At 71.6% G+C, this 115,343-nt stretch carries 90 protein-coding genes, 1 tRNA gene and 1 other RNA gene (2 of these 92 only partly in view); 40 read left to right on the top strand and 52 right to left on the bottom strand.

Going from position 1 to position 115,343, the window contains the following annotated elements; genetic code table 11:
* The 3 genes from AACH11_RS07205 to AACH11_RS07195 form a co-directional block, all read left to right on the top strand.
* A protein-coding gene (locus AACH11_RS07205; RefSeq protein WP_341373517.1) for an autotransporter assembly complex protein TamA crosses the window boundary here: on the top strand, positions 1 to 309 show its 3' portion. 1,590 nt of this gene lie to the left of the window's left edge; only the last 309 of its 1,899 coding nucleotides appear in the window; its start codon lies off the left edge, out of view; its stop codon occupies positions 307 to 309.
* Between the two features lie 27 nt (positions 310 to 336).
* Positions 337 to 4,767 (top strand): translocation/assembly module TamB domain-containing protein, encoded by a 4,431-nt coding sequence (locus tag AACH11_RS07200; protein ID WP_341373516.1) that lies wholly within the window; start codon positions 337 to 339, stop codon positions 4,765 to 4,767.
* 43 nt (positions 4,768 to 4,810) lie between these two features.
* Positions 4,811 to 4,885: transfer RNA gene (locus AACH11_RS07195), tRNA-Arg, on the top strand.
* Positions 4,886 to 4,970: 85 nt separating this feature from the next.
* On the opposite strand, the gene AACH11_RS07190 is transcribed toward AACH11_RS07195, so the two are convergent.
* From AACH11_RS07190 to AACH11_RS07135, 12 genes are all read right to left on the bottom strand, one after another.
* The gene (locus AACH11_RS07190) at positions 4,971 to 5,822 is read right to left on the bottom strand and encodes an N-acyl amino acid synthase FeeM domain-containing protein (RefSeq protein WP_341373515.1); all 852 of its coding nucleotides are present in this window, start codon (positions 5,820 to 5,822) and stop codon (positions 4,971 to 4,973) included.
* A gap of 223 nt (positions 5,823 to 6,045) precedes the next feature.
* Positions 6,046 to 7,986: an ATP-dependent DNA ligase gene (locus AACH11_RS07185; protein WP_341373514.1), complete on the bottom strand. Its 1,941-nt coding sequence runs from the start codon at positions 7,984 to 7,986 to the stop codon at positions 6,046 to 6,048.
* Positions 7,986 to 9,074 (bottom strand): ligase-associated DNA damage response exonuclease, encoded by a 1,089-nt coding sequence (locus AACH11_RS07180; RefSeq protein ID WP_341373513.1) that lies wholly within the window; start codon positions 9,072 to 9,074, stop codon positions 7,986 to 7,988. Before AACH11_RS07180 ends, AACH11_RS07185 begins: the two co-directional genes overlap by 1 nt.
* A gap of 36 nt (positions 9,075 to 9,110) precedes the next feature.
* Complete coding sequence (gene clsB, locus AACH11_RS07175) at positions 9,111 to 10,421, bottom strand: cardiolipin synthase ClsB (protein WP_341373512.1); 1,311 nt, start codon at positions 10,419 to 10,421, stop codon at positions 9,111 to 9,113.
* Positions 10,418 to 11,215 (bottom strand): endonuclease/exonuclease/phosphatase family protein, encoded by a 798-nt coding sequence (locus tag AACH11_RS07170; RefSeq protein ID WP_341373511.1) that lies wholly within the window; start codon positions 11,213 to 11,215, stop codon positions 10,418 to 10,420. The genes clsB and AACH11_RS07170 overlap by 4 nt, the downstream gene beginning before the upstream one ends.
* Positions 11,212 to 11,820, bottom strand: a complete 609-nt coding sequence (gene nudB / locus AACH11_RS07165; protein ID WP_423228702.1) for a dihydroneopterin triphosphate diphosphatase — start codon at positions 11,818 to 11,820, stop codon at positions 11,212 to 11,214. Before nudB ends, AACH11_RS07170 begins: the two co-directional genes overlap by 4 nt.
* A gap of 136 nt (positions 11,821 to 11,956) precedes the next feature.
* Positions 11,957 to 13,078 (bottom strand): 3-deoxy-7-phosphoheptulonate synthase, encoded by a 1,122-nt coding sequence (locus AACH11_RS07160; protein ID WP_341373510.1) that lies wholly within the window; start codon positions 13,076 to 13,078, stop codon positions 11,957 to 11,959.
* A complete protein-coding gene (gene aspS / locus AACH11_RS07155) occupies positions 13,078 to 14,868 on the bottom strand; it encodes an aspartate--tRNA ligase (protein WP_341373509.1) in 1,791 nt (596 codons plus the stop codon). The genes AACH11_RS07160 and aspS overlap by 1 nt, the downstream gene beginning before the upstream one ends.
* Positions 14,869 to 15,099: 231 nt before the next feature.
* On the bottom strand, positions 15,100 to 15,765 hold the full coding sequence (locus tag AACH11_RS07150; protein WP_341373508.1) for a DUF502 domain-containing protein: 666 nt from the start codon (positions 15,763 to 15,765) through the stop codon (positions 15,100 to 15,102).
* Positions 15,766 to 15,912: 147 nt separating this feature from the next.
* A complete protein-coding gene (locus AACH11_RS07145) occupies positions 15,913 to 16,275 on the bottom strand; it encodes an FmdB family zinc ribbon protein (protein ID WP_341373507.1) in 363 nt (120 codons plus the stop codon).
* Between the two features lie 70 nt (positions 16,276 to 16,345).
* Positions 16,346 to 17,905, bottom strand: coding sequence for a ubiquinone biosynthesis regulatory protein kinase UbiB (ubiB, locus tag AACH11_RS07140; RefSeq protein WP_341373506.1), 1,560 nt, complete (start codon positions 17,903 to 17,905; stop codon positions 16,346 to 16,348).
* Between the two features lie 27 nt (positions 17,906 to 17,932).
* Positions 17,933 to 18,466: an SCP2 sterol-binding domain-containing protein gene (locus AACH11_RS07135; protein ID WP_341373505.1), complete on the bottom strand. Its 534-nt coding sequence runs from the start codon at positions 18,464 to 18,466 to the stop codon at positions 17,933 to 17,935.
* A 182-nt stretch (positions 18,467 to 18,648) separates the two neighbouring features.
* Here AACH11_RS07135 and AACH11_RS07130 point away from each other — a divergent pair, with 182 nt between their 5' ends.
* The 8 genes from AACH11_RS07130 (at position 18,649) to rfbA (ending at position 27,790) form a co-directional block, all read left to right on the top strand.
* Positions 18,649 to 20,040, top strand: a complete 1,392-nt coding sequence (locus AACH11_RS07130) for an undecaprenyl-phosphate glucose phosphotransferase (RefSeq protein ID WP_341373504.1) — start codon at positions 18,649 to 18,651, stop codon at positions 20,038 to 20,040.
* A 192-nt stretch (positions 20,041 to 20,232) separates the two neighbouring features.
* Complete coding sequence (locus tag AACH11_RS07125) at positions 20,233 to 21,474, top strand: porin family protein (protein ID WP_341373503.1); 1,242 nt, start codon at positions 20,233 to 20,235, stop codon at positions 21,472 to 21,474.
* 40 nt (positions 21,475 to 21,514) lie between these two features.
* Entirely contained in the window at positions 21,515 to 22,534 is a 1,020-nt protein-coding gene (gene galE / locus AACH11_RS07120) for a UDP-glucose 4-epimerase GalE (protein WP_341373502.1), read from the top strand.
* Between the two features lie 72 nt (positions 22,535 to 22,606).
* Positions 22,607 to 24,067, top strand: a complete 1,461-nt coding sequence (locus AACH11_RS07115) for a mannose-1-phosphate guanylyltransferase/mannose-6-phosphate isomerase (RefSeq protein WP_341373501.1) — start codon at positions 22,607 to 22,609, stop codon at positions 24,065 to 24,067.
* Positions 24,068 to 24,204: 137 nt separating this feature from the next.
* Entirely contained in the window at positions 24,205 to 25,281 is a 1,077-nt protein-coding gene (gene rfbB / locus AACH11_RS07110; protein ID WP_341373500.1) for a dTDP-glucose 4,6-dehydratase, read from the top strand.
* A 13-nt stretch (positions 25,282 to 25,294) separates the two neighbouring features.
* Positions 25,295 to 26,194 carry a dTDP-4-dehydrorhamnose reductase gene (rfbD, locus tag AACH11_RS07105; RefSeq protein ID WP_341373499.1) on the top strand — a complete coding sequence of 300 codons (900 nt, stop codon included), beginning with the start codon at positions 25,295 to 25,297 and terminating at the stop codon, positions 26,192 to 26,194.
* A gap of 46 nt (positions 26,195 to 26,240) precedes the next feature.
* Complete coding sequence (rfbC, locus tag AACH11_RS07100) at positions 26,241 to 26,813, top strand: dTDP-4-dehydrorhamnose 3,5-epimerase (protein ID WP_341373498.1); 573 nt, start codon at positions 26,241 to 26,243, stop codon at positions 26,811 to 26,813.
* An 89-nt stretch (positions 26,814 to 26,902) separates the two neighbouring features.
* Positions 26,903 to 27,790, top strand: a complete 888-nt coding sequence (rfbA, locus tag AACH11_RS07095; RefSeq protein WP_341373497.1) for a glucose-1-phosphate thymidylyltransferase RfbA — start codon at positions 26,903 to 26,905, stop codon at positions 27,788 to 27,790.
* A 69-nt stretch (positions 27,791 to 27,859) separates the two neighbouring features.
* Here rfbA and AACH11_RS07090 read toward each other — a convergent pair whose 3' ends face one another.
* The gene (locus tag AACH11_RS07090) at positions 27,860 to 29,539 is read right to left on the bottom strand and encodes an Atrophin-1 multi-domain protein (RefSeq protein WP_341373496.1); all 1,680 of its coding nucleotides are present in this window, start codon (positions 29,537 to 29,539) and stop codon (positions 27,860 to 27,862) included.
* Between the two features lie 280 nt (positions 29,540 to 29,819).
* Here AACH11_RS07090 and AACH11_RS07085 point away from each other — a divergent pair, with 280 nt between their 5' ends.
* A complete protein-coding gene (locus tag AACH11_RS07085) occupies positions 29,820 to 30,659 on the top strand; it encodes an RluA family pseudouridine synthase (RefSeq protein WP_341373495.1) in 840 nt (279 codons plus the stop codon).
* Positions 30,660 to 30,735: 76 nt separating this feature from the next.
* On the opposite strand, the gene AACH11_RS07080 is transcribed toward AACH11_RS07085, so the two are convergent.
* Positions 30,736 to 30,921, bottom strand: a complete 186-nt coding sequence (locus tag AACH11_RS07080; RefSeq protein ID WP_341373494.1) for a hypothetical protein — start codon at positions 30,919 to 30,921, stop codon at positions 30,736 to 30,738.
* A gap of 739 nt (positions 30,922 to 31,660) precedes the next feature.
* On the opposite strand from AACH11_RS07080, the gene AACH11_RS07075 reads away from it, so the two are divergent.
* Positions 31,661 to 31,831 carry a DUF3149 domain-containing protein gene (locus AACH11_RS07075; RefSeq protein ID WP_341373493.1) on the top strand — a complete coding sequence of 57 codons (171 nt, stop codon included), beginning with the start codon at positions 31,661 to 31,663 and terminating at the stop codon, positions 31,829 to 31,831.
* Positions 31,832 to 31,856: 25 nt separating this feature from the next.
* Here the strand turns inward: AACH11_RS07075 and AACH11_RS07070 are convergent, their stop codons facing one another.
* The gene (locus tag AACH11_RS07070; protein WP_341373492.1) at positions 31,857 to 32,987 is read right to left on the bottom strand and encodes a GGDEF domain-containing protein; all 1,131 of its coding nucleotides are present in this window, start codon (positions 32,985 to 32,987) and stop codon (positions 31,857 to 31,859) included.
* Entirely contained in the window at positions 32,984 to 33,751 is a 768-nt protein-coding gene (locus tag AACH11_RS07065) for an SDR family NAD(P)-dependent oxidoreductase (RefSeq protein ID WP_341373491.1), read from the bottom strand. Before AACH11_RS07065 ends, AACH11_RS07070 begins: the two co-directional genes overlap by 4 nt.
* 143 nt (positions 33,752 to 33,894) lie before the next feature.
* Here AACH11_RS07065 and AACH11_RS07060 point away from each other — a divergent pair, with 143 nt between their 5' ends.
* Entirely contained in the window at positions 33,895 to 34,788 is an 894-nt protein-coding gene (locus AACH11_RS07060; protein ID WP_341373490.1) for a hypothetical protein, read from the top strand.
* 80 nt (positions 34,789 to 34,868) lie between these two features.
* Here the strand turns inward: AACH11_RS07060 and AACH11_RS07055 are convergent, their stop codons facing one another.
* Positions 34,869 to 35,633 (bottom strand): 2OG-Fe dioxygenase family protein, encoded by a 765-nt coding sequence (locus AACH11_RS07055; RefSeq protein ID WP_341373489.1) that lies wholly within the window; start codon positions 35,631 to 35,633, stop codon positions 34,869 to 34,871.
* 346 nt (positions 35,634 to 35,979) lie between these two features.
* On the opposite strand from AACH11_RS07055, the gene AACH11_RS07050 reads away from it, so the two are divergent.
* Positions 35,980 to 44,796 carry an ATP-binding protein gene (locus AACH11_RS07050; protein ID WP_341373488.1) on the top strand — a complete coding sequence of 2,939 codons (8,817 nt, stop codon included), beginning with the start codon at positions 35,980 to 35,982 and terminating at the stop codon, positions 44,794 to 44,796.
* Between the two features lie 117 nt (positions 44,797 to 44,913).
* Positions 44,914 to 46,008: an oxidoreductase gene (locus AACH11_RS07045; RefSeq protein ID WP_341373487.1), complete on the top strand. Its 1,095-nt coding sequence runs from the start codon at positions 44,914 to 44,916 to the stop codon at positions 46,006 to 46,008.
* A gap of 43 nt (positions 46,009 to 46,051) precedes the next feature.
* Here the strand turns inward: AACH11_RS07045 and AACH11_RS07040 are convergent, their stop codons facing one another.
* Positions 46,052 to 46,741 carry an N-acyl amino acid synthase FeeM domain-containing protein gene (locus AACH11_RS07040; protein ID WP_341373486.1) on the bottom strand — a complete coding sequence of 230 codons (690 nt, stop codon included), beginning with the start codon at positions 46,739 to 46,741 and terminating at the stop codon, positions 46,052 to 46,054.
* A gap of 270 nt (positions 46,742 to 47,011) precedes the next feature.
* Between AACH11_RS07040 and lspA the strand changes: the two genes are divergently transcribed.
* From lspA to AACH11_RS07025, 3 genes are all read left to right on the top strand, one after another.
* Complete coding sequence (gene lspA / locus AACH11_RS07035; RefSeq protein WP_341373485.1) at positions 47,012 to 47,563, top strand: signal peptidase II; 552 nt, start codon at positions 47,012 to 47,014, stop codon at positions 47,561 to 47,563.
* Positions 47,564 to 47,620: 57 nt separating this feature from the next.
* Positions 47,621 to 49,339, top strand: coding sequence for an ABC1 kinase family protein (locus AACH11_RS07030; protein ID WP_341373484.1), 1,719 nt, complete (start codon positions 47,621 to 47,623; stop codon positions 49,337 to 49,339).
* A 237-nt stretch (positions 49,340 to 49,576) separates the two neighbouring features.
* Positions 49,577 to 50,734: a DUF2189 domain-containing protein gene (locus AACH11_RS07025; protein ID WP_341373483.1), complete on the top strand. Its 1,158-nt coding sequence runs from the start codon at positions 49,577 to 49,579 to the stop codon at positions 50,732 to 50,734.
* Here AACH11_RS07025 and AACH11_RS07020 read toward each other — a convergent pair.
* Both AACH11_RS07020 and AACH11_RS07015 read right to left on the bottom strand, forming a co-directional pair.
* Positions 50,632 to 51,810, bottom strand: coding sequence for a DNA glycosylase AlkZ-like family protein (locus tag AACH11_RS07020; protein ID WP_341373482.1), 1,179 nt, complete (start codon positions 51,808 to 51,810; stop codon positions 50,632 to 50,634). The two genes, AACH11_RS07025 and AACH11_RS07020, sit on opposite strands and share 103 nt — an antisense overlap.
* An 8-nt stretch (positions 51,811 to 51,818) precedes the next feature.
* The gene (locus AACH11_RS07015) at positions 51,819 to 52,820 is read right to left on the bottom strand and encodes a quinone oxidoreductase family protein (protein WP_341373481.1); all 1,002 of its coding nucleotides are present in this window, start codon (positions 52,818 to 52,820) and stop codon (positions 51,819 to 51,821) included.
* Positions 52,821 to 53,061: 241 nt separating this feature from the next.
* On the opposite strand from AACH11_RS07015, the gene AACH11_RS07010 reads away from it, so the two are divergent.
* The gene (locus AACH11_RS07010; RefSeq protein WP_341373480.1) at positions 53,062 to 53,997 is read left to right on the top strand and encodes a DMT family transporter; all 936 of its coding nucleotides are present in this window, start codon (positions 53,062 to 53,064) and stop codon (positions 53,995 to 53,997) included.
* On the opposite strand, the gene AACH11_RS07005 is transcribed toward AACH11_RS07010, so the two are convergent.
* The 4 genes from AACH11_RS07005 to AACH11_RS06990 form a co-directional block, all read right to left on the bottom strand.
* Positions 53,998 to 54,240, bottom strand: coding sequence for a hypothetical protein (locus tag AACH11_RS07005; protein ID WP_341373479.1), 243 nt, complete (start codon positions 54,238 to 54,240; stop codon positions 53,998 to 54,000). It abuts the gene before it with no gap.
* An 83-nt stretch (positions 54,241 to 54,323) separates the two neighbouring features.
* Positions 54,324 to 55,178: an archaetidylserine decarboxylase gene (gene asd, locus AACH11_RS07000; protein WP_341373478.1), complete on the bottom strand. Its 855-nt coding sequence runs from the start codon at positions 55,176 to 55,178 to the stop codon at positions 54,324 to 54,326.
* A gap of 184 nt (positions 55,179 to 55,362) precedes the next feature.
* On the bottom strand, positions 55,363 to 56,151 hold the full coding sequence (locus AACH11_RS06995; protein WP_341373477.1) for an SDR family oxidoreductase: 789 nt from the start codon (positions 56,149 to 56,151) through the stop codon (positions 55,363 to 55,365).
* 44 nt (positions 56,152 to 56,195) lie between these two features.
* Positions 56,196 to 57,182: a DMT family transporter gene (locus tag AACH11_RS06990; protein WP_341373476.1), complete on the bottom strand. Its 987-nt coding sequence runs from the start codon at positions 57,180 to 57,182 to the stop codon at positions 56,196 to 56,198.
* Positions 57,183 to 57,399: 217 nt separating this feature from the next.
* Between AACH11_RS06990 and AACH11_RS06985 the strand changes: the two genes are divergently transcribed.
* The gene (locus AACH11_RS06985; RefSeq protein ID WP_341373475.1) at positions 57,400 to 60,504 is read left to right on the top strand and encodes a hybrid sensor histidine kinase/response regulator; all 3,105 of its coding nucleotides are present in this window, start codon (positions 57,400 to 57,402) and stop codon (positions 60,502 to 60,504) included.
* 139 nt (positions 60,505 to 60,643) lie between these two features.
* Here the strand turns inward: AACH11_RS06985 and AACH11_RS06980 are convergent, their stop codons facing one another.
* The 6 genes from AACH11_RS06980 to AACH11_RS06955 form a co-directional block, all read right to left on the bottom strand.
* Positions 60,644 to 62,158: a tripartite tricarboxylate transporter permease gene (locus AACH11_RS06980; RefSeq protein WP_341373572.1), complete on the bottom strand. Its 1,515-nt coding sequence runs from the start codon at positions 62,156 to 62,158 to the stop codon at positions 60,644 to 60,646.
* 16 nt (positions 62,159 to 62,174) lie between these two features.
* Positions 62,175 to 62,648 carry a tripartite tricarboxylate transporter TctB family protein gene (locus AACH11_RS06975; RefSeq protein WP_341373474.1) on the bottom strand — a complete coding sequence of 158 codons (474 nt, stop codon included), beginning with the start codon at positions 62,646 to 62,648 and terminating at the stop codon, positions 62,175 to 62,177.
* 239 nt (positions 62,649 to 62,887) lie between these two features.
* Positions 62,888 to 63,261: a transfer-messenger RNA gene (gene ssrA / locus AACH11_RS06970) on the bottom strand.
* A gap of 15 nt (positions 63,262 to 63,276) precedes the next feature.
* A complete protein-coding gene (gene gph / locus AACH11_RS06965) occupies positions 63,277 to 63,987 on the bottom strand; it encodes a phosphoglycolate phosphatase (protein WP_341373473.1) in 711 nt (236 codons plus the stop codon).
* Complete coding sequence (ubiG, locus tag AACH11_RS06960) at positions 63,984 to 64,694, bottom strand: bifunctional 2-polyprenyl-6-hydroxyphenol methylase/3-demethylubiquinol 3-O-methyltransferase UbiG (RefSeq protein ID WP_341373472.1); 711 nt, start codon at positions 64,692 to 64,694, stop codon at positions 63,984 to 63,986. Before ubiG ends, gph begins: the two co-directional genes overlap by 4 nt.
* A gap of 295 nt (positions 64,695 to 64,989) precedes the next feature.
* Positions 64,990 to 65,730, bottom strand: coding sequence for an OmpA family protein (locus AACH11_RS06955; RefSeq protein WP_341373471.1), 741 nt, complete (start codon positions 65,728 to 65,730; stop codon positions 64,990 to 64,992).
* Positions 65,731 to 66,122: 392 nt separating this feature from the next.
* Between AACH11_RS06955 and gyrA the strand changes: the two genes are divergently transcribed.
* The 15 genes from gyrA to AACH11_RS06880 all read left to right on the top strand — a co-directional run bounded on the left by gyrA (position 66,123) and on the right by AACH11_RS06880 (position 83,036).
* The gene (gyrA, locus tag AACH11_RS06950; protein ID WP_341373470.1) at positions 66,123 to 68,783 is read left to right on the top strand and encodes a DNA gyrase subunit A; all 2,661 of its coding nucleotides are present in this window, start codon (positions 66,123 to 66,125) and stop codon (positions 68,781 to 68,783) included.
* A 59-nt stretch (positions 68,784 to 68,842) separates the two neighbouring features.
* A complete protein-coding gene (locus AACH11_RS06945; RefSeq protein ID WP_341373469.1) occupies positions 68,843 to 69,403 on the top strand; it encodes a DUF2059 domain-containing protein in 561 nt (186 codons plus the stop codon).
* A gap of 44 nt (positions 69,404 to 69,447) precedes the next feature.
* Positions 69,448 to 70,572, top strand: coding sequence for a prephenate dehydratase (gene pheA / locus AACH11_RS06940; protein ID WP_341373468.1), 1,125 nt, complete (start codon positions 69,448 to 69,450; stop codon positions 70,570 to 70,572).
* Between the two features lie 52 nt (positions 70,573 to 70,624).
* Entirely contained in the window at positions 70,625 to 71,620 is a 996-nt protein-coding gene (locus tag AACH11_RS06935) for a prephenate dehydrogenase (RefSeq protein ID WP_341373571.1), read from the top strand.
* Between the two features lie 117 nt (positions 71,621 to 71,737).
* Positions 71,738 to 73,789, top strand: coding sequence for a bifunctional 3-phosphoshikimate 1-carboxyvinyltransferase/cytidylate kinase (locus AACH11_RS06930; protein WP_341373467.1), 2,052 nt, complete (start codon positions 71,738 to 71,740; stop codon positions 73,787 to 73,789).
* A 212-nt stretch (positions 73,790 to 74,001) separates the two neighbouring features.
* The gene (gene rpsA, locus AACH11_RS06925; RefSeq protein WP_341373466.1) at positions 74,002 to 75,732 is read left to right on the top strand and encodes a 30S ribosomal protein S1; all 1,731 of its coding nucleotides are present in this window, start codon (positions 74,002 to 74,004) and stop codon (positions 75,730 to 75,732) included.
* A gap of 144 nt (positions 75,733 to 75,876) precedes the next feature.
* A complete protein-coding gene (locus tag AACH11_RS06920) occupies positions 75,877 to 76,185 on the top strand; it encodes an integration host factor subunit beta (protein WP_341373465.1) in 309 nt (102 codons plus the stop codon).
* Between the two features lie 92 nt (positions 76,186 to 76,277).
* Positions 76,278 to 76,613 carry a lipopolysaccharide assembly protein LapA domain-containing protein gene (locus AACH11_RS06915; RefSeq protein ID WP_341373464.1) on the top strand — a complete coding sequence of 112 codons (336 nt, stop codon included), beginning with the start codon at positions 76,278 to 76,280 and terminating at the stop codon, positions 76,611 to 76,613.
* A gap of 7 nt (positions 76,614 to 76,620) precedes the next feature.
* A complete protein-coding gene (gene lapB / locus AACH11_RS06910) occupies positions 76,621 to 77,784 on the top strand; it encodes a lipopolysaccharide assembly protein LapB (RefSeq protein WP_341373463.1) in 1,164 nt (387 codons plus the stop codon).
* Positions 77,785 to 77,843: 59 nt separating this feature from the next.
* Positions 77,844 to 78,548 carry a glycosyltransferase gene (locus tag AACH11_RS06905; protein ID WP_341373462.1) on the top strand — a complete coding sequence of 235 codons (705 nt, stop codon included), beginning with the start codon at positions 77,844 to 77,846 and terminating at the stop codon, positions 78,546 to 78,548.
* 20 nt (positions 78,549 to 78,568) lie between these two features.
* Positions 78,569 to 79,624: a glycosyltransferase gene (locus tag AACH11_RS06900; protein ID WP_341373461.1), complete on the top strand. Its 1,056-nt coding sequence runs from the start codon at positions 78,569 to 78,571 to the stop codon at positions 79,622 to 79,624.
* A gap of 46 nt (positions 79,625 to 79,670) precedes the next feature.
* Entirely contained in the window at positions 79,671 to 80,501 is an 831-nt protein-coding gene (locus AACH11_RS06895; protein WP_341373460.1) for a glycosyl transferase, read from the top strand.
* A gap of 30 nt (positions 80,502 to 80,531) precedes the next feature.
* Entirely contained in the window at positions 80,532 to 81,497 is a 966-nt protein-coding gene (locus AACH11_RS06890) for a glycosyltransferase family 2 protein (protein WP_341373459.1), read from the top strand.
* Entirely contained in the window at positions 81,490 to 82,431 is a 942-nt protein-coding gene (locus tag AACH11_RS06885) for a glycosyltransferase family 2 protein (protein ID WP_341373458.1), read from the top strand. Before AACH11_RS06890 ends, AACH11_RS06885 begins: the two co-directional genes overlap by 8 nt.
* Positions 82,432 to 82,433: 2 nt before the next feature.
* Positions 82,434 to 83,036, top strand: a complete 603-nt coding sequence (locus AACH11_RS06880; RefSeq protein ID WP_341373457.1) for a class I SAM-dependent methyltransferase — start codon at positions 82,434 to 82,436, stop codon at positions 83,034 to 83,036.
* Between the two features lie 18 nt (positions 83,037 to 83,054).
* On the opposite strand, the gene AACH11_RS06875 is transcribed toward AACH11_RS06880, so the two are convergent.
* From AACH11_RS06875 to dnaE, 3 genes are all read right to left on the bottom strand, one after another.
* Positions 83,055 to 84,851 (bottom strand): ABC transporter transmembrane domain-containing protein, encoded by a 1,797-nt coding sequence (locus AACH11_RS06875; RefSeq protein WP_341373456.1) that lies wholly within the window; start codon positions 84,849 to 84,851, stop codon positions 83,055 to 83,057.
* Positions 84,852 to 84,949: 98 nt separating this feature from the next.
* Entirely contained in the window at positions 84,950 to 86,251 is a 1,302-nt protein-coding gene (locus AACH11_RS06870) for a patatin-like phospholipase family protein (protein ID WP_341373455.1), read from the bottom strand.
* Positions 86,252 to 86,352: 101 nt separating this feature from the next.
* Positions 86,353 to 89,967 carry a DNA polymerase III subunit alpha gene (gene dnaE, locus AACH11_RS06865; RefSeq protein ID WP_341373454.1) on the bottom strand — a complete coding sequence of 1,205 codons (3,615 nt, stop codon included), beginning with the start codon at positions 89,965 to 89,967 and terminating at the stop codon, positions 86,353 to 86,355.
* Positions 89,968 to 90,056: 89 nt separating this feature from the next.
* On the opposite strand from dnaE, the gene AACH11_RS06860 reads away from it, so the two are divergent.
* Positions 90,057 to 90,557 carry a hypothetical protein gene (locus AACH11_RS06860; RefSeq protein WP_423228701.1) on the top strand — a complete coding sequence of 167 codons (501 nt, stop codon included), beginning with the start codon at positions 90,057 to 90,059 and terminating at the stop codon, positions 90,555 to 90,557.
* Positions 90,558 to 90,589: 32 nt separating this feature from the next.
* On the opposite strand, the gene AACH11_RS06855 is transcribed toward AACH11_RS06860, so the two are convergent.
* Complete coding sequence (locus AACH11_RS06855) at positions 90,590 to 92,563, bottom strand: B12-binding domain-containing radical SAM protein (RefSeq protein WP_341373569.1); 1,974 nt, start codon at positions 92,561 to 92,563, stop codon at positions 90,590 to 90,592.
* Between the two features lie 177 nt (positions 92,564 to 92,740).
* Between AACH11_RS06855 and AACH11_RS06850 the strand changes: the two genes are divergently transcribed.
* Entirely contained in the window at positions 92,741 to 93,004 is a 264-nt protein-coding gene (locus AACH11_RS06850) for a VF530 family protein (RefSeq protein WP_341373453.1), read from the top strand.
* 18 nt (positions 93,005 to 93,022) lie between these two features.
* Here AACH11_RS06850 and AACH11_RS06845 read toward each other — a convergent pair whose 3' ends face one another.
* Positions 93,023 to 94,420 carry a glycerate kinase type-2 family protein gene (locus AACH11_RS06845; RefSeq protein ID WP_341373452.1) on the bottom strand — a complete coding sequence of 466 codons (1,398 nt, stop codon included), beginning with the start codon at positions 94,418 to 94,420 and terminating at the stop codon, positions 93,023 to 93,025.
* Positions 94,421 to 94,576: 156 nt separating this feature from the next.
* Positions 94,577 to 94,978 carry a ComEA family DNA-binding protein gene (locus tag AACH11_RS06840; RefSeq protein ID WP_341373451.1) on the bottom strand — a complete coding sequence of 134 codons (402 nt, stop codon included), beginning with the start codon at positions 94,976 to 94,978 and terminating at the stop codon, positions 94,577 to 94,579.
* Positions 94,979 to 95,270: 292 nt separating this feature from the next.
* On the opposite strand from AACH11_RS06840, the gene ruvC reads away from it, so the two are divergent.
* Both ruvC and AACH11_RS06830 read left to right on the top strand, forming a co-directional pair.
* Positions 95,271 to 95,843 carry a crossover junction endodeoxyribonuclease RuvC gene (ruvC, locus tag AACH11_RS06835; protein ID WP_341373450.1) on the top strand — a complete coding sequence of 191 codons (573 nt, stop codon included), beginning with the start codon at positions 95,271 to 95,273 and terminating at the stop codon, positions 95,841 to 95,843.
* A gap of 154 nt (positions 95,844 to 95,997) precedes the next feature.
* Positions 95,998 to 96,771, top strand: a complete 774-nt coding sequence (locus AACH11_RS06830; protein WP_341373449.1) for a dienelactone hydrolase family protein — start codon at positions 95,998 to 96,000, stop codon at positions 96,769 to 96,771.
* 53 nt (positions 96,772 to 96,824) lie between these two features.
* On the opposite strand, the gene AACH11_RS06825 is transcribed toward AACH11_RS06830, so the two are convergent.
* The 16 genes from AACH11_RS06825 to AACH11_RS06750 form a co-directional block, all read right to left on the bottom strand.
* Entirely contained in the window at positions 96,825 to 97,034 is a 210-nt protein-coding gene (locus AACH11_RS06825) for a hypothetical protein (protein ID WP_341373448.1), read from the bottom strand.
* Between the two features lie 103 nt (positions 97,035 to 97,137).
* Entirely contained in the window at positions 97,138 to 97,323 is a 186-nt protein-coding gene (locus AACH11_RS06820) for a hypothetical protein (RefSeq protein ID WP_341373447.1), read from the bottom strand.
* 35 nt (positions 97,324 to 97,358) lie between these two features.
* A complete protein-coding gene (gene lpxC / locus AACH11_RS06815) occupies positions 97,359 to 98,294 on the bottom strand; it encodes a UDP-3-O-acyl-N-acetylglucosamine deacetylase (protein WP_341373446.1) in 936 nt (311 codons plus the stop codon).
* 105 nt (positions 98,295 to 98,399) lie between these two features.
* The gene (locus AACH11_RS06810) at positions 98,400 to 99,998 is read right to left on the bottom strand and encodes a serine/threonine-protein kinase (RefSeq protein ID WP_341373445.1); all 1,599 of its coding nucleotides are present in this window, start codon (positions 99,996 to 99,998) and stop codon (positions 98,400 to 98,402) included.
* Between the two features lie 25 nt (positions 99,999 to 100,023).
* Positions 100,024 to 100,902 (bottom strand): Tll0287-like domain-containing protein, encoded by an 879-nt coding sequence (locus AACH11_RS06805; protein WP_341373444.1) that lies wholly within the window; start codon positions 100,900 to 100,902, stop codon positions 100,024 to 100,026.
* Positions 100,903 to 101,217: 315 nt separating this feature from the next.
* The gene (gene ftsZ, locus AACH11_RS06800) at positions 101,218 to 102,501 is read right to left on the bottom strand and encodes a cell division protein FtsZ (RefSeq protein ID WP_341373443.1); all 1,284 of its coding nucleotides are present in this window, start codon (positions 102,499 to 102,501) and stop codon (positions 101,218 to 101,220) included.
* A gap of 249 nt (positions 102,502 to 102,750) precedes the next feature.
* Entirely contained in the window at positions 102,751 to 103,983 is a 1,233-nt protein-coding gene (gene ftsA, locus AACH11_RS06795) for a cell division protein FtsA (protein WP_341373442.1), read from the bottom strand.
* A gap of 52 nt (positions 103,984 to 104,035) precedes the next feature.
* Entirely contained in the window at positions 104,036 to 104,956 is a 921-nt protein-coding gene (locus AACH11_RS06790; RefSeq protein ID WP_341373441.1) for a cell division protein FtsQ/DivIB, read from the bottom strand.
* 52 nt (positions 104,957 to 105,008) lie between these two features.
* Positions 105,009 to 106,046: a D-alanine--D-alanine ligase gene (locus AACH11_RS06785; RefSeq protein WP_341373440.1), complete on the bottom strand. Its 1,038-nt coding sequence runs from the start codon at positions 106,044 to 106,046 to the stop codon at positions 105,009 to 105,011.
* Entirely contained in the window at positions 106,043 to 107,464 is a 1,422-nt protein-coding gene (murC, locus tag AACH11_RS06780) for a UDP-N-acetylmuramate--L-alanine ligase (protein ID WP_341373439.1), read from the bottom strand. Before murC ends, AACH11_RS06785 begins: the two co-directional genes overlap by 4 nt.
* 55 nt (positions 107,465 to 107,519) lie before the next feature.
* Complete coding sequence (murG, locus tag AACH11_RS06775) at positions 107,520 to 108,590, bottom strand: undecaprenyldiphospho-muramoylpentapeptide beta-N-acetylglucosaminyltransferase (RefSeq protein WP_341373568.1); 1,071 nt, start codon at positions 108,588 to 108,590, stop codon at positions 107,520 to 107,522.
* Positions 108,591 to 108,688: 98 nt separating this feature from the next.
* Positions 108,689 to 109,957: a putative lipid II flippase FtsW gene (ftsW, locus tag AACH11_RS06770; protein ID WP_341373438.1), complete on the bottom strand. Its 1,269-nt coding sequence runs from the start codon at positions 109,955 to 109,957 to the stop codon at positions 108,689 to 108,691.
* Positions 109,957 to 111,789, bottom strand: a complete 1,833-nt coding sequence (gene murD / locus AACH11_RS06765) for a UDP-N-acetylmuramoyl-L-alanine--D-glutamate ligase (RefSeq protein ID WP_341373437.1) — start codon at positions 111,787 to 111,789, stop codon at positions 109,957 to 109,959. Before murD ends, ftsW begins: the two co-directional genes overlap by 1 nt.
* A gap of 13 nt (positions 111,790 to 111,802) precedes the next feature.
* Complete coding sequence (gene mraY / locus AACH11_RS06760) at positions 111,803 to 112,981, bottom strand: phospho-N-acetylmuramoyl-pentapeptide-transferase (protein WP_341373436.1); 1,179 nt, start codon at positions 112,979 to 112,981, stop codon at positions 111,803 to 111,805.
* A gap of 1 nt (position 112,982) precedes the next feature.
* Positions 112,983 to 114,449 carry a UDP-N-acetylmuramoyl-tripeptide--D-alanyl-D-alanine ligase gene (locus tag AACH11_RS06755; protein ID WP_341373435.1) on the bottom strand — a complete coding sequence of 489 codons (1,467 nt, stop codon included), beginning with the start codon at positions 114,447 to 114,449 and terminating at the stop codon, positions 112,983 to 112,985.
* An 11-nt stretch (positions 114,450 to 114,460) separates the two neighbouring features.
* On the bottom strand, positions 114,461 to 115,343 hold the 3' portion of the coding sequence (locus AACH11_RS06750) for a UDP-N-acetylmuramoyl-L-alanyl-D-glutamate--2,6-diaminopimelate ligase (protein ID WP_341373434.1). Its footprint extends 752 nt past the window's final position; 883 of the gene's 1,635 nt are visible here — the last part of the coding sequence; its start codon lies off the right edge, out of view; its stop codon occupies positions 114,461 to 114,463.

The following is a 115,343-nucleotide window of genomic DNA, read 5'->3' as shown; positions in this document are numbered from 1 at the left end:
GTCCGCGGCTACGGCTACCGCGAGCTGGCACCGACCGACAGCGACGGCACGATCCACAGCGGCATGCAGCTGCTGACGGCCAGCCTGGAGCTGGCGCGGCCGGTGTCGGCCCGCCTGCCCTCGGTCTGGGGCGCGGTGTTCGTCGATGCCGGTCGCGCCGTCGACAGCTGGAGCCGCTACACGCCGGCCGTCGGCTGGGGCGTGGGCGTGCGTTGGCGCAGTCCGCTGGGCCCGCTGCGCGTGGACTGGGCCTATGCCGAGGAGCTCCGGCGCGCCCGCCTGCACCTGTCCCTGGGCATCACCTACTGAGCGCGCGGCCCACCGCCGTCCATCCGCGTGAATCCTGCCGTACCCGACCCGTCCGCCCCCACGCCCGAGGGCGCAGCCCCCGAAACCCGGCCCGACGAGGCCGTCGCCGGCCTGTCTGAAGGCGCCCCACCGGCGGCCACCGATCCGTCTTCCGCCGCGCATGCCGCCACGGCCGGAAGCGGCCGGAGCCGGCGCTGGCCGCGGGCGCTGTCGCTGCTGGCCTGGCTGGCGCTGCTGGTCGGTCTGCCCGTGGCCGCGGGCTGGGCGCTGCTGTTCGTGCCCCGGACGCTGCCGCTGCTGCTGGAGCGGCTGCCCGGGGTCCAGGTCGAGGGCGTCGAAGGCACGCTGGGCGAAGGCCGGCTGCGCATCGCCCGGCTGCAGTGGCAGCGGACCGGCGACGGCCCGCGGCTGGAGATCGAGCAACTGGCCCTCGACGGCCTGCGCGCGGCCCGGCCGACCGCGGCCGCGGACCCCGATGCCTGGTTGCAGCTGCACTGGACCCGTCTGACGCTGGGCCGCCTGGCCTGGCGCAGCGGCCCCGGCGACGGCCAGCCTCCGAGCCTGCCGCCAACGCTGCGGCTGCCGCTGCGCGGCCAGGCGCTGCCGGTGCACATCGCCCGCCTGGACATCGACACGCTGCCACCGGTGCAGGACCTGAAGCTGTCGCTGACGATCGGCGAACAGGCCGGCCAGCGTCACCGGCTCACGCACCTGACGGCCCGCATCGACGCCTTCGTGCTGGAGGCCGATGGCACGCTGGGGACCGACGCCCCCCTGCCGCTGGCCCTGCAGCTGCAGCTCCGGCCCGCACCCACCGCCGCCACCGCCCCCACCACGGCCACGCCGGACGGAGCCGGCACCGCGGCGGGCCCGGCCGTGGCGACGAGCGGGGGCAGTGGCGCCAGCGCCCGGCGGCCGGACCTCGGCCCGCACTGGCACGCGACGCTGGCGCTCGACGGCCCGCTGGCCCGCCTGCAGGCCCGCGCACGCCTGCAGGACCTGCGACCGCCGGGCCTGCGTGCGGACGCGCCGGCACTGGGCCTGCAGGCGGAAGCCACGCTGGAGCCCCTGGCCGCCTGGCCCCTGGCGGCCCTGCGGCTGGACAGCCGGCAGCTGGACCTGTCGGCGCTGCGTGCCGGCTGGCCGCGCACCCAGCTGGACATCGACGCCCGCGTCGACAGCCGCGGCCTGCAGGTCCCGGTGCAGCTGCGTGTGGCACTGGACAACGCCGCAGCGGGCCGGCTCGACCAGGGCGCGCTGCCTCTGCGCCAGGCCCGCATCGTGCTGCAGGGCCGTGCCGACCAGCGCGACCAGCTCGAGGTCGAGGCCTTCGACATCCAGCTGCATGACGGCCGGCAGCCGGCCGGCCGTGCGCGCGGCCAGGGCCGCTGGCTCGGCGATCGCCTGGCCCTGGACATCGCCCTGCAGCAGCTGCAACCGGCACGGCTGCACCAGGACGCCGCCGCGCTCGAGATCAGCGGCCCGCTGACGCTGCGCCTGAGCGGCGTCACGCTGCCGGGCACACCGGCGGCCGGCAAGCCGGCGGGCACCGCCCCGTCACCGCGGCTGCAGCTGCAGGCCACGCTCGACGGCCGGGCGCTGGACGGCAGCGGCTTGCCGGTGCAACTGCGCCTGCAGGCCGAGGCCGACGCGCGCCAGCTGGAGCTGCGTGAAGCCCTGGCCCGCGCCGGTCACGCGTCCGCCCGGCTGCAAGGCCGGCTGCGCCGGGAGGCGGGTGGCTGGGATCTGCGCACCCAGGCGGCGCTGGAGGACTTCGACCCGCTGCCCTGGTGGAAAGGCGGCCAGGGCACGGTCTGGCGTCGCGGCCCGCACCGGCTGAACGCGCAGCTGGATGCCGATCTGCGCTGGCGTCCGCCGACGGCCACGGCCGCCGACAGCCCCTCACCCCGCACCTTGACCCACACCCTGCAGGCCCTGCACGGACAGGCCCGGCTGCGGATGAACCGCAGCCTGCTCGCGGGCGTCCCGCTCGACCTCTCGGCGTCGCTCGACCATGGCCGCACGGCGGCCGACGTCGAGGCCACCGCCCACATCGCCGGCAACCGGCTGGAGATCGTCGGACGCCACGCGGCACGGGCCGAAGACGACCGCTGGCAGGCGCGCGCCGATCTCGACGCGCTGCCCGCACTCGCCCCGCTGCGCGAGCTCGCCGGTGAACTGGCGCCCGGCCTGCTGCCGTGGTGGCCGACGGCCGGCACGGGCCAGGCCCGCCTGTCGGTGACCGGCCGCTGGCCCGCGCTGCGCACCGGTGGTGAACTCCAGCTGCGCGATCTGCAGTCCCCGGCGCTGCAGATCGGCCAGGCCCAGAGCCGCTGGCACACCGGCGACAGCCTGGACGCGCCGCTGGAGCTGACGCTGCAGGCCAGCGCGGTACAGCTGCAGGGCCAGACCTTCGAGCGCCTCGATGCACAGGCCAGCGGCCGTCTGCGCGAGCACCGGCTGAGCCTGATCGTCGACAGCCCGCTCAAGCCACCGGCCTGGAGCCGCAGCGTGCTGGGCGCGCCCGGCCAGGGCACGCGGCTGAGCCTGCAGGCCCGCGGCCAGTGGAGCCCGGAGCGCGACGGCGGCGGTCGCTGGCAGGTCCAGGACCTGCAACTGCAGGGTGGCGCCCGCGATGAGGCCCGCCAGCGCGTGCGCGCCTGGGCCGACGCCCAGGGTCTGAGCGGCCAGCTGCGCTTCACGCCCGACGGTGCGCTGGCCGCCGCCGAGCTCGCGCCGGGCCGACTGCGCCTGTTGACCACCGCCCTGGCCTGGCAACAGGCGCGCTGGCAGGCGGCCCCCGGCCTGCTGCAGCTGCAGGGCACGCTGGAGACGATCGACGTCTCGCAATGGCTGGCCCGGCTGCAGCCGCAGACCGGCTGGGGCGGCAGCCTGCGCGTGGGCGGCAGCTTCGACGTGCGCGACGCGGGCGGCGAGGATCTGCGCGTCGAGGTCGCGCTGCAGCGCCTGGGCGGCGACCTGACGCTGACCGACGATCTGGGCAACACCCAGGGCCTGGGCCTGGACGAACTGCGCCTGCGCCTGGCCGCCGAGGGCGGCACCTGGACCTTCGCCCAGGGTCTGAGCGGCCGCAACCTGGGCACCATCACCGGCGCCCAGGTGCTGCGCGGCGCACCCGGCAGCCGCTGGCCGACGGCCGACGCCCCGCTGGACGGCGTGCTGCAGGCCTGGGTCGACCACATCGGCGTCTGGTCCGCCTGGGCGCCGCCCGGCTGGCGCCTGGCCGGACAACTGAGGACCACCGCCTACTTCGGCGGCACCTACGGCGCCCCCCAGGTGCGCGGCGAGATGAGCGGACGCCAGCTGTCGGTGCGCAACGTGCTGCAGGGCGTCAACCTGACCGACGGTGATCTGGAGGCCACGCTGACCGGCGAACAGGCCCGCATCGGCCACTTCAGCTTCCGCGGCGGCGATGGCCGGCTGCGGCTGAGCGGCGACGCCAGCTTCGGTGAACAACCGCAGCTGCGGCTGAAGCTGGCGGCCGAGCGCTTCCGCGCCCTCGGCCGCATCGACCGCCGCATCGTCGCCAGCGGCGAGGCCAGCGCGGTGCTCGACCGCCAGGCGCTGACCGTCACCGGCGACATCGTCGTCGACGAGGGGCTGATCGACATCAGCCAGTCAGGCGCGCCCAGCCTGGACGCCGACGTGCGGGTGCGCCGGCCCGAGACGCCCGGCCGCACGCTCGACGATGAAGAGCCGGCACCGGCCGCCAGCGGCGGCCTGTTGCGCCACAGCAGCATCCGGCTGGCGGTCGATCTGGGCGAACAGCTGCAGCTGCGCGGCCGCGGCGTGGACACCACGCTGCGGGGCGTGCTGCAGGTGAGCAACCCGCAGGGCCGCCTGGCCCTGGCCGGGACCCTGCGCGCCGACGGCGGGCGCTACGCCGCCTACGGCCAGCAGCTGGACCTGGAGCGCGGCGACATCACCTTCACCGGCGCGACGGACAACCCGCGGCTGGACATCCAGGCCACCCGGCCCAACCTCGACGTGGTCGTCGGCGTGGCCATCGGCGGCCTGGCGCAGAACCCGCGCGTGCGCCTGTTCAGCGAGCCGGAGATGACCGAGTACGAGAAGCTGTCGTGGCTGGTGCTGGGCCGCGCGCCCGAGGGCCTGGGCCGGGCCGACACCGCCTTGCTGCAGCGGGCCGCACTCGCCCTGCTGGCCGGCGAGGACAGCGCCAAGGCGCCGACCGACGAGCTGCTGGGGGCGCTGGGCATCACCGACTTCTCGCTGCGCCAGACCGAGGGCACGGTGCGCGAGACCGTGGTCAGCCTGGGCCGCCAGCTCTCGCGACGCTGGTACCTCGGCTACGAACGCAGTGTGAACGCCACCACCGGCACCTGGCAGCTGATCTACCGCGTCGCCCAGCGTTTCACGTTGCGCGCCAGCAGCGGCGAGGAGAACGCGCTGGACGCGATCTGGACCTGGCGCTGGTAGAGGAGAGCCCCGGGCTCATGCCACAATCCACGGCTGCCCGTGTGCCGCCGTAGTTCAATGGATAGAACGGGGACCTCCTAAGTCTCAGATGCAGGTTCGATTCCTGCCGGGGGCGCCACACCGCACATCATGGCCCCGTCACGGGGCCCACCGGCCCGATTGCATGCGCCCGGGCCCTGCCCCCGCCTCGGCGGGCAGCGTGCTCAGGAGAGGATGTCGGACGGGTAGAAGTCCGAGGGCGGGGTCGGCGGGCGCTGGCCCGGACCAGGCCCGGCACCACCGGCCGCACGCTTGCGGTCGAGCATGTCCTGCTTTTCGAGCATGCGGGCGATGATGGCCGCTTCCTCGTGCAACGAGAACGAGGCCGGATAGAGCGAACGCTCGACCGACATCCGCTCGGGCTGACCGGCGAACTCGCCGATCTGCGCCTTCACGTACTCGAAATCGACACCCAGCAGCACGGCCGGCGCATTGACCGAGGCATTGGGCCGCTCGGGCGCGACGACCTTGAAGCCCAGCATGCGGCGGTAGTAGGCGACATGGCGCGGGTTGACCTCGATCAACAGCATGTCGTAGCGCCGTACCCGGTGGGCCACGATGTAGGCGATGTGGAACAGCGCGGCCAGCACGCGCTTGGTGCCGACGGTCGGATCGACGGCCAGACGGACGAACTCGCAGACACGACGCCCCTGGCTGCGCAACTCGTCGACCTTGTCGCGGAAGGTCTGGTCGGCGGTCAGCCCCTCGGGGCCACCGTCGAAGGAGACGGTGATGCTGCCGATCGTGACCTCGTCCTCGACCGCGGCGAGCGAGAACTTGAAGACCGAGCGGTCGGTCGGCAGCTGCACTTCCTTGTAGCCGCGCCAGCCGTAGCGGGTGGACAAGAGCTGATCGACCAGACGTCGGCGGTCATCGCTGTCGACGGTCTTGATCTTGAAGCGGCGCGGCCCGGGCTGCCCATCGGGCAGCAGTTCGATTTCCGGGTCGGTCACCAGCATCGATGCCGGCTTGCGACGCCACAGCACCGACGCCGCGAAGATCGTGCTCTGTTTCACGTGGTTGCCGGTTGATGCCCGGGCTGGGTGTGCGCGCGCCAGACTTGAGTGTAAGGAATTCACACTCGCTGCGACAGGCGCGAAAACGTGGGACTGTAGTACCGGAAACCGGAAAACACACCACACGATCGGCGCGGACTGCGTCCACCCCTTGACCGCAGGATACGTCAGCGCGTACCCGCTTGCACAGCACAGACAGTGGGCGGACGCCCCCTAATCCTCATCAAGACCGGGTCACGCCCGCGGGCCGGCGATCGGCGACGGACTGGAGCTCGTCCAGGGTCGTGGCGTCGTGCAGCGGCTTGTCGTCGCGGATGCGCAACATGCGCGGAAAGCGCAGTGCGATGCCGCTGCGGTGCCGGCTGCTGCGCTGCACGCCCTCGCAGGCCAGCTCCAGCATCAGCGTCGGCCGCAGGCTGCGCACCGGGCCGTGGCGCTCCAGGGTCTGACGCCGGATCTCGGCATCGAGCCGGCGGAAGGTCGCGTCGTCGAGGCCCGAATAGGCCTTGGTGCAGGGCAGCAGTCGCAGCGCCTCGGGATCACTCGGGGGCGGTCGGCGCTCGGCGATGGCCTGGAGCACCGCCTGCGCCTCGGCCGCATCGTGCGGGCGGCGGCTCCAGCAGGCGAATGTGCAGTCGGTGTGCAAGCCCGCGCGCCGGCCGTGCCCGGCCTGGGCATGGACCAGCACCAGGTCGAAGCTCATCGCTTGCACCTTCCACTTCAGCCAGGCCCCGGGGCCGAGCAGCCGGCCGCTGCCATAGGGCGCATCCAGCGGCTTGAGCATCAGTCCCTCGACACCGTGGGCCGGCGCACGGGCCCGCCAGTCGCACAGCGCGGCGGCATCGGCCACGGGCAGGCGCGGCGAGCACAGCGGCGCCCCGACGGCCGCGATCAGCGCATCGGCACCGGCCCCGACTCCGGCATCGGCATCAGCAGCCCAGGCCAGATCGACCAGGTCCGGCTCGCGTCGGCCGGCCGGAGGCACCGGGGCCAGCACGGCCTCCAACCGGGCCCGACGCTGCGCCAGCGGCCAGCCTCGGCGATCGGCGCCCCCCTCCTCCAGCAGGTCGTAGGCGACGAAGCAGACCGGGGCCTCGGCCAGCAGGCGGGCGCCCGGATGCTGACGCTGGAGCCGCCGCTGCAGGCACTGGAACGACGATGGGTGAGGCTGCCCGGCCGGCCAGACCAGCAGCTCACCATCCAGCACGAGATCCGGTGGCAGGGCGCGCGCCCAGTCGAGCACGTCCGGAAAGGCGTCGCTGACCAGTTCCTCGCCGCGCGACCACAGGGCGCTCAGCCCGCCGCGCCGCACCAGCTGGGCACGGATGCCGTCGTACTTCCATTCGACCAGCCAGTGGATGAGCGGGCCCAGCCGCTGCGCCAGCGCCTCGATGCGCGCGGTCGCGGCGAGGGCATCCGCGGGCTCGGCGGCGCGCCCGTCGGCCGCGGTGGCCGGCGGCGGCGTCTCGTCGGGCAGCTGCAAGGGCGCCGCGAGGAAGAACGGCCAGGGCCGCAGATCGGCCGATCCGTCGGCCTGCGGCGTACCGCGCCCGGACTCGCCCGCCTCGGGCGGCGCCAGCAGTCGCCGCAGCGCAGCCGCATCGGGCGGGTGGCGGGCATCGGTCCAGCCGACCATGCGCTGGGCGATCCAGGCCGGGTCCAGCCCCGCGTGCCGGGCCAGCGCCCGCTGCACGAGCAGGCGGCTGACCCCGACGCGAAAGCCGCCGCCGATCAGCTTGATCAGCACGAAGCGGCCCTCGCGCGGCAGCGTGCGCCACCACTGCAGCAGCCGCACGTGGCGCTCGGCCGGCGAGGCCGCGCGCAGCTGCGGCAGACGCCGGCCCATCCATTCGGCCAGCGGCAGATCCTCGATCGCGGCGGGGGCCGGATCGGGCAGCAGCAGCGCCACCGTTTCGGCCAGATCACCGACGGCCTCGTAGCTGGCCTCGAACAACCAGTCGGGGATCGCGGCGGCCTCGGCGGCGGCGGCGCGCAGCACGCGCGTGCCGACCGCCCGCGGCTGGCGCCCGCCGGCCAGCAGCCAGACGGCCCAGGCCGCATCGGCGGGCGGGGTGTCGGCCAGATAGGCCTGCAAGGCGATGAGCTTGTCCTCGGTGCCGGGGCGGGCATCGAGCTCGGCATGGAGGGCGGCGAAGCGGCGCATCAGGCGGTCGGCGGCAGGAGGGTGTGCGCAGCGGCCGCGACCGCCGGTACGGCCAGCGCGTCGTCCTGCGCGTCCTCGCTCCAGCCCACGGCGCCGAAGCTGGCGGCCTGCAGGCCCTGCGACTGCAGCCAGCGCACCAGCTCGGCCTCGTAGCCGTGGGTGACGATGACGCGCGACGCACCGGTGGCGCGGATGGCGCGCTGCAGGCCCGGCCAGTCGGCATGGTCGCTGAGCACGAAGCCGCGGTCCACCCCGCGTCGCCGGCGCTGGCCGCGCACCGCCATCCAGCCCGAGGCGAAGGCCACCGCCGGATCCCCGAGCCGACGCGACCAGGCGCTGTCCTGCAGGGCCGGTGGCGCCAGCAACAGGGCCCCCGCCAGCGCCCGACGGTCGGGGCGCGCGGGCAGCACCGGCGCCTCGGGCAGCACCATGCCGCCGGCGCGGCAGGCGGCGTTCATCGTCGCCACGGCCTCATGCACGCGGATCGGACCGATGGCCGGATCCAGTGCGGCCAGCAGGCGCTGCGCCTTGCCGAAGCTGTAGCCCAGCAGCAGGCTGGGCCGGCCCTGCACGGCATTGGCCGCCCACCAGGCATGGATCTGTGCGGCCGTCTCGGCCTGCGGTGCCCAGCGGTAGACCGGCAGGCCGAAGGTCGATTCGGTGATGAAGACGTCACAGCGCACGGGCTCGAACGGCGCGCAGGTCGGCTGGGCCTCGTCGTGGGCGCTCAGCAGGTAGTCGCCGGAGGCGACCCAGACCTGCCCGCCCGCCTCCAGCCGCACCTGGGCCGAGCCGAGAACATGGCCCGCCGGATGCAGGCTCAGTCGCACGCCACGGTGCTCGACCACCTCGCCATAGGCCAGCGTCTGCAGCGGCAGCTGCGCACCCAGCCGCGCCCGCAGCACGTGCTCGCTCGGTGCACTGGCCAGCACGTGGCGGTGGCCAGCCCGCGCGTGGTCGGCGTGGGCATGGGTCAGCACGGCCCGGTCGACCGGGCGCCAGGGGTCGATGTGGAAGTCGCCGGCCGGGCAGTACAGCCCTTCGGGCCGCCACACGACCAGATCGTCCTGTGCCATCGGCTGTGTCATGCGCGTGTCCGGTGTCGCGGCCTGTCGGACGCGGGATCAGTAACGCCCGCTCATGCCGGCCACGCGCAGGAACCAGTGGGCCAGCCAGGCGACGAAGCCCCGTTGCAGCAGACCCCGCAGACCGGGCTGCAACGGCGTGCGCGCCACCGGGGTGGCCTCGGCGATGGCGGCCTCGCAGGCCCGGGCCAGCTCGTCGGTGAACGCGGGCTCGCGCACCACCACATTGGCCTCCAGGTTCAGCAGCAAGGACAGCGGGTCGATGTTGCTGCTGCCCACCGTCGCCCAATCGTCATCGACCAGCGCCACCTTGGCATGCAGCCAGGCCGGGGTGTACTCGTGGATCTCGACCCCGGCGCCACGCAGCTCGTCGTAGAGCACCCGGGCGGCCAGGGCCGCGAGACGGTAGTCGACCTTGCCCTGCAGCAGCAGGCGCACCCGCACACCGCGCCGGGCCGCGCGGCACAAGGCACGACGGAACAGCTGGCCAGGGTAGAAGTAGGGGCAGACGATGAGGACGCGGTCACGCGCCTGCGAGATGGCCCGGACATAGGCCTGCTCGATCACGCGCCGGCGGCGCAGGTTGTCGCGCATCAGGAAGGCCGCGCGCACCGGCGCCAGTGGCGCGTCGGCCGCCGGCGGCACCGGGCCGCCACGCGCCGCGCGCATGGCCGCGGCCAGCCCGCGCAGGCGGTTCAGCGGGGCGTTGCTGCGCAGCAGCGCGCTGAGCTCGGTCCGCCATTCCTGGCCCAGCGCGGCGCGCGTCCACACCGCCTGCACGGCCTGGGCGATGTCGGCCACCAGGGGGCCCTCGACGCGCACCGCGAAGTCCAGCCGCGGCTGGCTGGCCCAGCCGTGGTTGAGGTCATGGCAATCGTCGATCAGGTTGATGCCACCGACGAAGCCGATCCCCGAGCCGCCGCGGACATCGGCATCGGCATCGGCATCGACCACGCAGAGCTTCTGGTGCAGGCGCCGCAACTGGCCCGGATGCAGCAGACGCCACCAGCGGTCCAGCGGCCGGAACACGGCCAGCGCGACACCGGCCGGCTCGAGCCAGCGCCGCCACACGGGCAGGCCGGCGAGGCTGCCGAAACCATCGACGACCACGCGCACCTGCACGCCGCGCCGTGCGGCCGCCGCCAGCGCCTGCGCCACCGATTCGGCCGCAGGGTCGGTGTGCACGATGTAGCTGGCCACCCAGACGCTGTGGCGCGCCTGCCCGATCGCCTCGACCATGGCCGGGAACAGCATCTGCCCACCCCGCAGCAGCGCCAGCCGGTTGCCGCCGCGCAGCACCGGTGCCTCCTCGGCCGGAGACGCCCCCGGTGGCGGCCCCTGCCCGCTCATGTCGGCCGCAACTCGACCACCAGCGGCAGATGGTCGGACAGACGGGCCCAGCTGCCGTGGCGCGGCACCTGGGCGGCCACGCAGCGCAGGCCACGCACATAGACGCGGTCGAGCGCGAAGACCGGCAGCCGGCTGGGAAAGGTGCGCTGGGCCCGCTCACCGCCGTGGTCCAGCGCGCGCGCCAGACCGGCAGTGGCCATCGGCGCATCCAGCCGCTCGCTCCAGTCGTTGAAGTCGCCGGCCACCAGCAGCGGGGCACCGGCCGGCACCACCGCGGACAGATAGTGCGCCAGGCGCTCGACCTGGCGCACGCGGCTGCGGTGGATCAGGCCGAAGTGGACGACGACCACGTGCAGCGTGCGGTCCTGCCAGCGCACCGGCACGTGCAGCAGACCGCGCTGCTCGAAGCGGTGGTCGCTGATGTCGTGCTGCACGACATCGCCCAGCGGCCAGCGCGAGAGCAGCGCGTTGCCGTGCTCGCCATCGCGGGTGCGGGCATTGGTGCGGTAGGCGCTGTCATAGCCCTGCGGGGCGAGGAACTCGGCCTGACCCTGCTCGGGCCAGCCCAGGTGGCTGCGCGCGAAGCGCCGGGACTCGCCGTGGTTGAACAGCCGCACCTCCTGCAGGCAGACCAGGTCGGCATCGAGCGCGGCCACGCCACGGCACAGGTTGTGGATCTCCAGCCGCCGGGCGGGGCCCACGCCGCGCACGCCCTTGTGGATGTTGTAGGTGGCCACGCGCAGGGTCGGCACACCGGCCGCGGCGCCGGTGCTGCGGGCGATCGGCAGGGTCATCGCCGCCCCTGCGCGACGGCCGCTCCGACCTCCGGCAGCGCACCGGTGCCGCTGGGCGCCAACCCGGCCGCCAGCCGCGGCAGGTGCAACAGCGCCTCGGCATTGCTGGGCGAGAAGCAGCGGTCGGCCGCCGCCTGCCAGGGCAGCCACTGGTGGCGCAGGTGCTCGCGCGGGCTCAGCACCACCGGCGTGCCCGCCGGCACCAGCAGGCCGAACACGTGCTCGGTGTTGTGGGTGACGCCCGGCGCGTAGCGGTGGCGCCAGACCGGGTAGATCTCGTAGACGTTGCGCAGGCCCCAGTCGCGCAGCGCCTGCGGCGGGATGCCGGGCGCGCCGACGACGATGCCGGTCTCCTCGGCCACCTCGCGGCGGGCGGTCTCGATCAGCGCCTCGTGCGGATGGTCCTTGCTGCCGGTCACGCTCTGCCAGTAGCCGGGCTGGTCGGCGCGCTCGATCAGCAGCACCTGCAGGTCGGCGGTGTGGATCACCACCAGCACGCTCTCGGGGATCTTGGGCGGGCGCGCGGACGGGGCGGAGGCGGGCGCGGCCTCGGCGACGGCGCAGACGACGGACGAGGGGGGCGGTGCAGCAGGCGTGTCGGACATCATCGGACGATCGGACGGCACCGACGCACGGCGCCGGCACGGGCACCGGAGGCGCGCACCGCGCCGGCCCCCGGATCTCGTCCCCGATGATGCCAGCGCGCGGGCCGCGCGCCGGCCGCCGTGGTCTTGCGCCGGATCAGGCCGCGGCGCGGCGCGCGCGTACGGCGGCGGCCAGGCGGCGCAGCACCGGCACCGTGTCGTCCCAGCCGATGCAGGCATCGGTGATCGACACACCGGGCTGCAGCGCGACGCCCGGCTGCTGGTCCTGCCGGCCCTCGTGCAGATGGCTCTCGACCATCACGCCGACCAGCCGCCGCTCGCCGCCCTCGATCTGGCGCGCCAGATCCTCGGCGACGTCGATCTGACGGCGGTGCTGCTTGGCCGAGTTGGCGTGCGAGCAGTCGACCATCACCGCCTCGGGCAGGCCGGCGGCGCGCAGCACCGCGCAGGCCGACTCGACCGCGGCCGCGTCGTAGTTCGGCGCCTTGCCGCCACGCAGGATGATGTGGCCGTCGGCATTGCCGCGCGTCTCGAAGATCGCGGCCACGCCCATCTTGGTCATGCCCATGAAGCTGTGCGGCGCGGCGCTGGCCATCACCGCATCGGCGGCGACCTTCACGCTGCCGTCGGTGCCGTTCTTGAAGCCGACCGGGCAGCTCAGGCCGGAGGCCAGCTGGCGGTGGCTCTGGCTCTCGGTCGTGCGCGCGCCGATGGCGCCCCAGGCGATCAGGTCGCTGACGTACTGCGGGCTGAGCAGGTCGAGGAACTCGGTGCCGCAGGGCAGGCCCAGGCCGTTGACGTCGAGCAGGATCTGGCGCGCCAGGCGCAGGCCCTCGTTGATGCGGAAGCTGCCGTCCAGGCGCGGATCGTTGATCAGGCCCTTCCAGCCGACGGTCGTGCGCGGCTTCTCGAAGTACACCCGCATCACGACGATCAGCGCGTCACCGAACTCCTCGGCCTGGCGCTTGAGCAGCTGCGCGTAGTGCAGCGCCTGGTCGCGGTCGTGGATGCTGCAGGGGCCGACGACCACCACCAGGCGGTCATCACGGCCGTGCAGGGCCGCACCGATGGCCTGGCGGCTGGACTCGACCAGGGCCTCGGTGGCTGCCGGCGCCGGCAGCTCCTCCAGCAGCATGGCCGGCGAGACCAGCGCCCGCACAGCGGCGATGCGGGTGTCGTCGATGCGCGTGGTGTCCTGCGTGGCCGGCCGCCGGCCGGCCTCGTGGTCCAGGCGCGCCGGATCGGTGCGCGCCGACATCAGGCCGCCGGTTGCGCGTTGCGCAGACGGATGTGCAGCTCGCGCAGCTGCTTCTCGTCGACCATGCTCGGCGCGCCGGTCAGCAGGCACTGGGCGCGCTGGGTCTTCGGGAAGGCGATCACGTCGCGGATCGATTCGGCGCCGGTCATCAGCGTGGCGATGCGGTCCAGGCCGAAGGCCAGACCGCCGTGCGGCGGCGCGCCGTACTGCAGCGCGTCGAGCAGGAAGCCGAACTTGATGCGCTGCTCTTCCGGGCTGATCTTCAGCGCGTCGAAGACCTTGGCCTGCACGTCGGCGCGGTGAATCCGCACCGAGCCGCCGCCAATCTCCCAGCCGTTGAGCACCATGTCGTAGGCCTTGGCCACGCACTTGCCCGGATCGGTGACCATGAAGTCCTCATGGCCGTCCTTGGGCGCGGTGAACGGGTGGTGGACGGCGACCCAGCGGTCGTCATCCTCGTCGTGCTCGAACATCGGGAAGTCGACCACCCACAGCGGCGCCCACTTGTCCTCGAACAGGCCCTTGTTGCGGCCGAACTCGCTGTGGCCGACCTTCAGGCGCAGCGCGCCGATGGCGTCGTTGACCACCTTGGCCTTGTCGGCACCGAAGAAGATCAGGTCGCCGTTGCAGGCGCCGGTGCGGGCCAGCGTCTGCTCCAGCGCGGCGTCGGATAGGTTCTTGACGATCGGCGACTGCAGGCCATCGCGGCCCTTGGTCATGTCGTTGACCTTGATCCAGGCCAGGCCCTTGGCGCCGTAGATCTTGACGAACTCGGTGTAGGCGTCGATCTCGCCGCGGCTCATCTCGGCGCCGCCGGGCACGCGCAGCGCGACGACACGGCCGTTGGGATTGTTGGCCGGGCCGCTGAAGACCTTGAAGTCCACCGACTTCATCACGTCGGTCAGCTCGGTGAACTGCAGCTTGACGCGCAGGTCAGGCTTGTCCGAGCCGTACTTGAACATCGCCTCGGCATAGGTCATCTCCGCATAGACCGGCAGCTCCAGGCCCAGGGTCTTGCGGAAGACGGTGCGGATCATCGCCTCGGTGATGGCGCGGATCTCGTGCTCGTCGAGGAAGCTGGTCTCCAGGTCGATCTGGGTGAACTCGGGCTGGCGGTCGGCGCGCAGATCCTCGTCGCGGAAGCACTTGGTGATCTGGTAGTAACGGTCGAAGCCGGCGACCATCAGCAGCTGCTTGAACAGCTGCGGCGACTGCGGCAGGGCGAAGAACGCGCCGTCGTGCACGCGGCTGGGCACCAGGTAGTCGCGCGCGCCTTCGGGCGTCGACTTGGTCAGCATCGGCGTCTCGATGTCGACGAAACCCTGCTCGTCCAGGAACTTGCGCACCTCGATGGCCACGCGGTAGCGCAGCATCAGGTTCTTCTGCATCTGCGGGCGGCGCAGGTCCAGCACGCGGTGCGTCAGGCGGGTGGTCTCCGACAGGTTCTCGTCGTCGAGCGGGAACGGCGGCGTGACGCTGGCGTTGAGCACCTCCAGCTCATGGCACAGCACCTCGACCTTGCCGCTGACCAGGTTGGCGTTGTGCGTGCCCTCGGGCCGACCCCGCACCAGACCGGTGATCTTCAGGCAGAACTCGTTGCGCACGCCCTCGGCCGTCTTGAACATCTCGGCACGGTCCGGATCACAGACGATCTGCACCAGGCCTTCGCGGTCACGCAGGTCGATGAAGATGACGCCACCGTGGTCGCGGCGACGGTGGGCCCAGCCCATGAGGGTGACGGTCTGGCCCATCAGCGCTTCGCTGACCTGGCCGCAATAGCTGCTGCGCATGTGTGTGCTCCGGAAATCGTCGTGCGGGAAGTGCGCCGGCGGCGCGGGAGGCCGACGGTCGGGCCGTCGGCCGCCGCGGCGCTGCGGCGGGTCCGGCGGTCTGCGCCACGGCAGCCGACGCGACGCGTCTGCAGTGCACGGGCGGCGCAGCGGCGCCGGGAGAAAAATCGTTCGGATGGCCGTCGGGGGGGCGGGCGGTCAGCCCTCAGGACTGGATGCCGGGCCGGGCATTCAGCCCGCCCGATCGGGGTCGGCCCCCTCCGGACGCGGGCGCGGGGCGGCCGAGTCCGGGGGCGCGACGACGCCCATCGAGATGATGTACTTCAGCGCCTCGTCCACGCTCATGCCCAGCGACCGGACACTGGCCCGCGGCATGATCAGGAAGAAGCCCGAGGTCGGGTTCGGCGTCGTCGGCACGTACAGGCTGAGGTGCTCGCCGTCGAGCTGGCGGGCGACCTCGCCACCGGGCTTGCCGGTGACGAAGGCGATGGTCCAGCTGCCCTGGTGCGGGTACTGCACCAGCACGGCCTCACGGAAGGCGTTGCCGCTGCTGGAGAACAGCGTGTCCGAGACCTGCCGCACCGAGTTGTAGATCGACTTGACGATCGGGATGCGCGACATCAGCTGGTGGTACTGGCGCACCCACCACTGGCCGAACATGTTCGTGACGAACACGCCGGTGGCCAGCAGCATCAGCACGACGACCAGCATGCCCAGGCCGGGCATCTCGCGCAGACGTTCGATGGACGTCTCGGCGCCGGCGGGCAACAGGTGCTGGCTGATGCCGAGCACCCAGCTGAAGACGCCATCCATCAGGCCCAGCAGCCACGACAGCACCCAGACGGTGATGGCCAGTGGCAGCCAGACCAGCAGGCCGGCGACGATGTACTTTTTCACGCGTGGAACTTTCCGGGTTCAGGCGCGGAGGTCGCGCCGGACGCCGGCACAGGCCGACGCCAACCGCGCATTGTCACGCATCCGCGCACCGGCAGTGCCGGGCACCTGCGCCCGCGCAGCGCGGCCGCCGGATGCCGCCGGATACCGTCAGTGGCAGGCGCAGGAACTGCCGCAGGAGCCCGCCGCCGGACCGCTGCCCTCGGAAGAGGAGGAGGACGTGGCCGGCGCAGCCGCCGCACCGGCCGAGGACGGGGCTGCGCCCGCATCCGCGCCGGCGGCCGGGGCCGCGGCGGCCTCACCGGTCTTGGCGCCGGCGCCGGCACTGCCGCCGCCACGGAAGTCGGTCACGTACCAGCCCGAGCCCTTGAGCTGGAAGCCGGCCGCCGTCAGCTGCTTGGCGAAGGCCTCGGCGCCACAGGACGGGCAGGTGGTGAGCACGGGATCGGACAGCTTTTGCAGCACGTCCTTCTGATGACCGCAGGCGGTGCAACGGTAGGCGTAGATCGGCATGGCCAGAGTCTTCTGAGGGAAATGTCGGATGGCGAAATTGTAGGCATTCCGGCTGCCCGGCGCGCCGCGTTCAGCCGGCCGGCCAGCGCAACAGCACCTGCATCGCCAGTGCGCCGGCCAGGAATCCGCCGGCCGCCCAGACCAGCCCCTGGATCAGGCGGTTGGTGCGCCGCTGCTCGGCCAGCAGCGCCAGCACCGCCGGATCGGGCTCGGGCCGGCGCTGCAGCGCGGCATGGGCCAGACGCGGCAGCGCGGGCAGGATCTGCGCGTAGCGCGGCGCCTCGTGGCGCAGCGCCTCGAACAGCGCGCGCCAGCCGACCTGGCGGTTCATCCACTGTTCCAGGAAGGGCTTGGCCGTGCTCCACAGATCCAGCTCGGGGTCGAGCTGACGGCCCAGGCCCTCGATGTTGAGCAGCGTCTTCTGCAGCAGCACCAGCTGCGGCTGGATCTCGACATTGAAGCGGCGCGAGGTCTGGAACAGGCGCATCAGCACCTGGCCCAGCGAGATGTCCTTGAGCGGGCGGTCGAAGTGCGGCTCGCAGACGGCGCGGATGGCCGCCTCCAGCGCGTCGACCCGGGTGCTGGGCGGCACCCAGCCGCTCTCGATGTGCAGCTCGGCCACCCGCTTGTAGTCCCGGCGGAAGAAGGCCAGGAAGTTCTGCGCCAGGTAGTCCTTGTCCCAGTCGGTCAGCGTGCCGACGATGCCGAAGTCCAGCGCGATGTAGCGGCCGAACGTCGCCGGATCCAGGCTGACCTGGATGTTGCCCGGGTGCATGTCGGCATGGAAGAAGCCGTCACGGAAGACCTGGGTGAAGAAGATGGTGACGCCGTCGCGCGCCAGCTTGGGGATGTCGACCCCGGCATCGCGCAGACGCTGCATGTGGCTGATGGGCACGCCCTTCATGCGCTCCATCACCATCACGCCGGCGGTGCAGTGGTCCCAGAACATCTCCGGCACCATGACCAGGTCCAGGCCCTGCATGTTGCGGCGCAGCTGGGCGGCGTTGGACGCCTCGCGGACGAAGTCCAGCTCGTCGTGCAGATAACCGTCGAACTCGGCCACCACCTCGCGCGGCTTCAGGCGCTTGCCGTCGGTCCACACCCGCTCCAGCAGGCGGGCCAGGGTGTCGAGCAGCTTCAGGTCGTGCTCGATGACCTCGAGCATGCCCGGACGCAGCACCTTGACCGCCACCTCGCGCCCGCCCTGCAGCGTGGCGAAGTGGACCTGCGCGATCGAGGCGCTGGCCACCGGCACCAGATCGAATTCGGCGAACACCGCGTCCAGCGGCCGGCCGAAGGCGCGCTCGATCAGCGCGACGGCCTGCTCACCGGGGAACGGCGGCACGCGGTCCTGCAGGCGCGCCAGCTCCTCGGCGATGTCGGGCGGCATCAGGTCGCGCCGCGTCGACAGCACCTGGCCGAACTTGACGAAGATCGGCCCGAGCTGTTCGAGCGCCAGCCGCAGCCGCACGCCGCGCGGCATGTCGGCCAGACGCCGGCGCCGGCCGAGCGTGAGCACGCGCACCAGCAGGCGCACCCAGCGTTGACGGAAGCCCGAGAGCAGCAGCTCGTCCAGGCCGTAGCGCAGAAAGACCAGGCCGATCGTGATCAGCCGCAGCAGATGACCCATCGAGGTGATCGCCCGAGCGTGCGCCGCTCAGCCCCCGCGCAGCCGCGCGCCGGCCGACAGCAGGACCTGCAGGCCGCTGCGCATCGCACCGCCGACCAGGCCGGCGGCCTGGGCGATCTGGCCGGCCACCGCCGGGCCGACCAGCGGCTGCAGGTCCTCGGCCATGTCCCAGCGCAGATGGCGGAACAGCCAGTCGACCTCGGCCGCGAGCTGGGCGTCGCCCTCGACCTGCAGCGCCGGCAGCTGGCCACCGAGCAGTTGCAGCGCCAGCTGGGCGGGCCGCTCGGCCGGCAGGCTGACCTGGAGGTCGGGCGTCACCGGCTCACCGTCGGCGACCTGCTCGACCATGCCGGCCGGCGTCACCCTCAGCGTGACCGGCGGCAGCGACGGCAAGGGCGGCGGCAGGCCGGCGAGTTGCACACGCAGCACGCGTCCGGCATGCGGCAGCAGGCGGGCGGTGGCCTGCGGCTCCTGCGCCAGCAGGTGGTTCAAGGCCAGCACCAGCCGGTCCAGCACGGCCGGCGCGAGCAGGCCCTGCACTGTCTGAATCAAGGCATTCATCACGCGCCCATTGTAGGCAGCCCCGGCCGGCCGCGGACCGCCCCTGCGCTGACGCAGAATCCGCCCTCCCGTAGACCTGCTGGTGCCGTACGACGCGCCGCGGCCGTCGACCGGAGCCACCGGGGCCACCGCCCCCCGAGCCCGGGTGTCGGCGCCGCGGCAGCCGGAAAGACAATCCCTCGATGTTCGAATCCCGCAACGAGCACACGTTCGGCAATGCGCCGCAATCGGTCACCGGACTGATCGCGACCCTGCTGGAACCCGGCGTGGCGGTGCTGGTGTTCGTCGCGATCAAGCTCGGCGCCGGCGACCACATCGACCGCCCGGACGCGGCGCTGCTGATGCTGACGGCCACCCTGACCTTCCCCGGCATCAACCGTTTCCGTGACCGCTTCTCCAACGCGGCCGTGGACATCACCCGCTCCTGGCTGGGCACGCTGCTGATCCTGGCGCTGTTCGGCTACGCCACGCGCAGCCTGTCGCTGTTCGACCTCCATCACCTGCTGGCCTGGGCCGGGCTGACGCCGCTGACACAGCTGCTGCTGGTGCGCCTGGGCCACCGCGTGCTGCAGCACCATGCCCGTCTGCCGCAGAACCGGCGCGGCGCGATCATCATCGGCGCCGGCCACCAGGGCCTGCGTGTGGCCGAACGGATCGCGGCCGCCGCCTCCCAGGGCATCGACGTGCTGGGCTTCTTCGACGACCGCGGCGATCTGCGCGTGCCGGCCGACGCGCAGGAGCGCATCCTCGGCCCGCTGCGCGCCGCCGCGCCGTTCATCAACGCCAACGGCGTCTCGCACGTCTTCATCACGCTGCCGCTGAGCTCCCAGCCGCGCATCCTGGAGCTGATGGAGGACCTGCAGACCACCACCGCGTCGATCTACTTCGTGCCCGATGTCTTCGGTGTGACCATCATCCAGGGCCGCCTGCTGGACATGAACGGCGTGCCGGTGGTGGGCATCTGCGAGACGCCGTTCACCGGCATCAACCGCCTGGTCAAGCGCATCAGCGACATCGTGCTGGCCAGCCTGATCCTGCTGCTGATCTCGCCGCTGCTGCTGGCCGTCGCCATCGGCGTGAAGCTGAGCTCGCCAGGGCCGGTGATCTTCCGCCAGCGCCGCAACGGGCTGGGCGGCGAGGAGATCGTCGTCTACAAGTTCCGCTCGATGCGGGTGATGGAGAACGGCGCCCGGGTGACCCAGGCCACCCGGGGCGACCCGCGCATCACGCCCTTCGGCGCCTTCATCCGCAAGACCTCGCTGGACGAGCTGCCGCAGTTCATCAACGTGCTGCAGGGGCGGATGAGCATCGTCGGCCCGCGTCCGCACGCCGTCGCGCACAACGAGCAGTACCGGGCGCTGATCAAGGCCTACATGGTGCGCCACAAGGTCAAGCCCGGCATCACCGGCTGGGCCCAGGTCAACGGCCTGCGCGGCGAGACCGACACCATCGACAAGATGCAGGCCCGGGTCGAATACGACCTGGCCTATCTGCGCAACTGGTCGCTGACGCTGGACCTGCAGATCATCCTGCGCACGATCCGCTCGGTCATCTCCGACCGGTCCGCCTACTGATCCGCCCCTTCAGCCGCCCACCGAGCCCCCCACCGCGGCGCCCGCCCCCCTTGATCGACACCCCTCGCCACCGGCACCCGCAGGCGGATCGTCCCCCGCACGCAGCAGAATGCTGCGCCTGTGCCCCGGTCCGTCGACCGGTCCATGACCGGCCGCCCCTCCGCCCCCTCGCCGCCTGAGCGCCGCACGACCATGAGCCTGCCCCTGACCCCCGCCCTCCGCCACCCGCTGCGCGCGACCGCCATCGCCCTGAGCCTGTCGCTGGCCGGTCTGGCCGTCCACGCGGAGACCTCGCCGTACTACCTCGGCGTGGCCACCACGCTGTCGCACGACAGCAACCTCTACCGCCGCAGCGACGGCTCCGGCCAGGTCGTCGGCGACACGGTCTGGGCCCAGGCCCTGGTGGCCGGCCTGGACCAGACCCTGGGCCGACAGCGCCTGAGCGGCACGGCCACGCTGCGCCGCAACGACTACAGCAAGCTCGACACGCTGGACTACACCGGCCACAACCTGAAGCTGGCCCTGGACTGGGAGACGGTGAACAACCTCTCGGGCACCGTCGGCGTGTCGAGCGCGCGCGGCCTGCGCCGGGTCGACACCACCAACAGCCTGGGCCAGCCGATCTCCGAGCAGTACGTGCAGAACGACCGCAGCGTCAACGCCTCGGTCCGGCTGGGCGTGATCACGCGCATGACGCTGGAGGCCGGCATCGTGCAGGCGCGCACCGGCTACAGCTTCGCCGCCTATGACCGGGCCAACGCGACGCGGCAGCGCACGCTGTCGGTGGCCAGCCGCTATCAGCTCGGCGGCGCGACCCAGGTCGGCATCGGCCTGCGTCAAGGGCGGGTGGTGTACCCGAGCGTCAGCGGCAACGACTACGACCGCCGCGACATCGACCTGACGGTGAACTGGCGCCCGAGCGGACTGAGCACCGTCTACGGCCGATTCAGCCACAGCCGCACCGAGCACGACGCGGCCGCCGCCCGGACCACCGACTTCTCCGGCCCGACCTGGGAGCTGCGCGGCGACACCCAGGCCACCGGCAAGCTCAAGCTGGCCGCCTCGCTGTCGCGCGACACCGGCATCGCGACATCGACCTATTCGCTGACCTCGCGCTCGGAGAACTTCAGCCGCGCCTCGACCAACATCGGCCTGGACGCCAACTTCGCGCTGACCTCGAAGATCGCGCTGCGCGCGGGTCTCGATCTGTCGCGCCGCGATCTGGAGCGTCTGGCCAGCAGCACCAGCACCAGCAACCTGAGCGGCAAGGACGACACCCGCACGCTCAGCCTGGGCGCCAGCTGGCAGCCCACACGCTCGATCACGCTGGCGTGCGACCTGTCGCACGAGCAGCGCAGCGTCTCGGGCAACGCCAGCCTGCCCTACTCGGCCGACGTCTACAGTTGCAACGGCCAGTTCGTGCTCGGCCGCTGATCGCCGGACGCGACCGTCCCCTCCGCCCCCCGGACCCGACATGCCCCACACCATCCTGCTGACCGGCGCGGCCGGCTACATCGCCTCCCACACCTGGCTGGCCCTGCTCGACGCCGGCTTCGACGTCGTCGGCGTCGATGACTTCTCCAACGCCTCGCCGGTGGTGCTGGAGCGCCTGGCCGAGCTGTCGGGCCGCACGCCCGACTTCGTGCGCGCCGATGTCGGCGACGCCGCGGCCCTGGCCGCCGTCTTCCAGTCGCGCCGCATCGATGCCGTCGTCCACTTCGCCGCCTTCAAGGCCGTCGGCGAATCGACGCAGAAGCCGCTGGCCTACTACCGCAACAACATCGGCGGCCTGATCACCGTCTGCGAGACCATGCGCGCCCATGGCTGCTCGCGCATCGTCTTCTCCAGCAGCGCCACCGTCTACGGCGATCCGGCCGAGCTGCCGATCCGCGAGCACTTCCCGCTGTCGGCCACCAATCCTTACGGTCAGACCAAGCTGATCGGCGAGACCATCCTGCGCGATCTCGGCGCCTCGGATCCGGCCTGGCAGACCGGCTGCCTGCGCTACTTCAATCCGGTCGGCGCCCATGCCAGCGGCCGCATCGGCGAGGACCCGAGCGGCATTCCCAACAACCTGATGCCCTACGTGGCCCAGGTCGCCGTCGGCCGGCGCGCCCGCCTGAGCGTCTACGGCAACGACTACCCGACGCCCGACGGCACCGGCGTGCGCGACTACATCCACGTCGAGGACCTGGCCGCCGGCCACGTCGCCGCACTGCAGCGTCTGCTGGCCACGCCCGGCTCCTTCACCGTCAACCTGGGCACCGGCCGCGGCTACAGCGTGCTGGAGCTGGTGGCGGCCTATGCCAAGGCCAGCGGCCGCGAGATCCCCCACGACATCGTCGCCCGCCGCCCGGGCGACATCGCCGCCTGCTACGCCGACCCGGCCCTGGCCCGCGAACTGCTGGGCTGGGAAGCCCGCCACGACCTCGACCGCATGTGCGCCGACAGCTGGCGCTGGCAGTCGATGAATCCGGACGGCTTCAAGGCCTGAGAACCGCGTGTGCCGCAGGACTCCGATCCACGGCACGCCATGACGTCAGACCCCTCATCTTCCACGGCAGCCATGACCGCTCGCATCCTCACCCAACCCGTCATCATGGCCGGCGGCTCCGGCACCCGGCTGTGGCCGCTGTCGCGCGCGGGCTATCCCAAGCAGTTCCTCGTGCTCGGCGGCGATGCCGATCGCAGCGACAGCCTGTTCCAGCAGGCCGTGCGTCGGCTGCAGGGGCTGGATGGTGCCGAGCTGGCCGTGGCCGCGCCGCTGATCGTCGGCAACGAGGACCATCGCTTCCTCTGCCTGGATCAGCTGCGTGAGCTCAAGGTCGAGCCCGCTGCCGTGCTGCTGGAGCCGGTGGGCCGCAACACCGCGCCGGCCGTGACGCTGGCTGCGTTGGCGGCTCAATCTGACGGTCAGGATCCGGTGCTGGTCGTCACCCCGGCCGACCAGACGGTGACGGACGAGCCGGCCTTCGCCGCCGCGCTGAAGCAGGCCGTGCTGGCCGCCGCCGACGGCGCCGTGGTGATCCTGGGCATCACGCCCGATCGGCCGGAAACCGGCTATGGCTACATCTTGACCGGTGAGCCCGACGCCCGGGGCGTGGCCCCGGTGCAGCGCTTCGTCGAGAAGCCCGATGCCGCCACGGCCGCCCGTTATCTGGCCGAAGGCTGCTATGCCTGGAACGCCGGCATCTTCGTGCTGCGTGCCAGCACCTGGCTGAAGGCGCTGGGCAGCTTCCGCCCCGACATCGCCCAGGCCACGCAGGCCGCCTGGGATGGCCGCGCGACGGACGCCAAGTTCGTGCGCCCGGCCAAGGCGGCCTTCGCCGCCGTGCCGAGCGAATCGGTGGACTACGCGGTGATGGAGCGCTGCCCGGGCAGCCCCTTCGCCATCCAGATGGTGGCGCTGAACGCCGGCTGGAACGATCTGGGCGCCTGGGATGCCGTCTGGCAGGTCTCGGGCAAGGATGCCGGCGGCAACGCCAGCGTCGGCGACGCGATCATCAAGGACTCCGAGAACGTGCTGGTGCACGCCACCAGCCGTCTGGTCAGCGCCGTGGGCCTGAAGGACGTGGTGGTGGTGGAGACGCCCGACGCCGTGCTGGTGGCCGACCGCGCCCGCAGCCAGGAGGTCAAGCAGATCGTCAACCAGCTGACGAAGCAAGGCCGCGGCGAGCACACGCTGCACCGCAAGGTGCACCGGCCCTGGGGCTGGTACGACTCGATCGACCACGGGCCGCGGCACCAGGTCAAGCGCATCATGGTCAAGCCGGGCGCCAGCTTGAGCCTGCAGATGCACCACCACCGGGCCGAGCACTGGATCGTCGTCAGCGGCACGGCCGAGATCACCAACGGTGACAAGGTGCTGATGCTGACCGAGAACCAGTCCACCTACATCCCGCTGGGCCAGGTCCATCGCCTGGCCAACCCCGGCAAGGTCGATCTGGAGATCATCGAGGTGCAGTCGGGCAGCTATCTGGGCGAGGACGACATCGTCCGCTACGAGGACACCTACGGGCGCGCTTGAGCGGCCAGGGGCGCCTCTGGCCTCTGATGTAACCACGGCCAGTCCGGCCGTTTGACGGGTCAAGACCGCGCTGATTCCGGCCTGGGGGGCGTGGACACCGGGATAATTCCTGGGTAGATCACGCAACGGCCCCAGTCATGACCATTCTCGTCACCGGCGGCGCCGGCTTCATCGGCAGCAACTTCGTTCTCGACTGGCTGGCGGATCCGTCGGCCGAGCCCGTGGTCACGCTGGATGCGCTGACCTACGCCGGCAACCGCGCCAACCTGGCCAGCCTGGGCGGCGATGCCCGCCACACCTTCGTGCATGGCGACATCGGCGACCGCGCCCTCGTCGACCGCCTGCTGGCCGAGCACCGCCCGCGCGCCATCGTCCACTTCGCGGCCGAAAGCCATGTGGACCGCTCGATCCACGGCCCCGGCGCCTTCATCAAGACGAATGTCGAAGGCACCTTCACGCTGCTGGAGGCCGCCCGCGCCTACTGGGGCGCGCTGCAGGGCGAGGCCAAGGCCGCCTTCCGCTTCCACCACGTCTCCACCGACGAGGTCTACGGCAGCCTGAAGGCCGACGATCCGCCCTTCGCCGAGACGAATCCCTACGAGCCCAACAGCCCGTACTCGGCCAGCAAGGCCGCCAGCGACCACCTGGTGCGCGCCTGGTTCCACACCTACGGCCTGCCGGTGGTGACGACCAACTGCAGCAACAACTACGGCCCGCTGCACTTCCCCGAGAAGCTGATCCCGCTGGTCATCGTCAACGCGCTGGCCGGCAAGCCTCTGCCCATCTATGGTGACGGCCGCCAGATCCGCGACTGGCTCTACGTCAAGGACCACTGCAGCGGCATCCGCGCGGTGCTGGCCGGCGGCCGCCTGGGCGAGACCTACAACATCGGCGGCTGGAACGAGATGGCCAACATCGACATCGTGCAGACGGTGTGCGCGCTGCTCGACGAGCTGCAGCCCGATGCGGCCGGCCCCTATGCCCGCCTGATCACCTACGTGACCGACCGCCCGGGCCACGACCGCCGCTACGCGATCGACGCCCGCAAGATCGAGCGCGAGCTGGGCTGGCGCCCGGCCGAGACCTTCGCCTCGGGCATCCGCAAGACGGTGCAGTGGTATCTGGCGAATGCCGAGTGGGTGGCCCAGGTGCAGAGCGGCGCCTACCGCGACTGGATCGACACCCAGTACACGGCCAGCCAACCCGCCGCCTGAGGAGCGCCCAAGCATGAAGATCCTGTTGCTGGGCCAGGGCGGCCAGGTGGGGTGGGAGCTGCAGCGCGCCTTGGCGCCGCTGGGCGAGCTGATCGGGGCCGACTTCGGCAGCCCCGGCGAGCGCAAGGCCGACTTCAGCCAGCCCGAGACCGTGCAGGCGCTGCTGGAGCGCGTGCGCCCGGACATCGTCGTCAATGCCGCGGCCCACACCGCGGTGGACAAGGCCGAGAGCGAGCCCGAACTGGCGCGCGCGATCAACGCCAGCACCCCGGGCCTGGTGGCCCGCTGGGCCGCGGCGCACGGCGCCTGGCTGGTGCACTACTCGACCGACTACGTGTTCGACGGCAGCGGCAGCGCCGCGCGCGACGAGACGGCGGCCACCGCCCCGCTGAGCGTCTACGGCCGCACCAAGCGCGAGGCCGAGGAGCTGATCGCCGCCAGCGGCTGCCGGCACCTGATCCTGCGCACCAGCTGGGTGTATGCCGCCCGCGGCGGCAACTTCGCCAAGACCATGCTGAAGCTGGCCGCCGAGCGCGAGGCGCTGAAGGTGATCGACGACCAGATCGGCGCGCCCACCGGCGCCGAGCTGCTGGCCGACGTGACGGCCCACGCGCTGCGCGTGGCCCAGGCCCGGCCCGAGGTCAGCGGCCTGTACCACTGCACGGCCGCGGGCGAGACCAGCTGGCACGGCTATGCCACGCAGGTGCTGCGTCAGGCCCAGGCCGCCGGCGTGGCGCTGAAGGTGGCGCCCGAGGCGGTGCAGCCCATCCCCACCTGCGCCTATCCCACGCCCGCGCAGCGCCCGCTCAACAGCCGGCTGGACTGCCGCAAGTTCAGCGACACCTTCGGCCTGCGCCTGCCCGAGTGGCAGCGTGGCGTCGAGCGCATGCTGACCGAGGTGCTGGCGCGCTGAGCACCGCCACACGCCTGACCGACAAACCGAGCATCCTGATTTCCCCATGAAACTCACCCTCACCCCGCTGCCGGGCGTGGTCGTCTTCGAGCCGCAGGCCTTCGGCGATGCACGCGGCTGGTTCATGGAAAGCTGGAACGAGGCGCGCTTCAACGCGGCGCTGGCCGAAGCCGGGCTGGCCAGCCCGGTGCGCTTCGTGCAGGACAACCACAGCTGCAGCCAGGCCGGCGTGCTGCGCGGCCTGCACTACCAGCTGCCGCCGCAGCCGCAAGGCAAGCTGGTGCGCGTGGTCAAGGGCCGGGCCTGGGACGTGACAGTGGACATCCGCAGCGGCAGCGCCACCTTCGGCCAGTGGTTCGGCCTGGAACTGACGGCCGACAACCGCAAACAACTGTGGATAGCACCCGGCCATGCCCACGGCTTCCTGACCCTGGAGGACGACACGCACTTTCTCTACAAGACCACCGACGTGTGGAGCCGCGCGTGCGAGCGCGCGATCCGCTGGGACGATGCGGCCATCGGCATCCAGTGGCCGCTGCCCGCGGGCCTGCAGCCGCTGGTGGCGCCCAAGGACGCGGCGGCACCGCTGCTGGCCGACGCCGAGGTCTTCGCGGCCTGAGCCGCTCGATCGGCGCCCTTCGCAGCCCCGCGACCGCAGGTCAGGCTGTCCCTCACAGACACCCCCGGAAACCTCAGAAGCCCGCGACCATGACCCAGACCCGCAAAGGCATCATCCTGGCCGGCGGCAGCGGCACCCGCCTGCATCCGGCCACACTCGCCATCAGCAAGCAGCTGCTGCCGGTGTACGACAAGCCGATGATCTATTACCCGCTGACCACGCTGATGCTGGCCGGCATCCGCGACATCCTGGTGATCAGCACGCCGCAGGACACGCCGCGCTTCCAGGCGCTGCTGGGCGACGGCGCCCAGTGGGGCCTGAACCTGCAGTACTGCGTGCAGCCCAGCCCCGATGGCCTGGCGCAGGCCTTCATCCTGGGCAAGGACTTCATCGGCGGCGCCCCCAGCGCGATGGTGCTGGGCGACAACATCTTCTACGGCCACGATCTGCAGCCGATGCTGGAGCAGGCCAACGCGCGGACCGAGGGGGCCAGCGTGTTCGCCTACCACGTGACCGATCCCGAGCGTTATGGCGTGGTGGACTTCGACGCCACGCGCAAGGCGCTGAGCATCGAGGAGAAGCCTGCCGCACCGAAGAGCAACTACGCGGTGACGGGCCTGTACTTCTACGACGCCCAGGTGTGCGACATCGCGGCCTCGATCCAGCCCAGCGCCCGCGGCGAGCTGGAGATCACCACCGTCAACCAGACCTATCTGGACCAGGGCCAGCTGCAGGTGGAGATCATGGGCCGCGGCTACGCCTGGCTGGACACCGGCACCCACGACAGCCTGCTGGAGGCCGGCCAGTTCATCGCCACGCTGGAGAGGCGACAAGGCCTGAAGGTGGCGTGTCCGGAGGAGATCGCCTTCCGCGCGGGATGGATCGATGCCGCGCAGATCGACCGTCTGGCCCAGCCGCTGAAGAAGACCGGCTATGGCCAGTACCTGCTGGCGCTGCTGCGCGAGCGGGCGTTCTGAGCGCCCCGCCTGCTGAAGCCACCGGGGCCGGACGGCCGCACACCGTCCGGCCCCGGTGGGCCTGCACGCTCAACTGCCCCAGCAGCTGCCGGTCTCGGTGCTGCCGACGGCCTTGAGCTCGCCACGCACCGTCGAGGCCACACCCTGGCCACCGCTGCGGGCCATGGTCACGACGTGGAAGTCGCTGGCCAGCGGCCAGGCGAAGCGCACCGTCTCGCCGTGGCCCAGCCAGGCGCTGTCCCAGGCCACGCTGCCGGTGCTGCGCTGGCGGATCTGCACCCGCACCTGGCCGCCGCCGGTGGCCACTGAACTCAGCTGGTAGCTGGCGCCGACCTTCGGTGCCGCCCACTCGATGCCGGCCCAGGCGCGCCCGGTCCAGTTGGCCTGCTCGATGACCTGGCTGGAGGCCGGAAAGACCAGCGCCTGCTGCCAGGTGTCGAAGGCACCGACCAGGGACGGCAGACCGTTGGCCGGCACCGAACGGGTCCAGGTCCCGCGCATCGACAGCAGCGGCAGCGGCTCTTCCTGCTGGAACACCCGGCCCAGGCCATCGACCCAGCCGCCCGCGCTGGCCAGCGGCCGCAGCGCGGCGCGGATGCGGTCGAGCTCGGCCGCGGCGGTCGCGTTCCAGCCATTGGGATGCAGGTTCAGCGGCGCGCCGTTCTCGACATAGATGACGAAGGGCGTGCCATGGTTGCGGTCGACGACCAGGCCACCGTAGCTCTGCAGCGTGTTGACGATCTTGCGCAGCGCCGGCGTGGTGACCGAGGCCGCGTCGAAGCCCGGCGGCAGCATCAGCCGTGCGCCCATCGGCACCTGGCCGGTGTTGGTGCTCGCGGCATTGCTGTCGGTCGCGGTGGCGGGCCAGACATAGCCGGTGCCCAGGCCGTTGAAGGTCATCGAGATCGCCAGCGCATGGGCATAGCGGTCGGCGCCGTCATTGACCTCGTGGGTGCGGATCAGGCCACCGAGGGTGGACAGACCGGCGGCCCGCGCACCCTGGAAGTAATGCGCGGGATTGCCGGTACCGCGGCCGTTCAGCGGCGTCCACGCGTACTGTGTGGCCTCCCAGCGGTTGCCCTGCTGGCGCAACTGCCAGAACGAGTGCACCACGTTGTTGACCGGATCGACGATCTCGGCATGGCCGTCCAGGCCCGAGGCCGGGATCACGTCGGCCGGCCAGCGCGGGATGGTGACGCTGGTGCTGTAGGTCTCGGTATCGGGGTTCCACAGCCCCTTGCTGTTGTTGCCGTAGACGACCATCGCCGCATCGGTGGTCCTGGCCTTGAACGCCCCGTTGGAGTAGGCCCCCTGCTGGACCGCCGGGTAGTACAGCGAGGCCGGCACCGTGGCCGTGCCGAAGGTCGGCACGGCGGGCCGGATGTTCCAGGGCGAACGGGCACTGAACGGCCGTTCGTAGCTGTTCCAGTTGGTGGCGACCTGCGCGCTGCACTGGGTGGTGGCGGTGGTGCTCGTGCTGGTGGCCACCAGGGCGCCGAGGGACGAGCCCGGGGTGGTCGCCGCCGAGACCGAGAGGGCCGGCACGGTCGCCATCATCGCCGCCGCAGCGGCCAGCGTGGCCTGGCTGAGCGAGGTCCGCCGGCCAGCGAGCGCGACCATCGTCGGCGCGTCGCTGGTGGCCGCAGCGTCACCCTCCGTGCCATCGGCCAGGGACGCGGCGGCCTCGGTCTGCGGACTGTCCGCATCCTGGCCGCCGCCGCCACAGGCGCTGAGCAGGCTCGTCAACATCAGGCCAACACACATCGTTCGGAACCGGAAAAGGGGGACGGGGAGTGGGCGGTTCATGGCGCGGACGAGAGGGGATCGGTCGGGGACGGATCGCCTCGCGACCCGCCTTCGATCCGGTTCTCGTCAGCCCGAACGGCCGGCTGGAGTGGTCAAGCGTGAGTGAAATGCCGCTTGTGCAAGCACTTGTATCCACGCCTGACGCGCATTGTGTGCGTCCATCGGACTCGGGACACCCCTCAGGGCAGGGGCGCTTGACAGTATCACCGGATAATGTCAAGCGATGTCCGAGCCTGAACTGAATCCGCTGCCGCCGTCCATCGGTCCGGGCGCCCCGGCCGATCCACGGACCGACACGGCCGACGCCCCGCCGCGCTGGCGCCCACCGCCACCGCGCCCCGCCGAACCCGGTGCCCTGGAGGCGCCGCTGCGGGTGATCCATGCCGACGCGCGCCTGATCGTCATCGACAAACCGGCCGGCCTGCTGTGCGTGCCCGGCCGCGGCCCGGAGGGCGCCGACTGCCTGGCGCAGCGGGTCGTGGCCCGGTATCCGACCGCCCTCGTCGTGCATCGGCTGGACATGGCGACCTCGGGCCTGGTGCTGATGGCCGGCGATGCGGCGATGCAGCGCTGGCTCGGCCTGGCCTTCGAGCGCCGGCGCATGCACAAGCGCTACGAGGCGGTGGTCGCCGGCCTGCTGCAGGCCGATGCCGGCGAGATCGACCAGCCGATGGTCGTCGACTGGCCCCGCCGCCCGCTGCAGAAGATCTGCCCGGTCGAGGGCCGGCCGGCCCTGACCCGCTGGCGGGTGCTGGCGCGCGACCCGGTGCGCGGCACCACGCGCGTCGCGCTCGAACCGGTGACCGGCCGCTCCCACCAATTGCGCCTGCACATGGCCAGCATCGGACACCCGATCCTCGGCGACGAGCTCTACGCACCCGACCCCTGGGTGGAGGCCGCGCCGCGCCTGCTGCTGCACGCCTGCCATCTGCGGCTGCCGCCGCTGCCACCGCTGCCGGAGACTCCACCGAGCCCCCCGCGGCCCGACACCCCGCCGGCGGAGACCGGAACCGGAGCGGACACGGCCTCCGGGCCGGTCTTCGACTGTCCCGCCCCGTTCTGAGCGCGCGGGCAGAGCGGTCGGCGCCACGATCGGATGCCGGCGGCCGGCCACGCTTCGGTGGCATGGCGAGCCCCGTTCAGTGGCGTGGCAAGCCCCACCAGTCGGCCAGCTGGACCGCACGCCGGGCCAGCAAGGGCTCGCCGGAGGCCAGCGCCAGGGCGATGCAGGCCCGCGCATAGCCGGCCTCGCTGGCCAGCCGCAGCAGGTCCACACGGTGGCCGAAGCCGACCATCAGCCACTTGAAGTCGACCAGTTCGGTCACCGACGGCGACGGCCCTGGCGGGCGGGCGGCCGTGACCACCCGCGGATCCTCGGTGACGGGAGGCGCCGTGTCGCGTGACGGGGCGACAAGGGGAGCGAGCTCAGGTACGGCCATGGTCGGACATCCCGGCGGACAGACCCAGAGCCGGTCCGTCCTTCCTGCTGCTGCGCGGCACGGACCGGTGCCGGCCGGCGAACGCCGATCGCACCGGGTCCGTGGCCCTGGAACCCGCAGTCTGGGCCGTGGCACGGCCCGGCAAGGGCGATGAAACGGTCGGCCGGCCCCGCTGTTCACGGGCTGGATCCCGGACCCGAGGCCACACGGCAGGCACGCTCAGCGCCCCCGCATCGACGTGGAGTCTGCACGCGGACCGTCCCCTCCCCTGCATTTGCCCGGATGCACGAATCCTCGCGACAGCGTAGTCTGGGCCTGTCGTGGCAAGGCCGTGCGGACGGGTTGGCGATCACACCGTCGGTGATCCCCAACCCGTCCGCCGGTGGCGACGCGGCACTTGCGATGAGGAGCATTGCCCCCGGCACCCGGTGCCGGGGGCTTTTTTTCGTCCCACGGGCAGCCCGCGCGGCGGTACCCGGGAGCACCGGGGTTGGATCAAGGTCGGTCCGGATCGACGGTCCGACGCGGCCGTCACCGGTCCGCGGCTTGAGACAGCGCAAGCCGGCCCACCGGCCCCGGGCGTCTGATACCCGTACGGGTTTCGAAGACGAGAAAGGAAGACCCCATGCATGCCCTGAAGGATTTTCTGACCACCGACTACGGCCTGCTGAGTGCCGCGGTCATCGCGCTCACGCTCGCCATGGGCGGCTTCTACGCCCGCTACTTCGCCCGCCACATCCGTGAGGACTGCGAGCGCCACGACCGCGAACAGGCCGCCGCACGCCGCGCGCACTGAAGACGCCGGACGCCGGCCCCCGGCCTCAACCGGGGGCGGGAGGCGCCACCGGGTCCTGCGCACAGGCGACCCGGTTGCGGCCACCGCGCTTGGCCGCGTAGAGCGCGGCATCGGCCGCATGCAGCAGCGCCGGTGCGCTCGACTGCTGCTGCGGCACGGCCGTGGCCACGCCGATGCTGACGCTGACCGGATGGCCGCCGTCGATCACGTCGCCGAGATCGGTGGCCGCCACCGCGCGGCGGATCGCCTCGGCCAGCTCCACCGCACCCTGGCGGGTGGTGCCGGGCAGCACGATGGCGAATTCCTCGCCACCGTAACGCGTGGGCAGGTCGCCGGCCCGACGCACCGTCTCGCGGATCACGCGGCCCACGCGCTGCAGCACCGCATCGCCCACCGGGTGGCCGAACACGTCGTTGAGCGACTTGAAGCGGTCGATGTCGACCATCAGCAGACCCAGCGGCGCGCGGTCGCGCAGCGCCCGGTACCACTCCTTGTGCAGGGCCTCGTCGAAGCGGCGGCGGTTGGGCAGACCGGTCAGCGCATCGGTGGCCGCCAGCGCGGCCAGTTCCGCGTTCAGCCCGGCCAGCGCCTGCTCGGCCTGATGGCGCCGGTCGGCATCGCGCAAGGTGACCAGGAAGCGGCCCAGCCCGTGGCCGGCGGGCAGCGGCGAGACCCGCACCTCGACCCACAGCGTGCGCCCGTCACCGCGCAACGCGCGGAACAGATCCGGCCCGCCGGCCCGCCGCGCGGCCTGCGTGAAGTGGCAGGTGATGAAGGCCGCGCGGTCGTCGGGAGCCAGCAGCTCGGCCACCGTGTGGCCGTACAGCGCCTCGGGTGCCCGACCGAGCAGGCCGAGGGCGGCCGGCGACGCATAGCGCATCACCAGATCTTCGTCGACCGCCACCATCAGATCCTGTGCATGCTGGACCAGCGTCGCATGGCGCTCGTCGACGGCGCCGGCGGACGGGCGGCGGTCGCCCAGCACCAGCTGGCGGCCATCGGCCAGCGTCAGCAGCCGCAGCGGCGGTCCGCCGGGCGGGCCGTGGCGCAGTCGATCATTGCCGATGGCCAGGTGGCCCTCGGCCGCGGTGACCCCGAAGGCCAGGCCGACATCGTCGAGCAGGCGCGCCAGCGCGCGCAGGTCGTCGTCGTTCATGAGCGGACGTCCGCGACCACGTCCTGGCCGAAGTCGGCCCGCTCGATGCGGGCCCACAGCGCGCGCGCCGCGTCCTCGGGGGTGCTGAGTCGGCCCTCGGCATGCAGGCTGGCGAAACCGGCCTGGGCGGCGAAGCGCCGCGGGTCGGCGCCGCGCAGGGCCTGCTGCATCGAGGTCTCGACCACGCCGGGGGCGATGGAGACCACCCGGCAGGGCCAGGGTCGCCCGTCCTGCTCCAGCGCCACACAGCGGCTGAAATGGTCGAGGCCGGCCTTGATCGCGCAGTAGGCGGCACTGCCGGCCATCGCCCGCCGGCCCAGGCCGGAGGAGATCTGCACCAGGCGCCGCGGCCGCGCGCAGCCCTCGGTGGCCGCGATGAAGGCCCGGGACAGCAGCAGCGGCGCCTCCAGCCCGACGCGCAGCACGCGGGCGAGCTCATCGGCGGCCTGATCCTCGACCGGGCCGGGCGTGCCCAGCAGCGCGGCATTGTTGATCAGGGTGAACGAGGCCGCCCGGGGGGCCTCGTCCTGCAGCCAGGCCGCCAAGCGTTCGGCCACCGGCTGCGGGTCGGCCAGATCGACCGCCCACTGCACCAGCCGGGCGCCGGCGGCCGCCGCCTCATCGGCCAGCGGCGCGTGCGGCTGGCGCGCGAGCGTCAGCAGCCGCTGCCCTGGACCGAGCCGGGCCCGCGCCAACGCCAGCCCCAGGCCGCGCGAGGCCCCGGTGATGAGGGTCAGGTGCGATGCGGACGAGACTTCTGCCATGGGCCGAGCATAGCCGGCCCACGGGCGGCCGGGCCGTCAGGTCGGGCACCCGGCCCCGGTCAACTTGGCCCCGAGCCGCCCGGATCGGCCTTGCGTCGTGGACCCGCCATCGACGAGCCGGCGCAGCCGGACAATCGCCCGCCATGAACCCGCCCCGCAAGTTCTCCCCCTTCCTGCTGGCCGCTGGCGCCGGCCTGCTGGTGCTGCTGCTGGCCTTCGTGCCGGTGCTGTGGTCGTTGCTGCACCCCGCCGCCCGACTGGCGGATCCCGTGGCGGTCGAGGCGGCCCGCCGGACACCGGACCTGACGCCAGCGACGATGCCCGCGACGACCGCCTCCGAAGGCGGCCCCCTGCCCTGGCAGATCCGCCTGCTGCCCGACGGCCACAGCGAGGTCTTCGGCCTGCGGCCAGGACTGGACACGCTGGCCGACATCACCCGGCGCCTGGAAGCCGCGGCCGCCCGGGGTGAGCCGGTGACGCTGCAGCTGGGCCTGGTCGCCCGTCTCGGCGAGATCGGCACGCTCGAGGCCCTGGCCGAGCCTTGGCAGGCCGGCTTCGTCCAGGGCCGGCTGGTCCTGGGCTTCGCCTTGCCCGAGGCGGTGCGCCGGCGCTGGCGCGAGACATCGGCCACTGGCGCCGGCCCGGGCACGGCCGCGCTCGACGAGTCCAGCCCGATGGACGGCGGCGCCCGCCGCTTCACGCTGAACGCCGCGGCCCGCGTCGAGGCCGCCACGGCCCGGCTGCAGAGCCTGACCTTCGTGCCGGCCACGCGGCTGGGCGAGGCCGACATGCAGGCCCGTTTCGGCCCGCCGACCTCGGTCAGCGACGCGGCCGACGGCACGCGCACGCTGCTGTACCCGGCCCGCGGCCTGGCGATCAGCGTGCGCGCGGGCAGCCGCCCGGTGCTGGTCTATGTCGCACCGCGCGAGGCCGCGCTGCTGATGCGGCAGGGCTCGGGCAGCGAGGCCGTCACGACCGACGACGCGGCCGGCAGCCTGCGAAGCACCCCTTCAGGCGCGGCCAGCCACCCCGGTTGAACGGCAGGGGCACCGCAGGCCACGCTGGGGAAAAGCACACGCGGAACGCCCGTGGCCAGCCGCGGCCACAGCGGCCGGAATCAGGCCGCGCCCTGCGGCCCCTGGAACCCGCCCCGCCGGAGCGTCAGCACCAGGGTGTCGCGGTGGGCCTCGCATCCTTCGGCCTGCGGCTGGATCGGCGTGCTCTCGTGGATCACCCGCTCGTCGTCGAGCAGCAGCGCCGAGCCCGGCTCGGCCAGCGTGAAGCGCAGGCCCTGCGGGCCACGGGCGTCGAACACCCGCGTCTCGCCGCCCTTGATGCCCTCGCGCGCCACCAGGATCACCACCACCAGATCGACGCCATCACGGTGCGCGCCCTCGGGCGTCGGCCGGCCGATGCCGTCGGTGGTGTCGATGCGGAAGGGATGGGCCTCGACATACCAGTCGGCGGTCGCATCCTCCCGCAAGGTCGCGGCCACGCGCACCAGCCCCTGCAGCAGCGCAGCCCAGGCCGGATCGTCGACCAGCGTGGACGGCAGGGGCTCGAACCAGCGTTCGATGCCGCCGTGCAGCGCGTTGTACTCGACCGGCTGCCAGTGGGCGCGGTGCGGCACCGCCCGCGGCGGCTGACCGGGCGTGACCACGAAACAACCGTGGCGCCGGCGACGGTAGCGACCACCGTCCTTGAGGTGACGGTCGGGCGGCAGATCGTTCCACAGCGGCTGCCAGGCGGTCAGGGCCGACGGCAGCACGCCGACCAGACGCGCGAGGGCGCCGGCATCGAGCACGGCATAGCCGCCACCGCGCAGCTGGGCGTCCAGATCCGGCAGGGCCGTCAGCGGCGGAGGAGGAGAGGCGAAGGACATGGACAGCGACAGGTTCGGACGGACGGCGGGAAGGGTCACGCGGGCGGCGCTCCGTGGCGCCTCCCGTCGGTCCGTGATGGTAGCGAGTGCGGCAGGCCCGCCGCCCACGCGCGGACGCACGGATCGTCGGCACGCGTCCAGCCCCGCATTCCAGCGGCGGGCCCGGCGGTCAGGATGCGACGCCCGCGACTAGACTGCGCGGTGCGCTGCCCGAGCTGTATCCGGTGCGGCGATTTGTTGCGCTTTGCGCTGCACGTCGGCTGGGCAAGGCCCGGCACCTGGGTTACGCTTTCCCTCTTTTCTTGGCTGTTCCCGGTCGCCCGACCGGTCCGATTTCACCCCGCGCATGATTTCCGGCGAACTGCCCTCGCCACGCTCGTCGCTGGTCGGCGCCGAACCGGACACTTCAGCCTATGCGCTGATCGATCATCCGGTGGCTTGGTGCGACCTCCAGGGACGGCTGCTGGGTGCCAACACCGCCTTCGCGGCCGCGATCGGGGCGATCGGCGGCCCCGTGGCGACACGGCCGGAAGCCACCGACCGGCCAGAACCGGCCACGACCGGCACCGGCACCGGCTCCGGGGCCGCCGCGGCCCCGCTGGCCCGGCTCACCGGACAGGCACTCGGACTGCTGCTGGGCGACCTCGCGCTGGCCGAGGCCCTGGCCAGCGGCCACGGCATGGCGGCCCAGGCGCTGCGCGGTCAGGCGCTCGACGGCCGGCCACTGGGCGGCCTGGTCGCGGTGCGGGTCACCGGCGGGCTGCAACTGGTCACCTTGCAGGCCGCGCCGGCCACCGCCGCGGCTGCGCCGGCGTCGGCACCGGCGCTGAGCACGCCCCGAACGGACACCGCCCCGCCCCGGCCGACGGCGGACGACGCCTCACAGCCGTCCGAGCGCACCGCCGGCACGCCGCCGCCGCGGCCGACGATCGGCACCCCGATCGCCCGCATCGGCTCGACCACCGGCGCCGTGCTCGCGCCACGCGCCGCCGCCCTGCCGACGACGCCCGAGCGCCGCGACGACCCCGCCAGCCGTGTCGGCGGCGACACCTTGCCCGGCCCGGTCCCGGTGCCACCGATGCCCGCCCCGCTGCCGGTACTGCCGCCAGTCGACCAGATCGCCTCGACCCTGCAGCAGGGCCAGCAGGTGATGGTCGCGCTGCAGTCGGCCCACCAGGCCCTGGCCCAGGCCGGTGCCGAGGTCGAACGGCTGAACCAGCTGCTGGGCCTGGTGCAGGGCCTGGCCCGCGTCGGCGTCTGGCAGCGGGATCTGCGCACGCTGCAGGGCCACTGGGACGGCGTGCTGTGGAGCCTGTTCAACCAGCCCGCGCACGACGGCGCGCCCGACTTCGAACGCGTGCTGCAGCGGGTGCACCCCGAGGACCGTGCCGCCCTGCGCCAGGCCGTGCTGGGGTCGCGCCAGCAGCCGGGCCGCTACAGCCAGCGCTTCCGCGTCCAGACCGCGATCGACCAGTGGCGCCACCTGCATCTGGCCTGGGAAGTCCAGACCGATGCCCAGGGCCGGCCCGCCCGCGCGGTGGGCATCGCCCAGGACGAATCCGAGCTGATGTCGGCCGTGCAGTCGGTCGACCAGGCCCATGCCCAGTTGCGGCTGGCCGTCGATCTGGCCGGCCTGATGGTCTGGCAGCTCGACAGCGCCGCGATGCGCCTGCACACCAGCGATCCGGGCTGGGCCCTGCTCGGCCTGCCGCCGCGGCCCGAGGGCATGCCGCTGACCGAGCTGTCGGAGCTGCTGCATCCCGAGGACCTGCAGTGCCTGCTGCAGCTCGATGACCCGCCCGGCGTGCCCCAGGACCTGACGCTGCGCCTGCGCCATCCGCAACAGGTGCGCCAGCCCGACGCCCCGTGGCGCGTGCTGCTGACGCGCCGCGTCGCACGCGTCGATGCGCAGGGCCGGCTGCTGAGCCATGTCGGCGTCGCGCTCGACATCACCGAGCGCCACCAGTCCGAGCAGCGCCTGCACGAGGCGGCCGAGCGCGCCGCGCTGGCCGCCCGCGGCGCCGGCATCGCGACCTGGGAATCCGAGCCGGGCAGCACCACCGCCTGGTGGGACGAGCAGATGTTCCGCCTGCGTGGCCGGGAGACCCGCGCCACACCGATGCTGATCAGCCAGGCCCTGGCCTGGCTGCATCCGGACGACCGCCCCGCCCTGCGCCGGCAGATGGAGGAGGATGTCCGCAGCGAGACCGTCAGCAACATCGAGTTCCGGGTCGTCTGGCCGGACGGCTCGGTGCGCTGGCTGGCGTCGCGCTCGGCGCCGCTGCGCGACGGCCAGGGCCGCATGCTGCGCCGCATCGGCATCAACTGGGACATCACCGAGGGCCGGGCCCACGCCGCCGCCCGTCAGGACAAGCTGCTGGCGCAGCGCGAAAGCCTGGCCAAGAGCCGCTTCCTGGCCCGCATGAGCCATGAGCTGCGCACGCCGCTGCATGCGGTGCTGGGCTTCGTGCAGCTGATGCTGACCGAGGACGACAGCCCGCTGCAGCCCGACGCACGCGAGCGCATGGAGCTGGTCCAGCGCTCGGGCGAGCACCTGCTGGCCGTCATCAACGACGCGATGGAGCTGTCCAGCCTGGAAAGCGGCGAGCTGCCGCTGCGGCTGCAGCCGGTGGCCTGGAGCGAGCTGGCCGTCTCCGCCTGGGCGCTGCTGGCGCCGCAATCGCGTCCGCGTGCGATCTCCCTGCACCACCAGCTGCCGGCCGACTGCTGGGTGCAGGCCGATCCGGTGCGGCTGCGGCAGGTGATGCTCAACCTGCTGTCCAACGCGATCAAGTACAACCGCGACGGCGGCCGCGTGATGCTGGAGGCCCGGCGCCTGGGCGAGCAGTGGTGCCTGGCGGTCAGCGACACCGGCCAGGGCATGACCGAGCAGCAGCTGTCGCACCTGTTCGAGCCCTTCAACCGTCTGGGCCAGGAGGCCGGCGAGATCGCCGGCACCGGCATCGGTCTGGCCATCGTGCGCGCCGCGCTGCAGCGCATGGGCGGCGAGGTCAACGCCAGCAGCCAGCCGGGCCGCGGCAGCCGCTTCGAGCTGCGCCTGCCGGCCTGCGCCGCCGAGACCGGCACCGCCGCCGACCCGTCACCGGCAGCGGGCACCTCGGCCCTGCCGGCCGGCCCGGTGGGCCGCAGCCAGCCGGTCGAGCTCGGCCGTGACGGCCTGCCCTCGCTGTTCGACGAGGCGGACGACCTGCTGCCCCTGCCGCAGGTCACCGAGATCAGCCTGCACGCCGATGCCGGCGGCCTGGGGCTGGCCCGCGACCGCGGTGGCGACGGCCTGCCGGCGTCGACGGACGACCCACGCGATCCGGCCTATCCGCAGACCGAGCCGATGCTGCCGCCGGAGTTCGTCGACACGCCGGCGCCGACGCCAGCGGCCGTGCAGTCGACCTCGGCGGGGCCGCTGACCTTCCCGCCGGTCGAACCCGACTTCAGCGCATTGCCCGATGTCGATGCGCTGGGCTGGGAGCTGCTCGACGGCGACCTGGCGCCGGTGCTGCTGCCGGAGTCGCTGCGGCTGGGCTTCGATTCCGCCCCGGTGCCGCTGCCGGCACTCGACTCGGCCTTCGCCCGCGAGATCGGCCACTGGACCGAGGTCGACACCGACCGCATCGGCCTGCAAGCCCTCGACAGCCCGCATCGCCCGCCACGGGCCGCGCCGCCGGCGGTGGACGCCCCGGCAGCCGTCGCACCGGCCCTGACGATGGCGCCGGCAGCCGCGGCGGTGGCAGCATCGGCGTCGGCGTCGGCGTCGGACCCCACGCCCGCGGCACAGGTCGGCACGCCGGCATCGACGCCCGAGCAGGCGGTGACGCCGCCGGCCGGCGCCCCGCGCGAGAGCTGGCCTGACCTGCTCAGCGCGCTGAGCGCCGGCGGGCCCTCGACGCCGACGCCGACGCCGACGCCGGCCGCGGCAGCCCCGGTGGCCCCGGGTCCCGACGACGCGGACGCCGCGCAGCAGGCCGGTCCGGCAACCCCCTCCGGAACGCCCCCGGCCACGGCGACACCGGCCACGGCGGCTCCGGTCGCAGCCGCACCGATCGCCCCGCGTACCGCCGCGCCCAATCCCGCACCCAATCCCGCACCTGGCCCCGCGCCCGATCCGGCCGACCGGCCGGTGCCTGCCGGCGCGCAGTCGCCCCGCACCACGCCGGGCGACCCGGCGTTCCGCCCGTCGGAATGGCCGGACCTGCGACTGGCGGCCGCGGCGGCCAGTCGCGGCCTGTCGGCGGACGCGCGCGCCCACCCCTATGCCGGTGGCGTGCTCAACGCGTCGCGCACCCGCGACGCGCTGCTGGCCGCCGAACCCGCGGCCGCGCGGGGCCACAGCGCGGCGACGATGCCGGCCGTCTTCGACGTGCGGCCGATCAGCCGCCCGCCCGCGGACACCGCACCGGACCGCCCGGCCACGGCGACCGCCCCGGCCCGGTCCCCGGACATCCCGCGCCTGGACGACGCGCTCGACCTGACCTTGTCCGGCCCGGACGACGCGAGCCCGAGCCCGCGCAGCCCGACGGCCAGCAGCGCCGTCACCGAGGCCTCTCATCCGGCCGCCGGAGCCGGCGCAGCCTCCGCGCCCGAGACCACGCCCCCGGCCGCGACCGGCACGCCGGCACCGGCCGTGGCGGCAGGCCCGGCGGACCCGGCACCGGCCCCCACCGAGACCGAGACCGAGACCGAGACCGAGACCGAAGCCCAGGCCAGCGCACGCATCGCCGAGGTGCTGCGCCTGCACCTGGCCAGCGCAGGACCGGCGCCGCAGACCGACGCCCCGCGGCTGACGACGGCCTGGCCGCCCGTGCACGACCCGGCCGACGCGGCACCCCCGTCGCGGCCCGTCACCGAGCCCCCCCTGGCCGAGCCCGGACGCACGGAGCCGGCGCTCAGCCTGCCGACGCCGCCCGACACACGAGGCGACACGACGCCGGCCGGCGCCCGTGGCCGCAGCAGACCCGCGGCACGCGAGCGCGACGCACTGCCGCCACCGCACGAGCCGTCGTCGCGCTGGCTGGACTCGTCGATGCCCTCGGAGCTGATCGCGGCCACCGGCGCGACGGCCGGCGCCGCGCGCCTGGCCGACGAGGAGCGCCAACCCAGCTACACCGCGACGATGCCGGCGGTGTTCGAACGCATGCTGCCGTGGGCCCCGTCGGCCACCGAACTGGCGCAGGGTGATCCGGCCGCCCCGCTGGACCTGACCTTGCCTCCGGCCGAGGAGCCGGTGCCCACGGCCCAGGCCCAGGCCCAGGCGCAGGTTGAGCGGACCGCTCCCGAGCAGCCCGCTGCCGGCAAGGCATCGACATCGACATCGACATCGACATCGGCTCCGGCTCCGGCTTCGGCTTCGGCTTCGGCTCCGGCTCCGGCTCCGGCAACCGCATCAGCACCGATGACGGTACCGGTGACCGCGCCGATGGCGGCCCAGGCCCCTGCCCCGGCAGCCGACACCCCAACCGCCCGCGAGATCGGGACGCACACCCCGCCGCCGGCCCTCACCGCCACGCCGGACGACGTGGCCGACACCCGCTGGCAGGAGCGTCTGGCCCGACGCCCATTGCTGCGGGCCGCCCTGGCGCTGACCCGGCTGCACCACCAGAGCCGCACGCCGGACACCGCATCGCCCCGCCCGACCGACATCGCGCGGACCGGGCGCGAGGCCCTGGCCTTCCCCGTCCCCGTCCCCGTGCCCGTGCCCGTGCCGGCGGCTACGGCGACAGGCCCGATGCCGGCACACCCGGGCGCCGGGAAACCGCCGACGGTGAACGCCACGGCCGGCACGGACATCCGCGCCCGCAGCAGCACGCCGGCCGAGCCGGCGGCCGTGCGCAGCGCTGGCCCGGCCGTCATGCCGACGCCGCCCGTCGGCACCCCGTCCCGGGCCACGGCCACCGGCCTCACGCCCGCACCGCGACCGGCCACGGCCGCCACGGTCACGACCACCGCCCAGCCCTCGGGCCTGCAGACGGCCGGCACCCAGGCGCCGGCCAGCGCAGCCCCCACGCCGACGGGCACCGTGGCCGGGCGCCGCCTCTCGCCGATCCCGCCGCAGGCGCCGGTCGTCCCGGCACCGCCGCCGCGCGACAGTGCGCCGGCACCCGCACCGCCACGGGCCGCCCTGCCTGCCGCCGTTCGGCCGGCCTTGCTCGCCGCCACGACCGCGACTGCCGTCACCACAGCCGCCACGACGGCGACGGCGACGGCGACGGCGACGGCGACGGCGACAGGAACAGGAACAGGAACGGGAACGGGAACGGGAACGGGAACGGCGCAGCGTGCCACGCCGGGGCGCTCGATCGCTGCGGCCACCCCGGACGCGGCCGCGACGCTCCGTGCCCGCCCGTCCGCGCCGGCGCCCGCATCGGCATCGGCATCGGCATCGGCGATCCCCGCGACCGGCGCGACCGCCATCGCCCGTCCGGCCGACCCGGCCCTGCCCCCTGCCGTGGTCCGGACCGGCATGGTGACGGCCACCGCCAGCCGCGGTGATGCCGGACCCACGCGCAGCGCGACGACGCCCGCGGACACCCCGGCACGCCCGCCGCTGGCCGGGCGCGTGGCGACCGCGCCCGCGGTGAACACCACCGCGGCGGCCACCCCCTCGCCGACCGTCGCCGCACGCCCCGCGGGCACCCCGGTCGACGGCACGGCCGCCACGCCGGCCGTGGAGCTGGGTCGCGGCGCGAACCGGGCGACGGCGACCCCGTCCGCCCCCGCCCGCCCGCTCACGGCGGGTCCGCTCACGCCGACGCCGACGCCGCTGACGCCAGAGGCCAGGACCGCACCGGCCGCAGGCACACCGGCTCAGGCGGCTCAGGCGGCTCAGGCGGCTCAGGCGGCTCAGGCGGCTCAGGCGGCTCAGGCGGCTCAGGCGGCTCAGGCGGCTCAGGCGGCTCAGGCGGCTCAGGCGGCTCAGGCGAACCCCATGTCGGCCACGACACAGGATGCACCACGGACGCCCGTCGCGCCACGGTTGCAGCCCGCCGCATCGGCCTCCATGCCTGCGCCGGCCGCGCTCCCCCGTGCCACGGCCGAGGGCCACCGGCCGGCGTCCGGCAGCCACGATTTCAGCCTGAGGGCAGCGGCGGCCCGTGCCGCCGCCGAAGCGCTGCTGCCGTCGCGCGTCCAGCCGGGGCCTTCCCCGCGACGGGCCGCCGAAGGCGCTGCCGATGCTCCACGGCCGACCGGGACGGACATGCCGCCGGCGGCCGCGCACGGGTCCACGCCCGCGTCCGCGCCCCTCCCGCCGCCCACGCCCACCCCTGCGGCGGCCGCCGCGGCAGCCGTGCCACGGCCTACACCCCGGGTCGCAACGGTTGACGGCTCCGCCAGCGGACGACCCGCAGCCGCGGTCAGCGACCCGACCCGCGGCGCACGGCCTGCCCCCTCGGCAGGCCCCACGGGCACGACAGTCACGACAGGCACGACAGGCACGACGAGCAAGGCGGGCACGGCCGCACAAGCCACCGCCGTGGACACCCGATCGACGACCCGCGCCAGTGGTCCGGCCATCGGCGCAGCCCCGGCGGCCCCGGCCGCCCCAATCGCCGCGGCCGGACCGGTCGCGCGCACCGACGTCCCGGCCGCTCCGGCGCCCGTGCCCGTGCCCGTGCCCGTGCCCGTGCCCGTGCCCCTGCCGCAACCGCAACCGCAGCCGCAGCCGATATCACAGACGCTGCGGGAAGACGACACCATCGCGGACCTGCCGGGGCTGGTCTCGCTGCTGGCCCCGCCCGCGCCGCCGCCGCTGGCGCCACCCCGTCGCGCCGCAGCGCCCGCAGCCACGCCCACGACCGGCGGCAGCCCCGCATCGGTGGCTCCGGCGGCGCCCGTGCTGCCTGCGCGCATGGCCGACAGCGTGGTGCAAGCGCCGGCGCAGGCTCAGGGGCAGCCACTGCACCCACCGCTTCCGCTGCACGAGGCGCCGCCGCACGCCCAGGCCGTCCGTGGGCCCGCGGATGATTTCGCCGATACCGTCGGTCAGCTGCCGGTGGCCGGCGCGGCCGCCGCTGCCAAGCCAGCACCTGCAGCGACGCCCGCCGGGACATCCGCAGCCAGAACCGCCACCACACCCGCCGCAGCCCCCACCACACCCGCCGCAGCCCCCACCGCCGCGCCGGAGTCCACCCCGGCCGCCATGCCCGCCACGCCGTCCGCAGACCGGACTGGCGCTGCCGCCGTCCACGAGACAGCGCCGCGCCTGCCGGCGGCCCCGCGGGCGCTGCCGGCCCCTGTGCCGACGCCGGTGTCCAGGGCGGTCCTGGTCGACCGCGCCACCCAGGGCAAGATGCTGCAGACCCTGGCCGAGCGTGCCGGTGCGGCGATCGGAGCGCTGCGTCCGGTCCCGGACCGGCCCGCGGACACGGCTCGGCCGGAAGCGCCGTCGCCCGCAGCGACGCCGACGGGCCCGGTCATCGTTCCGGCGGCCGCCACGGCCCTCCACGAGACGGCGGACACCCCGGCTCCGGCTCCGGCTCCGGCCATCATGCCCGCCATCGCCACCGCCACCGGCAGCCCCCCGTCGCTGTGGTCCGGCGCCGCACGCCTGCACCTGCCATCGGTCGGCCTGAGCTGGGGGGGCCCGGTCGCGCTCGGTGCGGGCGCCGCCGCCATCCCGCCGCCGAAGGCGCACGCCACATCGCACGCCACACCGCCCGCGGTGGCCCTGACCGCACCGGCCCTGTCCGCAGAGCCGTCCGGGCCGGCGGATCCGGAGGCCGGCATGCGGCCGCCGCTGGCCAGCGACACCGTGCTCTACATCGAGGACCATGCGGTCAACCTGATGATCGTGCGGCAGATGGTCAGCCGCCGGCCGCACCTGAAGCTGCTGACGGCCGCCACCGGACTGGACGGCCTGGCCCAGGCGCGGGCACGGCTGCCGGCCCTGATCCTGCTCGACATGCAGCTGCCCGACATCGACGGTTTCGAGGTCCTGCGCCGTCTGCGGGCCGATCCGCTGACCGCCCACATCCCGTGCATGGCCGTCTCGGCCAACGCGCTGCAGACCGACATCCAGCGGGCGCTGGCCGCCGGCTGTGTCGAGTACTGGACCAAGCCGCTGAACCTGCAGGCCTTCCTGGGGGCGCTGGACAAGCGCTGCAGCCCGGCCCCCGACACGGCCGGCATGCCGCGCCCGCCGGTCGCCTGAGGCCGCGGCGACGATCGGCCCCCGCCGCGGCCCGCCCGCCACGCCCATCGCAGGCCCGCCTCCGCCCAGACTTCCTCACCCAGACCGCGCCCTCCGGCCCGCGGTCCCCTCCGACCGATGAGCACCCCTGCCCCGCTGCGCGTCGCGCTGACCGGCACCGGCTATGCCGGCGCCACCCTGCATGCCCCGCTGATCGACGCCACACCCGGCCTGCAGCTGTGCGCGGTGCTCAGCCGCCAGGATGCGGCGGAGGTCGCGCGGCGGCTGGGTCCGCTGCGGGCACCGCTGACGGTGCATGCCGACCTCGACAGCCTGCTGCGTGAGCAACGGCCCGATCTGGTGGTGGTCGTCAGCCCCAACGACCAGCATGTGCGGCAGGCGAGCGCGGCGCTGCAGGCCGGCGCGCACGTGGTGATCGACAAGCCGCTGGCGCTGTCGGCGGCGCAGGCTGCCCCGCTGACGGCGCTCGCACGGGCGCAGGACCGGCGGGTCAGCGTGTTCCACAACCGGCGCTGGGATGGTGATTTCCTGACCGCGCGCGCACTGCTGCGCCAGCGGCGGCTGGGCCGCGTGCGCTGGGGGCAGCTGACCTTCGACCGCTTCCGGCCACAGGTGCGCGCACGCTGGCGCGAGGGCGACGGCCCGGGCGCGGGCCTGTGGTTCGATCTCGGGCCCCATCTGCTGGACCAGGCGGTGCAGCTGTTCGGCTGGCCGCAGCGCCTGCGCTGCGAACGGATGCGGCTGCGCCACGGCGCACGCGCCGACGATGCCTTCGAGTGCACGCTGGCCTGGGCCGACGGCCGCCACATGCAGCTGTCGGCCAGCATGCTGGCGGCCCAGCCGAGACCGCGTTTCGCGCTGCACGGCGACCATGGCAGCTGGATCAAGCACGGCCTGGACCCGCAGGAAGACACGCTGAAGGCCGGCGGGCGCCCCGACCGGCTGACCGCCGGTCAACGCTGGGGCGCGGATCCACAGGCCGGCACGCTGTGCCTGGCCGATGCCACCGGCCAGCCCGCAGCGCCACGGGCCTGGCCGACGCAGGACGGCCGCTGGCCGGACTACTGGCTGGCCCTGACCGCCGCGCTGCGTGGCCACGGCCCCCTGCCGGTGCCCCTGGACGAGGCGCTGGGCGTGCAGCGTCTGCTGGACCTGGGCACGGCCAGCGCCGCGCAGGACGCACGCTGGCTGCCCTGCACCGCGCCCGCCTGAGCGCGACGCGCCGGTCCGCCCGAAGACGCCGGCCCGCGCCCGCTCAGGCCAGCTGGACCCGCGGCGGCGGTGGCGGCACCCGCGGCCTTGCGGGCACCGGCACGGCCGGCGGCAGCAGGTCCAGATCCGGATGGCAGGTCTGGACGAACAAGGGATGGAGCGGATGGGCCCCGTCGTGCCAGCGCCGCTCGGCGCCGGGGATCTCGAAGCTCAGCACCCGGTGCGGCAGACCGCCGACATGGGCCATCGGCCACCAGTGATCGGCACTCCAGACCTCCTCGAAGCCCAGCTGGTGGTAGAGCCGGATCAGCGCCGGGCTGCGGGCCGTGATCACCAGCTGGCGCACCTGGGTCGCCAGTGCGTGCAACCAGGCGGCCTTGAACAGCATCAGCCGGACCATCGGATCGACGCCCCGCCGCACGGCCAGGCGGGTCAGCTCGGCACGGGTGTGCGCGCGCAGGGCCTCCGGCAGACGGACGCTGTGTTCGAGCGGCAGCGGCCGGGGATGACCCCGCTGCAGCCGCAGCGTGCCGAGCAAGCGGCCATCGACCTTGTCGCAGGCCATCAGCACACAGCAGCCCGGCTCCAGATCCGCGGCATCGGCCTGGGCGACCCGCTGCGCCAGCAGCGGATCATGATGGCCATAGGCCTCGGCCCGCAGTTCACGCACCGCCCGAAGGTCCGGTGCATCGCGCAGCGGACGGACGACGAAACCCAGCTCGGACAGGGACATCCCACACCTCGACACCACCATCGCGCGCCCGCCGCAACTGCCCCGTGCAGCGCGATCTGCCGCCCATTGATGGCGTTATCGTGCGCTGCACAAGACCCGCGGAAAGGCCTGAACTGACACCCGCCGGACGCCCAGTTCCGCAGCCGGCCGTGCCGTGGCCCCGGGGCCGCGGATGCGGCAGGGCCGTGGGTTGCGGCTACAGTCACTGACCTGACCGCGCCGCCCTGCGGCGGGATCCCAGGCCTGCTCTCCGGCCACCTGTCCGCCACGATGACCCGCACCCGCTCCTCCCGTTCCTCCCCTCTGTCGTCCTCGGGCCGCGTCTCCTCCCAGCCGCTGGCGCTGTGGCTGGGGCTCGCCCTGCTGGTGCTGGTGGCCGACCAGCTGAGCAAGACGCTGATCCTGGGCCGCTTCGTGCTCGGTGACCGCCTGGAGATCACCAGCTGGTTCAATCTCGTGCGCGCGCACAACACGGGCGCGGCCTTTTCCTTCCTGGCCGATGCCGCAGGCTGGCAGCGCTGGTTCTTCACCGGCTTCGGCCTGCTGGCCTCGGGCTTCATCGTCTGGTTGCTGCGCCGGCACGGCCAGCAGAAGCTGTTCAGCCTGGCCATCAGCCTGGTGCTGGGCGGCGCGGTGGGCAACGTCGCCGACCGGCTGATGCACGGCTACGTGGTGGACTTCCTGGAGGTCCACCACCGCTGGCTCGACGGGCTGTTCCCGGGCGGCTATTTCCCGTCCTTCAACATCGCCGACAGCGCGATCACGCTGGGGGCGATCGGCCTGATCGTCGATGAGCTGCGGCGGGTGCGCCGCGGGGGCTGAGCGCCGCAGCCGCAGGCCAGCCACCCCCGGACAGCGCCGCACCGACACCTTCCGCCCATGGGCCTGCTGCAGACACTGGACACGGCCCGCGACTTCGGCCGGCTGCGGCAGATCGCCGCCGTCCTGATCCGGCACGGGCTGGGTGACGCGGTCCGGCGCCTGGGCTGGGCCGACACGCTGGAGCGCGCCGGCCATGCGCTGCATCCGGGACGCGAGGACAGCGGCACGGGCGAGCCCCTCGCCCACCTGACGCCCCCCGAGCAACTGCGCCACGCGCTCGAACAACTGGGCCCGACCTTCGTCAAGCTCGGCCAGATCGCCGCCGGCCGGGCCGATCTGTTCGGCCCGGAATGGATCGCCCAGTTCGAACGGCTGCACAGCCATGCCCCTGAGGTCGACGCCCAGGCGCTGCACGCGCAGCTGAGCGAGGACCTGGGGGCGCCGCCCGAGCAGGTGTTCGCGCACTGGGATCCGCGGCCGCTGGCCGCCGCCTCGATCGCGCAGGTGCATGCGGCCACGCTGGCCGATGGCCGGGAGGTCATCGTCAAGGTGCGCCGGCCCGGCATCGCCGAGACCATCGAGGCCGATCTGCGCCTGCTGCAGCGCCTGGCCGCCGCGGCCGAGGCGCAGTGGCCCGAGCTGCGCCCCTACCGGCCGCAGGCCCTGGTGCACCAGCTCGGCCAGTCGCTGCGGCGCGAGCTGGACCTGGCCACCGAATGCCGCCATGCCGAACGCATCGCGCGCAACTTCGCGCAGCAGCCCGACATCGTGATCCCGGCCGTGCACTGGCCGCTGACGCACACCCGCGTCAACGTGCAGCAGCGCATCCGCGGCATTCCGGCCGGCGATCTGGCGGCCCTCGAAGCCGCCGGCCTGGACCGTCGGCAACTGGCCCGCCGTGGCGCGCAGGCGGTGCTCAAGATGGTGATCGAGGACGGCTTCTTCCATGCCGATCCGCACCCCGGCAACCTGTTCTTCCTGCCCGGCCCGCGCATCGCCTTCATCGACTTCGGCATGGTCGGGCGCCTGGGCGAGCAGCGCCGCGGTGAGCTGCTGCAGCTGCTGCTGGGCCTGGTGCAGCGCGAGCCGGCCGAGGTCGCCGAGGTGCTGCTGGACTGGGCCGAACGCGGCAGCGCCGACGAGGCGGCCGGCCCGCCACCCGATGCCCAGGCCCTGCTCGACGAGATCGAGGCCTTCGTCGATGCCTGGCACGGCGTGCCACTGGCCCAGCTGAGCCTGGCCGGCATGCTGGGCGAGGTGACCGCCATCCTGCGCACCCACCGGCTGGCGCTGCCGCCGGACCTCGCGCTGCTGATCAAGACCTTCATCACGCTGGAGGGCTACGGCCGCGCGCTGGATCCGGACTTCCACATGGCGGCCGAGGCCGAGCCGCTGCTGCGTGCCGCACTGCACGCGCGCTGGCGGCCGCGCACCGTGCTGCGGCGCAGCCTGGGCCAGCTGGGCCGGGCCGCCCGGCAACTGGCCGCGCTGCCCGGTGATGTCGCGCAGCTGCTGCGTCAGGCCCGGCGCGGCCGGCTGCAGGTCCACATCGAGGTCCAGCACCTGCAGGACGTGGCCGACCGCCTGGACGGCGCGGCACGCCGCATCAGCCTGGGCCTGGTGGTGGCCGCGCTGATCATCGGCAGCTCGATCGTGATGACGGTGCGCGGCGGCCCCGAGCTGCTCGGGCTGCCGGCCTTCGGCCTGATCGGCTTCGTCGGCGCGGTGCTGGGCGCGGGCTGGCTGTTGCTGACCGGACGACCGCCGCGGCGCTGAGGCACTCAGGGGCCGGGCCACGGCGGCACGCCGCTGCCCGGGCAGGGCTCAGGGCCGCCGCCACGGTCCGTCCGGCGGCTGGCGCCCCGGGACTTCCCTGGCCGGAGCAGGGTCTTCGGGTCAGTCCCGGTGCAGGGGGCGGGATCGGCACCGTAGTCTGGCGACCGCCCAGTCCCGTGCCACGGCCCGCACCGCCGGCCGCGCACGGCCCGCCTTCGGCACCTGACGGAGCCCTGCGTGACTGCCCTGCCGCTGCTGGACCCCGCGCCCCGCACCCGCCCGCCCGACACGACACCGGCCGCACCCGACGGCCCGATCGACGCGGCCGCCGCAGCCCCGACGAACGGCTCACCGCCAACGGCCACGCCCCTGCGCGCGGCCACGGCCACGGCCGCCACGGCGGTGCCGGCCGCCGCGACCGGCACCGCCAGCACGCCCGGCACCGCCGCCGTCCCCCGCGACCGCCTCGGCCGCCCGCTCGTCAGCGCCGAGGCCCTGGAGCGCGCCGGCAGTGCCGAGGCCCTGGCCGAGATGATGGCCGCCGATGCCCGCGCACTGGCCGCCAGTCACCACGCCGCCGGGCCGCGCATCGCGCTGCAGCCGCTGCGCGCCACCGACCCACTGCGCTGGCTGGCCGCCGGCTGGCGCGACTTCCGCCGCGCGCCGCTGCTCGGCCTGTTCTACGGCAGCAGCTTCGCCGCCATGGGCTGGACGCTGCTGCTGCTGTTCCGCCACGCGCCGGCCTATGTGCTGGCGCTGGCCGCCGGCTTCATGCTGACCGGGCCTTTCCTGGCGCTGGGCCTGTACCACGCCAGCCGCGCGCTGGAGCGCGGCCAGCGGCCCGACCTCGGTCAGAGCGTGCTGGCCTGGACCGAGCGCACCGGCCAGATGGCCGTCTTCGGCCTCGTGCTGCTGGTGCTGGAGATGCTGTGGGCGCGCGCCTCGCTGGTGGTGTTCGCGCTCAGCTTCGACGGCATGCCGGATTTCCGCGGCTCGGTGCAGGCGCTGTTCAACCCGGCCAACCTGGAATTCATCGTCGCCTACCTCGGCGTCGGCGGCCTGTTCGCGACGCTGATCTTCTCGGTCAGCGTGGTGGCGCTGCCGATGATCCTGGACCGCCAGTGCGACGCGATCACCGCCGGCCTGACCAGCCTGCGCCTGGTGCTGACGCAGACCGGCGTGATGGCGCTGTGGGCGCTGCTGCTGGCCACGCTGGTCATCGGCGCGATGCTGCCGGGCTTCCTCGGCCTGCTGCTGGTGGGCCCGGTCGTCGGCCACGCCAGCTGGCATGCCTACCGTGCGGCGGTGGCCCCGCCCGCTGACGAGGGGACCCCGGCCGGCGGGCCGTCCATCCCGGCAGCCGGCGCGTCCCCGACGCCGCCGCCCGCCGACTGAGCACCGACGAAGACGCGCAGGCGCTCGATCTCCTCGTCCAGCGCCGCGCGGAAGGCCGCCGATGCCGGTGGCCGCCCCGCGACGTACCCCGGCTCGACCACCAGCCGCCCCTCCCGCACCGCGGCATTGCCCCAGCCGATCACCTGCCCCTGCCACAGCAGCGGCAAGGCGTAGTAGCCGAGCCGGCGCCGCGCGGGCGGCGTGTAGGCCTCGAAACGGTAGGCCCAGCCCCAGAAACGCTCGAAACGCCGCCGGTCCCAGACGACCGGGTCGAACGGCGCCAGCAGGCGCACGGCATCGTCGGGGCGGTGACGGGCCGCGCGCGGGTCCTCGCCCACCGGCCAGTACCAGTCCAGACCGTCGACGCGCGCCCGGGCCAGACGGGCACGGGCCCGCGCCAGCGCGGCCGCCCGCAGCCCGTCCCACTGCGGCACGCCGCTGCGCAGCAGCGCGGACAGCTGGACCAGGCTGGCGGCCGGCACCGGGGCGTACAGCGCCACGATCGCGTCGAGCAGGCCGTCGAGCGCGGCCTGCGGATCGGCGGCCGGCGGCCAGGGCTCGCGCAGCGCGTAGACGCGCACGCCGGACTCGCGCCGCACCACGCGCAGCTGTCCGCGCAGGTGCAGGCTGTCGAGCCAGCGGGTCGAGGCCCGCACGGCGCCACCGAAGGGGCTGCTCACCCGGCCCTGCGCCAGCGCGGCATCGACGCGCGCCGGATGGGCCTCGCCGAGATCCCGCACGACGTCCAGCACCGCGTCGGCCTGACGGGTCTGCTCCGCGTTCCAGCCGCTGCGCGGCGTGCGTGGATGCATCCAGGCCTGCAGGTCCGGCCGCACGAAGCCGTAGTTGACGAAGAAGTCCTCCTCCACGGCCAGCTGGCCGTAGCGGCGCTCCAGATCACCGGCGCGGTAGCCGCGCACCCGGTGGCGCAGCGTCAGGTCCTGGGCCCGGGCCGGGGCGCGGATCGGATCCGCCTGCACGAAGCCCAGACGCGCCAGCGCCCGCGACAGCGTGGTCGGCGCGAACAGGCTGCGCGCGACGGCATGGCGACGCAGATCATCGAGCCCCAGGGTCATGGCCGCGTTCAGGGCCGCAGCACGCTGCTGCCGGTGGTCGCCCGCGCCTCCAGCGCACGGTGGGCGTCGGCCACGTCGGCCAGGGCATGGCGCTGGTCGATGCGGATCTTCACCCGGCCGTCGGCCACCACGGCGAACAGCTCGTCGGCCATGGCCTGGGTGGTCGCGCGGTCGCGCAGGTGGGTGAACAGGGTCTGGCGCGTCAGGTAGAGGCTGCCCTTGGCGGCCAGCACGCCCGGCGCCACCGGCGGCACCGGGCCCGAGGCATTGCCGAAGCTGGCCATCAGGCCGAAGGGGCGCAGCACGTCCAGGCTGCCCTCGAAGGTGTCCTTGCCGACGCTGTCGTAGACCACCTTCACGCCCTGGCCGCCGGTGATCTCGCGCACGCGGGCCACCCAGTCCTCGCGCCGGTAGTCGATCGCGTGGGCGGCGCCGTGGGCGAGCGCCAGCGCGCACTTCTCGGCCGAGCCGGCGGTGCCGATCAGCTGCAGGCCCAGCGCCCGCGCCCACTGGCAGGCGATCAGGCCGACGCCGCCGGCCGCCGCGTGCCACAGCACGAAGTCGCCCGCCTCCAGCCCCTCGACCGGCCGCGTGCGACGCAGCAGGTACTGCGCCGTCAGGCCCTTGAGCATCATGGCCGCGGCGGTGTCGAAGGCGATGCCCTCGGGCAGGCGGCAGACGTGCTCGGCCGGCATCACGCGGCGCAGGCAGTAGCTGCCGGGCGGGTTGGCCGCATAGGCCACGCGGTCGCCGACGGCCAGATGGGTGACGCCGGCGCCGATCGCCTCGACCACACCGGCGCCCTCCATGCCGAGGGCCCGCGGCAGCTCGCCCGGGTACAGGCCGGTGCGCTGGTAGACGTCGATGAAGTTCAGGCCGATGGCCGCATGGCGGATGCGCAGCTGGCCCGGACCGGGCTCGCCGACCGGCGCATCGTGCAGCTCCAGCACCTCGGGGCCGCCGTGGGCACGGATGCGGACGGCGGGGTTGGACAGGGCGGACGGGGTCATCCAGAGTCTCCTCGGTCTCTCGGTACGGAATGCAGGGCGGCCAGGGGGCCCAGGCGCGCGGTGGGGCCGGTGCCGCGCCGCGGACGGCCGGTGCGCAGCGTAGCGCGCGGCCGACGCCCGGCCGCCCCGTGCACCCCCCGCGGCCCTGCCCACGGCCTGGGCATCGGCGCACAGGCCGGTGGCACCCGTGGCGGCGGCGCCATCCAGGCAGATGTCAGCCACCACGGGACAATCCGCCCGCATGAGCATGACCCCGCGCCTCGCGCTCCTGATGACCATCCCGCCGCTGCTGTGGGCCGGCAATGCGGTGATCGGCCGGCTGGCCGTGCAGGCCATGCCCGCGCTGTGGCTGAACGCCGCGCGCTGGGCGATCGCGCTGGCGCTGCTGGCACCGCTGGGCTGGCGCGCGGTGGGCACGCGCGAGGCCCGCGCGCGCATCGGCGAACGCTGGCCGCATCTGGCGCTGCTGAGCCTGACCGGCGTGGGCGCCTACAACGCGCTGCAGTACATGGCGCTGCGCACCTCGACGCCGCTGAACGCGACGCTGATCTCGGCCTCCAGCCCGGTGGTGGCGCTGGCCATCGGCGCCTTCTTCTACGGTGAGCGGCCGCGGCTGATGCAGCTGGCCGGCGCCGGCCTGTCGCTGCTGGGCGTGGCCCTGGTGCTGGGCCGCGGCGACCTGACCGCGCTGGCCCGTCTGCACCTGGTGACGGGCGACCTCTACATGATCGCCGCCACGCTGAGCTGGAGCGTCTACAGCTGGCTGCTGGCGCGCCCGCCGGCCTCGATGCGCGGCGGCGAGCGCCCGCCCTGGGACTGGGCGCAGTTCCTGTGGGTGCAGATGCTGTTGGGCCTGGGCTGGGCCACGCTGGCCGCCGGCACGGCCGACGTGGTCAGCCCGACGCCGCCGGTGCAGTGGAGCCCGCTGCTGCTGCTGGCGCTGGCCTACATCGCCATCGGGCCCTCGCTGATCGCCTACCGGCTGTGGGGCCTGGGCGTGGCGCAGGCCGGCCCGGCCATGGCGGCCTTCTTCATCAACCTGATCCCGCTGTTCGCCGCCCTGCTGTCGGCGGCGCTGCTGGGCGAATGGCCGCAGCCCTTCCACGGGCTGGCCTTCGCGCTGATCGTCGGCGGCATCGTGGTCTCGTCGCGGCGGCCGGCACCGGCGCGCGCCTGATCAGCGCTGGCTGCGCGCCTTGCGGCCGTCGATGGTGGCGAACTGCTTCTTCAGCAGCTGGTAGAGCACGCGCGCATCCTCGACCGACAGGCTGATGACGCTGGCCGGCGGGCCGACGCTGTCCTCATCCTGGCCGTCAGCCGGACGCATGGGCTGGACGAAGGCGTCGACCTTGGCCAGCACCAGGCCGTGGCGGTCGGTCAGTGCGCGGATGCGCTGGATCTCGATGGTGTGGGTCTTCATCTGGAGCGGTCAGGGCCGGCCGCAACGAGGGCCAGCCACGGTCAGGAGGGAACGAAGGGCACGGTGCGGGCCGTGCCCGCGGCTCAGGCCATCGCCTCGCCCAGGCGCAGCGATGCGCCGGGCTGCCAGCGGGACGGGAAACGCAGCGGGCCGGCGGGCATCAGCATGACGACGGTGGAGCCCAGCAGGAAACGGCCCATCTCGGCGCCCCGTTCCAGCCGCACGGCGGGCTGCACCTGATCCGGGCCGTAATGCCAGTCGCGGACGGTGCCCGGCCGCGGCGGGTTGACCACGCCATGCCAGACCGTGGCCATGCTGCCGACGATGGTCGCGCCCACCAGCACCATGATGAAGGGCCGGCCGTCGTCATCGTCGAACAGGCAGACCACGCGCTCGTTGCGGGCGAACAGGCCCGGCACGCCGCGCGCGGTGGTGGGGTTGACCGAGAACAGATCGCCCGGCACGTGCAGCATGCGACGCAGCGTGCCGGCGCGCGGCATGTGGATGCGGTGGTAGTCGCGCGGGCTCAGGTAGAGCGTGGCGAAGTGGCCGTCACGGAAGCGCTCGGCCAGCGCCGCATCGCCGCCGACCAGCGCGGTGCTCGTGTAGTGGTGGCCCTTGGCCTGGAAGATCTGGTCGCCGGTGACCGGGCCGCACTGGCTGAGCGCGCCATCGACCGGACACAGCCAGCCGGCGGCCGGATCCAGCGGCCGCGCGCCAGGCTTGAGCGCGCGGGTGAAGAAATCGTTGAAGCTGGCGTAGGCGGCCGGATCGGGCTCGGCGGCCTCGGCCATGTCGACCCGGTAGCGCTCGACGAAACGGCGGATGGCCCAGGTCGTCAGCCCGCCGGCCTGCGCCCGTGCGCCCCGCCCGGCCAGACGCGTGAGGGCCTGCTTGGGCAACAGGTACTGGGGCAGGACGGCAAGACGGTCGGACACGGGAAGGCGGACTCCAGCAGAACCAGCGGAAGGCAGGGAGTCCGGCCGGACTCCCGCGGGAAGGTCGTGCAGCGTCGACGCCGCACGACCGGCCAGTGTATCGAGCCCGCCGGGTGCGACGGCCGGCGGCGGATCCGGGTTTTCCGAGGGCGGGCGGGCTCCGGTGCAGCCCGGCCCTCGGGGCTCAGAAGGTGCCCGGATAGGCCCCGCCGTCGATCAGCAGGTTCTGCCCGGTCAGATAGCCGGCGAGCGGGCTGCAGAGAAAGGCGCACAGGGCGCCGAACTCGTCGGGCAGGCCGAAGCGGCCGGCCGGGATGCCGGCGCGCCGCCGTGCCGCGACCTCGTCCACGGCCAGACCGGTCTTGGCCGCGCCGCCGGCGAAGGTGGCCTGCAGCCGCTCGGTGTCGAAGGCGCCGGGCAGCAGGTTGTTGATCGTCACCCCGCGCGAGGCCAGTTGCGGCTGGCGCGCCAGGCCGGCGACGAAGCCGGTCAGGCCGCTGCGTGCGCCGTTGGACAGGCCGAGGGTGTCGATCGGCGCCTTGACGGCACCGGAGGTGATGTTGATCACCCGGCCGTAGCCGCGTGCCGCCATCGCATCGACGCTGGCGCGGATCAGCTCGATCGGCGCCAGCATGTTGGCCTCCAGCGCGCGCAGCCAGGTGTCGCGGTCCCACTGGCGGAAATCCCCGGTCGGCGGCCCGCCCGCGTTGTTGACCAGGATGTCGACCTGAGGGCACGCGGCCAGCGCGGCGGCCCGGCCCTCGGCCGTGGTGATGTCGCCGGCCACCGCCCGCACCGTGATGTCCGGGTGGGCATCACGCAGCGCCTGTGCGGCCTGCTGCAGCACCGCGTCACCCCGGGCCGTGATGACCAGGTTCACCCCTTCAGCCGCCAACGCCCGGGCACAGCCCAGCCCCAGGCCCTTGCTGGCCGCACACACCAGGGCCCAGCGGCCCGCGATACCCAGATCCATCGCTCATGCTCCTCATGTTGTCCGTTGCCACCCTGGCAACCGTCTCAGCGGCCGCGCGCCAGCAGCGCCACGCCCGCCAGCACGCAGGCACTGCCGGCCAGCAGCCAGCCGGTCAGCGGCTCGCCCAGCAGCACGATGCCCAACGCGATCGTGCTCAGCGGACCGATCATGCCCAGCTGCGCCGCACGGCTCGCACCGATGCGCTCGATGGCCGCCATCGTCAGCGCCACCGGCAGCACCGTGCACAGCGTGCCGTTGAGCAGCGCCAGCCACCAGACCTCGGTGGCGACCGCCGGCAGCCCGCTGGCCTGCCACCAGACGGCCGCGAGACCGCCGCTGCCGCCGGCCGCGGCACCGCCCGGCCACGCCGGCTCCTGCACCACCTGCCAGACACGCGCCAGCAGCCAGTGCGCGAGGCACAGCCCGCAGGCCACGCTGCCCGCCAGGGCCGACAGCCGCAGCGCCCCCACGCGGGCGACCACCCGACCACTGCCCACCAGATAGGCCGCATAGCTCAGCGTGCTGGCGAACACCAGCGCCGCACCGGTGGCCACCTGCGGCCCGTCCAGCCGCAGCTCATGACCGAAGACCAGCGCCAGCCCGCCATAGCCGAGCACCAGGGCGCCGAGCTGACGCGCCGTCGCGCGCTGGCCGAACAGCAGCCGGTTGAGGCCCAGCACGACCATGGGCATCAAGTAAAGGATCAGGCGCTCGAGGCTGGCCGTGATGTGCTGCAGACCGAGGAAATCGAGCAGGCTGGCCAGGTAGTAGCCGCTGAAGCCGAGCGCCAGCACCTGGAGGCGCGTGCGCGGATCGAGCGCCGGACGCCCCCGCCCAGCCCACCACACCAGCAGCAGGAACAAGGGCAAGGCCACCAGCATGCGCAGCATGATGAGCGTCAGCGCATCGACCCCGTGGCGATAGGACAGCTTGACGATGATGGCCTTGCCCGAGAACGCCACCGAGCCCGCGATCGCCATCCACAGCCCAGCCAGATCACGGGCGGAGGACGGGCGGACAGCGGCATTCATGCGGCATTCTAGGGAGCGGTCGACACCCCGCCACAGGCTGTCACACCTGCGCCCCCCACGGCCCGGCAGGCAGGGCCGTGCGCCCACCCGCACTGGGTGATACTCAGCGCCGATCGGCCCCGGGCAGGCGGGTCCCGGCGGCCCGTGCCGTGGGGGACGGGCGGCCCGGGTCATGCGGCTTCCCCAGCGCCGGCACCGGATGGGTGCCCCGTCGACCATGACCCTGACCCCCACCCTGCCCCGCGCGCTCGCGCTGGCCCTGGTCTGCGCGCTGCTGCAGGCCGTCGTGCCACGGATGCCGCTCGGCGTGGCCGAACTCGCCCCCTGGTCGCTGGCCCTCGGCGTGGCCGCGGCGGCACGCATCGGGCATGGCCGCACGGCAGGCTGGGCCGCGCTGGCCGGCATCGCCGGGGCCGAGGCGTGGCTGCTGTCGGGCGCGCTGTCGGGTGCCGCCCTGTGGGCCATGGCCGGTGGACGCACGCTGGTCGCGGCCGTGCAGCTGGCCCTGTTCGGCGCAGCGCTGGGCCATGGCGCCGCGCGGCCCGGCCCGTCGGCGCGCGATGGCGACCACGACACGGCCGGCGACCCGCGGGCCCTGGACGACGGACCGGGGCTGCGCCGCCTGCTGTGGGCCGCGCTGGGCGCCGGCCTGGCCGGTGCCCTGGGCCACGGGCTGCTCAGCCTGACGCTGCCGGCCGCACCGGCCCCGGCGCTGCACAGCCATCTGGCCCTGGCCCTGGGACGCCTGCTGGCCGATGCGGCCGGGCTGGTCGTCGGCGCGGCGATCGTCTGGACCTGGATCGGCCGTCCGCGCACGCTGTGGCGGAGCCGTCGCCGGCAGGTGGCGCTGCCGCTGCTGGCGATGTTGGCGGTGCTGCTGCCCGGCATCGCCGAGGTCGCCCGCCGGGACGACATCCGGCTGCAGGCCCGCTTCGAGGCGGCCAGCAGCGAGCGCCTGTGGCGCACCCAGCGCCTGCTCGAACAGACCCAGGATCTGCTGACCGCCATGCAGGGCCAGTTGACCGTGGCGGCGGCCGATGGCCAGCCGCTGCGGCCCGCCGCCTTCGACGCGCTGCTCGCCTCCTGGCAGCGCCGCATGCCGGGCCTGAGCGGTGCCGGATGGCTGCACCGCGAAGGCGGCGGCCATGCGTGGACCGCGCCACAGGCCACCGCCGGCGCGCGGCTGCCCCCGCTCGGCGAGGCCGTCTGGCGCCAGCCCCAGACCCTGCTGCTGGCCAATGCCGGCAGCCAGCAGGACACACGGGTGACGCTGCTGCGCCCGGTCGGCCGCACGCCGGACACGGCGCTCAGCCTGGTCCATGTCAGCCTGCAGCTCGACCGGCTGCTGGCCGAGGCCCTGCCCGCCGCCGACGATCCGAACCTGGTGGCCTGCCTGATCGACGGCCACCCCGCGGCCGGCAGCCAGCGCCTGGCCGGCCCGCCGCACTGCGAGGACGGCGCGCTCGGCAAGCTCGCCCGGGTGGCCCACCACCGCGTGATGCTGGCCGACCACCCGCTGGACCTGATGGTCGCCGAGCCGGCCAGTGCCGACGACCGCGTCTTCAGCGCCGCCTGGATGCTGGCCCTGCCGGCAATGGCCGGCAGCATGCTGCTGGCCACGCTGCTGCTGGCACTCACCGGCCGGCTGGCCCGCATCGAGGAACGCGTCAACGAGCGCACCCGGGCGCTGCAGGCCGAGGTCGAGGAACGCCGCCAGGCCGAGGCCGCCGCCGCCGCCAGTGAGCAGCGCTTCCGCGCCATCTTCGACAGCGTCCACATCGGCGTCACCCTGGTCGACACCGAGGGCGTGCTGCGCATGGTCAACCCGGCCTTCTGCACGATGATGGGCTGCGCGGCCGACGCCCTGCTCGGCCGGCCGCTGGACGACATCCGTCTGCCCGACGTGACCGAGGACGACGGCACGGCGGCCGCGATGGCCGGTGGCCAGGGCACGCGCCAGCGCTACCTGACCCCTGACGGACGCGTGCTCCAGGTCGCCGCCAGCCTGCGCACGCTGCACGACACCGAAGGCCGGCCGCTGGCCACCGTCGGCGCGCTGCAGGACCTGACGCCGGTGCTGCGCCTGCGCGAGGCCGAGCGCGAACGCGAGCAGGCCGAGATCGCCCGCCGTGCCCAGAGCGACTTCCTGGCCCGGCTCAGCCACGAACTGCGCACGCCGCTGAACGCCATCCTCGGCTTCGCCCAGGCCCTGGACCACGGCGACCAGGACACGCTCGACGGCCCGCCCGCCCGCCACGCGCTGGCGCGCATCCGCCAGGCCGGCTGGCACCTGCAGGACATGATCAACGACGTGCTCGACCTCTCGCGCATGGAGGCCGGCCATCTGCGCCTGACGCTGGAGCCGGTCAGCCTGCCCGAGGTGGCCCAGGATGCGCTGGCCATCGTCGAGCCGGCCGCGGCACGCGCCGGGGTGCAGCTGGCCCTGTCGCTGTCGCCCTCGGCCGAGGCCGTGCAGGCCGACCCGGTGCGGCTGCGCCAGGTGCTGATCAACCTGCTGGCCAACGCCGTCCGCTACAACCACCCCGGAGGCCGGGCCGAACTGCGCGCCCGCGCGGGCGGTGTCGGCGACGTGCGCATCGAGGTCCACGACACCGGCCCCGGGCTGGACGAGGCCGGCATCGCCCAGCTGTTCGTGCCCTTCCAGCGGCTGACGGACCCGGCCCGGGCCCGCACGCAGGATCGGGCCGACGACGCGACCGACACGGACGGCACCGGCATCGGCCTGGTCATCAGCCGCCGCCTGGCCCAGGCCATGGGCGGCGACATCGAGGTCAGCAGCCAGCCGGGTGAGGGCTCGGTCTTCACGCTGTGCCTGCCGCGGGCCGTCGGCCGGCCACCGCGCGATGCACGGGATCTCCCGCTGGCCACGGCCTCGGCCGAGATGCCGGCGCTGAACCCGCCGGCGCTCCTGTCGCCGCTGATGTCGCACGTCAGCATCGGTCAGGTGCTCTACATCGAGGACCGCGCCAGCGACCGCGCGGTGATGCAGGCCCTGCTGGCCGCACGCCCGGGCATCGCGCTGCGCTGCGTGGGCACGGCGGCGGAAGGCCGTGCCGCAATGGCCGACATCGACCTGCTGCTGCTCGACCTCGATCTGCCGGATGCGCCCGGGCTGGCGCTGCTGCGTGCGCTGCGCGCCGAGGCCGCGACCCGCGAGCTGCCGGTGATCGTCGTCTCCGGTGACAGCCACCCCGCGCGCATCGACGAAGCCTTCGATGCCGGCGCCACCGAGTACCTGACCAAGCCGCTGGAGGCCAACGGCCTGCTGCGGGCGGTGGATCAGGTGCTGCAGCGCGGCTGAGCAGCGCCGCGCACGATCGATCCGGACCGCCCATGAAGAAAGCCGCCCGAGGGCGGCTTTCTTCCGTGTCAGCGCAGCGGACGGATCCGCGTCGAAGGATCGCCGGCCCTGGTGGCCACCGATCCTTCGCGCCGGCGACTCAATCGTCGCCCTGGAACGCCTCTTCGCGCTTGTTCTTGATGCTCGGCAGCATCACGACGACGATCATCAGCGCCGCGGCGATCAGCAGGCCGGCCGACAGCGGACGGGTCAGGAAGGTGGTCCAGTCACCGCGCGACAGCAGCAGCGCGCGGCGCAGGTTCTCCTCCATCATCGGGCCGAGCACGAAGCCCAGCAGCAGCGGCGCCGGTTCGCAGCCCATCTTGTGGAAGGCCCAGCCGACCAGCGCGAAGGCCGCCGTCATGTAGACATCGAAGTTGTTGTTGTTCAGCGTGTAGCTGCCGATGCAGCAGAACACCACGATGGCCGGGAACAGGAAGCGGTAGGGCACCGTCAGCAGCTTGATCCAGATGCCGATCAGCGGCAGGTTCAGGACCACCAGGATCAGGTTGCCGACCCACATCGAGGCGATCAGGCCCCAGAACAGCTCGGGGTTGCTGGTCATCACCTGCGGACCCGGCTGGATGCCCTTGATGGTCATCGCACCGACCATCAGCGCCATCACCGCGTTCGGCGGGATGCCCAGCGTCAGCATCGGGATGAAGCTGGTCTGCGCGCCGGCGTTGTTGGCCGACTCGGGACCGGCCACGCCGCGGATGTTGCCTTGGCCGAACGGCACTTCGCCCGGCTTGGCGCGCGACTTCTTCTCCAGCGTGTAGGCCGCGAACGAGGCCAGCAGCGCACCGCCGCCGGGCAGCACGCCCAGCACCGAGCCCAGCACGGTGCCGCGCAGCACGGCCGGCGTGGCCTGGCGGAAGTCTTCCTTGGTCGGCCACAGGCCCTTGACGTCCTTGGTGAAGACCTCGCGGGTCTCGGCCGGACGGCTCAGGTTGACGATGATCTCGCCGAAGCCGAACACGCCCATCGCGATGACGACGAAGCTGATGCCGTCGGTCAGCTCGGGGATGTCGAAGCTGTAGCGCGGCACGCCCGAGATCACGTCGGTGTTGATCTGGCCGATCAGCAGACCCAGCAGGATCATCGCGATGGCCTTGACCAGCGAGCCCGAGGCCAGCACGACGGCACCGATCAGGCCCATCACCATCAGGCTGAAGTACTCGGCCGGGCCGAACTTGAAGGCCAGCTCGGTCAGCGGCGGCGCGAAGGCGGCGATGACCAGCGTGCCGACGGTACCGGCGAAGAACGAGCCCAGACCGGCGGCGGCCAGCGCCGGACCGGCGCGGCCACGGCGGGCCATCTGGTAGCCGTCGAGCGCGGTCACCACCGAGCTCGCCTCACCCGGCACGTTGATCAGGATGGCGGTGGTCGAACCACCGTACTGCGCGCCGTAGTAGATGCCGGCCAGCATGATCAGCGCCGGCGTGGCGTCCAGCGAGTAGATGCTGGGCAGCAGCATCGCGATGGTGGCCACCGGGCCCAGGCCCGGCAGCACGCCGATCAGCGTGCCGAGGATCGCGCCGGCCAGCGCGTACAGCAGGTTCTGGAACGTGACGGCCACGCCCAGGCCCATGGCCAGATTGTTGATGAGTTCCATCATGATGCGTGTTTCCTCAGGCGCCGGTGGCGGTCATGAACGCCGGCAGCACCGGGATCACCAGTTTCAGACCGACCACGAAGATCAGCCACGAAGCGACCGTCAGCACGACGGCGGAGATCACCGCGTCCTTCCAGCTGAACTCGTCGCCGGCCAGGCAGGCCACGATGATGGTCACAGGCAGCGTGACGACCAGGCCGGCCCGCGGCAGCAGGAAGCCGAACAGCGCGACGGCCAACGGGATGATGACCAGCGGACGCCAGACGATGCCGCCCAGCGGCTCGCCGTCGGCGGTGTCGACGGTCAGCGACTTGAACAGCACCACCGCGCCGAGCACGGCCTGCAGCAGGCCCAGACCGAAGGGGAAATAGCCCGGGCCCGGTCGGGCCGAGCTGCCGAAGCTGTACTCCATCGCGCCGAGGGCGAAGCCCAGGCCCACGACGATGAACATCAGCCCCGACCAGAAATCCTTCTGGCTCTTGATCTTCATGCTTTCATCTCCAGGTTCTCAGGGTGCCCGCTGCACTGCAGATCCGGGCGACAGGCCACTGAAGTCCTCCTGCCCCGATACCGGGTACAGCCACACTCCACGAGTCGGCGGATTCTAGGAATCGCCTCCCTGTGCCCGTCTGTGGATTCCACGTAAGCAGCACTCAGGGTTGCCACCGATGGCGACCCGGAAAAAAGAAAGGGCCCGACGGTGAGGTCGGGCCCTGTCATCCTGGTGTCTGGTGGAGCCGGGGGGAATCGAACCCCCGTCCGCAAGCCATCACCGGCCAGTTCTACATGCGTAGCTGTCTGATTTGAGTCTCACCGCCCCGGTCGCGCAGCAGCACGCTACCGGGACAGCCAGTCACCTTGAATCTCGCGTCAGGTCAAGTGACCCGGCCGGACGCCAGCCGATGTGCATGACTTCGCAGCCCTTGCCTTGCGGCTCAGGCCCGGCCCATCGGCCAACCGTTGCGAAGCTCACCGGTGTTTAAGCGGCGAGGGCGAAACGTTCGTCGTTCGCAGTTACTTTGTTTCCAGTGGTTTTACGAGCGAACTGGTGCTCGGCATGCCCTGAACCGATTCCGTACCCACGTCGAAGCCAGGTCGGCCCCAGGAAAGCGCGTAGTCTAAGCCAGATCCAGCCAGTGCGTCAGCGCGGCCGGCGCATCGAGCACCGCATCGGCGCCCCAGTCGGCCGGCCGGGGCCCGTCGCCGAGGTAGCCCCAGCCAGCGGCCAGCGCCGGCATGCCCGCCGCACGGGCCGCGACGATGTCGCGCTCGTCATCGCCGACGTAGATGCATGCGTCCGCAGGCAGCGCCAGGCGCCGGGCGGCCTCCAGCAGCGGGTCCGGATGCGGTTTGGGCCGAGGCGTGCTGTCGCCGCCGACCAGCACCGCGGCCCGTGGCCACAGGCCCAGGCCCTCGCACACCGGGGTCGCGTAACACAGGTGCTTGTTGGTGACGATGCCCCAGCGCAGGCCGACCTGCTCCAGCCGGTCGAGCAGTGCGCCCACGCCGTCGAACGGTCGTGTGGCGCGCAACAGGCGCTGCGCATAACGCGCCAGAAAAGCGTCCTTCAACGCATCGAAACCGGCCTCACCCGGCGCCAGGCCGAAGGCCGCACCGACCATGCCGCGCGCGCCGGTACCCACCAGCGGCCGCAAGCGCGCATAGGGCAAGGGATCGAGGCCACGCGCCACGCGCAGGTCGTTGGCCGCCCCGGCCAGATCCGGCGCGCTGTCCACCAGCGTGCCGTCGAGGTCGAACAGCACGGCCTGCGGCAGCCGGCCGTGCGACGGCAGGCCCCCGGCCGCGGCCGCGGCGTGTGCGTCGCTCACCCCGGAACCTTGCAGTGCAGCAGGTAATTCACCGAGGTGTCCTGGTGCAGGCTGTAACGCTGGGTCAGCGGGTTGTAGCCCAGGCCGGCGAAGCCCTGGGGATCGAGCGCGGCTTCGCGCGCCCAGCGCGAGAGCTCGCTCGGGCGGATGAAGCGCTGGTATTCGTGCGTGCCCTTGGGCAGCAGCTTGAGCACGTACTCGGCCCCGACGATGGCCATCAGCCAGGCCTTGGGGTTGCGGTTGAGCGTCGAGAAGAAGACGTGGCCACCGGGCCGCGCCAACCGCGCACACGCCATGATGACCGAGGCCGGATCGGGCACGTGCTCCAGCATCTCCATGCAGGTGACGGTGTCGAAGCTGCCCGGCTGCTCGGCCGCCAGCGCCTCGACCGCGACCTCACGGTAGCGCAGGTTCGGCAGGCCGGCCTCCATCGCGTGCAACTGGGCGACCTTCAGCGGCTTGACCGACAGGTCGATGCCCAGCACCCGGGCCGCGCCACGACGGGCCATGCTCTCGGCCAGGATGCCGCCGCCACAGCCCACGTCCAGCACCTGACGGCCAGCCACAGGGGCCAGCCGGTCGATCCAGTCCAGGCGCAGCGGATTGATCTGGTGCAGCGGGCGGAACTCGCCCTCGGGGTCCCACCAGCGGTGGGCCAGCTCGCCGAACTTGGCCAGCTCCTGCGGATCGGCATTCAAGGTGCTCATGACGGAGACGGTCCCGCGGACGGGACGCTGGGAACGGATGGACGACGGAGGCCCGATGGTAAGCGGCACGCCGACACGCACCGCAGCGCGGGGCGACGCAGGGCCACGCCACGCGCGGCTGCTCGACGACAAGCCGGCGACAGGCCTCGCGGCCGGGTGCGGCCGTGACGGCCGCCTGCGCGGACCCCTGAAACGACGAACCCCGCCGGAGCGGGGTTCTGCAGGGACCCCGTGCGGACCTGCCGCACGGTGGTGATCACCCCCGGACCGTCGCGGACGACGGCCCGGCCGGGCATCACTTCTTGACGTCCTTGGTACCGACGACCTCGATCTCGACGCGGCGGTTCTTCGCACGGCCGTCGGCGGTCTTGTTGTCGGCGACCGGAGCGCTCTCGCCCTTGCCTTCGGTGTAGACGCGGTTCTTGTCGATGCCCTTCTTGACCAGATAGGACTTGACGGCTTCCGAGCGACGGACCGACAGCTTCTGGTTCGAGGCATCGCTGCCCACCGCGTCGGTGTGGCCGACGGCGATGATGACTTCCAGGTTCACACCCTTGGCCTTGCCGACCAGCTCGTCCAGGCTGCCCTGGGCATCCTTCTTCAGGACCGACTTGCCGGTATCGAAGAAGGCGTCGGCGGCGAAGCTGACCTTCTCGCTGGTCGGAGCGGCCGGAGCCGGAGCGGGCACCGGAACCGGCACGACGGCGCGCGGGGCGGCGGCAGGAGCCGGGGCGACCGGAGCGGGCGCCGGAGCGACCGGCGCCGGGGCGACGGCGGCCGGAGCCGGAGCGGGGGCAGCGGCCGGAGCCGGTGCCGGAGCAGCGGCCGGCTTGGCAGCGCCATCGCAGCCGGTGGCGGCGGTGGCCGGGGTCCAGTTGGCATCGCGCCAGCACAGTTCGCTGGTGCCGTTCTTCCAGACGGTGCCGTCGGTCGAACGCCAGTTGTCACCGCCCGTGCTGACCTGGGCGAAGGCCGCCAAGGGCGCGGCGATCGCGGCCGACGCGAAGAGCACCGCCACCTTGTTCAGTTTCTTCATGATTCTCCTCTCGAGGAAAGCCGCAGATGCCTGCGTAACGTCCAAATCGGATGCCGTGAGTCAGCAGGAAGCGCCACGTACGAACCACGTCCGCGCACCTGCCGGCGACCGATTCATTCTGCCACCAGCGTCCCGGGCCCACCCCTTTTTTGGCCGGACGGGGGCGGCAAGCCCGGCGGATGTTGCTCAGCCGCGACAGTGCGCCGCCGTCTACAATGACCGGTTGCCGCGATCACGATCGTCCGTCACTCGGCCCGACACACGGGCACGGGCCGGGCATCCGCCTCGCCCGGCCCGCGTCGCAGCCGTCCACGAGGACGGGCGCGGCGCGGGTCCGTCCCTGTTGGCTTACTGACCCGGTCCGGCCGCCCGCGGCCCGCGGCCACCCGCGCATGACGCCCTTCGCCAAGGAAACCCTGCCCATCAGCCTCGAAGAGGAGATGCGGCGCTCCTACCTCGATTACGCGATGAGCGTGATCGTCGGTCGTGCCCTGCCTGATGCGCGTGACGGCCTGAAGCCGGTGCATCGCCGCGTGCTCTACGCGATGCACGAGCTGAACAACGACTGGAACCGGCCGTACAAGAAATCGGCCCGCATCGTCGGCGACGTCATCGGCAAGTACCACCCGCACGGCGACACGGCGGTCTACGACACGATCGTGCGCATGGCCCAGGACTTCAGCCTGCGCCACATGCTGGTCGACGGCCAGGGCAACTTCGGCTCGATCGACGGCGACAACGCCGCGGCGATGCGGTACACCGAAATCCGCCTGTCGAAGATCGCCCACGAGATGCTGGCCGACATCGACAAGGAAACGGTCGACTTCGCGCCGAACTATGACGGCTCCGAGAAGGAGCCGACGGTGCTGCCGGCGCGGCTGCCCAATCTGCTGGTCAACGGCTCGGCCGGCATCGCGGTGGGCATGGCCACCAACATCCCGCCGCACAACCTCAACGAGATCATCGACGCCTGCCATCACCTGCTGAAGGCACCGGAGGCGACGATCGACGAGCTGATGCAGATCGTGCCGGCACCGGACTTCCCGACCGCCGGCATCATCTACGGCCTCAACGGCGTGCGCGAGGGCTACCGCACCGGCCGTGGCAAGGTCGTGATGCGGGCCAAGGTCCACTTCGAGGACATCGGCAAGGGCGACCGTCAGGCGATCATCGTCGACGAGATCCCCTACCAGGTGAACAAGAAGAGCCTGCTCGAGCGCATCGCCGAGCTGGTGCACGAGAAGAAGATCGAGGGCATCAGCCACATCCAGGACGAGTCGGACAAGTCCGGCATGCGGGTGGTCATCGAGCTCAAGCGCGGTGAAGTGCCCGAGGTGGTGCTGAACAACCTGTACAAGCAGACGCAGCTGCAGGACACGTTCGGCATCAACATGGTCGCGCTGATCGACGGCCAGCCCAAGCTGTGCAACATCAAGCAGCTGCTGGAGATCTTCCTCGAGCACCGGCGCGAGGTGGTGACGCGGCGCACCGTGTACGAGCTGCGCAAGGCCCGCGAGCGCGGCCATGTGCTCGAAGGCCTGGCGGTGGCACTGGCCAACATCGACGAGTTCATCGAGACGATCAAGAACTCGCCGACGCCGCCGGTGGCCAAGCAGGCGCTGATGAGCAAGAGCTGGGACAGCTCGCTGGTGCGCGAGATGCTGACCCGCGCCGGCACCGACACGCCCGGCGGCCGCGAGGCGTATCGCCCGGAAGGCCTGCCGGCCAGCTACGGCCTGCAGGCCGACGGCTTCTATCGCCTGAGCGACGACCAGGCCGGCGAGATCCTGCAGATGCGTCTGCAGCGCCTGACCGGTCTGGAGCAGGACAAGATCATCGGCGAGTACAAGGAGGTGATGGCCGTCATCGCCGACCTGCTCGACATCCTGGCCCGCCCGGAACGCGTCACCACCATCATCGGTGACGAGCTGAGCGCGCTGAAGGCCGAGTTCGGCTCGACCAAGCTGGCCGTGCGCCGCTCGGTCATCGAGGCCCATGCGACCGAGCTGGGCACCGAGGACCTGATCACGCCCACCGACATGGTGGTCACGCTCAGCCACACCGGCTACATCAAGAGCCAGCCGCTGACCGAGTACCGCGCGCAGAAGCGCGGCGGCCGCGGCAAGCAGGCCGCCTCGACCAAGGACGACGACTGGATCGACCAGCTGTTCATCGCGAACACGCACGACTGGATCCTGTGCTTCTCCAACCGCGGCCGGGTCTACTGGCTGAAGGTCTGGGAAGTGCCGCAGGGCGGTCGCGCCTCGCGCGGCAAGCCGATCGTCAACATGTTCCCGCTGCAGCCCGAGGAGAAGATCACCGTCGTGCTGCCGCTGACCGGCGAGTTCCGCAGCTTCCCCGAGGACCACTACGTCTTCATGTGCACGGCGCTCGGCACGGTCAAGAAGACGGCGCTGCCGGACTTCAGCAACCCGCGCAAGGCCGGCATCATCGCCGTCGACCTCGACGAGGGCGACTACCTGATCGGCGCCGCCCTGACCGACGGCAAGCACGACGTGATGCTGTTCTCCGACGGCGGCAAGGCCGTGCGCTTCGACGAGGACGACGTGCGCCCGATGGGCCGCCAGGCCCGCGGCGTGCGCGGCATGATGCTGGAGGACGGCCAGAACGTCATCGCCATGCTGGTGGCCGAGGACGAGAGCCAGAGCGTGCTGACGGCCACCGAGAACGGGTATGGCAAACGCACCTCGATCGTGGAATACACGCGGCATGGTCGAGGGACCAAGGGCATGATCGCGATCCAGCAGAGCGAACGCAACGGCAAGGTGGTCGCCGCCACGCTGGTGCGTGCCGAGGACGAGATCATGCTGATCACCGACAAGGGCGTGCTGGTGCGCACCCGCGTCGCCGAGATCCGCGAGATGGGCCGCGCCACGCAGGGCGTGACGCTGATCGCGCTCGACGACGGGGCCAAGCTCAGCGGGCTGCAGCGCATCGTCGAGAACGATGCGGCGGTGGACAGCAGCGGCAGCGACGACCGCGGCGATGACGCCGAGGGCGACGCGGCCGAAGACGCCGGATCCTCGACCTGAACCCCGACGGCGCCCCTTCCGTGGCGCCGCTCTCCACCGCCAACGCAGGATTCCCGAAGATGTTCCGTTTTCCCCTGGCCCGCACCCTGGCCCTGACCGCACTGGCCTGCGCGACCACGCTGTCGGCCGCCCAGGCCGCCGACAAGAAGGCCCTGGTGCAGAAGGTGCTGCAACTGCAACAGCCGGCCATCGAGGCCATCGGCGCCGGCATGGTCGTGCAGACCACCCAGCAACTGCTCAACGGCGCCGGCCGCTACATCGGTCAGGTGCCCGCCGACAAGCGCGAGCTGATCGGCAACGAGATCAAGGCCGAGGCCAAGAAGTTCGTCGAGGACAACGTGCCGGCGATGAAGTCGGCCGCCGTCAAGGCCGCACCGGCCACCTACGGCGCCGCGCTGGAGGAGAAGTTCTCCGAGGACGAGCTCAAGACGCTGGTGGCCTGGCTGGAATCGCCGGTCAGCCGCAAGTTCCAGCAGATGGGCATCGAGTCGCAGCAGGCGCTGGTGCAGAAGATCGCCGCCGACAACCGCAGCACGCTGGAAGGCAAGTTCAAGGCGCTCGACCAGTCGATCGCCAAGAAGCTGGGCCTGCCGGCCAACGCCGCCCCGGCCAAGAAGTGATCCCCGCGGCCCCGGCCGCCCTTCCGTCCGTCTGAATCCGCGCCATGGCCGATCCTGCCGACACGCCCCCGACTCCCTCCGCGGTGCAACCCGAGTTGCTCGCGCTGCGCGACCGCATCGACGCCCTCGACCGCGAGCTGCTGGAGATGATCAACCGCCGCGCGCGGCTGGCCCAGGAGGTCGGCGAGATCAAGAAGAAGGAAGGCTCGGTGGTGTTCCGCCCCGAGCGTGAGGCGCAGGTCATCGACGGTCTGAAGACGGCCAATCCGGGGCCGCTGAAGAACGACGGCGTCGCGCCGATCTGGCGCGAGATCATGTCGGCCTGCCGCGCGCTGGAGACGCCCACGCGCGTGGCCTATCTCGGCCCGGCCGGCACCTTCAGCGAGGAGGCCGCCCTCGGCTTCTTCGGCTCGTCGATCGTGCGCGTGCCGTGCGCGAACTTCGACGAGGTGATGCGCGCGACCACCGCCGGTGCCGCCGACTTCGGCGTGATGCCGATCGAGAACAGCACCGAAGGCAGCGTCGCCCGCACGCTGGACCTGATGCTGACCTCGCCGCTGTTCATCATCGGCGAGACCAGCCTGATCGTGCGCCACAACCTGCTGCGCCGCGTCGAGGGCATGGACGGCATCACCGCCGTCTGCGCGCATCCGCAGGCGCTGGCCCAGTGCCACGGCTGGCTCAGCCGCCACCTGCCCGACGTCGAGCGCCGTCCGGTGTCGAGCAACGCCGAAGGTGCGCGGCTGGCGGCCCAGGATCCCTCGCTGGTGGCCATCGCCAGCCTGCGCGCGTCCAGCGAGTTCGGTCTGCACGTGCTGTCGCCCGCGATCCAGGACGAGGCCCACAACCGCACCCGCTTCGTCATCGTCACCCACCCCGAGCGCCATCCGGCGCCGCGGGCCTCGGGTCACGACAGCACCAGCCTGGTGGTCAGCGTGCCCAACCGTCCGGGTGCGGTGCATGACCTGCTGATCCCGCTGAAGACCCACGGCGTGTCGATGACCCGCTTCGAGTCGCGACCGGCACGCTCCGGCCAGTGGGAGTACTACTTCTACATCGACGTGGCCGGCCACCCCGACCAGCCCCAGGTCGCCAAGGCGCTGCAGGAGCTGCGCCAGGCCTGCGCCTTCTTCAAGGTGCTGGGCGCCTATCCGGTGGACGTGCACTGAGGACGGGCCACGCGTGAGCACAGGACAGACCACCCTCGGTGGCGAGCCGGCGATGCAGCCCGTCGTGCAACAGCTGGGTGTCATCGGCTGCGGCCTGATCGGCGGCTCCTTCGCGCTGGCCCTCAAGCGCGCCGGCATGGTCCGTCAGGTCGTCGGCTACAGCAAGTCGCCGACCACCACCGAGACGGCGCGCCGTCTCGGCGTGATCGACCGCGTCGCCGAATCGGCGCTGCTGGCCGTCTCGGGCTCGGATGTGGTGCTGGTGGCCGTCCCGGTGGCCGCCACCGAGACCACGCTGAAGAACATCCGCGAGCTGGTCTCGCCGGACATGCTGGTGATGGACGTCGGCTCGACCAAGCGCGACGTGGTCGACACCGCGCGCCGTGTGCTGGGCGAGAAGATCGGCAGCTTCGTGCCCGCTCACCCGATCGCCGGCAAGGAGTCCGCCGGCGTCCAGCATGCCGACGGCGCGCTCTACCAGGGCCGTCAGGTGATCCTGACACCGCTGCCGCAGACCCGGGCCTCGCACGTCGACCGTGCGACGCTGCTGTGGCAGGCCGCCGGCGCCGTCGTCCAGCAGATGTCGGCCGACAGCCATGACGCGGCCTTCGCCGCCGTCAGCCACCTGCCGCACCTGCTGGCCTTCGCCTACTTCTCGGCCATCGCCAACCAGCCGGCCGGCCCCGAGTTCCTGTCGCTGGCCGGCCCGGGTTTCCGCGACTTCACCCGCATCGCCGCCAGCGATCCGACGATCTGGCGCGACATCCTGCTGGCCAACCGCGAGGAGGTGCTGCGCCAGTCGCAGCGCTTCCGCTACCAGCTCAAGCTGCTGGAGACCGCGATGGCCAGCGGCCAGTCCGCGGATCTCGAAGAGTTGATCCGTCTGCCCGCACTGGCCCGCAGCCAGTGGCAGATCGGTGGCGCCCCGGTCACCACAGGCCACCCGGGACCGGCCCCGCAGGGGGGTGCCGCCACCACGGGCGCGGCCGGGTCCGGCACGCCACCGGCGGGCCAGACGCCCTCGCCCGGCGCGCCGCGGCCACGCTGACCCGGCCCCCGCCGTGTGGCGGCGCCGGCCACCGGCCCGCACGCCGCATCCGCCGCACACCCGGCCGCCCCTGACCGCGGCCGTGCCCCGTTCCACCCCGCCCCACCGTCCGACGCCATGTACGCCATCCCCCGCCTGGACCTCCCGCCGCTGCGCTCGGCCGCCGGCCATGTGCAGCTGCCCGGCAGCAAGAGCATCTCCAACCGGGTGCTGCTGCTGGCCGGCCTGAGCGAGGGCACGACCCGCGTGCGCGACCTGCTCGACAGCGACGACACCCGGGTGATGCTGGCCGCGCTGCGCGCCCTCGGCTGCACGCTGGTCACCCAGCCCGACGGCGCGCTCGACGTCACCGGCATCGGCGGCCGCCTGCCGGTGCACGCGGCCCAGCTCTTCCTCGGCAACGCCGGCACCGCGATGCGGCCGCTGACCGCCGCGCTGGCCGTGCTGGCCGCGCAGCAGGGCGGCGACTTCGAGCTGTCGGGCGTCGCGCGCATGCACGAGCGGCCGATCGGCGACCTGGTCGATGCGCTGCGCGCCCTCGGCTGCCCGGTCGACTACCTCGGCCAGGAGGGCTACCCGCCGCTGAAGCTGCGTGGCGAGGCTGGCGGCCGGCTCGACACCGCCCGCGAGATCCCGGTGCGCGGCGACGTCTCCAGCCAGTTCCTGACCGCCCTGCTGCTGGCCCTGCCGCTGGCCAGCGACACCGGCCCGGTCACCATCGCCGTGCAGGGCGAGCTGATCAGCAAGCCCTACATCGAGATCACGCTGAACCTGCTGGCGCGCTTCGGCATCGCCGTCGAGCGCCAGGGCTTCGAGCGCTTCACGATTCCCGCCGGCAGCCGCTACCGCACGCCGGGCGAGATCCACGTCGAGGCCGACGCCTCCAGCGCCTCCTACTTCATCGCGCTGGGCGCGATCGCCGCGGCCGACGCGCCGGTGGTCATCGAGGGCCTGGGCCTGGACTCGATCCAGGGCGACATCCGCTTCGTCGAGGCCGCCCAGGCCATGGGCGCCCAGGTGCAGGGCGAACCCGGCCGGCTGGTCGTGCGCCGCGGCGCCTGGCCGCTGAAGGCCATCACGCTGGACTGCAACCACATCCCCGACGCCGCGATGACGCTGGCGGTGATGGCGCTGTACGCCGAGGGCACGACGCGGCTGACCAACATCGCCAGCTGGCGCGTCAAGGAGACCGACCGCATCGTCGCGATGGCCGCCGAGCTGCGCAAGCTCGGTGCCCACGTGGTCGAAGGCGCCGACTTCATCGAGGTCACCGCCCCGGCCGCCGACGGCTGGACCGCCGCACCGATCCACACCTACGACGACCACCGCATCGCGATGTGCCTGTCGCTGGCCGCCTTCCACCCGCTGGTGGCCGCCCCCGGCCGCACGGTGACGGTGCCGATCCTCGATCCGAAGTGCGTCGCCAAGACCTTCCCCGACTACTTCGAGGCGCTGTTCGCCGTCTCGACGGCCGAGGTCGCCGACATCCCGGTCATCACCATCGACGGCCCGACCGCCTCGGGCAAGGGCACGCTGGCGGCGCAGGCCGCCGCCGCCCTCGGCTGGCACCAGCTCGACAGCGGCCTGCTCTACCGCGCCACCGCCCTGGCCGCGCTGCGCCAGGGCGTGGCCGCCGAGGACGCCGACGGCCTGGCCGCGGTCGCCCGCGGGCTGAAGCTGCGCTTCGACGGCGAGCGGGTGCTGCTGCGCCACGCCGCCACCCCGCCCGGTCAGGACGGCGAGGACGTGGCCGACGCGCTGCGCCAGGAACAGGTCGGCAGCCTGGCCTCGCGCATCTCGGCCCACGGCGCCGTGCGCGCCGCGCTGAACCAGCTGCAACTGGACTTCCGCCGCCTGCCGGGCCTGGTGGCCGACGGCCGCGACATGGGCACGGTGATCTTCCCCGACGCCGGCCTCAAGGTGTTTCTCACGGCCAGCCCGGCGATGCGCGCCGAGCGCCGCTACCAGCAGTTGATCGGCAAGGGGATTTCTGCTAGTCTCGACGCCCTTCGCGCGGACCTGGAAGCGCGTGACGAGCGCGACCGCAACCGCGCCGTCGCGCCGCTGAAGCCGGCCGCGGATGCGGTCTTGCTGGACAACTCCACGCTCGGCATCGAGGAATCGGTGCAGCAGGTGCTGTCCTGGTGGGCCGGACGCCGCCAGGGCTGACGAGCCCGCAGGCCACCGCGTCGCCGCCTGCACCGCGGCCTTCCGCTGCGGGTGCGCCTTCACGAAGACCCCAGGCCGCCTTCCGGCCGCGACCGCCCGCCCGGGTCGTCGCGCCGGCGGGCGTTCATCCACCCGGCAGCCGCCCGGCTGACCGTCAACCCCCGCCGGCTTTCATCCCTCTTGGTTTTCGCCGGCACCAAGGAACCCCCCGAATGTCTGAATCCCTGGACCAGATCCCCGACAGCCCGTTCGCCACGGCGCCCGTCGAGAGCTTCGCTGCCCTGTTCGAAGAATCGCTGCTGCGCGCCGACATGCGCGCCGGCGAGGTCATCTCGGCCGAGGTCGTGCGCATCGAGCACAACCACGTCGTGGTCAACGCCGGCCTGAAGTCGGAAGCCTACGTTCCCATCGACGAGTTCAAGAACGACCAGGGCGAGATCGAGGTCCAGGTCGGTGACTTCGTCTCGGTGGCCATCGACGCCATCGAGAACGGCTACGGCGACACCATCCTGTCGCGCGACAAGGCCAAGCGTCTGGCCTCGTGGCTGTCGCTGGAGACCGCGCTGGAATCGGGCGACTTCGTCGCCGGTACCGTCTCCGGCAAGGTCAAGGGCGGCCTGACCGTCCTGGTCAACGGCATCCGCGCCTTCCTGCCGGGTTCGCTGATCGACACCCGTCCGGTCAAGGACCTGACCCCGTACGAAGGCAAGACGCTCGAGTTCAAGGTCATCAAGCTCGACCGCAAGCGCAACAACGTGGTGCTGTCGCGCCGCGCTGTCGTGGAAGCCTCGATGGGCGAAGAGCGCGCCAAGCTGCTCGAGACCCTGACCGAAGGCGCCATCGTGCACGGCGTGGTCAAGAACATCACCGAATACGGTGCGTTCGTGGACCTGGGCGGCATCGACGGTCTGCTGCACATCACCGACATGGCCTGGCGCCGTGTCCGTCACCCGACGGAAGTGGTGCAGGTCGGCCAGGAGCTGAACGCCAAGGTCCTGAAGTTCGACGCCGAGAAGAACCGCGTCTCGCTGGGCCTGAAGCAGCTGGGCGACGATCCGTGGCTGGGCGTCTCGCGCCGCTACCCGAACAACACCCGTCTGTTCGGCAAGGTCACCAACATCGCCGACTACGGTGCGTTCGTCGAGATCGAACCGGGCATCGAAGGCCTGGTGCACGTCTCCGAGATGGACTGGACCAACAAGAACGTCGCCCCGTCCAAGGTCGTGAGCCTGGGCGAAGAGGTCGAGGTCATGGTCCTGGAGATCGACGAAGACAAGCGTCGCATCTCGCTGGGCATGAAGCAGTGCCGCGCCAACCCGTGGGAAGAGTTCAGCTCGAACGTCCACCGCGGCGACCGCGTCAAGGGCCCCATCAAGTCGATCACCGACTTCGGCGTGTTCGTGGGCCTGGCCCAGGGCATCGACGGCCTGGTGCACCTGTCCGACCTGTCGTGGCACGAAACCGGCGAAGCCGCCGTGCGCAACTACAAGAAGGGCCAGGAAGTCGAAGCCATCGTGCTGGCCATCGACGTCGAGCGCGAGCGCATCAGCCTGGGCATCAAGCAGCTGGATGGCGATCCGTTCGCCACCTACACCTCGGTCAATGACCGTGGCCAGCTGGTCGCCGGCAAGGTCAAGACCGTCGACGCCCGTGGCGCCGAGATCCAGCTGAACGACGACGTCACCGGCTACCTGCGTGCGTCCGAGATCAGCCGCGATCGCGTCGAGGACGCCCGCAACGTGCTGAAGGAAGGCGACGAAGTCTCCTGCATGATCATCAACGTGGACCGCAAGGCCCGTTCGATCCAGCTGTCGATCAAGGCCAAGGACGCCGCCGACCAGCAAGAGCAGATGCAGCGCCTGGCCCAGAGCAACGAGCGCGAGAACGCCGGCACGACCAGCCTGGGCGCCCTGCTGCGCGCCAAGCTGGACAACCGCGAGTAATCGCGGCCCGGCTGTCGGGCCGGCCGTCCGCGTGGCGGCCGCCCGACATCACGCTCCCCCGACGCGCTTCCCGTGCTGCCTGCGTGCAGCGGCCCCGTATGATCCGGGGTTTCCAACGGGAAGCGCGTTCCGCTTGTTGAGACGATGACCCGCAGTGATCTGGTGAACCGGCTGGCCGAACGCTTCGGTCAGCTGACACAGCGCGACACCGAGTTCGCGGTCAAGACCATCCTGGATGCGATGAGCGACGCCCTGGCGCGCGGCCACCGCATCGAGATCCGCGGCTTCGGCAGCTTCTCGATCAACCGCCGGCCGCCGCGCGTCGGGCGCAACCCGCGCAGCGGCGAGAAGGTGACGATCCCCGAGAAGCTGGTCCCGCACTTCAAGCCGGGCAAGGCGCTGCGCGAGGCGGTCGATGAACGGCTGCCCGTGCTCGATCTGGCCGACGACTGACGCTGCGCCCGCGCGGCCATTCGCCGCCCGCCCGACGACGGCCCGCCTCGTGCGGGCCGCGGTGCTTCTGGCGTCCGTAGAATGGCCGCACCATGCGCTTGTTGGTCTGGCTGCTCCGCGCCTTCCTTTTCTTCGCCCTGTTCGCCTTCGCGCTGAACAACGCCCAGCCGGTGGTCATCCACTGGTTCTTCGGTGCCCAATGGCAGGCGCCGATGGTGATCGTGGTCCTGGTGGCCTTCACCGGTGGCGCGGCGCTCGGCATCGCGGTGATGCTGCCGGGCTGGTGGCGCCGGCAGAAGCGCAAGGCCGTGGCCGCCGCCCGGGCCGAGGCCGCCGCCGCGGTCACCGATGCGCGCAGCGCCCAGGGCCCGGCCACCCGCACCCCGCCCGAAGCGCCACCCCAGCATCCGCCGCGCGTCGGCCTCTGAGATCCCGATGCCCGAATTCGACTGGACCTGGCTGCTGCTCGGCCTGCCCCTGACCTTCGCCCTCGGCTGGCTGGCCTCGCGCATCGACCTGCGCCAGTGGCAGCGCACCGACCGCCAGGCGCCGCGCGCCTACTTCAAGGGCCTGAACCTGCTGCTGGCCGAACAGCCCGACAAGGCGATCGACGCCTTCATCGAGGCGGTGCAGGCCGACCCCGACACCTCCGAGCTGCACTTCACGCTCGGCAACCTGTTCCGCCGCCGCGGTGAGTTCGAACGCGCGGTGCGCGTGCACGAGCACCTGCTGCAGCGCGCCGACCTGGCCGAGGCCGACCGCCAGCGCGCCCAGCACGCACTGGCCCAGGACTACATGAAGGCCGGCCTGTTCGACCGCGCCGAGGAGGCCTTCCGCGCACTCGAGGGCTCGCCGTTCGAGACGGAATCCCGGCTGGCCCTGCTGGGCCTGCACGAGCGCTCACGCGACTGGCGCGCAGCCGCTGACATCGCGCAGCTGCTGGAGAAATCGGGCACCGGTTCCTTCGCGCAGCGCATCAGCCACTACCAGTGCGAGCTGGCGCTGCAGGCCGACGAACGCGGTGAGCACGACGGCGCCGCAGCAGCGCTGGAGCGCGCGCTGGAGACCGCGCCGCAATCGGCCCGCCCCTGGGTGCTGCAGGCCCAGCGCCAGCTGCGCCTGGGGCAGGCCGCCGCCGCACTCGACGCCTGGACCGAGCTGCGCCAGCGCAACCCCGAGGCCTTCGCCCGCCTGGCCGCCGACTACGTCGCCTGCGCCCAGGCCGCCGGCCAGACCGAGGCCGCGCGGCAGACGCTGGCCGCCCTCTACGAACGCCACCCGAGCCTGGACCTGCTGCGCGCCCTCGCCCCGCTGGAGGGCCAGCTGCCCGGCCTGTCGCCCCGCCTGCTGACGCTGCTGCGCCAGGAGCCCAGCCTGGGCGCGGTGATGACGCTGCTGGATCTGCCCTTCGACGATGCCCGCGCCGCCTGGAACGAGCCGCTGCGCGAGGCCGTGCGCAATGCGCTCGTCGACACCGCCCGCCCGCTGCAGCGCTACCGCTGCGCGGCCTGCGGCTTCGAATCCCAGCGCCACTTCTGGCAATGCCCGGGCTGCCTGAGCTGGGACAGTTTTCCGAACCGCCGGCTGGACGAATCGTGACACCGCATACCCCTGGAACGCCGGCCGACGGCGCGCCGGATGACCGCATCATCCTGTGCATGAAGTGGGGCACCAAGTACGGCCCCGAGTACGTCAACCGGCTCTACGCCATGGTGCGCCGACACCTGCGCGGCGACTTCCGCTTCGTCTGCCTGACCGACCGCGCAGAGGGCATCCGCGCCGAGGTGCAGTGCCTGCCGATCCCGCCGCTGGACCTGCCGCCCGGCATCCCCGAGCGCGGCTGGACCAAGCTGACCACCTTCAGTGCCGACCTGCACGGCCTGCGCGGCACCGCGCTGTTCCTCGACCTGGACGTGGTGATCGTCGACGACATCACGCCCTTCTTCGAGCAGCCGGGCGAGTTCCTGATCATCCACGACTGGAAACGGCCCTGGCGCATCACCGGCAACTCGTCGGTCTACCGCTTCCGGCTCGGCGCGCACCCGGACCTGCTGCAGCATTTCCGCGCGAACTTCGAGGCGGTGCGCCGCCAGGTCCGCAACGAGCAGGCCTATCTGTCGGAGCAGCTGCACGGCCAGGGCCGGCTGGCCTACTGGCCGGCCGAGTGGTGCGCGAGCTGGAAGTACCACTGCATCCCGCGCTTTCCGACCAACTACTGGCGTGAGCCGGCGATTCCGGCCGGCGCCCGCATCCTGATCTTCCACGGCGTGATGAACCCGCCCGACGCACTGGCCGGCCGCCGCAACGGCAACTGGCGCCGGGCGCGACCGGCGCCGTGGATCGCCGATCACTGGAAAGAGTGAATCCCTCGCCTGTAGACCGCATGCATATCTGTCACGTGATACTCACCGACAGCTTCGCCGGAAGCGAGCGGTATGCCATTGACTTGGCCAATCGCCAAGCTGTCGATCACGACGTTTCGATCGTGCTGTCGAAAGGGGCGACGGACGACAGGCCTGATGCATTGGCCCACCGGTTGTCACCCGCAGTTCGTCAGTACCACGTCGATGCTTGGAAGCCGTTCCGGACAAGAGCCACAGCGAAACTGCTCGGCGCCCTGCCGCACGTCGATGTGTTCCACGCTCACCTGAGCCAAGCCTGCAAGTCACTTTCACTTCAGCGCCTGCTGAAAGACAACGCAGACGCCGCCAAGATCGCCACGCTTCATATTCATTACAAGAAACAACAGCACGGCGCAATGGACGGATTGATTGCCATTGCACCATGGCAAACCAGCGCCATTCCGGGCGACAGGGACTTCGTTCAAATCGACAACTGGCTCTCACCGACCGTGAAGGAGGCGAACCGCCAGGACAGAGAGGAACTTCGAGCACAGCTAGGCCTATCGCCCGAAACCTTATTGGTAGGCGCACTGGGACGGGTGGAGCACAGCAAAGGGCACGCCACGCTCATTGACGCCTGGACAGCACTGAGCCCCCATCCCCGACAGGCCCGCCTCGCCATCGTCGGCGGCGGGCGGGAATGGAAAAAGATCCGAGCGCTCGCTTCGGCAGACGTCGTGATGCCCGGATTCTCCGCGCGGCCAGAGAAATGGATGGCAGCGTTTGATGTTTTTGTGAGTTCGGCCCTCAGTGAACCGTTTGGACTCGTATTTCTGGAAGCCATGAGCGCCGGCTTGCCCATCATCGCCTCAGACAGTGAGGGCGCGCGACATCTTTCAAGACTGATCCGATCGTCGCTGCTTCCTGCCGGGGATTCGAATATCCTGAAGGAAGCACTCCAGAGCGTGATTGGAAATTACCCAGGAAGAATCACTTACGACCTGGGCGAATTTGACGCAAAAAGAAAATCGGATCAAATAATAGAATACTACAAATACACACTGAAAAAAATGGCACCCCGAAGATCGAGGCAATGAAGGAAAATTCGAAGAACGCCACAAACAGTGAACAAGAGACCAACGAATGCCATCCCACCCTCATTTAAAACAAGTTGTCTGCGTCAAATGGGGAACACTTTTCGGCCCCGAGTACGTCAACAGAATGTACGGCATGGTGAAAAGAAATGTCACCACGCCATTCAAACTGGTTTGCCTGACCGACGACCCGGCAGGCATACGCGAAGAAGTCGAATGTCATGAACTCCCCGAGTTGGGCGTGCCTCATCCAGAGCGCACCATTGGCAAATGGCGCAAGCAGATTTTGTGGGCCAGAACCCTGCCAGGCCTGACCGGCACGGCATTGTTCATCGATCTGGATTCGGTCATCGTCGACAACATCGACGACTACTTTTCCATCGGTGAAGCGTCTGACGTCTATGTCGCTCGAAATTGGGCCCGCCCACTGGAAAAGCTTGGACAAACATCAGTCTTTCGTTTTCCGGTCGGAGGAAATCCGCATTTGCTCGATGACTTCAGAAATAGCCCACAGAAAATTGCAGATGAGTACGGATTTGAACAGCACTATGTCACGGCGCGCGTGACAGGCGGCGTCAAATTCTGGCCTGAAACTTGGACCAAGCACTTCCGCTTGCACTGCCTGCCCCCGTTTCCGCTGCGCTACTTCATGCAGGCGAAAATACCCAAAGGAGCAAAAATCATCACATTCCCCGGCGGGCCCAATCCAGATGACATCCAGGAATGCCGATGGAACAAGAACGCACCTGCATTCCGCAGTCGACTCGACCACATCAAGGCCGTACGAGATGAGAAGACTCGCGTGGACAAGAACCCACGCCGCCATCTGATGCGCTACGTCTTGCCCACTGATTGGATTGCGCAGCACTGGAAAGATTGATCTCAATTCGAGATCGAGCGCCCGCTGATCATGGATGTCGCAAAGACTGACAAGCCGACGATGCCCATCGAGACAACCCTTCCCAGCATCTCGATCGCAATGTGCACCTACAACGGGGCAAGGCACATCCAGCCACAAATAGATTCAATCCTGAAACAGGACTATTCTGGCGCAATGGAACTGGTGATCAGCGACGACTGCTCGACCGACGGCACTTGGGATTTTCTGATTGCCATCGCAACGGCTGATCCACGAGTCAAGATCCTTCGGAACGCACAGCGCTTGGGTTTCAGCGACAACTTCATGCATACGATCAAACGATGCACCGGAGATCTGATTGCACTGAGCGACCAAGATGACATCTGGGAGACGAAAAAACTTTCCATCTTGGCGAGCAACATGGGCGCCAATCTTCTCATCTACTCAGACTCATCCTTGATAGGCGAGAACGGGGAAAGTCTGGGCATCAAGATGTCAGATCGCGCGCGAATGTTTTCCGGATCCGGCACCATACCCTTCTGCTTCTGGAATTGCATTTCTGGTCATGCCATGATGATCAGGAAGGACCTGCTCACGCACGCACTGCCATTTCCTGCTGGCATATTCCATGATTGGTGGCTTGCCGCGGTAGCGGGAAGCATGGGGACCATCGGTTATTCATCGATGCCTCTTGTTCATTATCGACAGCACTCAGGATCACAGACTGACTCGGCACAACGCAGGAAGCGCCCCCGAAACAGTTGGGGAATCTACAAGGCCAGAGCCCTTCTATTGAGTCAGCTGGCAAATATCCCTGGCACAGATCAGGAATATATTAAAAAACTATCCACATTATGGGGCAAGCGACGCCAAGAATGGTTCTGCCCCCGATTACTGATTCATATCGTGCGTGGGACGCCGGAAATTTTCTCAACAAAGAGGAATGGCACGAGCCTGAAGTTCATGCTGAGCGCATTCCTGGGACAACGCTGGCGAAGGAAAAATGGAAGTGAATGAAGACTCCGCGAGCCCGAAGTTCTCCGTCATCGTCAGCAGCTACAACTATGCTGACTTTGTCGTGGATGCGGTGAACTCCGCACTCCGACAGTCCCATCCACCCCATCAAGTCATCGTGGTCGATGACGGTTCGAAGGATCTTTCGTTCGAACGGCTGCAGGCAGCCTTTCATTCGGATCCAAAGGTCACGCTGATCCGCCAAGAAAATGGCGGTCAAATGGCGGCCTGGATGACAGGATTCAGCCAATGCACAGGAGATTGGGTCGGATTTCTCGACAGCGATGACCTGTGGCGGGGCGATTTCATCGCCTGCATTTTGAAGACAGCGCAGAGCAAGCCTGATGCCGACTTCATATTCTGCAACATGGAGAAGTTCGGTGAAAATACCGGACGCATGTTGACAAAAAGCTGGCACAAGCGCGACAGAGACCTAGGCACATCGATACTCTTGGGCTGCTACAGTCCACGGTGGCAAGGCGTGGCCACCTCTGGAAATGCCATCAAGGTCGAATTGCTTTCAAGGATTCTGGAACTTCCTCCCGATCAAGTCAAAGAGTGGAAGACCCGCCCGGATGACTGCTTGTTCTACGGGGCAGATATTCTCGGCGGTCGAAAGCTGTACTTGGCTCGGGAATTGGCTTTGCACCGCGAGCACGGCAGCAATGCACTTCTGCTCGAGAAACAATCATCACTCAAGCGCCTGAAGTATGAATTCAGGCGAGAGAAGATGATGGCCTTCTACAGGTCGCAGATCTCCGAATCGTCCCGATTGAAGTGCTTGGCACACGTGGAGTTTCGCACCAAGGAAAGCCCGACGTTTGCCGAGTTCATGGCGTACGTCAAGATTGCGTGGGCGGCTCCAGAAGCTCTGAATCGACGTCTCAGAAAATCACTCCAGATCGCTCAACACTATTTTCTGGAGAAAATTCATTGATATTGACCACCAACAAGCCAACCAAGCATCTGGACTTGGGTTGCGGTTCCGTCCCGCGTAATCCATTCAAACGCGAGAAGGTTTACGGAATTGACATAAACACCACCAGAAACATCGATCCCCCGAATATCGAGATCACATGCGCCAATTTATTCCTAGACCCCATTCCATTTCCTAACGCCGAGTTTCACTCAGTTTCAGCTTACGACTTCATCGAACACGTACCCCGCGTATTGGCCCGCGATTCGGAAACAATTTTCCCGTTCGTACGTCTGATGAGCGAAATTCACCGCGTGCTCAAACCGGGAGGCTTTCTTTACGCTTTGTCACCTTGCTACCCTTCTGAAACATCCTTCATTGATCCGACGCACGTCAATCACATCACGGAACGATCTCACCTGTATTTCACAGGTGAAAAGCCATTGGCCGCGATGTACGGCTTCGTCGGTCGATTTGATGTCGTAACCTCCGATCGAGTGGTCTATTCAGATGCAGTAGACCCGATGGTCCCCAAGAGTTTGGGAAGTCGATTTCGGCACTTTCGGCACAAGATCAAAGGCAAGCTGCACTATTGCCGGTGGCATCTGATGAAGCCTACCGGCTGACCCACACCGCACACGCGCTCAACCCGAAGCCCCGTGTTGCGCCTCGACCATCGCCCGGTAGCGCCCCCCGGGCTGCGCCAGCAGCGCGGCATGGTCGCCGCTCTCGATCACCCGGCCGTCGGCCATCACGTGGATGGCGTCGGCCTTGCGGATGGTGCTCAGGCGGTGGGCGATGACGATCATCGTCTTCTGGCCGTGCCAGCGCTCCAGCGCCTGCTGGATCGCGCGCTCGCTCTCGGTGTCCAGCGCCGAGGTGGCCTCGTCGAGGATCCACACCGGCGCGTCCTTGTACAGCGCGCGGGCGATGGCCAGACGCTGGCGCTGGCCGCCGGACAGCCGGCTGCCGTTGACGCCGATCGGCGTCTCCACGCCCTGCGGCAGGCTCTGGACGAAGTCCCACAGCGCGGCCGCGCGCAGGCAGCTCTCGATGCGTGCGGCGTCGAAGGGCTGGGCGTAGACCACGTTGGCCGCCACCGAGGCGTCGAACAGCACGATGTCCTGCGAGACGACGGCGAACTGCCGCCGCAGGTCGGCCTTGCGCAGCTCGGCCAGCGGCAGGCCGTCGAGCGTCAGCGCGCCGTCCTGCGGCGTGGCGAAGCCCAGCAGCGTGCTGACGATGGTGGTCTTGCCGGCACCGGAGCTGCCGACGAGCGCCACCGTGGTGCCGGCGCGCACCCGCAGTTGCAGGTCCTGCAGTGCCGGGCGCTCGGCGCCGGGGTAGGCGAGGCTGACATGGTCGAAGACGATGTCGCCGCGGGCGCGCTCCAGCGTGCGGGTGCCGTGGTCGGGCTCGGGTTCGGCGTCCAGCAGCTCGAAGCAGCCGCGGGCGGTGATCAGCGCATTGGTGATCGGCTGGGAGACGTCGGTCAGGTGCCGGGTCTTGGAGACCAGCAGCAGCAGCGCGGTGACATAACCGGCGAACTCGCCGACCGTGCCACCCTGCGTCTGCGCCTGCCACAGCGCCAGCGTGACGATGGCGGCCACGCCGAAGCTGGCGGCCAGCTGCGACATCGGCGTCATCAGCGCCGAGGCGGCCACGCTCTTCATCGTCGCGCGCTGCACCTGGCGTGCCTCGGCCTCGAAGCGTCCGCGCTCGAAGGCGCCGGCGTCGAAGGTGCGGATCACCCGCCAGGCGCGCGCCATGTCGTCGACCACGTTGACCAGGCGCTGCTGCGCCTCGTACTGGGCCGATCCCATGGCGTGCACCCGCCGGTGGACGAAGCGCACGCCCACGCCCAGCAGCGGCACCGTGATCAGCGAGAGCAGCGTCAGCTGCCAGTTCTGCCAGAACAGATAGGCCACCAGGGCCGCGGCGGTGGTGCCGTCGCGCAGCAGCGTGATCATCGCGCTGCCGAGCTGGTTGGCCATCTGCTGCGGATCGTTGATGATCTTGGAGACCGTGATGCCCGGCGTCATGCGGTTGAACACCGCGGCATCGGCCCGCAGCAGCGAGGTCGCCAGCGCCTCGCGCAGATCCAGCACCGCACGCGAGGTGCTGCGGTTGAGCAGGTAGGTGCCGGCGAACGAGAACAGCCCGCGCGCCAGGAACAGGCCGATCAGCGCCACCGGCACCATCCACAGCGGGAAGGCCGGTTGCGCGAGAAAGCCCTTGTCGAGCGCGGTCTGCAGCAGCTTGGGGATCAGCGGCTCGGTGGCCGAGGCCAGCAGGAACGCGATGATCGCGCCGATCACGCCGCCCTTGTGCGGGCGGAAGAAACCGTAGACGCGGCGCGCGATCACGCCGCTGGCCAGGGGCGGTGCAGCGGCGGCCGCGCTGTCCTCGGGCTGGGCCCGCTCGGGCGTCACGGCGCTCATGCCAGCTGCGGCCGCACGGCCGTGGAAATCCAGGAACTCATCGCCCGGATGCTAGCGCGCCTTGGCGGCCGGTCCTGACCGGCCACGGCGGATGCGGCCTATGCGGCGCCGGCCGGTGATGCCGCGGCGCCCTCGGTGCCGCCCGGTGTCGCCCGATGGCCACCGGCCGCCACCGCGATCGCATCACCGGCCGCGCCGCCCGGCCCCCAGCCGAAGAAGGCGCAGACCTCGTCGCGACGGGCCCGGGTATCGGCCTCGCCGAGCGCGATCAGCGTTCGCGTGTACGGCGCCTCGAACAGCAGGTAGCTGGCCAGCGTCGAGCCACGCGACAACCGGGCGCCACGGCCCTGCTGCACGCCCACGCCGCGCAGCAGCGCGCGCACCGGGGCCGGCAGCGCGTCGATGTGCTCGCCGGCCAGATCGTCCAGGCGCTGGCTGGGCGCGATCACCAGCGCCTGCACCGGGCGCAGCGCGGACTGCGTGCGGTGCGCCGGCGGCAGCAGCGCCAGCGTGCGGTTGATGCGCTCCAGGCGCTCGATGTCGACCGCCAGCGCATCCAGGAAGATGCCCGACAGCGCATGGCCGGCGATCTGCGCGATCGACGGATAGGCGCTGCCGGCCGGCAGCCGCTCGGTGGGCTCCTGCATGCGGCCCGAGCCGATCACCAGCACCCGCTCGGCACCGAGGTGGATGGCCGGCGAGATCGGCGCCATCTGCCGCATCGAGCCGTCGCCGAACCACTCCATCGCGCCGCGCCGCGGCAGCTGGGTGGCCGGGAAGACGAAGGGAATGGCCGAGGAGGCCAGCAGGTGCGGCACTTCGAGCCGGGCCGGCACGGCGATGCGCTGCGAGCGCGTCCAGGGCGTGACCGGCGCGCCCGACATGTAGAAGGTGACGTGCTCGCCGCTGCCGTAGCCCGAGGCGGTGATGGCGAGCGCCTGCAGATGGCGCTGCGCCAGCAGGTGGGGCAGCCGCTCCATCGGCACCAGATCGTGCAGAAGATCGGCCAGCGGGGCGTTGTCCAGCAGGCTGCGCGGCCGCAGCCGGCACATGCGACGCAGCGCCCAGCCCAGCGACAGCATGGTCAGCCACTTCGAGCCGGTGCGCAGCACGCCGAGCGTGTCGGCGCAATAGACCTGATCGGCATGGAAGTGGTGCCAGACGCCGTGCAGCGCATCGACCGCGGCCTCCACGTCATCGCAGCGCGAGGCCAGCGCGGCGCCGTTGATGGCGCCGGCCGAGGTGCCGCAGATGACGTCGAAGGGATTGATCCGGCACTGCGCCAGCGGCACGCCGGCCTCGCGCCGCAGCTGCAGCAGCGCACGCAGCACGCCGACCTGGTAGGCCGCACGCGCACCACCGCCCGTCAGGACCAGTCCGGTGATGGGTGCGCGTGCCATGCCTGCATGCTAGGCGCAGCCGGGCTGCGGCCATGCGGGCATCAACCCCGCAGCGCGGCCACTGATCGTGACAAGCGGCCGCCGGGCGGGGCTTTCAGCGTTCAACCCTCGCCGTAGACCACCGCCGCCTCACCCTGGGCGGCGATGGCCTTGAGCCGCACCAGCGCCTCGTCGCAGGGCCACAGCCGGCCGTCCTCGCCGAGATCGATCTCGACCCGGGCGGCCGTCTGCGCATCACGCGGCCGCAGCTTGGCGCGCAGCATCAGGCCCTGCGGCACCGGACCGGCCTCGGTCTCGGTCTGGCGCGCCGGCCACTGGGCCACGGCCTCGGCCAGCGCGCGCACCGCCTCGACGCCGGCACGGCCCTCGGGCAAGGCGATCTGCACGAAGCGGGCGTAGCGGGCCCGCGCGCCGGCCAGATCCCAGATCGACTGCACGTTCAACCGCAGGCCGCCGCTGAAGCGGTCGTTCTGCACCTTGCCCTGGATGATGACCAGCTGGTCGTCGCGGATCAGGTCCTTGTGGGCCTCGATCAGCTCGTCGTTGGCCACCGCCTCGATGGTCTCGCTGCCGTCGTCGAGCTGGAAGATGGCGACCCGGCCGCGCTGGCCGTTGACCATGCGCAGCCCGCCGATGATGCCGGCCACCAGCTGCGGCTCGCGGCTGTCGACCAGATCGACCACGCGCTTCGGGCAGAAGCGGCGCACCTCGCGGCCGTCCTGTTCGAACAGATGGCCCGACAGGTAGAAGCCGATGGCCACCTTCTCGTGCGTCAGGCGCTCGCGGATCGACCACGGCGACTGCACCACCAGCGGCGGCTCGGTGGTGTGCGAGCCGTGGTCACCGTCGTCGAACAGGCCGCCCTGCGAGGCATTGGCCACCAGCGAGTCGGCGTACTCGAAGGCCAGACCGATGCTGGCCAGCAGACGGGCGCGGCCACGGTCCCATTCGGCCGCGGCCGGGGTGCCGGGCCGGGGCGGCGTCTCGCCGGGCGCCAGATCGGCGCGGAAGGCATCGAAGGCGCCGGCCTTGATCAAGGCCTCGACCACCCGCTTGTTGACCCGCTTGCGGTCGACGCGGGCGCAGAAGTCGAAGAAGCTGCGGAAGGCGCCGCCTTCCTTGCGCGCCTCGACGATGGCCTCGATCGCGCCCTGGCCGGTGCCCTTGACGCCGCCGAGCCCATAACGGATGACCTTAGCGGTCACCGGCTCGAAGCGCCAGACGCCGCTGTTGACGTCCGGCGGCTCGAAGCTGATGCCGAACAGCTTCGCATCGTTGAGCAACACCTTGAGCTTGTCGGTGTCGTCCATTTCGATGGTCATGTTCGCGGCGAAGAACTCCGCCGTGTAATGCACCTTCAGCCAGCCGGTGTGATAGGCCAGCAGCGAGTAGGCGGCGGCGTGCGACTTGTTGAAGCCGTAGCCCGCGAACTTCTCCATCAGGTCGAAGACCTCGTCGGCCTTCTCCTGGCCGATGCCCTTCTCGGCCGCGCCCTTGCGGAAGATCTCGCGGTGGGCGGCCATCTCCTCGGCCTTCTTCTTGCCCATCGCGCGGCGCAGCATGTCGGCGCCGCCGAGGCTGTAGCCGCCCAGCACCTGGGCGGTCTGCATCACCTGCTCCTGGTAGACCATGATGCCGTAGGTCTCGGACAGCACGGGCTCGACCAGCGGGTGCGGGTACTCGACCACCTCCTTGCCGTGCTTGCGCGCGACGAAGGACGGGATCAGGTCCATCGGGCCCGGGCGGTACAGCGCGTTCAGCGCGATCAGGTCCTCCAGCCGGCTGGGCTTGGCATCGCGCAGCATGCCCTGCATGCCGCGGGATTCGAACTGGAACACCGCTTCGGTCAGGCCGTCGGAGAACAGCTTGTAGACCTTGGCATCGTCCAGCGGCAGGGTCTCGAAGGCGAAGTCCTTCTGGTCCGGGTGGCGCGCGACGATGAAGTCCTTGGCCAGTTCCAGGATGGTCAGCGTGGCCAGGCCGAGAAAGTCGAACTTGACCAGGCCGATGGCCTCGACGTCGTCCTTGTCGTACTGGCTGACGGCCGAATCGCTGCCGGGCTGCTGGTACTGCGGGCAGAAGTCGGTGATCTTGCCCGGGGCGATCAGCACGCCGCCGGCATGCATGCCGATGTTGCGCACCATGCCCTCGACGCGGGTGGCCAGCTTCAGCAGCTCGGCCACCTCCTCTTCCTGCTGCTCGCGCTGTTCGAGCTCGGGCGCCTCCTTGCGGGCGTAGATGATGCCCGGGTCCGGCTTCTCGGGCACCGGCGCCAGCGTCACCGTCTTGCCCGGGGGCGCCGGGATCAGCTTGGCGATCGAGTCGACGTGGCCGTAGCCCATGCCCAGCACGCGGCCGATGTCGCGCAGCGCGGCCTTGGCCGCCATCGTGCCGAAGGTGGCGATCTGGCTGACGGCCTGGCGGCCGTACTTGTCCTTGACGTAGTCGATGACGCGGTCGCGGTTGCCCTGGCAGAAGTCGATGTCGAAGTCAGGCATCGAGACCCGCTCGGGGTTCAGGAAGCGCTCGAACAGCAGGTTGTAGTGCAGCGGATCCAGATCGGTGATCTTCATCGCGTAGGCCACCAGCGAGCCGGCGCCCGAGCCCCGGCCCGGGCCCACGGGGCAACCGTTCTGCTTGGCCCAGACGATGAAGTCCGCCACGATCAGGAAGTAGCCCGGGAAGCCCATCTTCAGGATGGTGGCGATCTCGAACTCCAGCCGCTCCACATAACGCGGCCGTTCGGCGTCCCGCTTCGCGGCGTCGGGGAACAGCAGCTTGAGCCGGTCCTCCAGGCCCTCGAAGCTGGCGAGGCGGAAGTACTGGTCCATCGGCATCGGCTGGCCGGCGTCCGGGCCCTCGGTGAGGACGGGCGTCGGGAAGTCGGGCAGGTAGAACTTGCCCATCGTCAGCGTCAGGTTGCAGCGCCGGGCGATGGCCACCGTGTTGGCGATGGCGCTCGGGATGTCGGCGAACAGCGCCTCCATCTGCGCCTGCGTCTTGAAGTACTGCTCGGGCGTGAAGCGCCGGATGCGCTTGGGATTGGCCAGGGTCTCGCCGTCGGCGACGCACACGCGGGCCTCGTGGGCCTCGAAGTCCTCGGGCGCGGCGAACTGCACCGGGTGGGTGGCCACCACCGGCAGCTGCAGCTCGGCGGCCAGCGGCACGACGGCGCGCACGTGCGGCTCGTGGTTGGGCAGGCCGGCGCGCTGGACCTCCAGATAGAAGCGGCGCGGGAACAGCCCGGCCAGGCGCTGCGCGACGGCGCGCGCCCGCGCGGTATCGCCGGACAGCAGGCACTGGCCGACCAGGCCCATGTCGGCGCCCGACAGCGCGATCAGCCCGCCGCCCAGCTCCTCCAGCCACTCCCACTTGACCCAGGCCTGGTTCTTCTGCACGTTGCGGATCCAGGCACGGGCCAGCAGCTCGCTGATGTTCAGGTAGCCCTGGTGGTCCTGCACCAGCAACAGCAGGCGGCTGGCGCCCTTGTCGGTGGCCTGCTCGGGTTCGAGCCAGATGTCGACGCCCAGGATGGGCTTGACGCCCTTGCCGCGGCAGGCCTTGTAGAACTTGACCGCCCCGAACAGGTTGCTCAGGTCGGTGATGGCCAACGCCGGCTGCCCGTCGTCGCGCGCGGCGACGGCGGCGTCATCGGTGCGCAGCGTGCCATCGACGACGGAGAACTCGGTGTGGGTGCGCAGGTGGACGAAGGGCATGCCCCGATTCTAGGAAAGCCGGCACGTCCTCCCCCCGGGATGGCCGCCGCCATGGCATGGCCGGCGCCCCGAAGACCGACAATCCGCCGATGACCCCGATGGATGACGCGAGCGGGCCCCACACGCCCGATGACACGCTGCACAGCGCGACCTGCTGGCGCGACAAGGGCTGGACCGCCCAGGTGATCAAGAACGAGGACGACGACGGCTGGGCGGTGGCGATGACCCGCGACGGCGAGTCCGAGCCGGCGCTCGTCGGCCCCTGGACCATGGGCCGCGACAAGAAGAACCCCAAGCCGCTGGACACCGGCGCCTTCAACACCCTGGTCAAGACGGCCAGCGAGGTGCTCCGCCGCGCCGAGCAGCACCTGGAGGCCACGCTGCACAAGCAGCTGTGGGTCGAGACCGGCGCGGCGCGCTGGAGCATCCGCCTGGACATCACGCCCGACGAGGACGAGCCCTGGGCGACGCTCAGCGCCGAGGACGAGGACGGCCAGCGCGTGGCCGAGGTGCGCGTGCGGCCCGATTTCCGCTTCACCCGGACCAGCGCGCTGGCGTGGATCGAGGGCGGCTTCCAGCGTCCGCGCTGAGACGACCGGGACGGCCGGGATGCGCCGCCGGCTCAGTCGCGCTGGGCCAGCGCCTGCGCGATCCAGCCGCGCTTGACGGTGGGCTTGGGCACGCGGATGTCGAACCAGCGGCGCACGTCCCAGTCCAGGCACTGGCCGTGCATGAAGTTGTAGATCGCCTTCTTCAGGCCGCGGCCGAGCGCATCGTGGTCGACGCCGGTCGGATCGATGAAGGCGACGTCGTTGCGCGCGAAGCCCTGGAAGGGCTCGGGCTGCAGCGTGACGCCGAAGGCCGCCGGATCGAGGCCGACCGGCGAGTGCACGGTGCAGGCGAAGCGGTGGAAGAAGCCGCTCTGGATGCAGCCCTCCTCGAACAGCTGGCGCACGTACTCCAGCGCATCGACCGTGTCCTGTGCGGTCTGGCTCGGGAAGCCGTACATCAGGTAGGCGTGGACCAGGATGCCGGCCTCGCTGAAGGCCTTGGTCACGCGCGCGACCTGGGCCACGCTGACGCCCTTGTTCATCAGCTTGAGCAGGCGGTCGCTGGCCACCTCCAGCCCGCCGGAGATCGCGATGCAGCCGGCGTCGGCCATCTGCTGCGCCAGCTCGGGCGTGAAGCTCTTCTCGAAGCGGACGTTGCCCCACCAGCTGATGACGCTGCCGCGGCGGATCAGCTCGGCCGACAGCGCCTTCAGGCTCTTGGGCGGCGCCGCCTCGTCGACGAAGTGGAAGCCGGTCTGGCCGGTCTCGGCCACTATTGAGCCGATGCGGTCGGCCAGCAGCTCGGCCTCGGCCGTCTCGTAGCGGCCGATGTAGTCCAGCCCGACGTCGCAGAAGCTGCACTTCTTCCAGTAGCAGCCGTGGGCGAGGGTCAGCTTGTTCCAGCGCCCGTCGCTCCACAGCCGGTGCATGGGGTTGAGCATGTCGAGCAGGCTCAGGTAGCGGTCCAGCGGCAGGCCGTCCCAGGTCGGCGTGCCGATCTCGGTGAAGGGCACGTCGGCCTCGCCGATGTCGACGTAGCGCACCGCCCCGTCATCGCCGCGGATGAAGGTGCGCACCAGGCGGCTGGCGCTGCGGCGGCGGACCGGGCCGCTCTCTCCTGTCGAGCTGCCCGCCGATCCCCCCGATGTGCCGCACCAGTGTTCGAGCAGCGCCAGCAGCGGCCGCTCACCGGCGTCCAGCGTCACCGCATCGACGAAGTCGAACAGCCGCGGCTCGGTCAGATCGCGCAGCTCGGTGTTGACCCAGCCGCCCCCGAGCGCGATGCGGATGTCGGGCCGGGCGGCCTTGACCGCCTGGGCGATGCGCAGCGCACCGTAGACCGCGCCCGGAAACGGCACCGACAGCACCAGCACATCGGGCGCATGTCGCGCGACGGCATCGAGGGCCAGGCGCTGCAGCATGCGGTCCAGCAGATGGGGCGCGGCGGCCAGGGCCTCGGCCAGCGGATCGAAGCTGGGCTGGCTCATCGCCAGCCGCTCGCCGTAGCGCACGAACTCGAAGCGCGGATCGACCGCGTCGCGCACCACGTCGGCCAGATCGTTCAGGTAGAGCGTGGCGAGGTGGCGGGCGCGGTCGTGGGTGCCGAGCGCGCCGAAGGCCCAGCCCAGCGGATCGGTGCCCTCGGGATCATCGGGGTCGAGGTAGGCGTCCAGGCTCGCGAAGCGCGGTCCCTCGGGCAGGAAGCTGCCGCCGGCGATGCGGTGGGCCAGCGTGGCGTCACGCCCCTGCAGAAAGGCCAGCACCGGACCGAGCGTGGCGGCATAGCGCGGGAACTCGGCCAGGAAGTGCTGCAGCACCGGCGTCCGCCGTGCGGCCGGCAGGGCACGGGCGGCGGCCTGCACCTCGGCCAGCCCGTCGCGGCTGAACAGGGCGAGCACCAGCGCCAGGGCCAGATCCTCCTGCCGCGCATCGATGCCGCGGCTGCGCAGGAAGCCGGTCAGGTAGGCGGTCGACGGATACGGGGTGTTGAGCTGCGTCATCGGCGCGATGACGCTGAGCACGCGACCGGTGACCGCATCGGACATCGGGGCTGGCGCAGTGGCGGGCGGGGTCAGGTCGGGCACGGCGGCGGTCTTCGGAGGGCCCGGATCAGGCGGCCCGTGATTCTGCCTGCGGTGCCCCGGTCCTGCAGGGTGCGCTGGCGATGCGCGGCGCCGAGCCAGGGGCCGCGGCGGCGCGGACCAGCGGTCAGAATGCCGCCCATGAGCACCCCGACCGCGCCCCCGGCCCAGCCCCGCAACCCGCTGCACGGCAAGACGCTCGAGGCCATCGTCACCGAGCTGCAGGACTGGTACGGCTGGGATGGCCTGGCCGACCGCATCGCGCTGCGCTGCTTCTGGCACGAGCCCAGCATCGCCTCCAGCCTCAAGCTGCTGCGCAAGACGCCGTGGGCGCGCGAGAAGGTCGAGGGGCTGTATCTGTACATGCTGCGCGAACAGGCCCGTCTGGCCCGTGACGGCGGCTGAGCGCCGCCCACGCGCCGCTCAGCCGACCACGATCGCGCGGAAATCGTTGACGTTGGTGTAGGTCGGCCCGGTCACCACCCGATCACCCAAGGCCTCGAAGAAGCTGCAGGCATCGTGGCGCTGCAGGACATCGGCCGGCTTCAGGCCGAGTGTGGCCGCGCGCGCCAGCGTGTCGGGGCCGATGCGCGCACCGGCGTTGTCCTCGATGCCGTCGATGCCGTCGGTGTCGGCCGCCAGCGCCCACACCTGCGCCTGCCCCTGCAGCGCGATCGCCAGCGACAGCATGAATTCGCCCGCCCGGCCGCCACGGCCCGGATAGGCGACGTCCGCCGGCAGGCCGGCCGGGCGCGGCCCGACGGTGACGGTGGTCTCGCCGCCGGACAGGATCACGCAGGGCCGCGGGAAGGCGCCGATGTCGGCCGCCGGCAAGGCCATGGCGTCGGGCCCGGCGCCGCCGCGGGCCACCGCGCGGGCGAGCGCGGCATGCACCTTGGCCACCTCGCGGCTCTCACCCTCCAGGTCGTCGCCGAGGATGAAGGCCGGCAGGCCGGCGGCGCGCGCCACCTCGGCCGCGGCCTGCAGGCTGGCCAGCGGCGTGGCGATCATCTGCAGCCGGTGGCCGGCCAGCCGCGGGTCGCCGGGCTTGGGCGTCTCGAAGGCGCCGCTCTCCAGCCCGGCACGGGCGGCCGCCGGGATGGCGATGCCGTGGCGCTGCAGCGCGCCCAGCGCATCCGCGCAGGTGCCGGGATCGGCCACGGTGGGACCGCTGCCGATGGTGGCCGGATCGTCACCGGGCACGTCGCTGATGGCCAGCGTCAGCACCCGCGCCGGATGGCACAGCGCGGCCAGGCGACCGCCCTTGACGGCGCTGAGGTGCTTGCGCACCAGGTTCATCTCGTCGATGGCCGCGCCGCTGGCCAGCAGCGCGCGGTTGAGCGCCTGCTTGTCGTCCAGCGTCAGCCCCTCGGCCGGTTGCACCAGCAGCGCGGAGGCGCCGCCGCTCATCAGGCAGATCACCTGGTCGTGCGCGGTCAGGCCCTGCGTGAGCGCCATCATCCGCGCGGTGGCGGCCAGACCGGCGGCATCGGGCACCGGGTGGCGGGCCTCGACCAGCTCGATGCGCCGCGGCCGGGCCTGCCAAGCGGCGGGGATGTGGTCGTAGCGGGTGATCACCAGGCCGGACAACGGCGCGTCGGCCGGCCAGGCCTCCTCCAGCGCCAGGGCCATCGCGCCGCCAGCCTTGCCGGCACCGATCACCAGTGTGCGACCGGGTGCGGGCGGCGGCGGCGGCAGGTGGCTGGCCAGCACGGCGCCGGGCAGCGCACGCCGCACGGCCGCATCGAACATCGCCCGCAACAGGGCCTGGGGATCGAGCCCGGCGGGCAGGCGGGAAGCGGGAGAGGCGGCATCGGGCATGGCGGCGATTATGGGAAGGTCCGCGCCCGCACATGGTGCGCATCATCGCCAGACCGCGTTGCACGCCGCGCTGATCGCCGCACGGCACGCCGCACGGCACGCCGCACTGATCGCCACACTGCACGCCGTCACGCGCGCCGGGCGCAGCGGCATCGCTCAGCGCATCGCCGGTGCCGCGGTGCCGACCGCCGGGGCGGGCGTGGCGCGGGTCTTGGCGGGCTGGGCCACCGCCGTGCCCCCGGCCCAACCCTGGCCGCCCACCGTCAGGCCGGCCTCGGAAAAGCGGACCGCGTTGCGCTGACCGAGCCCGGCGACGCGGTCGACCAGATCGTTCCAGTCCTTGAACGCCGATTGCTGACGGGCAGCCAGGATCTTGGCCGACAGCGCCGGCCCGATGCCCTTGACGGTCTGCAGCTCGGCCTCGCTGGCCCGGTTGACGTCGACAGCCGCCCAGCTCGCCGAGCCGAGCGCCGCCAACAGGCCGCCGACGAGCAGGCCGCGGCGCACGAGGCCGCCAGCCAACGACGAAAACGAGGTGAAAGCGTGACGGATCGACATGATGATGCTCCCTGGATACGGTGAAGGCTGTGGAGGGGTGCCATGCGGGGTGGTGACCGGGGACGGCCCCGCGGCCCGCACGCCGGATCTCCCGCCGCCCGCGGCGACCGCCCTCTGTCGGGCCAGCGTCTGCCGTGGGCGGCGGGATGGAGGCCATTCTGGGCAGCCGGCCCTGCACACGCATTCCCCCGGCGGATGGACTCGAGGAGGGCCCCCGCCCGGGGGAGGCGGCCAGTTAGCATCCACGGGCCGGCGACCGCCGGTCAGCCCACCCGCACGCCTGTCCCCCGCCTTGACCCGTCCCGTTCCCCCCTGCCAGCGCATCCTCGGTGTCGACCCCGGTCTGCAACGCACCGGCTTCGGCCTCATCGACGTCGAGGGCATGCGGCTGCGCTACGTGGCCAGCGGCACCATCAGCACGCTGGAGGCGCCACGCGGGGATCTGCCGGCACGCCTCAAGCTGATCGTCGAAGGGCTGTCCGAGCTGCAGCGGCGCTATGCGCCGCAGGCCGCCTCGGTCGAGATCGTGTTCGTCAACGTCAATCCGCAGTCCACGCTGCTGCTGGGGCAGGCGCGCGGCGCGGCACTGGCCGCGCTCGTCAGTGGCGGACTGCCGGTGGCCGAGTACACGGCGGTGCAGATGAAGAAGGCGGTGGCCGGCCATGGTCAGGCCAGCAAGGCCCAGATCCAGGAGATGGTGATGCGGCTGCTGAGCCTGCCCGGCCTGCCCGGCCCGGACGCGGCCGATGCGCTCGGTCTGGCCATCACCCATGCGCACGCGCAGCATGCGCTGTCAGCCCTCGGCGCGGCAGGCGGTCTGGAGCGGCGCAGCCAGTCCCAATACCGCCGCGGGCGGGCCGCCTGAGCAAGGACTCACACCGCCGCGGACCCTCGGCCAGCCCATCGTTGCAGGCTGCCGCAGGTCGATGGCGCTTGTCTGCCCCTCATTCGACGGGTCATGTCCGACACCGACCGGACGCGGCCCTAAGATGCGGCTTCCCACCGAAACGAGGACGATCATGACCCCTGTCGCGCTGGCGACTCCCGCCCTGACCGCCGCCGACCAGGCCGGCCGCTGGATCGGGTTCGGCGCGGCCGACGATCCGGCCACGAGCGAAGGCTGGCTGGTGCTGCCACCGGCCGGTCACGGGCCGGGTCTGCTGCTGCTGGCCGAGATCTTCGGCGTCAATGCCCACATGCGGGCCGTGGCGCTGCAGTACGCGCTGGCCGGTCACGTGGTGCTGGTGCCCGATCTGTTCTGGCGCAGCGAGCGCCGCATCGAACTGGGCTACGGCGACGCGGACCGCCAACGGGGCCGCCAGTTCGCCGCCCTGCTGCAGCCCGACACCGTGCGTGACGACCTGCGCACCGCGGTGGCCACGCTGCGCGCGCGGCCCGAAGTGCGCCGCGGCGATGGCCGGCCGGCCCGTGTGGCCGCCCTCGGCTACTGTCTGGGGGGACGCCTGGCCTGGCAGGCTGCGGCCTCGACCGACATCGACGCGGCCGTCAGCTACTACGGTGGGGGCATCCAGGCGCAGCTCGATCTGACGGCCCGCATCCGCTGCCCGCTGCTGCTGCACTATGCCGAGCACGACGCCCACATCCCGAACGAGGCGGTGCAATCGGTGGCGCAGGCCCTGCAGCGCCAAGGACCGAGGCACGAGATCGTCGTCCATCCGGGCACCGCGCATGGTTTCAACTGCTGGGCCCGCGCCGAATTCCACGCCGGCGCAGCCAGCCAGGCACTGGCCCGCACGCAGCAGTTCCTGGCCGACACGCTGTACGCCGGCTGAGGCGGACCGGGCGGCGGCCGCCGCCGCCGCCAGGCCAGGGCCAGGCCGGGGGATCAGAAGAAGATGAAGCGCAGCATCGCGAACACCTGGCCGAAGATCCAGATGTCGAAGCTGCCCAGGCCGATCACGACGACCCAGCGCCACAGCGCACGCGCGCGCCGCAGCGGCACCGGTTCGCTGGTGGTCAGGTAGAGGACGAAGAAAAACCCGGCGGCCAGCAGCAACGACGCCACCACGACGACCGGGATCCAGAACAGGCTCATGCGCGCAGGCTAATCGAAAGCACCCGCGGGACCTGCCCCCCGCCCCCGGGATGGGCAAGACAGGCGCCCCGTCCGCCCGTGCATCCTGCACGGCAGCCACCGCTCACAGCAGCACCGCCAGACGCTCGAGCATCAGCACGGCGAAGAAGCCGGCGGCCGCCAGCAGCGTCCACTTCAGCAGCAGCACGCCGCGCCGGCGCCAGACGCCCTGCCCGGTGGCCAGCGCGAAGGCGAAACACAACAGGGCCGCGACCAGCAGCAGACCGAAGACCAGGCGGAAGACGAGCATCGCCGGTCAGCCCCGCGGCAGTGGATGGTGCCGGCTCACCAGGCCGGCTCCGCGACCTCGAAGCCCTGCGGCGCCTTGCGCACGTCGTCGAAGCTCACGTACTCCCACGCGTCAGGCTGGCGGAACAGTTCGCGCAGCAGCAGGTTGTTCAGCGCATGCCCGCTGCGGAAGGCGGTGTAGTGCGCCAGCATCGGATGACCGGCGTTGTACAGATCGCCGATGGCGTCCAGGATCTTGTGCTTGGCGAACTCGTCGTCGTAGCGCAGGCCGTCGGCGTTCAGCACGCGGCTGTCGTCGACGACGATGGCGTTGTCCATGCTGCCGCCCAGCGTCAGCCCACGGCTGCGCATCGCCTCGACATCCTTGGTGAAACCGAAGGTGCGCGCGCGCGCGATGTCGCGCCGGTAGCGGCCCGAGCCCATGTCGAAGGTGACCTGCTGCCCGGTGGCATCGACGGCCGGATGGTCGAAGTCGATCTCGAAGCTGAGCTTGAAGCCGTGGAAGGGTTCGAGTCGGGCCCACATCAGGCGCTTGCCCTCGCCCTGGCGCACCTCGACCGGGCGCTTGACGCGGATGAAGCGGCGCGGGGCCGGCTGACCGGCCAGGCCCGCCGACTGCAGCAGGTAGACGAAGCTGGCGGCCGAGCCATCGAGGATGGGCACCTCGTCGGCCGTGATGTCGACCAGCAGGTTGTCGATGTGCAGCCCGCAGCAGGCACTCATGAAGTGCTCGATGGTCTGCACCTTCGGCGCATCGGGGTCACCACCGGGCGAGATGGTGCTGGCCATGCGGGTGTCGCTGACCACGTCGTGGCGCACCGGAATCTCGACCGGCTGGGCCAGATCGACGCGGCGGAAGACGATGCCGGTGTCCGGTGGCGCCGGACGCAGCGTCAGTTCGACCTTCTGACCACTGTGCATGCCGACGCCGACGGCACGGGTGATCGCCTGGATGGTGTGTTGGGCAAGCATCGACCGCGATTGTGGGGCATCCCGCGCACCCGCGTGGGGTGAGGTCTGCACCACCCGGCAGCGCACGAGGGTGCGCCGGCGGGAAGCCGGGCGGCCAGGCCCGGGTCAGTCCGGCAGGCGGCGCAGTTCCTCGCGCACCTTGTCCTGGGCCGCTGGATCGTCGATCGAGGCCACCAGCCGCTGCAGCAGATCGACCCGGTGCGCGCTCTGCATCGCCGCCCGGCGCACGATCACGGTGGCGATCGGCCCCAGATGAAGGGCCAGGATGCGCTGGGCGGCGGCCAGCAGCGTCGGGCTGAAACGGGTCAGCGTCTGCAGCGACGACAGGCTGTTGCCGGTGCCGAAGGTCGGACCACTGCCCGGCGAGGCGGTACCGGAGGCCGTGCGGAGGCCGGCCTCGGTGGCGGTCGGCAGGCTGCCGCGGGTGGCCGTGCCGTGGGTCCAGGTGGAGTTGGCGGCCGTGGCCGGCCCCTGGCTGGCCGTGCCGGCCGGCACACGCAGGCGCACGCCGGTGGACGTGAGCAGCGAGGCCAGCTCGCGGGCGACCTGGTCACGGGCGGCCGGATCGTCGACCTGGGCGGCCAGCCGCACCATCAAGGTCGGCAGCGTCTTGGCCTCACGTGCCGTGCGCCGCAGCAGCACGCGCGCCATCGGGCCGACGTGACGGGCCAGGATGGCTTCGGCCCGGGCCAGCACCTGGGGATCGAAGGCACTGGCCGACAGCGTGGTGTCGGTGGCCGTCGATGGGCCCGACGTCGCGGTGCCGGCACGGGTGGCGACCACGGACACCGGCGCCAGCGTCGGCGCGGCGCCCATCGCCGGTGCCTGCAGCAGGTTGTCCAGCGCCACCGTCTCCGGTGGCAGCCGGCCGGCGGCCTGCACCAGCGCATCGCGGAACTCCTGCGCATTCAGGAAGCGCTGGGCCGGCGACTTGGCCAGCGCCCGCATCAGCACGGAATCCCAGGAGGCCAGGTGCGCGCAGCCGGGTTGCTGCGACGGCGGCAGCGGCAGCTCGTGCACCACGCGGTACATCAGGCTCTCGGGCGTGCCGCTGAACGGCGCCTGGCCGCACAGCAGCTGGTACAGCACGACGCCGGCCGCGTACAGATCGACCCGCTGATCGATCGCCCGGCCCTGGAACTGCTCGGGCGCCATGTACATCGGCGTGCCGACCAGCGCGCCGACGCGCGTCATGCCGGTGCCCGACAGACGGGCGACGCCGAAGTCGGTGATCTTCAGCCGGCCGTGGCGAGTGACCAGCAGGTTGCTGGGCTTGATGTCGCGGTGCCAGACACCCTGCGCATGGGCATGGCCGAGCGCCTCGAGCAGCTGGTGCACCAGCGACAGCACGTCGTCCTCGGACAACAGCGGTGCGGCCGGCGCGGCCGAGCGCACCAGATAACGGCTCAGCGGATGGCCGAGCACGTACTCCATCGCGATGTAGTCGACCGCCGCACTGCTCTCGTGGCCGAACTCGAAGACCGAGACGATGCCGGGATGCTGCAGGCGCCCGGCGGCCCGCGCCTCGTTGCGGAAGCGGTCCTGCGCGCTGGAGCCGTCGGCGCCGTCCACGCGCACACCCGGGCGCAGGGTCTTGATGGCCACCTCACGGTGGATGTCAGGGTCGAAGGCGCGGTAGACCACGCCCATCGCCCCTTCCCCGATCAGACCGGAGACACGGTACTTGCCCAGTTTCATGGGCATCGCGGGCAGCGGCTGGGCCATCACTTCACCCTTGCTCGAGCAGCTTCATCGCCTTGTTGACACTGGTGCGCATCCGGGCGAACGCCGCGGCGAGCAGACCGATCTCGTCGCGCGAACCGCGGTCGAAGGCCGGCGCGTCCAGCTCACCCTGGCTGACGCGGTCGGCGAGCGTCGCCAGCCGCGTCACCGGCCGCACGACGAACCACCAGATCATCAGGTTGAGCACGATGCCCACCGCGACGAAGACGCCGAGCATCGACGTCAGCAGCAGGCGCAGGGCCGCGTCGGCCCGCTTGAGCGGCAGCTCCATCGGCACCTGCACCACCTGGGCACCGACGACCTCGTTGAGCTGCCAGCCGAAACCGTTGGCCGGACCGTACTTCTCGATCAGCGACTTCGGCGCCGCCTCGACGCTGGAGTGGCAGGCCAGGCAGGCCGGGCTGCCCACGCGCAGCGGCCGCGCCACGTACAGCGCGCGCCCGGTCGACGAGGACTCGCGCACGCCGATGTACTCCTCGAGCTTGGGCTCCTGCTTGAACTTCTGGACGATGTCGACCTCCCAACCTTCGGCCTTGTCGCGCAGGTTGGTCGGGTTGATCGTCGCTTCCTTGTAGCTGTAGTCCGGGTAGCGGACCGACAGCGCCTTGTGCACCTCGGTGGCCGAGTAACTGGGCACGGCCTGCGGATGGAAGTTCTGCTCGAGCTGGGACTGCAGCAGGCTGGTGATCTGTCCCGCGGTGTAGCCGCGCACCGCCAGCGCGGTGTCGATCAGCAGACGGCCGGTGTTGAGCACCTCGTCACGCGCCTGCTGCTGCAGCATGTCGCGCGCGATCAGGCCCGCCCCGGCGGAGCCGATGGCACCGACCAGGATGAACACCAGGTTGAACTTGTAAAGCAGCTTCATCGCGCACCTTCAGCCGCGGCGGCCCGCGCCGCCGGCCGGACGCATCCCCTCGGGGATCCGTCATGGCGAGCAAACCGCATACCTCGCAGCAAGAGCGGGCTCACGGGAAGGGCGTGAGGCACCGCGCATCTGTAACGGTGGCGATGGTAGCCCGTCCAGCCCGAGCTGGGCGCGCCTGACCAGGGGGATCCCCCAGTTGGAGTTCCGGATATCCGTGCTCAGGTCAAAGCCAGCCCCCCGGTCATGGGGGAGCCGGATGCCGGAGCGCCCCGCACGGGACGGCTCCGGCGCCGATGACGCGATGTCGCTGGACGCTCAGTCCGCCTGCTTGCGCAGGAAGGCCGGGATCTCGATCTCGTCCATGCCGTTGGACGACAGGGCTTCGACCTTGGCCGCCGCCTGCGTGCGCGGGCTGCGCCACACGCTGGGGGTGCTCAGGTTGCTGTAGTCGTGGGCGGCACCGACGCCCCCCATGCCCAGGCCGGCATGGGCATGGCCATGGGCGCCGTGCTGGGCGGTGAAGCCGGCCGAGCCGCCCGCCGGACCACCGGCCACATGGCTGAGGATCGGCAGATTGTCGGTACCGGTGCGCAGCGCCTGGGCCGCGCTGGGCTGCACCACGGTCAGCGGAGCGGCCTGGGGCTTGCGGGCCGACAGACCGGTGGCGATGACGGTCACGCGCAGCTGGTCACCCAGGCTCTCGTCGTAGGCCGCGCCGAAGATCACGTGCGCCTCCTCGGCGGCATAGCGGCGGATGGTGTTCATCGCCGCCTTGCTCTCCGAGAGCTTGAAGTTCTGCTTGGCCGCGGCGATCAGCACCAGCACGCCGCGCGCGCCCGACAGATCCACGCCTTCCAGCAGCGGGCAGGCCACGGCCGCCTCGGCGGCACGGGTGGCGCGATCGGGGCCACCGGAGACGGCGGTGCCCATCATCGCCTTGCCCGGCTCGCTCATCACGGTCTTGACGTCCTCGAAGTCGACGTTGACCAGACCGTGCATGTGGATGATGTCGGAGATGCCGCCGACGGCGTTCTTCAGCACGTCGTTGGCATGGGCGAAGGCCTCGTCCTGGGTGACGTCATCGCCCAGCACCTCCAGCAGCTTCTCGTTGAGCACGACGATCAGGCTGTCGACGTTGGACTCCAGCTCGCCGGTGCCCGAATCGGCCTGCTTCATGCGGCGCGGGCCTTCGAACTCGAACGGCTTGGTGACCACGCCCACGGTCAGGATGCCCATGTCCTTGGCCACCCGGGCGACGATCGGGGCCGCGCCGGTGCCGGTGCCGCCGCCCATGCCGGCGGTGATGAAGACCATGTGGGCGCCCTCGAGCGCGGAGCGGATGCGGGCCTCGGCCTCCTGGGCCGCAGCCTGGCCGCGCTCGGGCTTGCCGCCCGCGCCCAGGCCGTTGTCGCCGAGCTGGATCAGCTGATGCGCGCTGCTGCGGTTCAGCGCCTGGGCATCGGTGTTGGCGCAGACGAATTCCACGCCCTGGACGCCCTGGCTGATCATGTGCTCGACGGCATTGCCGCCGCCGCCGCCGACACCGACGACCTTGATGCGGGTACCTTGGTCGAATTGCTCGATCATTTCGATGGGCATGGTGAGCTCCTGGATCTCTTGCAGTTGCCTGTTTCGGCCAGCGGCGCGCGAGTGTCGCGCGGCCGCCAAGTGGGGTTCGGTTCGGGTGCCGGGCCTCGGCGGACCCGTGTTGTTCTTCGTCTCGATGTCCGGTCGCTCAGTGAGCGGGCGGACATCCGGTCCGTGCGTCGGCCCAAGGCCGTCGCCGTCGTCGGCGGGCCGGGGCACGGGCCTGGGGCAGCAGTCGGTGGGCCATGGTCATCGCATCGCTCAGAACGTGCCCATGAACCAGTCACGGGCCCGGCCGAACAGCGTCTTGACCGAACCGGCCTGCTGCGCGACCTTGTGCCCGCGGGCCCGCGCCATGCGCGCTTCCTCGAGCAGCCCCATCACGGTGGCCGACCGCGGGTTGGCGACCATGTCATAGAGCGGTCCACCGTAGGTGGGCAGACCTTTGCGCACCGGCTTGAGGAAGATGTCCTCACCGAGCTCGACCATGCCCGGCATCACCGCCGAGCCGCCGGTCAGCACGATGCCAGACGACAGCAGCTCCTCATAGCCGGATTCGCGGATGACCTGATGCACCAGTGAGAAGATTTCCTCAACCCGCGGCTCGATCACGCCGGCCAGCGCCTGACGGGTGAGCATGCGCGGGGCGCGGTCACCCAGCCCTGGCACCTCAAGTGTCTCGTTGGGGTCAGCCAGCAGCTGCTTGGCCACGCCGTGCTCGACCTTGATCTCCTCGGCATCCTTGGTCGGCGTGCGCAGGGCCATCGCGATGTCGCTGGTGATCAGATCACCGGCGATCGGGATCACGGCCGTGTGGCGCACCGAGCCCTCGGTGTAGATGCTGACGTCGGTGGTGCCGGCGCCGACATCGACCACCGCGACCCCCAGACTCTTCTCGTCGTCGGTCAGCACGGCAGCGGCGCTGGCGCTCGGATTGAGGACCAGGCGCTCGACCTCCAGGCCGCAGCGGCGCACGCACTTGAGGATGTTCTCGGCCGCGCTCTGCGCGCCGGTCACGATGTGGACCTTGACCTCGAGCCGGCTGCCGCTCATGCCGATCGGCTCCTTGACCTCGTGACCGTCGATCACGAACTCCTGGGGCTCGACCAGCAGCAGCCGCTGGTCGTTCGGGATGTTGATGGCCTTGGCGGTCTCGACCACACGGTGCACGTCGGTGGGCGTGACCTCGCGGTTGTCGCGCACGATGACCATGCCGGTGGAGTTCTGGCCGCGGATGTGGCTGCCGGTGATGCCGGTGTAGACGCGCTCGATCTTGCAGGCGGCCATCATCTCGGCCTCCTTGAGCGCCTGCTGGATGCTGGCCACCGTGGCATCGATGTTGACGACGACGCCGCGCTTGAGACCGTGCGTGGGCGCCGTGCCCATGCCGGCCAGGCGCAGTTCGCCACCGGGCAGCACTTCAGCGGCGACCACCATGATCTTGGCGGTGCCGATGTCCAGGCCGACGATCAGATCCTTGTATTCCTTGGGCATCTGGGCGGGGTGGCTTCAGGGTTGTGTTCGGGATGAGGTGCGGGCGGCGGACTCAGGCCAGCACCGACGTGATGTAGACGGCCTGACGTGCCGGACGCCCGGCTCGCGGCTTGGGGTTCTGTGGCGCGGCCGGCCGGGCCGCGGGCACGGCCGCCACGCGGCGCGGCGGCGGCGGCACCTGATCGGGTGCGAGCGTGCCCAAGCCCTGCAGACGCAGCGCGAAGCCGTCGCCATGGCGCAGATCCGCGCTGAGCAGCGGGCGCTGGTAGGTCGCCAGCACGCGCGGCAGCGTCTGCGCGAAACGGGCGGTACGCGCCAGCACCTGACCATCGTCGCCACGTCCCAGCGCGATCCGGGCGCCGCCATCGAGCACCACCGTCCAGGCGCCATGCGACGACAGCTGCAGCCGGCGCACATCGCCGAGATTGAGCGGCGCCAGCAGTGGCACCAGCGTGCGCAGCATCTGCAGCATGCGGGCCGCGTGCTCGTCAGGCCCCTGAAGCTGCGGCAGCGCGGCACCATCGGCATCGCTGTCACCGGCCTCGAAGATCTCGCCCTGGCGGTTGACCATGTGCTCGCTGTCGTCGCCTTCACGGCCGAGCCACAGCGCGGCCGGCTCATGCTCCTGCAGATGCACGACCAGACGACCGGGCCACACGCGCTGGACGACCGCCTGCCGCACCCAGGTGACATCCTCGAAGGCCGTGCGCACCTGCTGCAGATCGGACGTCAGGAAGTTGCCTTGCAGACGGTGGGCGACCTGGGCCCGCAGCGTGGCAACGTTGTTGCGCGTCACCTCGCCATCGATGCGCACGCTGCGCAGATCGAACATGGGCTGGCGGACGAACCACAGTGCGGCCACCCCCAGCAGCGCCGCCCCGGCCAGCCACGACACCGCCTGCGCCGTGGCCTGCAGGAGGCGCACGTCGCCCGGCAGGGGCTCGGCACTTGAACGTGGGGGTTGACGCCGCATGGTGCGGATATTTTCTCAGTTAGGGGGTTGACTTGTCACCAATTATTTCAAGTTAGAGCCCTGCAGAAGCTGAATTTGTGTCCAACGCGGCCCGGGACAGCAGCCAGAGGCACAAACGCTCGTAGTCCAGCCCGGCCACACGGGCCGACATCGGCACCAGCGAGTGGCCCGTCATGCCCGGCGAGGTGTTCATCTCGAGCAGGAAAGGCTGGCGATCGCGCGCACGGATCATCAGATCGGCACGGCCCCAGCCCCGGCAACCCAGGGCGCGATAGGCCTGCAGCACCACGGCCTGGATCGCACGTTCCTCCGCCTCGGGCAGACCGCTCGGACACAGGTAGCCGGTGTCGTCGGTGAAGTACTTGTGCTGGTAGTCGTAGTTGCCGTCAGGGGCCTGGATGCGGATGACCGGCAGCGCGACGGCATCATCGCCTTCGCCCAGCACCGGGCAGGTGACTTCCTCACCTTCGATGAAGGCCTCGCACAGCACCTCACGGTCCAGACGAGCGGCCAACGACAGCGCCGCCGGCAGCTCGGCCGGCGCATTGACGCGGCTGACGCCGATCGACGAACCTTCGTGCGGCGGCTTGACGATCAGCGGCAGGCCGAGCGCAGCGGGCAGGTCCTGCAAACGTTCAGGTCGAGTGGCCTCGCTGGAGGCCAGCGTGCGCCAGGGCGGCGTCGACAGACCGACCGCCTGCCACAGGCGCTTGGTCATGGTCTTGTCCATGGCCACGGCCGAGGCCATCACGCCCGAGCCGGTGTAGGGCAGGCCCATCAGTTCGAGTGCACCCTGCACCGTGCCATCCTCACCATGACGGCCATGCAGGGCGATGAACACGCGCTGGAAGCCCTCATCCTGGAGCTGCTGCAGCGGACGCAGGGCCGGATCGAAGCCATGGGCGTCGACCCCGGCCGCCTGCAGTGCCGCCAGCACGCCACCGCCCGACATCAGCGAGACCTCGCGCTCGGCGCTGGTGCCGCCGAGCAGCACGGCGACCTTGCCGAGGGCCTGCGGCTGCACCGCGAGCGCCTGGTTGCACAGCGTCGCCCAGTCGGCGACGGCGGAGTGTCCGATGGCCGCGCTCATGCGCGTTCTCCTTGCAATGCCTCGACGATGCGGGCCGGCACACCGCCGATCGAACCCGCGCCCATGCAGATGACGACATCGCCGTCGCGCACGAAATCACCGACGGCCCGGGGCAACTCGGCGATCGCGTCGACGAACAGCGGATCCACGCGGCCCGCCACGCGCAAGGCGCGGGCCAGCGCACGGCCGTCGGCGGCCACGATCGGGGCCTCGCCGGCAGCGTAGACCTCGGTCAGCAGCACGGCATCGGCCTGGCCCATGACCTTGACGAAATCCTCGAAGCAGTCGCGCGTGCGGGTGTAGCGGTGCGGCTGGAAGGCCAGCACCAGGCGACGGCCCGGGAAGGCACCGCGTGCCGCCGAGATGACGGCGGCCATCTCCACCGGATGGTGGCCGTAGTCGTCGACGAGCGTGAACTGCCCACCCCCCTGCCCCTCGGCCACCGGCAGCTCGCCATAACGCTGGAAGCGCCGGCCCACCCCCCCGAAGGCCGCCAACGCACGCACCGTGGACTCGTCGTCGAGCTCCAGCTCGGTGGCCACGGCGATGGTGGCCAGCGCGTTGCGCACGTTGTGCTCGCCGGGCAGGTTCAGCGTGACCTGCAGATCGGGCATGACGGTGCCGTTGCGGCGCTGGCAGGTGAAGCGCATCTGGCCGCCAGGCAGGGCCTGCACGTCGACCGCACGCACCTGCGCGTCCTCGCCGAAACCGTAGGTGACCACCGGCCGCGAGACCAGCGGGATGATCGAGCGCACGCCCGGATCGTCGACGCAGACGATGGCCGCGCCATAGAACGGCATGCGGTGCAGGAAGTCGACGAAGGCCTGCTTCAGACGCGCGAAGTCATGGCCATAGGTGTCCATGTGGTCGGCGTCGATGTTGGTGACGACGCTGACCATCGGACTGAGGTTCAGGAACGAGGCATCGCTCTCGTCGGCCTCGACCACGATGTACTGGCCCGAACCCAGACGGGCGTTGGCGCCGGCGGCGTTGAGCTTGCCACCGATGACGAAGGTCGGATCGACGCCGGCCTCGGCCAGGACGCTGGTCACCAGCGAGGTGGTGGTGGTCTTGCCGTGGGTGCCGGCGATCGCGATGCCGCTCTTCAGGCGCATCAGCTCGGCCAGCATCACCGCGCGCGGCACCACCGGCACGCGGCGTGCGCGGGCGGCGATCACCTCGGGGTTGTCGCCCTTGACCGCGGTCGAGGTGACGACGGCCTCGGCGCCCTGGACATGGGTGGCATCGTGGCCGATGTGGACCTGCAGGCCGAGGCCGGCCAGCCGACGGGTGGTGGCCGACTCGGCCGCATCGGAACCGGAGACGGTGTAGCCGAGGTTGTGCAGGATCTCGGCGATGCCGCACATGCCGGCACCGCCGATGCCGACGAAGTGGATGTGCTTGACGGCGTGCTTCATGCGCGGACGCCCGGACCGATCACGGCCCGGGACGGAAGGGGGTGGTGGGACGCGCTCATTTCGCGGGTTTCTCGAGCTTCTTCAGCAACTTCTCGATCTCGTCGGCCACACGCGCGGCGGCCTGCGGCCGTGCGAGCGCGCGCGCGGCCTCGGCCATGCGCTGCAGGTCCGGGCGCTGCAGCTGCTGCAGCTGCTCGGCCAGGCCCTGCGGGCTCAGATGGGTCTGCGGCAGGTGCCGTGCAGCACCGTGCTTTTCCATGTATTGCGCATTGTCGCGCTGGTGCGAGGTGGTCCCGAGCACCAGCGGCACCAGGATCGCGGCCACACCGGCCGCGCACAGCTCACTGACCGTGACCGCACCGGCGCGGCAGACGATCAGGTCGCAATGGCCCAGGCGCGCGGCCATGTCGTCGATGAAGGGCAGCACCTCGGCCTGCACGCCAGCGGCGGCGTAAGCGTCGCGCGTCTCCTGCCACTGGGCCGGGCCGGTCTGGTGCACGACCTCGGGGCGCGCCTCCTCCGACAGCAGCTTCAGGGCCTCGGGCAAGGTGCGGTTGAGCACCTGGGCGCCCAGGCTGCCGCCGACCACCAGCACGCGCAGCGGACCTTCGCGATCCTTGTAGCGCTCGGCCGGTGGCGCGATGGCCTCGATCTCCTCACGCACCGGATTGCCGGTGACCACGCCGCGCTTGTAGTCCTTGGCCTGGCCATCGAAGCCGAAGGCCACGCGGTCGGCATAGCTCATCAGCGTCTTGTTCGACAGCAGCAGCGCCGCATCGGCATTGACCAGCAGCAGCGGCTTGCGCAGCCAGTGCGCCATCCAGCCGCCGGGGACGCAGACATAACCGCCCATGCCGAGCACCACATGGGCCCGGCGACGCTGCAGCAGCGAGCGGGCCCGCACGCAGGCCTTGGCCAGCTTCCACACACCCGTCAGGCTGTGCTTCCAGCCCTTGCCCCGCAGACCGGAGAAATCGAGGGTGTCCAGCGGGACATTGGTCGGCGGCACGAGCCGGTTCTCCAGCCCGTGGGTGGTGCCCATCCAGCTCACCGTCCAGCCGCGGGCGATGACCTCCTTGGCCACGGCCAGGCCCGGAATGATGTGGCCGCCGGTGCCGGCGGCCATGATGACCAGATGCGGGATGCGGCCGTTGATGCGGGTCTTGGGCCGTTCGGGCAGCGGCGCGATCACCGGATCGATGCGGCGGGGAACGAGTGCGCCGCTCATTCACGGCCTCCGCGCATCAGCTGACGGTTCTCGACGTCCACGCGCAGCACCACGCCGATGGCCACCAAGTTCATCAGCACCGCCGAGCCGCCGTAGCTCATCAACGGCAGCGTCAGGCCCTTGGTCGGCAGGGCGCCGAGGTTGACGCCCAGGTTGATCAGGGTCTGGCCACCCATCCAGATGCCGATGCCCTGCACCATCAGCCCGGCGAACACCCGGTCGAGAGCGACCGCCTGACGGCCGATGATGAAGATGCGGCGGGTCAGCCAGAAGAAGGCCGCCAGCACGCTGGCCACGCCGATGAAGCCCAGCTCCTCGCCGATGACGGCCATCAGGAAATCGGTATGGGCCTCGGGCAGGTAGTGCAGCTTCTCGATCGAACTGCCCAGCCCCTGACCGAACAACTCACCACGGCCGAAGGCGATCAGCGAGTGCACCAGCTGATAGCCCTTGCCCTGCGCGTACTCGGGATTCCAGGGGTCGAGAAAGGCCAGGATGCGGGCGCGGCGGAACGGGCTGGTGGCGATCATCAGCGCGAAGGCGCCCAGCAGCACCGCCACGCTGACGAAGAACATGCGGCCGTTGACGCCGCCCAGGAACAGGATGCCGAGCGAGACCAGCGCGATGACGACGAAGGCGCCCATGTCGGGCTCGGCCAGCAGCAGCACGCCGGTGAAGGCCAGCGCCAGTGCCATCGGCCAGACGGCCTGCAGGAAGCGCTCCTTGACCTCCATCTTGCGCACCATGTAGCTGGCGGCGTACATGCACATGGCCAGTTTGGCCAGCTCGCTGGGCTGGAAGTTCATCACCCCCAGCGGCAGCCAGCGCCGCGCGCCGTTGACGCCCTTGCCCACGTGCGGGATCAGCACCAGGGCCAGCAGGAACAGCGAGACCAGGAACAGCCGGGGCGCCCAGCGCTCCCAGATCGCCACCGGCACCTGCACCGACATCAGGCCGGCGATCAGGCCCAGCACGATGAACAGCGACTGGCGCAGCAGGAAGAAGTTCGACGTGTAGTTCGCGTACTTGGGCGAATCCGGCAGCGCGATGCTGGCCGAATAGACCATCACCAGGCTGAGCACCAGCAGGCCGAGCACGCAGCACACCAGCGGCTGATCGAAGCCGGCGATGCGGGTGGGCGCGTCGGTGTGGCCGGCCACCCAGTCGCGGATCGGCAGCGGGCGGCTGACCGCACGCGCCTCGCGCCAGGCGCGCCAGCGGCCGAGCAGGCCGTCGCTGCGGACGGTGGCGGTCGCGGCGTCCATCAGATCAGCTCCTCGCCGCGCTCGACCAGCAGCGTGCGCACGGCCTCGATGAAGACCTCGGCACGGTGGGCATAGTTGCGGAACATGTCCAGGCTGGCACAGGCCGGGCTGAGCAGCACGGCATCGCCGGCATGCGCCTGTTCGAAGCTCCAGCGCACGGCCGCTTCCAGGCTGTCACAGCGTTGCGCCGGCACGCCAGCGTCGGCCAGCACGCCGCCGAGAGCCGCCTCGATGGCCGCGGCATCGCGGCCGATCAGGGCCACGGCACGCACATGGCCGGCCACGGGCGCCGCCAGCGGCGAGAAGTCCTGCCCCTTGCCGTCGCCCCCCAGAATGACGACCAGCTTCGACGGTGCGCGATCAGCCCCCAGGCCGGTCAACGCCGCCACGGTGGCACCGACATTGGTGCCCTTGCTGTCGTCGAAGGCCTCGACCTCGCCGACGGTGGCCACGTACTCGACCCGGTGCGGCTCGCCGCCGTACTCGCGCAGGCCGTGCAGCATCGGCGCCAGCGGGCAACCGATGGCCGTGCACAGCGACAGCGCGGCCAGCGCGTTCGATGCGTTGTGGCGGCCCCGGATGCGCAGCGCATCGGCCGGCATCAGGCGCTGCAGCGAGATCTCCTCGTCCTCGGCGGCTGCCTTGCGTCCGCCGGCCTTGCGCAGCGTCTCGTCGACCTCGCGCGCCCGCACCAGCCAGGCCATGCCGTTCTCGGTGACGAGGCCGAAGTCGCCCGGCCGCGTCGGTGCATCGAGGCCGAAGCGGAGGGCCGCCCGCTCGACGCTGCGGCCGCGCACGCCGCGCGTGCCCTTGATCTGCAGCGGCGCCGGCACCATGGCCCGCACCGCCGCGTCATCGCGGTTGACGACCATCACCGTCGGCGCATCGGCCGCGTCGCCGCCGTAGACGCGGCGTTTGGCCGCGGCATAGGCGGCCATGTCGCCATGCCAGTCCAGGTGGTCCTGCGTGATGTTGAGCACCACGGCGGCCGAGGGCGCGAAGCCCTGCACGCCGAAACCGCCGCCGTCGAGCTGGAAGCTGGAGAGCTCCAGCACCCAGACCTCGGGCAGCACCTCGAAGATCGGCGCTGCGGCCACGGGCGAGCGCAGGGCCGGCGGCGCATCGGCCGCGTCGTCGGGCCGCGGCGCCGGTGCGTCACCGTCCCCGTCGGCATCGGCGGGTGCGGCCTCGTCGGCGTCCACCGGCATGGCGGCGGCCGCGTCCGGAACGTCGGACGCCTGCACAGCGGTCACGGCCGGCGCCGGCCCATCGTCGACCGTGGCGTCGGCCTCAGGGCTGCGCGGCGGCTCGGCATCGAGCGCACGGGCCAGCGTGTCCAGCAGCGTCGGGCCGATGTTGCCGGCCAGGCCGACGCGCAGGCCGCAGCGCTCGACCAGCAGCGCCGTCAGCGAGGTGGTGGTGGTCTTGCCGTTGGTGCCGGTGATGGCCAGCACCTTGGGCGCGTAGCCGATCGAGCCCTGGAGATCGGCCAGCGCACGGGCGAACAGGTCGAGCTCGCCGGCCAGGGCGGTGCCGCGTGCGCGCGCGGCCTGCAGCAGCGGCGCGATGCGCGCATCCAGCGGCGACAGCCCCGGGCTCTTGAGCACCAGCTGCACCTCGGCCAGCAGGGCCTCGGCGCGGGCGGCATCCAGATCGCCGTGCAGCAGCGGCGTACCCGGCGCGGCCTCGGCCAGGGCCGCGGCCTGCGGCGGCTGCTCGCGCGAATCCCAGACCCGCACGCGCGCACCGTGGCGCGCGCACCAGCGCGCCATCGCCAGACCGGAGTCGCCCAGGCCCAGCACCAGCACCTCGAGATCACGCAGATGGTTCATCGTCGTGCCCCGCTCAGCGCAGCTTCAGGCTGGCCAGACCGACCATGCACAGCAGCATGGTGACGATCCAGAAGCGGATGACGACCTGGGTCTCGTTCCAGCCGCTCTTCTCGAAGTGGTGGTGCAGCGGCGACATCTTGAAGATGCGCCGGCCCTCGCCGTACTTCTTCTTCGTGTACTTGAACCAGGTGACCTGGATCATCACCGACAGCACCTCGGCGACGAAGACGCCGCCCATGATGCCCAGCACGATCTCCTGGCGCGTGATGACGGCGATGGTGCCGAGCGCACCACCGAGCGCGAGCGCGCCGACGTCGCCCATGAAGACCTGGGCCGGATGGGCGTTGAACCACAGGAAGGCCAGGCCGGCGCCGGCCATCGCGCCGCAGAACACCAGCAGCTCGCCGGCCCCCGGGATGTAGGGGAACAGCAGATAACGCGCATACACCGCGTTGCCGACCACGTAGGCGAAGATGCCCAGCGCACCGCCGACCAGCACCACCGGCATGATCGCCAGGCCGTCCAGGCCGTCGGTGAAGTTCACCGCATTGCTGGCACCGACGATGACGAAGTAGCTCATCGCGATGAAGCCGAAGACGCCCAGCGGATAGCTGACCGACTTGAAGAACGGCAGCATCAGGTCGGCCTTGGGCGGCAGATCGGACGAGAAGCCGCTGCGCACCCAGCTGATGAACAGCTCCAGCACCCTCACATTGGTCGTCTCGCTGACCGAGAAGGCCAGATAGAGCGCGGCCACCAGCCCGATCAGGCTCTGCCAGAAGTACTTCTCGCGCGAGGGCATGCCCTCGGGGTCCTTGTGGACGACCTTGCGCCAGTCATCGACCCAGCCGATGGCGCCGAAGCCGAAGGTCACCAGCATGACGACCCAGACGAAGCGGTTGGCCCAGTCGAACCACAGCAGCGTCGAGACGCCGATGCCGATCAGGATCAGCACGCCGCCCATGGTCGGCGTCCCGCGCTTCTGGAGGTGGGACTGCACGCCGTACTCGCGGATCGGCTGGCCGATCTTGAGCTCGGTGAGCCGGCGGATGACCCGCGGGCCGAAGCCCAGGCCGATCAGCAGCGCCGTCATCGCGGCCATCACGGCGCGGAAGGTCAGGTACTGGAAGACGCGCAGAAAACCCCATTCGGGCTGATGCGCGAGCAACCATTGCGACAGCGACAGCAGCATCTCAGGCCTTCTCCGCGCTCGCAGGGGCCACGGCAGCGGCACGGGCCTGCAGGGCCTGCACCAGACGTTCCATGCGCATGAAGCGCGATCCTTTCACCAACAACGAGGCGCTGCCATCGAGCAGCCCATCGGCCCGGTTCTCACAGACGGCCAGCAGGGCCGTCGCATCGGCGGCGTGCACGGCGGTCGGGCCATAGGCCCGGGCCGTCTCGGCCGCCAGCGTGCCGGCACACCACAGCGTGGCGATGCCGCGCTCGCGCGCATAGGCACCGACCTCGGCATGGAAGGCCGGCCCCTGGTCACCGACCTCGCCCATGTCGCCCAGCAGCAGCGCCTGCGGACCGGGCAGGCCGGCCAGCAGGTCGATGGCCGCACGCACGGAATCGGGGTTGGCGTTGTAGCTGTCGTCGACCAGGGTCAGGTCACGACCGCGCCAGGCGAGTGCCTTCAGCTGTGAGCGGCCGTTGACCGGACGGAAGGCCTGCAGGCCGTCGACCACGGCCTGCAGCGGCGCACCGGCGGCCAGCGCGGCCGCGGTCACGCACAGCGCGTTGCGCAGGTTGTGGGCACCGGGGGCCTGCAGCAGCAGTTCGGCCCGGCCGGCCGGGCTGCGCAGGTGCAGCCGCCAGCCGGATGCGGCCCCCGTCTGCCAGACGCCGCAGCCGCAGACCTCGGCCTCGGTGCTCGCCAGCGCGTGCGCATCGTCGACGAGGGCGAAGCGCCAGGCGCGACGCTCGCCGGCCAGGGCACGCCACAGCGGTGCGTGGTCGACATCCTCGGCCGGCCAGACCGCCGTGCCGGTGGTCGGCAGCGCGGCCAGCACCTGGCCGTTCTCGCGTGCGACGGCCTCGACGCTGGCCATGAACTCCTGGTGCTCGCGCTGGGCGTTGTTGACCAGGGCCACGGTGGGCGCGGCCATGGCGGCCAGCCGCGCGATCTCGCCCGGGTGGTTCATGCCCAGCTCGACCACCGCGGCGCGGTGCTGCGGCCGCAGGCGCAGCAGCGTCAGCGGCACGCCGATGTGGTTGTTGTAGTTGCCGGCGGTGGCCAGCGCGGCCGGCTCGCCGACCCAGGCCCGCAGCACCGAGGCCAGCATCTGCGTCACCGTGGTCTTGCCGTTGCTGCCGGCCACCGCGATCAGCGGCAGATCGCTGAACCGGGCGCGCCAGCCGGCGGCCAGCGCCTGCAGCGCGGCCAGGCTGTCGGCCACCTCCAACCCGGGCAGACCGGCCTCGGCCACACCGCGCTCGGCCAGCAGCGCGACCGCACCGGCAGCACCGGCCTGCGGCAGGAAGTCATGGGCGTCGAAGCGCTCGCCGCGCAGGGCCACGAACAGATCACCCGCGGCCAGGCTGCGCGTGTCGGTGTGCACGCGCACGAAGGGCGTGCGCCCGTCGCCGACCAGGCGGGCACCGGGGATCAGCGCGGCGGCATCGGCCAGCGTCATCAGGACAGGAAGGTCGGACATCTCGGTACGGCTCATCGGTCGGCCCCGGCGCGTCGCTGCAGCGCGGACAGGGCGTGGCGGGCATCATCGAAAGGCTGACGCTGACCGGCGATCTCCTGGTAGTCCTCGTGGCCCTTGCCCGCGATCAGGATCACGTCACGGCCGTCGGCGGCAGCCACGACAGCCGCGATGGCGGCCGCGCGGTCAGGCTCGACGGTCACGTCCCCGGGGTGCACCAGGCCGGCGCGGATCTGCGCCAGGATGGTCAGCGGATCCTCATGTCGCGGGTTGTCGCTGGTCAGCACGACGGCATCGGCCAGCCGCTCGGCGATGGCGGCCATCAGCGGACGCTTGGTGGCGTCGCGGTTGCCACCGCAGCCGAAGACGGCGTGCAGCCGGCCGCCTCGGGCCGCCGCCAGCGGCCGCAGCGCACCGAGGGCCTTGTCCAGCGCATCGGGCGTGTGGGCATAGTCGACGACGACCTCGGGCAGCAGGGCCGTCGTGCCGGCCGGCGGCTCGACGCGCTGCATGCGACCCGGCACCGGGCTGAGGCCGGGCACGGCGGCCACGGCCTGCGCCAGCGGGAGACCGAGCGCGGCGACCGCGCCCAGCACGCCGAGCAGGTTGTGCACGTTGTAGTCGCCGATCAGCGTGCTGCGCACCGGCCGCCGCTGCACGCCGTCATCGAGCGTGAAGGCCAGACCGCCATCGACATAGCCGACCTCCTGCGCGCCCAGATGCGCCAGCCGCGCACCACCGGCCACCGCCTGCAGCGGCGCAGGGCCCAGGCCCACGGTCCACAGCGCCAGATCCGGCCGCTGCGCCAGTTCGCGCGCCAGCGCGAGCCCCTGAGCATCGTCGGTATTGACCACCGCGGCCTGCAGGCCCGGCCAGTCGAACAGGGCCCGCTTGGCA

Source organism: Pseudaquabacterium rugosum, from assembly GCF_038066575.1.
GTDB lineage: Bacteria > Pseudomonadota > Gammaproteobacteria > Burkholderiales > Burkholderiaceae_C > Pseudaquabacterium > Pseudaquabacterium rugosum.
This window is presented reverse-complemented; position numbering and strand designations above follow the sequence as displayed.

What these genes read in the sequence shown, in the direction of transcription:
- AACH11_RS07185 (WP_341373514.1), bottom strand. Translation starts at nt 7,986, where the DNA reads ATGCGCCGCTTCGCCGCCCTCCATGCCGAGCTCGATGCCCGCCCCGGC.
- AACH11_RS07180 (WP_341373513.1), bottom strand. Translation starts at nt 9,074, where the DNA reads ATGACACAGCCGATGGCACAGGACGATCTGGTCGTGTGGCGGCCCGAA.
- clsB (WP_341373512.1), bottom strand. Translation starts at nt 10,421, where the DNA reads ATGAGCGGGCAGGGGCCGCCACCGGGGGCGTCTCCGGCCGAGGAGGCA.
- AACH11_RS07170 (WP_341373511.1), bottom strand. Translation starts at nt 11,215, where the DNA reads ATGACCCTGCCGATCGCCCGCAGCACCGGCGCCGCGGCCGGTGTGCCG.
- nudB (WP_423228702.1), bottom strand. Translation starts at nt 11,820, where the DNA reads ATGTCCGACACGCCTGCTGCACCGCCCCCCTCGTCCGTCGTCTGCGCC.
- AACH11_RS07160 (WP_341373510.1), bottom strand. Translation starts at nt 13,078, where the DNA reads ATGTCGGCGCGCACCGATCCGGCGCGCCTGGACCACGAGGCCGGCCGG.
- aspS (WP_341373509.1), bottom strand. Translation starts at nt 14,868, where the DNA reads ATGCGCAGCAGCTATTGCGGCCAGGTCAGCGAAGCGCTGATGGGCCAG.
- AACH11_RS07145 (WP_341373507.1), bottom strand. Translation starts at nt 16,275, where the DNA reads ATGCCGATCTACGCCTACCGTTGCACCGCCTGCGGTCATCAGAAGGAC.
- ubiB (WP_341373506.1), bottom strand. Translation starts at nt 17,905, where the DNA reads ATGGGTCATCTGCTGCGGCTGATCACGATCGGCCTGGTCTTTCTGCGC.
- AACH11_RS07135 (WP_341373505.1), bottom strand. Translation starts at nt 18,466, where the DNA reads ATGAATGCCTTGATTCAGACAGTGCAGGGCCTGCTCGCGCCGGCCGTG.
- AACH11_RS07130 (WP_341373504.1), top strand. Translation starts at nt 18,649, where the DNA reads ATGTTCGAATCCCGCAACGAGCACACGTTCGGCAATGCGCCGCAATCG.
- AACH11_RS07125 (WP_341373503.1), top strand. Translation starts at nt 20,233, where the DNA reads ATGAGCCTGCCCCTGACCCCCGCCCTCCGCCACCCGCTGCGCGCGACC.
- galE (WP_341373502.1), top strand. Translation starts at nt 21,515, where the DNA reads ATGCCCCACACCATCCTGCTGACCGGCGCGGCCGGCTACATCGCCTCC.
- AACH11_RS07115 (WP_341373501.1), top strand. Translation starts at nt 22,607, where the DNA reads ATGACCGCTCGCATCCTCACCCAACCCGTCATCATGGCCGGCGGCTCC.
- rfbB (WP_341373500.1), top strand. Translation starts at nt 24,205, where the DNA reads ATGACCATTCTCGTCACCGGCGGCGCCGGCTTCATCGGCAGCAACTTC.
- rfbD (WP_341373499.1), top strand. Translation starts at nt 25,295, where the DNA reads ATGAAGATCCTGTTGCTGGGCCAGGGCGGCCAGGTGGGGTGGGAGCTG.
- rfbC (WP_341373498.1), top strand. Translation starts at nt 26,241, where the DNA reads ATGAAACTCACCCTCACCCCGCTGCCGGGCGTGGTCGTCTTCGAGCCG.
- rfbA (WP_341373497.1), top strand. Translation starts at nt 26,903, where the DNA reads ATGACCCAGACCCGCAAAGGCATCATCCTGGCCGGCGGCAGCGGCACC.
- AACH11_RS07090 (WP_341373496.1), bottom strand. Translation starts at nt 29,539, where the DNA reads ATGTTGACGAGCCTGCTCAGCGCCTGTGGCGGCGGCGGCCAGGATGCG.
- AACH11_RS07085 (WP_341373495.1), top strand. Translation starts at nt 29,820, where the DNA reads ATGTCCGAGCCTGAACTGAATCCGCTGCCGCCGTCCATCGGTCCGGGC.
- AACH11_RS07075 (WP_341373493.1), top strand. Translation starts at nt 31,661, where the DNA reads ATGCATGCCCTGAAGGATTTTCTGACCACCGACTACGGCCTGCTGAGT.
- AACH11_RS07070 (WP_341373492.1), bottom strand. Translation starts at nt 32,987, where the DNA reads ATGAACGACGACGACCTGCGCGCGCTGGCGCGCCTGCTCGACGATGTC.
- AACH11_RS07065 (WP_341373491.1), bottom strand. Translation starts at nt 33,751, where the DNA reads ATGGCAGAAGTCTCGTCCGCATCGCACCTGACCCTCATCACCGGGGCC.
- AACH11_RS07060 (WP_341373490.1), top strand. Translation starts at nt 33,895, where the DNA reads ATGAACCCGCCCCGCAAGTTCTCCCCCTTCCTGCTGGCCGCTGGCGCC.
- AACH11_RS07055 (WP_341373489.1), bottom strand. Translation starts at nt 35,633, where the DNA reads ATGTCCTTCGCCTCTCCTCCTCCGCCGCTGACGGCCCTGCCGGATCTG.
- AACH11_RS07050 (WP_341373488.1), top strand. Translation starts at nt 35,980, where the DNA reads ATGATTTCCGGCGAACTGCCCTCGCCACGCTCGTCGCTGGTCGGCGCC.
- AACH11_RS07045 (WP_341373487.1), top strand. Translation starts at nt 44,914, where the DNA reads ATGAGCACCCCTGCCCCGCTGCGCGTCGCGCTGACCGGCACCGGCTAT.
- AACH11_RS07040 (WP_341373486.1), bottom strand. Translation starts at nt 46,741, where the DNA reads ATGTCCCTGTCCGAGCTGGGTTTCGTCGTCCGTCCGCTGCGCGATGCA.
- lspA (WP_341373485.1), top strand. Translation starts at nt 47,012, where the DNA reads ATGACCCGCACCCGCTCCTCCCGTTCCTCCCCTCTGTCGTCCTCGGGC.
- AACH11_RS07030 (WP_341373484.1), top strand. Translation starts at nt 47,621, where the DNA reads ATGGGCCTGCTGCAGACACTGGACACGGCCCGCGACTTCGGCCGGCTG.
- AACH11_RS07020 (WP_341373482.1), bottom strand. Translation starts at nt 51,810, where the DNA reads ATGACCCTGGGGCTCGATGATCTGCGTCGCCATGCCGTCGCGCGCAGC.
- AACH11_RS07015 (WP_341373481.1), bottom strand. Translation starts at nt 52,820, where the DNA reads ATGACCCCGTCCGCCCTGTCCAACCCCGCCGTCCGCATCCGTGCCCAC.
- AACH11_RS07010 (WP_341373480.1), top strand. Translation starts at nt 53,062, where the DNA reads ATGAGCATGACCCCGCGCCTCGCGCTCCTGATGACCATCCCGCCGCTG.
- AACH11_RS07005 (WP_341373479.1), bottom strand. Translation starts at nt 54,240, where the DNA reads ATGAAGACCCACACCATCGAGATCCAGCGCATCCGCGCACTGACCGAC.
- AACH11_RS06995 (WP_341373477.1), bottom strand. Translation starts at nt 56,151, where the DNA reads ATGGATCTGGGTATCGCGGGCCGCTGGGCCCTGGTGTGTGCGGCCAGC.
- AACH11_RS06990 (WP_341373476.1), bottom strand. Translation starts at nt 57,182, where the DNA reads ATGAATGCCGCTGTCCGCCCGTCCTCCGCCCGTGATCTGGCTGGGCTG.
- AACH11_RS06985 (WP_341373475.1), top strand. Translation starts at nt 57,400, where the DNA reads ATGACCCTGACCCCCACCCTGCCCCGCGCGCTCGCGCTGGCCCTGGTC.
- AACH11_RS06980 (WP_341373572.1), bottom strand. Translation starts at nt 62,158, where the DNA reads ATGGAACTCATCAACAATCTGGCCATGGGCCTGGGCGTGGCCGTCACG.
- AACH11_RS06975 (WP_341373474.1), bottom strand. Translation starts at nt 62,648, where the DNA reads ATGAAGATCAAGAGCCAGAAGGATTTCTGGTCGGGGCTGATGTTCATC.
- ubiG (WP_341373472.1), bottom strand. Translation starts at nt 64,694, where the DNA reads ATGAGCACCTTGAATGCCGATCCGCAGGAGCTGGCCAAGTTCGGCGAG.
- AACH11_RS06955 (WP_341373471.1), bottom strand. Translation starts at nt 65,730, where the DNA reads ATGAAGAAACTGAACAAGGTGGCGGTGCTCTTCGCGTCGGCCGCGATC.
- gyrA (WP_341373470.1), top strand. Translation starts at nt 66,123, where the DNA reads ATGACGCCCTTCGCCAAGGAAACCCTGCCCATCAGCCTCGAAGAGGAG.
- AACH11_RS06945 (WP_341373469.1), top strand. Translation starts at nt 68,843, where the DNA reads ATGTTCCGTTTTCCCCTGGCCCGCACCCTGGCCCTGACCGCACTGGCC.
- pheA (WP_341373468.1), top strand. Translation starts at nt 69,448, where the DNA reads ATGGCCGATCCTGCCGACACGCCCCCGACTCCCTCCGCGGTGCAACCC.
- AACH11_RS06935 (WP_341373571.1), top strand. Translation starts at nt 70,625, where the DNA reads ATGCAGCCCGTCGTGCAACAGCTGGGTGTCATCGGCTGCGGCCTGATC.
- AACH11_RS06930 (WP_341373467.1), top strand. Translation starts at nt 71,738, where the DNA reads ATGTACGCCATCCCCCGCCTGGACCTCCCGCCGCTGCGCTCGGCCGCC.
- rpsA (WP_341373466.1), top strand. Translation starts at nt 74,002, where the DNA reads ATGTCTGAATCCCTGGACCAGATCCCCGACAGCCCGTTCGCCACGGCG.
- AACH11_RS06920 (WP_341373465.1), top strand. Translation starts at nt 75,877, where the DNA reads ATGACCCGCAGTGATCTGGTGAACCGGCTGGCCGAACGCTTCGGTCAG.
- AACH11_RS06915 (WP_341373464.1), top strand. Translation starts at nt 76,278, where the DNA reads ATGCGCTTGTTGGTCTGGCTGCTCCGCGCCTTCCTTTTCTTCGCCCTG.
- lapB (WP_341373463.1), top strand. Translation starts at nt 76,621, where the DNA reads ATGCCCGAATTCGACTGGACCTGGCTGCTGCTCGGCCTGCCCCTGACC.
- AACH11_RS06905 (WP_341373462.1), top strand. Translation starts at nt 77,844, where the DNA reads ATGAAGTGGGGCACCAAGTACGGCCCCGAGTACGTCAACCGGCTCTAC.
- AACH11_RS06900 (WP_341373461.1), top strand. Translation starts at nt 78,569, where the DNA reads ATGCATATCTGTCACGTGATACTCACCGACAGCTTCGCCGGAAGCGAG.
- AACH11_RS06895 (WP_341373460.1), top strand. Translation starts at nt 79,671, where the DNA reads ATGCCATCCCACCCTCATTTAAAACAAGTTGTCTGCGTCAAATGGGGA.
- AACH11_RS06890 (WP_341373459.1), top strand. Translation starts at nt 80,532, where the DNA reads ATGGATGTCGCAAAGACTGACAAGCCGACGATGCCCATCGAGACAACC.
- AACH11_RS06875 (WP_341373456.1), bottom strand. Translation starts at nt 84,851, where the DNA reads ATGAGCGCCGTGACGCCCGAGCGGGCCCAGCCCGAGGACAGCGCGGCC.
- AACH11_RS06870 (WP_341373455.1), bottom strand. Translation starts at nt 86,251, where the DNA reads ATGGCACGCGCACCCATCACCGGACTGGTCCTGACGGGCGGTGGTGCG.
- dnaE (WP_341373454.1), bottom strand. Translation starts at nt 89,967, where the DNA reads ATGCCCTTCGTCCACCTGCGCACCCACACCGAGTTCTCCGTCGTCGAT.
- AACH11_RS06860 (WP_423228701.1), top strand. Translation starts at nt 90,057, where the DNA reads ATGACCCCGATGGATGACGCGAGCGGGCCCCACACGCCCGATGACACG.
- AACH11_RS06855 (WP_341373569.1), bottom strand. Translation starts at nt 92,563, where the DNA reads ATGTCCGATGCGGTCACCGGTCGCGTGCTCAGCGTCATCGCGCCGATG.
- AACH11_RS06850 (WP_341373453.1), top strand. Translation starts at nt 92,741, where the DNA reads ATGAGCACCCCGACCGCGCCCCCGGCCCAGCCCCGCAACCCGCTGCAC.
- AACH11_RS06845 (WP_341373452.1), bottom strand. Translation starts at nt 94,420, where the DNA reads ATGCCCGATGCCGCCTCTCCCGCTTCCCGCCTGCCCGCCGGGCTCGAT.
- AACH11_RS06840 (WP_341373451.1), bottom strand. Translation starts at nt 94,978, where the DNA reads ATGTCGATCCGTCACGCTTTCACCTCGTTTTCGTCGTTGGCTGGCGGC.
- AACH11_RS06830 (WP_341373449.1), top strand. Translation starts at nt 95,998, where the DNA reads ATGACCCCTGTCGCGCTGGCGACTCCCGCCCTGACCGCCGCCGACCAG.
- AACH11_RS06825 (WP_341373448.1), bottom strand. Translation starts at nt 97,034, where the DNA reads ATGAGCCTGTTCTGGATCCCGGTCGTCGTGGTGGCGTCGTTGCTGCTG.
- AACH11_RS06820 (WP_341373447.1), bottom strand. Translation starts at nt 97,323, where the DNA reads ATGCTCGTCTTCCGCCTGGTCTTCGGTCTGCTGCTGGTCGCGGCCCTG.
- lpxC (WP_341373446.1), bottom strand. Translation starts at nt 98,294, where the DNA reads ATGCTTGCCCAACACACCATCCAGGCGATCACCCGTGCCGTCGGCGTC.
- AACH11_RS06810 (WP_341373445.1), bottom strand. Translation starts at nt 99,998, where the DNA reads ATGCCCATGAAACTGGGCAAGTACCGTGTCTCCGGTCTGATCGGGGAA.
- AACH11_RS06805 (WP_341373444.1), bottom strand. Translation starts at nt 100,902, where the DNA reads ATGAAGCTGCTTTACAAGTTCAACCTGGTGTTCATCCTGGTCGGTGCC.
- ftsZ (WP_341373443.1), bottom strand. Translation starts at nt 102,501, where the DNA reads ATGCCCATCGAAATGATCGAGCAATTCGACCAAGGTACCCGCATCAAG.
- ftsA (WP_341373442.1), bottom strand. Translation starts at nt 103,983, where the DNA reads ATGCCCAAGGAATACAAGGATCTGATCGTCGGCCTGGACATCGGCACC.
- AACH11_RS06790 (WP_341373441.1), bottom strand. Translation starts at nt 104,956, where the DNA reads ATGCGGCGTCAACCCCCACGTTCAAGTGCCGAGCCCCTGCCGGGCGAC.
- AACH11_RS06785 (WP_341373440.1), bottom strand. Translation starts at nt 106,046, where the DNA reads ATGAGCGCGGCCATCGGACACTCCGCCGTCGCCGACTGGGCGACGCTG.
- murC (WP_341373439.1), bottom strand. Translation starts at nt 107,464, where the DNA reads ATGAAGCACGCCGTCAAGCACATCCACTTCGTCGGCATCGGCGGTGCC.
- murG (WP_341373568.1), bottom strand. Translation starts at nt 108,590, where the DNA reads ATGGCCGCCGGCACCGGCGGCCACATCATTCCGGGCCTGGCCGTGGCC.
- ftsW (WP_341373438.1), bottom strand. Translation starts at nt 109,957, where the DNA reads ATGGACGCCGCGACCGCCACCGTCCGCAGCGACGGCCTGCTCGGCCGC.
- murD (WP_341373437.1), bottom strand. Translation starts at nt 111,789, where the DNA reads ATGAACCATCTGCGTGATCTCGAGGTGCTGGTGCTGGGCCTGGGCGAC.
- mraY (WP_341373436.1), bottom strand. Translation starts at nt 112,981, where the DNA reads ATGCTGCTGTCGCTGTCGCAATGGTTGCTCGCGCATCAGCCCGAATGG.
- AACH11_RS06755 (WP_341373435.1), bottom strand. Translation starts at nt 114,449, where the DNA reads ATGTCCGACCTTCCTGTCCTGATGACGCTGGCCGATGCCGCCGCGCTG.